Origin of the sequence: Leifsonia poae, assembly GCF_050632195.1 — a bacterium.
GTDB classification, from domain to species: domain Bacteria; phylum Actinomycetota; class Actinomycetes; order Actinomycetales; family Microbacteriaceae; genus Leifsonia; species Leifsonia poae_C.
Window position 1 is genome coordinate 3,788,635 of record NZ_CP192580.1, and the last position, 113,822, is coordinate 3,902,456.

Genomic DNA, 113,822 nt, shown 5'->3' on the forward strand with positions numbered 1-113,822 from the left:
GGTCTCGCCCGCGACGGTCACACGGCTGAGGCGGAGACGCTCGCCGAGGGTCTCCTCGCCGCCGCCGAAGGATTCGACTACCGGATGCCCGAGCTGCACTCTGGCGACTCGGCCGCGGACACGCCAACGCCCATCCCGTACCCCGCCGCCTGCCGCCCGCAGGCGTGGTCGGCAGCGGCAGCGGTCTCGGTGCTGAGCGCGCGTCTGGGCCTCGCGGCCGACGCGCAAGCGGGCACGCTCGACAGTGCTGCGACCCCGGGCGTCGGCACGATGGCGGTCACAGGCCTCCGCTTCGCGGGCGACGCCCTGTCGCTCACGGTTGACGCGGACGGCCGCGTCGCCCGCTCCTGAAGCGGGCAGCCCGCTCGTCGAATCGTGCCAAAGGTGCGGTTACGCCACGGTGAACGCCACTTTTGGCACGACTCGGCCTCAGGATGCGATCCCCAGCGCGCTGCGTGCAGCCGTCGCAGACGGACACCGCGTCAGAGCTGCGCCATGATCTGGCGGGCGATGACGCGGCCGGCACGGTTGGCTCCGATGGTGCTCGCCTGGGGTCCGTACCCGGCCAGGAATATGCGGGGGTCCTGCCAGGATGCTCCCGACTCGACGGTCAGACCGCCTGCCTTCTCCCGCAGCTTGAGCGGCGACAGGTGTCGCAACTCCGGCCGGAAGCCGGTGGCCCAGATGATGGCGTCGGCCTGCGTGAACGAGCCGTCGGGCCAGCGCACGCCGTTCTCCTCGATCGCCGTGAACATGGGGCGCTCGGTGAGAATTCCGCGGTCGACGGCCGCAGCGATGCGCCGTGTGCGCGGGATGCCCGTGCCACTCACGATGCTGGGCAGTGCCTTGCCCGCGCGCGCAGCCGCATCCTGAGCCGCCACCGCAGCCACGCCGCCCTCGATCGTGAGCTCCGACTCGTCTTTGAACTCGACGGGGCGTCGGGTCGCCCAGGTCACCTGTGCGGCGACATGCTCGAGCTCCAGGATGAACCCGATCGCCGACGTGCCGCCGCCGACGACCACCACGGACTGGCCCGCGAACTCCTCGGCGGACAGATAAGAGGAGGTGTGAACATGCCTTCCTGAGAATGTGTTCATACCCGGGTAGTACGGAACGAAGGGCGCACCCCATGTTCCTGTCGCGTTCACGACGACGCGGGTGGCGGTCTCGCCACGAGTGTGCTGAACCATCAGATCCGCCCCGCGGTCGAAGACGCTCGTGACCGTGACGGGGCGCTGCACGTCGAGACCGTAGTGTTCCTCGAAGCGTCGGTAGTATCCGGCGACGATGTCCTTGGCCGGGAGCGACCGGTCGGCCGTCTCGAAACTGATGCCGAGCTCGGCCATTCCGGGCAGATCGTTCACGTGATGGGCGGTGCCGAGCTTGAGCGCATCCCACCGATGCTGCCACGCGCCGCCCGTTGCCGGACCCCTGTCGTACAGGATGAAATCCACACCGGGAGTAAGCTCGAACCGCCGCAGATAGTAAGCGACGGCGAGGCCAGCTTGGCCCGCGCCGACGATCACCACCTGGGTGTCGGTCCTGGTCGTGGTCACGCGCTCATCCCATCATCCAACCCTGTGCGTGAACTCGGGGCTCCCGAGGCCCCACATGCTAAACTAGCGGTTAGTTTTCACTGTTCCTGTTCGGATTCCCGGGTGGCTCATTGCCCACCCGGCCTGGCACCGTAAGGGGGTCACGCATGGGGCGCGGCCGTCAAAAGGCAAAGCACACCAAGATCGCGCGGGAGTTGAAGTCATTCAGCCCCGACGTGAACTATGACGCGCTCGAGCGCGAACTGACAGGACACTCCCACCACGACGACCAGTACGCCGCGTGGGCAGACTACGAGCCTGACAGCGGCGGCGGATACACAGACGACTACGAGGGACAAGACCAGCCCAAGCGCGCCTAGCGTTCACGGCGGGTCGACGGGCTGCACGAGCCGGCGCCGATTGGCGCTAGCTACAGCCAGCCCTTCTCCGCAGCGATCACGGCCGCCTCGGAGCGGTTCCGTGCGCCCGTCTTCCCGATCGCGCTCGACAGGTGATTCCTGACCGTTCCCTCGCTGAGGTAGAGCGTGTGCGCGATGTCCGTGATGCTGCCACCGCCTGCGGCGACCGTGAGCACCTCGGTCTCGCGCGGAGTCAGCGGCGAGACACCTGACGCCAGGGACTCCGCGGCGAGCGCGGGGTCCACGACGCGAAGGCCCGCGGCGACCCGACGCACCGCATCCGCGAGTTGGCCCGACGGGGTGTCCTTGACGACGAATCCGGATGCGCCCGCCTCCATCGCGCGCCGCAGGTACCCCGGCCGTCCGAACGTCGTCACGATGAGCGACCGGCAACTCGGGAGGGTCGCCCGAAGAGCGGCGGCAGCCTGAATCCCGTCGAGGCCCGGCATCTCTACGTCGAGCAGCGCGACATCCGCCGCGTTCGCGCGCGCCGCATCCACGACCTCGTCGCCGCGTCCGACCTGCGCCACCACCTCGAGGTCGGGCTCGAGATCGAGCAGCGCAGCCAGGGCACCGCGCACCAACGCCTGGTCGTCCGCCAGCAGGAGACGGATGGGGTCGCTCACGTGTTCGCCTTCCGCACCGTCAGTCGCACTCCACCGTGCTCGCTCGCTCCGATCAGCACTCGGGCGCCGGCCGCGCGGGCGCGTGCCGTCAGACCGTCGAGGCCGTTGCCGCTGTCGACCGCGACCAGGGTCTGCTCATCTCCGCCGACTGCACCGGATCCACCGGGTGACCCGGATGACCCGATCAGGCCGCGTGAGCCCGGAGCACGGCCCGAGCCGGGGATCCCGACCGTGCCGACCCCGCTCATCCCCCGCCCGTCGTCTTCGACTTCGAGGCTGTCGTGTGTCACGGTGACCCAGCAGTTGCGAGAGCCCGAGTGCCGGATGACGTTCGTGACGCCCTCGCGCAGCACCCACCCGAAGAGCTCTCGAAGCTCGGGGTCGACGTCTTCGCCGTTTCGCGGGAGGTGCGCGTCGATGTCCGCGGCGGCCAGCCCGGCCTGGGCTGCCGCCAGTTCGGTCGAGAGGCTCATCTCGCGATAGCCGGCGACCGCCGCGCGGAGGTCCGCCAGTGCAGAGCGGCTCAGGCGCTCGATGTCCGCGATCTCGGCCTCGGCCTTGACCGGGTCGATCGCCACCAGGCGCCGGGCCAGCTCCGACTTCACCGTGACGACGGTGAGCGAGTGCCCGAGAACGTCGTGCATGTCGCGCGAGAACCGCCCGCGTTCCTCGATCACGGCGAGGCGCGCGATCTCACCCTGGGCTCGTTTCAGGCTGCGATACGACTCGAGCTGCCGGGCGAACGCGAACATCATGATCCCGATCGAGACGGTGACGAGTGCGATGAACCAGTTGTCGTCGAAGTCCCCGGTCAGCGCGACGATCACCAACTGGCCGGCGCCGAGGGCCGCGATCGACGCGATGGATGCGACGGGCGGGAGGCCGAGCATCCCGATCACACAGGCGACGTAGACCCAAGTCCAGCAGGCCGAGATGCCGATCAGGGGGAACAGGGCGAGATTGAGCACGAAGTACCCGACAACAGCCCAGGCCCGCACCCGCAGCGACGACCACCAGAACAACGGCGGGATCACCAGGAACCCGATGTAGACCAGGCACAGCACGAAGGTGGCGGCGACCTTCTCGCCGAGGCTTCCCGAACTGCTCCAGACACCGATCACGGTCGAGATCTGGTAGAGCAGGCCGATGATGGCGCCCGGATACCAGCGGCGCGCGCTCATATGGGTCAGTCGCGCGAACAGCCGATCGGGCTTCTCGTACTCCGTGCTGTCCACTGTCAACACCCTAGTCACCGTCGAGGGGTCGGGACACGCCGTCGCGGCCTCTGCCGTGGCGGCGTGTTGCGACCCCTCATCGGGCGACCCCTCATCGGGCTGGCGCGGCGTGCGGACCATCAGCTGCGGGCCGCATCCCGCCGGTAGCGCCACACGATGAACGCGGCGAGAACCACGGTCCAGCCGAGCAGCACGAGCGCCGGGCTCAGGATGTCGCCGTTCTGGTGCGCCCCCATCTGGCCGATGCGGTTCAGCCAGTACGACGGCACGATCTGCGCGACGTTCGCGACCCAGGCCGGGAAGATCTGCAGCGGGATCCAGAGTCCGCCGAGCACAGCCATCCCCATGAATACGGCCATGAACAGCGGCTGCGCATACTCGGGCTTGGCGAACTGCCCGATCAGGATGCCGATCAGCGCGAAGGGGATCACCCCGAGCCAGAGACCCAGACCGGCCGTCAGCCAGTTGCCGAGGGGCAGGCTCGAGTGGAACAGGATGCCCGAGACGCTGAAGATGACGACGATCGACACCAGAGCCATCAGCATCGAGGTGACGAGCTTCGAGACAAGGTAACCCGTGCCGCTCAGTGGAGTGAGGCGCAGCTGGCGGTTCCAGCCGATCGAGCGCTCGGTGACGATGTTGAAGGCGAGCGACAGCGCAGCCATCATGCCGCCGTAGCCGGCCACCTGGATCGTCGTGACGGCGATCCACGGCAGCTTCGTCACGGGGTCGACCTGACCGCTGCCGCCGAACGAGCCGCCGAACGCGACGAGCATGACGAGAGGCACGGCGAGGGTGAAAATCATCGAGCGCGCGTTGCGGATCTGGCGCAGGGACTCGAGTCCGAGGTAGGCAATGCTCATCGTGCTGCTCCGTTCGTGGTGAGGGCGGACTGGTTGGCGGGCTCGGATTCGCCGAGAGTGGCGGAAGCCGGCTCGCCCAGCGCGGCGGCTCCTTCGGTGAGTGCGAGGAACGCGTCGTCCATCGTGTGCGCGGTGACCTCGATGTCGTGGATGTCGTGGTGCGCCGCGAGCAGCGCGCGCAGGGTCAGATCCGAGTCCTCGCTGACGATCGTCAGCTGCTCGGCGCGGTGATCGAGCGAGCGGACGCCGGGGAGCGCACGCAGCGCATCCTCGACCGCGGGGGTCCAGGCGAAGTCGAAGCCGGCCCGGATGCGCCTGCCGGAGACGACCGCCTTGACCTCGGTCGGCGTGCCGTCGGCGACGACGCGGCCCGAGCTCAGCATGACGATCCGGTCGGCGTATGTGTCGGCCTCGTCGAGGTAGTGGGTGGCGAAGACCACGGTTCGGCCCTCATCCGTGAACTCCCGCATCGACTGCCAGAAGGTGCGTCGCGCCTCGACGTCCATCGCGGCCGTCGGTTCGTCGAGGAAGAGCAGGTCGGGGTTGGAGACCACCGCGACGGCAAACCTCGCCCGCTGCATCTGACCGCCCGACAGCTTGCTGACCTTCTGCTTGGCGATCTCGGTGCAGCGCGCCCGCTCAAGCGCCTCGGCGACGGTGAGCGGATGCTTGTGCGCGGCTGCGACGAGCGCCACCGACTGGGCGACCGTCAGCGTCGGCAGCAGCGCGCCGCCCTGCAGCATGGCTCCCACCCGCCCCTGCACGATTGCGGAGCGCGGGTCGCCGCCGAAGAGCTCGGCCCGACCGGCGGTGGGTTGCGCGAGTCCGAGGGCGAGGTCGATCGTCGTCGACTTGCCGGCTCCGTTGGGGCCGAGCAGCGCGACGACCTCGCCCGGATTGATGGTGAGGTTCACCCCGTTGACCGCCTGCAGGGAGCCGAAGGACTTCCGCAGATCGGTGAGGTGGATGGCTGGTGTCTGGTTCACACTCTCAGCGTGCCCGGATGCCCGGGACCCGGCGAAGAGCATCCGTCAGGGGTGCGAGGTGACATTTGTCACGCCTGGGCGTTGCGCGTGCTCCCGAACTTGAAGAGGCCGAACACACCGAGGATGCCGCCCACTGCGAGCAGGGCGCCGCCCAGCATCAGCACCAGATCGCTGGCCGTGTTGGCGACGCGGCCCGACGCCGTCGGGTCCCCCGCGGGGAGGGCCGAATCCGAGCCGCCCCCGCTCGCACCCGGATGACCGGACGTGTCCGAAGTGACGTTTCCCACGGTCGTCGAGCCGGACGCGGTGACCGCCGGGAGCTTGACCGTCGCGCCGGCCACATCCACCGGCGCGGTCGCGCGCTGCAGGAGTACGAAGAAGGTCGCCTCGCCCGAGCCCGCGGCACGGTCGGCGACCGGGATGCTGATCGTCGCCGAGAGCTGACCCGCGACGAGCGTGACCGTGCCCTGCGCCGCTGTGTAGTCGCTGCCAGCCTTCGCCGTGCCGTCCGCGGTCGTGTAGTCGACGGATGCGACTCCAGCACCGGATGCACGCGTCACCGTGACGAAAGCCTGGCGCTTGTCCGCGGAGAAACCGCTCGGCGTCACCGAGAGCGCGCCCGTTGACGCACTGACGGTGAAGTCGGCCTGAGCATGCGAGGTCAGAAGAAGGGAGCCGGTCGCGGGGATGAACGTAGCGACGACCGTGTGGGAGCCCGCCGCGGGAGCCGGGACGACCGCGCGCGCGACGCCGGTCGCGTCGACCGACGCAACCGTGGGGGTTCCGGAGTCGACCGCGAACGACACCTGGCCGCTGTCGGGTGCGCCCAGCTGCATCCGGGAGACCGCTGCTGTGAGCGTCACGGTGTCGCCCGACGCGACCGTCGACGGCGCCGAGAGCGCAACAGTCGTGACGGTGTCGCACGAGGGAATGGCGGTCCCTGCTCTCGGGGCGATGACGTAGTTGTCCCCCACGCTCCAGATCAGGCTCCCGCCGCCGACAGAATCGACGGTGGCCGCGAACGCTCCGTGATGCTCGCCAGGGAGGAAGGACGACGGCTGACCGCGATCGAGTGGGCCCGGGGTCAAGAAGTTGTCGACAGTGCCTGCAGCCAGGGGGATGGGCGTGGCGGAGACGTTGCGGTATCCGAAGACGATGGTGCGAGTCGTCTGGCCCGATCCGGCATCGCTGTCCGCCACGCAATCGACGAGCGGGGTGACGGCCGCGCTGTTCGGCACGACGGTGGGTGGTGCCACAGGAGCAGCGGATGCGGCTGCGGCGGGGGCCAGAACCGCCACACCCGCCAGCGCGAGACCGAGAGCTGCGACCCCGACGGCTGCATGGATACTGAGATGCAGACGGGTCACACGCGCGAGTCTAACCGCCCGGGGCCGACCATCGCGTCTACCCGTTGTGGTGACACGCTCGCCGCCGCGGTCTACACTGCCCGGACATGACCGTAACCGAGTGGTTGTTGGATGCGGATCCTGCGATCCGCTGGCAAGTCATGCGCGATCTGACCGACGAACCCGCCGAGGTCGTCGCCGCGGAGCGCGCCAAAGTCGCCTACGAAGGCTGGGGCGATCGCCTACTCGCGCTGCAGGGCGCCGATGGCCAATGGGACGGCGGCACCTACTTTCCGTCATGGGCGACGTGGAACGATCCGCAGCCGTGGACGGCGACCGCCCCGACGCTGGCGCTGCTTCGTGAGCTGGGTGCGCATCCTGAGACCGAGCATGTGCAATGGGCGATCGAACTCGTGCGCGCGAACAGCAAGTGGGAGCACGACGGGGAGGACTTCTTCGCCGGCGAGGTGGAGCCGTGCATCAACGGCCTGACCGTCGCTCTCGGCTCGTACTACGGCCAGGACGTCCGCGCGATCGTGGACCGGCTGCTCGGCGAGCAGATGGCCGACGGCGGCTGGAATTGCGAACAGGAGAACGGCTCGGTGCGCGGTTCGTTCGGCAGCACGATCAACGTTCTCGAGGGGCTGCTCGAGTGGGAACGCGCCACGGGAGGCACACCCGAAGCTCGGGCCGCCCGCGAACGCGGTGAGGAGTATCTGCTCGAACGGCGCCTGTTCCGGCGCGTCTCTACCGGGGAGGTGGCGGACAGCGACTGGCTGCAGTTCTCGTTCCCGCCCCGCTGGCACTACGACGTGCTCCGTGGTCTCGACTACTTTCGCTCTGTCGGCGGCACTCCGGATGCGCGACTGGCCGAGGCGGTCGGAGTGCTCGAGGGTCGACGCGACGACGAAGGCAGGTGGCCGCTCGAGAACACGCACGCGGGCGCGGTGCACTTCGAGCTGGAGGACGGCGACGGCCGGCCGAGCAGGTGGAATACGCTGCGCGCGCTCAGGGTGCTGCGCTGGTGGGAGGCGAACTACCCGGCGTAGGAGCCGACCAGGCGCACCGCGCCGCCGTCGACGCCCTTGGCGCCCTGCTCGAAACCGGCGAGGTCTCGGGATGCGGTCGACACGGTTCCCGCTGTCCAGGCGTGGATGCCCTCGCCTTCGATGGCGGCGATGACCGTGGCGGCCTTGTCTGCGGCGACGACGGCGAACATCCCGATGCCCAGGTTCCAGGTTCCCTCGCTCGATTCGAGGGTCGAACCGGCGAGATCGCTCAGGATGCGGAAGACCGGCGTGGGCGACCAGGTGCCGCGCTCGACCTCGACCCACGAACCGAGCGGGAGCACGCGCGCGAGGTTCGCAGCGATGCCGCCACCGGTGACATGGCTGAGCGAGTGGATCGCACCGGTGAGCTCGGGATCCTGCAGCACCTTCAGCAGGGGCGCGGTGTAGAGGCGAGTCGGCTCGAGGAGCGCCTCGCCGACCTGACCGCCGAAGGCGTCAGAGTGGTCGGTGAAGCCGACCTTGTTCTGGGCCAGGATGTGCCGCACGAGCGAGAAGCCGTTCGAGTGGAGGCCCGACGATGCGAGGGCCACCACGACGTCGCCGTCGCGCACGCGCTCGGCTCCGAGAACCGCATCCGCCTCGACCGCGCCGACGGCAGCGCCGGCCACGTCGTAGTCGTCGGGAGCCAGGAGTCCAGGATGCTCGGCCGTCTCGCCGCCGACGAGTGCCGTTCCCGTCGCCTCGCAGGCGCGCGCGATGCCGGTGACGATCTCCGCGATGCGGGCCGGGACGACCTTGCCGCACGCGATGTAGTCGGTCATGAACATCGGCTTCGCGCCGACCACGATGATGTCGTCGACGACCATGCCGACCAGATCCTGGCCGATGGTGTCGTGCTTGTCGATCGCCTGCGCGATCGCGACCTTCGTGCCGACACCGTCGGTGCTTGTCGCGAGCAGCGGGTGCTTGAAGTCCTTGAGGGCCGAGACGTCGAACAGCCCGGCGAAACCGCCGACTCCGCCGAACACCTCGGGGGTGTGGGTGCGCGACACGGCCGACTTCATCAGCTCGACGGCGAGATCACCGGCGGCGGTGTCGACACCGGCCGCGGCGTAGGAGGCGGAAGAGGACGGGTGCTGTTCGGTCACGAGTCAAGGGTACCGGGCCGTGGCCGCGCGGAAATCCGATGAGCCAGCCGGCCGCGAGCTACTCCGGGCGGCCCGGGTCTCCGAAGGCCGGGTTCAGGACGGACTCGAATTCAGCGTCCGGTCCCGGGTCGCAGCCGTCAGCAGCGGCGACACCGTCGGCCGGAGCCTCGGCACCGCCGGGACGCTCGAGCAGGTTCTTGCCCAGGTGGTGCGCATCCGGAAGCTCGATCGGGTAGATGCCGGTGAAACAGGCCGTGCACAGACGCTCGCGGGGCTGCTCGGTCGCAGCGATCATGCCGTCTTCCGATAGGTAGCCGAGGCTGTCGGCACCGATCGACTGGCGCACCTCGTCGACACCCAGGCCGGTCGCGATGAGCTCTGCGCGGGAGGCGAAGTCGATGCCGTAGAAGCACGGCCACGTGATGGGCGGGCTCGAGATGCGAACGTGCACCTCGGCGGCGCCGGCCTCCCGGAGCATGGAGACCAGGGCTCGCTGGGTGTTGCCGCGCACGATCGAGTCGTCGACCACGATCAGGCGCTTGCCCTTGATGACCTCTTTCAACGGGTTCAGCTTGAGCTTGATGCCACGCTGGCGGATCGTCTGCGACGGCTGGATGAACGTGCGACCCACGTACGAGTTCTTCACGAGGCCCTGACCGAACGGGATGCCCGAGGCCTGCGCGTAGCCGATCGCCGCGGGGGTTCCGGATTCGGGGGTCGGGATGACGAGGTCGGCCTCGACCATGTGCTCCTGGGCCAGCCGGCGGCCCATCTCGACGCGTGCCTCGTGGACTCCGCGGCCGGCGATGGTGGTGTCGGGACGCGCGAGGTAGACGTACTCGAAGACGCATCCGGCGCGGCGCTCCTCGGCGAAACGCTGGGTGCGGAGCCCGTTCTCGTCGATGGCGATCAACTCGCCCGGCTCGACCTCGCGGACGAAGCTGGCGCCGACGATGTCGAGGGCTGCGGTCTCGGACGCGACGACCCAGCCGCGCTCGAGGCGGCCGAGCACCAGCGGGCGCACGCCCTGGGGGTCGCGCGCCGCGTAGAGGGTGTGCTCGTCCATGAAGACGAGGCAGAAGGCGCCGCGGAGGTGCGGGAGCACTTCGAGGGCGGTCGCTTCGAGGGTGTGGTCGAGGTCGCCCGTGAAGAGCGCCGTGATGACGGCGGTGTCGGTGGTGTTGCCGCGCGAGAGCTCGCCATCGAGCTGCGGGTAGCGGTCGTGCACGAGCTGCATCAGCTCGGCGGTGTTGGTCAGGTTGCCGTTGTGACCGAGTGCGACGGTTCCGCCCGCGGTGCTGCCGAGCGTCGGCTGCGCGTTCTGCCAAGTGGAGGCGCCAGTCGTCGAGTACCGGCAGTGTCCGACGGCGATGTGGCCGGGGAGCGAGTTGAGCGCGTTCTCGTTGAACACCTGCGAGACGAGACCCATGTCTTTGTAGATGAGGATCTTGTTGCCGTCGCTGGTGGCGATACCCGCCGACTCCTGGCCGCGGTGCTGGAGCGCGTAGAGGCCGAAGTAGCTCAGCTTCGCCACCTCTTCGCCGGGTGCCCAGACGCCGAAGACGCCGCAGGCATCTTGCGGGCCCTTCTCGCCGGGGAGTAGATCGTGGTTGAGAAGACCGTCGCCTCTGGACAAACCGTGGAACCCTTCAGTCGGGATTTTCAGTTCTCGATGGATTTGTGGGTGTCGGGTGCGTCTTCGATTCCGGGAGTCTCCGCGCGGGTGACGCGCTCCTCCGGCTCAGCCGACACCGTAACTCTATCGGCCAGGACGGTGCGCGCCTTGCGGGTGCCCGACCGGTCGACCAGCAGGGCGACGACCGCCCCGATCGCGACTCCGACGACCCCGAAGAACAACAGCAGGAAGCCGAAGACGGCGCCGCGGTCGTAGGTGGGGTTCTCCGGAAAGGCGAACGTGAGAATGAGCGCGACGACCGCGAAGACGAGGAAGCCCGCGAGCATGAACCGCGCGTATCGCGGCGAGCGCTTCACGCGCACCGAACTCTCGGTGACCGTTCCGCGCTCATCGGGCTCAGTACTCATGTGTCCATTGTCCCTTAAGGAACCTGGGAGTGGGTGCGCCCTTCGTCGGTCCCTGCTCTCCGCGTCGGCTCCGGTCAGGAGATGCCGGCGACCCGCAACGGGAGGAGTCCCTCGAGGTCGGCGCGCTGGCCGGAAGCGTGCACCTTTCCGGCGGCGACGGCCTCGGCCCAGGTGGTGCCGCCGGTCGCCAGACCGAGCCAGGTGGGCGCATCCGTCTCGATCACATTCGGGGGCGTTCCGCGTGTGTGTCGCGGCCCGGGGATGCACTGCACCGCCCCGAAGGGTGGCACACGCACCTCCACGGTGTTGCCCGGGGCGCGCTCTGCGAGCAGCTGCAGCAGGTAGCGCACGGCCATCGCGGTGGTGTTGCGGTCGGCCCTGTCGCCGAGTGCCGCGCGCACGGCGGCCTCGCCGTCAGCATCCTGAATCTTCGCGCGAGCCATGCCCCCATCTTTCCAGGCCCGCCGGGATGCGGGGAGCGGGCAGTCCTCTAGCATTGTTGGCGTGAAGATTCTGGTGCTGGGTTCGGGCGCGCGCGAGCACGCCATCGTCACGTCGCTGCTGAGCGAAGAGGCGGCGCACGACATCGTCGTGGCCCCCGGCAACGCGGGAATCGCTCAGGATGTGCGGGTCGATCCCGGCCTGGATCCGCTCGACGGCATCGCGGTCACCGAGTACGCGATCGAGAACGGCATCGAGCTCGTGGTGATCGGGCCGGAGGCTCCGCTCGTCGCCGGTGTGGCGGATCCGCTCCGCACCCGCGGCATTCCCGTATTCGGGCCGGGCAAGGTCGCCGCGCAGCTCGAAGGGTCGAAGACGTTCGCGAAGCGGGTGATGGATGCTGCGGGCGTTCCCACGGGACGTGCTGTGCGCGCATCCACCCTCCTCGACGTCGAGGAAGCGCTGGACACGTTCGGGGCGCCGTACGTCGTCAAGGCCGACGGTCTCGCGGCAGGCAAGGGCGTTCTCGTCACGGAGGATCGCGAGGCGGCGGTCGACCACGCCACGCACTATCTGGAGTCGGGCAGCGTGCTGATCGAGGAGTTCCTCGACGGCCAGGAGGTCTCGCTCTTCCTCGTGAGCGATGGCCACAACGTGCTCCCGCTCGACCCTGCGCAGGATTTCAAGCGCCTCCTCGACGGCGATGCCGGGCCGAACACGGGCGGAATGGGTGCGTACTCCCCCTCCCGTGGCTTCCCGAGAACTTCGTCGACGAGGTCATCGACACCGTCGCCATCCCGACCGTGCGTCAGCTGGCCAAGGAGCAGACGCCGTTCATAGGGCTGCTGTACTGCGGGCTCATCCTGACCGCGCACGGGATTCGCGTCATCGAGTTCAACGCGCGCTTCGGGGATCCGGAGACCCAGGTCGTGCTGCCCCGGCTCGTGACGCCGCTCTCGGAGCTGCTGTTCTCGGCCGCGACCGGAGCGCTCGCTGGACAGCCGCGGCCCGCGTTCGCCTGGGATGCGACGGTCACGGTCGTGCTTGCGAGCGAGGGGTATCCGGAGGCGCCGATCACCGGGCGTCCGATCACCGGTCTCGAGGAGGCGGCGGCTGTGCCCGAGGTGACGATCGCGCATGCGGCAACGGCTCGGGATGCGCAGACCGGCGAGCTCATCGCCACCGGTGGCCGGGTGCTCAGCGTCGTCGCCCGCGGGACGACGTTCGCGGAGGCGCGGAGCCGCGCTTATGAGGCGATCGGGAAGATCCGGCTCGAGGGGTCGCAGTACCGGACGGACATCGCCGCGCGCGTCACGGTGTGACGCGCGGGTTGCGGCGACGGCGGCGTTCGCCCCGAATCGTGCCAAAAGTGCAGTTCGCGGGATGCCGAGCCCGCTTTTCGCACGACTCGACGCGCTGCGGAGCCGCTCCACATCCCGAATCGTGCCAAAAGTGCAGTTTGCGGGATGCCGGCGCCACTTTTCGCACGAACGGACGGGATGCGGGGCGTGAGGGCGCGGCACCGGTGGACTGGTCCGATTACGGTGAGGTCGAGGGGGTGCGGCGATGGATGGTGCGGATGAGGACGGCTGGTCGGCGGTAGCGGGCGAGTGGGCCGAGTTGTGGGGCGGGTTCTCCGACCCGGCACGGCGGGCGGTCGTCGCCGCGACGGGAATCGGCAGAGCATCCCGAGTGCTCGACATCGGCTGCGGGAGCGGAGAGTTCCTCGCCATGCTCGACGGGATCGGCGCGGACGCTGCGGGGATCGACCCTGCGCCGGGCATGGTCGCTCTCGCGCGCGCCGCAGCCCCGAAAGCGGATGTGCAGACAGCCTCGGCGGAGTCGTTGCCGTGGTCCGACGGCAGCTTCGACGTCGTGTGCGCGTTCAACGCTTTGCAGTTCGCCGAGGACACGCTGGATGCCGTGGCCGAGATGGTTCGCGTGACGAAACCCGGCGGGCTCATCGCTGTCGCGAACTGGGCGGAGCGGAGCCGCAACGACATCGACACGATCGAGGAAGCTTTGGCGGTGGCGGACGGGGAAGAGCCGATTCCCGACGGCGATCTGCGCCCGGAGGGCGGGCTCGAGTCCCTGTTCGCCGAAGCGGGGCTCAAGCTCGTGGTCGCCGACATCGTCGAAGTGCTCTGGACGGCATCCGACGACGAGACACTTGTGCGCGGAGTGCTCCTCGGCGAGGATGCGAAGGGCCAAGCTGCCGGGGCTGCGACGGTTTTGAGCGCGGCAGCGCCGTTCCGAACCGGGGACGGCGGCTACCGCCTGCGCAACGCGTTCCGCTTGGCGGTCGCTCGCACCCCTGCCTGACCGCTCAGTCGAGCAGGCGCCCCACGAACGCGTTGCGGAACTTGCCCGACGGATCGAACTCCTCGGCCAACTCCCGGAAGTCGGCCAGTTTCGGGTAGAGCCCCGGGACCACGCCGTCGCGGTCGACGTACACCTTGCCCCAGTGGGGGCGTCCGCCGAGCGGGAGCAGCGCATCCTCGAGCGCCGGAAGAATCGCCTCGACGCCCGCCTGGTCGCGGAACCACGTGAAGTGGAACGCGATCACATCGGTGCCGTACGCCGACGACAGCCAGAGGTCATCGGAGGCGACCGTGCGAATCTCGCTGATCTGCAGCAGCGGCGCGATCACTGGCGCCACCGCGCGCACGGCCTCGATCGCCTCGACGGCCCGCGCCCGCGGCACCAGGTACTCGGATTGGATCTCCTCGCCGTTCGACGGCGTGAACTCGAACCGGAAGTGCGCGAGCCGCTCGCTCCACGGGCCGAGCACGCCGAGCTGCTCGGTGGTGTTGCGCACATCCATGGTCGGGATCATGTGGCGCGGTTCCGTGAGGGCGCGTGCGCCGAAGAAGTCGTCCTGGGCCGCGGCAGGCTCGCCGTCGCGTTCCTTGAGCCAGGCCAGGCTCACCGCATCCTCGTCCCATGTGGTGAAGAGGAGACGCTGTATGCGGCCGACGTGATCTGGTCGAGGTGCCCGGTGACCGCATCCCAGGGCAGATTCTCGAAGAGTCGCTGACGCACCTCGAAGGTCGGCTGGATGTCGAGGGTCACCTCGGTGACGACGCCGAGGGCTCCGAGCGACACGACAGCCCCCGCGAACTCCGGGTCGGTGCGGCTGAGCGCGACCGTCTCGCCGTCGGCCTTCAGGATGCGCAACCCGCTGACAGCCTTGGCCAGATTCCCATTGCGGTCGCCGGAGCCGTGTGTCGCCGTGGCGATCGCGCCCGCGATCGAGATGTGCGGGAGCGAGGCGAGGTTGTGGAGCGCCCAGCCGGACTCCTGGAGCACCCGTGCGAGATCGCCGTACCGCACCCCGCCGCCGACGGTCGCCGTGCGAACATCCTGATCGACGCGGATCTCCGCCGGGAGCCCCGCGGTACTCACGAGCAGCCTCGCGTCGTCGGCGAGGTCGTTGAACGTGTGCCGCGATCCGAGCGCCCGCACCGAACTCGCGCCGACCACGATGTCGCGCAACTCTTCGATGCTCGACGGATGCGCGATGGGCGCCCCGTACTCGAAATTGCCGGCCCAGTTGCGCTCGCCCACGGTGGTCCTTCCTCGAAACTTGTTCGGACCAGTCTGGCAGTACCCGCGGCCACTGTGAACGTGCACATGACGCATCGCTACGCGGTGGCGGCTGGACGTCAGGACTGTGGGTCGTCCCGCGCGCTGCCGCGTGACCGCGCGCTGCCGCGTGGCCGCTCGCTGCGGCGTGGCCGCTCGCTGCGGCGTGGCTGCTCGCCGGCGGCCCGTTCGCCGACGTCTCGCTGCTCCCGGTACCCGGAATGCCCATCCGGCGACATCCCCGAGCTCGCGGCCAGCTTCGAGAGCAGGTGCGACAGCTGCGCCTGCTCGGCTTCGTCGAGCGGCTCGAGCAGATCAGCCTGGTGAGACTCCGCTACGCCCCGCAATTGCGAGAGCAGAGTTCGCCCAGCCTGGGTGAGTTCGAGCTCGTAGTTGCGACGATCCTTCGGGCTCCGGATGCGCTCGACCCAGCCCCAGCGCTCCAGGTCGTCGACGAGGGACACCAGCCGGCTCGGCACCGTGCCGAGCAGGGTCGCGAGCTCGCGCTGACTGATCCCCGGGTTGCGCCCGAGCACGCGAAGTGCGCCGGCCACCCGCGGGGTCACTCCCAGTTCGGCGACACGCACCGCGAAGAGGTCAGCCGCATGCGCTCCCAGCTGGGTGAGAAGGAAGGCCGTGCGCGGGCTCGGCCGGTCGGGGCGGGATGCAGGCGCGGCTTCGGTCACGCTCCCACAATAGCTCTTGCAAAGAATGATTACAAAGTGTAATCATTACGTTTATGAACGCTGTTACTACTTCGACCCGTCGGGCCGGTGGCCCTCACCTCGGGGCGCTGGCGATCGTCTCGGCGGCGTTGCTCGCCGCATCCCTCATCGTCGGCGCCATTCTCGCCGGCGGCCCCGGCTTCGTCTCCCCCTTCGCGGGCAAGGATGCGGTCACCGCGTTCGCGCAGTCCGACTGGGTCAGCATCCGGGTTTCCGCACTGCTGACGTTCGGTTCGGCGGTCCCCCTCGGCATCCTCGCGGCGAGCGCGTTCGCGCGCCTGGGTCAACTCGGGGTACGCGTGCCCGGCCCGGCCATCGGGTTCTTCGGCGGTGCCACGGCCTCGATCCTGCTGATGGTGTCCGCGCTGGCGAGCTACGCGCTGAGCCAGCCCGACCTGACAGCCGACGCTTCGATCGCGTACGTCCTCTCGTTTCTCGCCTTCGCGACCGGAGGGGTCGGCTACGCCACCGGGATGGGACTCCTGCTGGCTGGCATCGCCGTGCCGTCCCTCATCCTGAGGCTGCTGCCGCGCTGGCTCAGCTGGACCGGGCTGGTCATCGCGGCCCTCGCCGAGCTCAGCTTTCTCTCGCTCGCGCTCGAACCGCTCCAGTTTCTGCTGCCCATCGCGCGATTCGGCGGGATCCTCTGGCTCATCGCCGCCGGCTTCCTTCTGCCGACCGACCGTCGCGACGTGCGCGACCGCGAGCGGGTGACGGCATGAGCGCGGCACTCGTGCTCGGCGCCAACGGTCTCATCGGCAATGCGATCGCCCGGGCGCTCGGCGCGGACGGGCTCACGGTCGTTCCGGCGGGCCGCGACGCCGAAGCGCTCGCGCGTCTGCAGGACGAGCTGCGCGCATCCGGAGTCGACTGCCCCCGAATCATCGTCGTCGACGCGCTGGACGACGCGGCGCTGGAGGATGCCGTCGCCACCACCGCGGGTGACTTCGGGTTGGCCGTCGCGGTGAACAATGTCGGGCGCGGACACCAGCCGAAGCCGTTGACGCAGTTCGACCTCGCCGAGTTCGACGCCTTGGTGGCGCTCAACTTCCGTAGCGTCGCCGTGGCGATGCGCGCCGAGCTGCTCGCGATGGAGGGCGCCGACGGTCCGCGTGCGATCGTGACGGTCGCGTCGAGCGCGGGCACGGCCGGCGCACCCGGCATGTCGGCGTATGCCGCCGCGAAGCACGCGGTCGTCGGGCTGATCAAGACGGCGGCGATCGATTACGCGCGCAAGGGCATCCGGGTCAACGCGGTCGCGCCCGGCCCGATCGAGTCGGGCCCGATCATGTTTCAGGATGCGGCGGTGCGCAAGCAGGTCGGCGAGTACATGCCGATGGGCCGGATGGGCAGTGCGGAAGAGGTCGCGGACGCCGTTCGGTGGCTGGCCTCGCCGGGAGCTTCTTACGTGACCGGGGTGGTGCTCGCCGTCGACGGTGGAAAGCACGCGTAGTAGGGAGGGGAACTCCGCGCGGGCGCGCGTGCTCGCCGGTCTAGCATTGACGCGTGACCACCTCCCCACCCTCGCCGGCTTCTCGCACGTCTACTCCGGAAAGGTGCGCGACCTGTACGTTCCGTCGGGCGCTACCGGGCTGGACGATACGGATGCCGTGCTCGTTGTCGCGAGCGACCGGGTGAGCGCGTTCGATCATGTGCTGGCCCCGGGCATCCCGAGCAAGGGAGAGCTGCTGACGACGCTCAGCCTGTGGTGGTTCGACCGGCTGTCGGACGTTCCGAACCACCTGATCCCCGACCACCGACTCGTGGGCGACCGCGTGATCGAGGAGATTCCGGATGCTGTGATCGGCCGCTCGATGCTGGTGAAGCCGCTCGACATGTTCCCGATCGAATGCGTGGTTCGCGGCTATCTCACCGGCAGCGGCTGGCTCGAATACCAGGAGTCGCAGAGCGTGTGCGGCATCCCGCTGCCCGCCGGGTTGCAGAACGGCGACCGCCTGCCGGAGCCGATCTACACGCCCGCGTGGAAGGCGCCGCTCGGAGAGCACGACGAAAACATCAGCTTCGAGCGCACCGTCGAGCTGGTCGGGCTCGAGGTCGCGGAGGCGCTGCGCAGCTTGTCCCTGCACCTGTACGCCCGCGGGGCTGAGATCGCGGAGGCCCGCGGGGTCATCATCGCCGACACCAAGTTCGAGTTCGGCGCCGACCGGACGACCGGCGAGATCACCCTCGCCGACGAGGTGCTCACGAGCGATTCGAGCCGGTACTGGGATGCCGCTGCGTACGCATCCGGAACCACCCCCACTGAGCGCATGGCCAGCTTCGACAAGCAGATCGTGCGCGACTGGCTCGCCGCCAACTGGGACAAGACCGGCACGCCGCCCGAGCTCCCGTCGGACATCGTCGAACGCACGGCCGGGCGGTATCGGGAGCTGCTGGAGCGCCTGACCGGCGACTGACGCCGGCGCTTGCTGGCGGGCTGGCGCGCGCTCACTTGCTTTGAACGAGGGGTCGCAACACGCCGTCGGGGCGCGTGCGCTCACGGCGTGTTGCGACCCCTCGTTCGTAGTGGGTGGCGTCCGCGAGGTTGAGTGGTCCCGAATTGCCGTGCGATCAAGTGACTACACGGCAATTCGGGACCACTCAGTGCGCGCGACGGGGAGGACGGGCACGGGAGGCGACGCGGAGGCGGGCACGCGAAGGACGCGAAGCGGCGCGACGGACACGCGAGAGACGCGGAGCGGCGGCGCGTGGTACGCGCGTACTAGAGTGCGGGCGTGCGGACGAACGAGAGCGCTGAGGAGCGGCGGCGCCACATCGGTGAGGCCGTGTGGCGGGTGATCCGGCGCGACGGGATCAACGCGGTGAGCACGCGCACCATCGCGGCCGAGGCGGGGATGGCGCTCGGTTCGCTGCGACACTACTTTCCGCGGCAGGCAGACGTGATCGACTTCGCGATGCGGTTGGTGAGCGAGCGGGCGTCGGCGCGCATCCTGAGCATCGCCGAATCAGCGGGCGACACGGTTCCGGATGCGCAGGTGCTGCTCGAGCAGTACCTCCCGCTCGACGACGAGCGCCGCGAGGAGATGGAGGTCTGGCTCGTGTTCGCCGGGGCGACGCTCTCCGATCCGACGCTCGCATCGGTCAAACGCGACTCCGATGCGGCAATGCTCGAGGTCGTGCGGCGGGTCGTCGAGACGACGTCGCCAGTAGGAACCTCGGGCGCGCGGATCGATCGTGACGCCGAACGCATCCGGGCGCTGATCGACGGGCTGGCGGCGCACCTGGTCGGACCGTTCCCAGCGATGGGGGCTCAGGATGCGCGCGCGATCGTGGCCGCCGAGCTGGCGCGGATCGCCGGCTGACGCATCCTGAACCCCGTCACAGAAATACCCGACGGCGCTCGGGCGTTGAACAACATATGCCCGAGCTCCTTTCCGCTGAAACGTCCATGGGTGCGGTGACCCTTCGCGTCGCCGACCTCGATGGGATGACCGCCTACTACCGCGACGCCGTCACGCTGAGCGTGCTCGCCGCCGAGGGCGGTCGGGTGATCCTGGGGCGGGATGCGACGCCGATCGTGATCCTGGAGCACGCGCCCGAACTGCGGCACGCGGCACCCCACGAGGCCGGGCTCTTCCACACGGCGATCCTCTTCGACAGCGAGGAGACGTTGGCCGCGGCCGTCTACTCCGTTGCGACGAAATCGCCGGGGACCTTCACGGGCAGCGCCGATCACCTCGTGAGCAAGGCCTTCTACTTCACCGATCCGGAAGGCAACGGCGTCGAACTGTACTGGGACCGTGACCGCTCGCAGTGGAGCTGGGTGCACGGACAGGTCGAGATGGCGACGCTGTACCTCGACCCCAACGGTTTTCTCGGTGAGAATCTGACCGAGCGGGCAAGCGCATCCGTCGACGCCGGCGATGACGGCCGGCTCGGGACCGCGGTCGTCGGGCACGTGCACCTGTCGGTGGGCGATGTGGCCTCGGCGCGCTCGTTCTACGTGGACAAGCTCGGGTTCGAGTCGACCGCCGCGCTCGGTAGCCAGGCTCTCTTCGTGAGCGCCGGCGGGTACCACCACCACATGGCGATGAACACCTGGAACTCCCGCGGGGCCGGGCAACGCCGTCTGGCGCTCGGGCTCGGGCAGGTCGAGATCCGGGTGCCGAGTGCCGACGACCTCGGGGAGTTGAGCGAACGGATGCGGCACTACGGTGTCGAGGCCAGGGACGACGGGCGCTCGGTCGCGTTCGACGACCCGTGGGCGAACACGGTTCGGGCTGTGAGCGAGGCGGACGTCGGGTCGTAGGGCGGGAGCATCCGGAACACAGGAGAGTTCGGGTGACACGCCGCTGAATCGTCCGTAACTACGGAGGTTCGGGGTGTGTCGCGACGGATTCTCCGTCGCGAGCGGCGGGACACGCGGAGAAGCCCCGCACCTGCCGCTATTGCGGTGGGTGCGGGGCTTCTGAGACTGCAGGCCGCGAGTGCGGCGCGGGTCAGTCGACCGGAGCGGCGTGGAGGCCGTGCGGCGGCTGCTCGTCCGGGGCCAGGTCGGTGACGGGTGCTACGTCGGCCGCGTGGCTGCCGTGCTGCACCGCATCCACCGGGACGGCGGCGGCGTGCGATCCATGCGACGCGTCGGAACCGGCCCCGACACCGACGGGCACTCCCGCAGGAGCACCGGCAGTACCGGCAGTACCGACAGCACCAGCCCCGGCGGGCACCGCGTTCGGGCCCCAGGCCGGCGGCTTCGGCTTCGCCCAGAAGGCGACGACGATCGCGCCGAGGAAGGCGACGGCTGCGGGCAGCAGCAGTGCCTCCGACATGGCCTGCGTGAATCCGGCGTGGAGGAAGTCGGGCAGCACCGTACCGGTTGCCGCCTCACTCGGGCTGGCTCCGCCGGGCGCCTTGGGCAGGTCGACGGCGAGACGTCCCTCGATGAGGGCGGCGATGGATGCCGAGCCGAGCACGGCACCGATCTGGCGCGTGGTGTTGAACACGCCGGATCCTGCGCCCGCCTGGTTCATCGGCAGGTTGCGGGTGGCCGTCGTGGAGATCGGACCCCACACGCCCGACATCGCGATGCCGAGCAGGGCGCTCGGTGCGAGCAGCCACCAGATGGACACATCCGGAGTCAGGGCCTTCGAGTACCAGAACAGGGATGCCGCGAACAGCACGAGACCGGTGGTCGCGAAGTAGCGCGGGTTGATCCGGTCGATGAGCTTGCCGACGAACGGCGCGAGCACACCGGAGAAGATCGCCATCGGGGCGAGCATCAGGGCGGATTCGGTCGGCGTGAGACCACGGACGGTCTGGAAGTAGAACACCAGCGGCAGCGCCATACAGGTCACGGCGAACCCGACCGTCGTGATGGCCGCGTTCGAGAGCGAGAAGTTGCGGTCGCGGAACAGCTTCAGCGGGAGCAGCGGCTCCTTCTTGTTGTACCGCTGCCACACGACGAAGGCGATCAGCACCACGATGCCGGAGATGATGAGTCCCCAGACCGTGATCGGTCCGGCGATGACGCCCCAGTCGTACGTTCCGCCCTCCTGGATGCCGAAGACCAGGAGGAACATGCCGACCGCGCTCAGCACGACGCCGATGATATCGAAGCTGTGCGAGTGGGTCGGCAGCTTCGGGACGAGACGGAAGGCCAGCACGAATGCGACGACGCCCACGGGGACGTTGATGAAGAAGATCCACTCCCAGCCGAGGCTGTCGACGAGCACGCCACCAAGCAGCGGGCCGATCAGGGTGGCGACACCGGCGACGGCGCCCCAGAGACCCATGGCCGCGCCGCGGCGGTCGGGCGGGAAGATGCGGGTGATGACGGCCATCGTCTGCGGCGTCATGAGAGCGGCGCCGAGACCCTGTACGACACGGGCCGCGATGAGCATCCCGATGCCGCCGCCCGGCAGCACGCCGGAGAATCCGCACCAGGCGGAGGCGAGGGTGAAGATGACGAGACCGATGAGGTAGAGGTTCTTCGGGCCGAAGCGGTCACCGAGACGCCCGGTGATGAGCAGGGGTACCGCGTAGGCGAGGAGGTAGGCGCTCGTCACCCAGATGACGGCGTTGTAGTCGGTGCCGAGGTCGAGCCCCTTCATGATCGCCGGGTTGGCGACCGACACGATGGTCGTGTCGATGAGGATCATGAAGAACCCGATGACCAGCGCCCAGAGGGCCGGCCAAGGCTTCAGTTCTTTTTCCATTGGAGTCTTTTCTTGTTCAGTGGTGCTTCTCCTCGGACCAGGACAGTTCGCCCGATTCGAGGTCGTCGATGAGGGACTCGAGCCAGGTCACTTCGACCTCGCGGAGAGCCCGGGAGTACTGCACGTTGATCCAGTACTTGCGAGGCAGTTTCTTGGCCTCGAGGTCACGGACGCCCGCCTCGATGAGTGCGAGATCGGCGCTCAATAGGGAGATGCGGTTGCGCAGCAGCTGGATGACCGTCTCGACCGGCAGGTTGTGCGATTCGCCGAGGGCCACAGGGAATTCGGGATATTCGTTGATCGGGGTCGCGAGGATCTCCGTGACCCGCTCACTCAGGGCGAGGCTGCCGCGTTCGGTGATCTCGTAGGTGGTGCGCTCGGGCCGGTTGCCTTCGCGCTCGGTGCCCGTCGCCCGCACGAGTTCCTGTCCGGCGAGACGATCGACCGTGTGGTACAGGGAGCCCGGGCGCACCTTGACCATCCGATCCTCCGAACGCTGCACCAGGGTCTGGTACATCTCGTACGGATGCATCGGTCGCTCCATGAGCAGCGCGAGAGCTGCGACACTGAGCGGCGTCAGAGGGGTGACGGGAGGCATGGAACGACAGAATCCGATTCGTTTTGGTGGGTGAGTGGGGGCCAGGATGCCCCGGAATGATTATTCCACTTGGAATATACGGGGCGGACTAGCCCACTGTCAAGCAAACAATCGGAAACGGCCACGCGGCCATGCGGCCGCGTGGCCGTTGAATCAGCGCAACGTGCGGAAGACCGTCAGCTCTCCGGGTTGCGGTGCACCTCGAGAATTCCCGGACGGTCCTTGTCGACGAGGTCTTCGTACGACGGGTTGTAGTCGATGAAGGTGCGGACGATCGGGCACAGCACCGTGACCGTCTGGCCGCGCTCCTGCACGTCGTCGAGCACACGGCGGATCAGCTCGGTCGCGATCCCCTGGCCTCGGTACTCGGGCCAGACCGTGGTACTCAGGAGGAGCATCCGGTTGCCCTCCACTTCGTAGGCCACCGTTGCGACCTGGGTGTCGCCGACGATCGCGTCGAAGGTGTGGCCCTCCTCGTTGCGGACGAGGAAGAACCCGACGCCCGGCGCGAAAGGATCGCCGCTGACCTCGTCGATGAGCACCGTCTGGTCCTGGCTCAGCACACCGGTGCCATCCGGGTAGCCGGCCTCATCCGGGTATTCGACGCCGTACTTGCCTTGTTCAGGATTCTCGGACATGCTCCAGAATAACGCCGCAGACGGCAGATGGACCCGGCTAGATCGACCCGGCTTTCTCGGTCTGGAACCAGCCGCGCTCCGGATTCGTGACTCCCGGCAGGCGGGGCGCATCCTGAGCCGGCCGCGCCCAGCGCACGGCGTTCGCCAGCACCAGCCGCACCTGATCGTGGAAGTACACCGGGTAGTCCTGGTCGCCGGGGCTGAAGTAGAAGACCTTGCCGTTGCCGCGGCGGAACGTGACACCCGACCGGAACACCTCGCCGCCCTCGAACGAGCTCACGAAGACCAGCTCGTCCGGGGTCGGGATGTCGAAGAACTCGCCGTACATCTCCTGGTGGTCGATGACGATCGGCATCTGCACGCCCTCGGCGATGGGATGCGTCGGCGCGACGGTCCAGACCAGCTCACGCTCCGCCTCGTTGCGCCAGGCGAGCGAACACGTCGTCCCCATGAGCGAACGGAAGATCTTCGAGAAGTGACCGGAGTGGAGCACCAGCAGCCCCATCCCTTCGAGCACTCTGCGGTGCACTCGGGCCACGACGGCGTCATCGACGTCGTCGTGGGCCACGTGACCCCACCAGAGGAGCACATCCGTCTCGGCGAGCACGGCCTCGGTGAGACCGTGCTCGTCGTCGGCCAGGATGGCCGTGCGGATCACTGCGTCGCCGGGCAGCCGCTCGCGCAGCCCCTCGGCGATCGCACCGTGGATGCCCGTCGGGTACAGCTCGGCGACGTGCGCGTCGACGACCTCGTGCACACCCTCGTTCCAGACGGTGACCCGCAACGGCCTCAGCTCCCCTGCTCCCATCGCCTCAGACCTGCCGCTTCAGGATGCGCGCGACACCGGGAAGCACGTCGGCCGACGGGCCGCTCAGCCCGCACTCCATCGCGAGCCAGCCGTCGTAGCCGATCTCTTCGAGGGCGTCGAGCGTCTCGTCCCAGTCGTAGTGCCCAGCACCCGGCTCGAGGCGGTTGCTGTCGCCGAGCTGCACGTGCTTGATCAGGTCGCCGTGCTCGCGCAGGGATGCGCCGATGTCGGCCTCCTCGATCGACATGTGGAACGTGTCGGCGATCACCGCGAGTCCCGGGGAGTCGATCTGCTTCACGTACCAGGCGGAGTCGGCGACCTTGTTCACCACGAAGTCCTCGAAGCGGTTCAGCGGCTCGAGGTAGGCGACGGCGCCGACGGATGCCGCGTGGTCGGCCACCTCGCTAAGCGCGGCGAGGAAGTCGTCACGCGTCTTCTCATCCGACTGCGGCGGGGTGAACGGCGGCAGGGCACGAGAGAACAGCCCGAAGGCGTGCGGGGTGACGACGCCGTTTCCACCGGCCTCGACGATCGTCGAGAGCAGCACCTTGAGCTGGTCGACCGCGTCGCGGCGGCGGTCGTCGTCGAAGTCGCCGATGAAGTGGTCCATGTGGACCACGGCGCTCGGCATGACGACGCCGGCGTCGCGGGCTCGGCGCAGCTCCTCCACGCGACCGCCGAAGACGCCGTCACCCTGCCCGGACAGCTCGATGCCATCGAAGCCGACCGACTGCGCGAACGCGAACTTATCCTCCAGCGTGTCGCCGACGAGCGTCGACTCCTGGGCTGCGATCCGGAAGGCCATCAGTTCTCCTCGAAGGTCAGCACGACCTGAAGCGCCTCCTGGGGCTTCGTGTCGAGCATGGTGAAGGCGAACCCGGCCTCCTCGACCGGCAGTTCGTGCGAGATGAGGTCGGCCAGGTTGAGCTTGCCCTCCTCCGCGAGGCGCATGGCGGTGGACGCCAGGCGGTACTCGTTCCAGCGGTGCTGCAGCGCGGGCGCGACGCCCGAGATCTGCGAGGCGATGACCGCGACGCGGTTGTGGTGGAACTCCTCGCCGAGGCGCAGGCCCTTGCCCTCGCCCTGCATGAAGCCGGCGACGCAGACGCGCGAGCTGTACGCGACGGTGCGGATCGCCTCGTGCATGGCGTGGTAGTTGCCGGTGACCTCGAGGCAGACATCCGCGCCCCGTCCGCCGGTCTTCGCGCGGACGCGCTCGGCGACCTCGCCGTCGGCGGGGTCGAGTACCTCGTGGATGCCCAGCTTCAACGCCAGGTCGCGGCGGGCGGCGATCCCGTCGACACCGATGACGTGCGCTCCGTTAAGGCGGGCGAGCTGCGCGACGATCTGGCCAGGGACGCCGAGCCCGAAGACGACGACCGTCTCGCCGACGTGGATGTCGGCGTCGAGGATCACGTTGAGCGCGATGGCACCGATCTGCGAGAAGATGCCGATCCGCGGGTCGACCGTCGGCGACAGGATGCGGTCCGCGGCACGCGCCTCGGTCTGGATGGTCTCGGAGCGGTGGCCCCAGGTGCCCCAGATGCGGTCTCCGACCTTCACGCGGGTGACGTCGGAACCGATCTCCACGACCTCGCCGACCTCTTCGTACCCCCAGCCGTTGACCGGGTATTCGAAGCTCGTCGAGCCGTCGACGAAGAGGCGACGGTCCTCATCCCACCGCTTGTTGAGGTAGGGGTTGCTGCCGCGGTACGCGGTCAGCTCGGTTCCGGCCGAGATGCCCGAGAAGAGGGTGTGGATGCGTACCTGGTCCGCGCCGAGCGGCTGGCGGTCCTCCTGCACCACTTCGGCGACGCGGGAGGAGGTGAAACTCACCATGGAGCCCATAGTTCTACTTTCCTTCTGTGTTGGTGTTGCGGATCGGGGGTCGGATTCGGTGGCCGGGTGGGCCGTACCGGTCAGCCCTTGACGGCGCCGGAGATGAAGCCCTGCGCCACCTGCTTCTGCATGGCGACGAAGAGCACGAGCACCGGCAGGATCGTGATCAGGGTCGCGGCGGCGAGCGGTCCGATGTCGAGCTCGCGGCCGCTGGTGAACTGGTACAGACCGGTGGTGAGCGGACGGAAGTCGCCGCCAGGCAGGTAGAGCAGCGGCACCAGGAAGTTGTTCCAGGTCTGCAGGAACGTGAAGACGGCGAGCGCCGAGATCCCGGACCCGACCAGCGGCAGCATCACCCGGTAGAAGATCTGCCACTCGGATGCGCCGTCGATGCGGGCGGCCTGCTCCAGCTCGGTGGGCAGGTCGGTGAAGAACGCCCGCATGAAGAACGTGCCGAACGAGACGCCGGTCGAGGTGAGCACCAGGATCACGCCGACCAGGGTGTCGAGCAGCCCGAGGGACCGTAGCTGGAAGAACAGCGGGATCATGTACGTGAAGAACGGCACCAGCAGGCCGAGGACGACCGTGTAGAACGCGACCGTCCTGCCCCGGAACGGCAGCCGAGCGAACGCGTATCCCGCCATCGTCGACAGCACGATCACGAGCAGCGTGCTCGGCACCGAGAGCAGCACGCTGTTCAGCACGTAGTCGCTGAAGTGACCGTCGGTCCAGGCCTTCGCGATGTTCTCGAACGAGAACGACGTGAACAGCCCGAACGGGTTCACCTTGACGTCGGTGCCCGTCTTGAACGTGGTCGAGAGCAGCAGGACGATCGGCGCAAGCGTGAGCAGAGACAGCACGATGAGCAGGGTGTGCTTGCCGGTCAGTCCGAGTCGCTTGCGCGGTGACATCCTGTTCAGCTCGCGTCGCGCTGGTGCTTCCTCGAGACTCCGCGCCAAGCCCAGGCGGGTCTCCTCCGAGGCGGTGATGTCGCTCATGCGGTCGTCCCTTGGATCGAGAGTCGGCGCTGAAGCCGGTTGAGGAACACAGCGCACGGGATGGAGAGAACGGTGATCAGCATGGCGAGCGTCGTGCCGTAGCTGATCGCGTTCAGCTGGAACGCGTTCGTGTACGCGTACGTACCGAGCACGTTGGTCGCGTTCGCCGGGCCGCCGCCGGTCATGATGAAGATGATGTCGAACACGCTGAACCCGCCCACCAGCGTGATCGTCGTCACCATGATGAACACCGGCATGATCTGCGGCAGGATGATGTGCCACAGCCGCTGGAGCGCGTTCGCCCGGTCGAGGGTCGCCGCTTCGACGAGCTCGGTGTCGACGTTGCGGAGCGCGGACAGGAAGATGATCATCACGAAACCGGTGCTCCCCCAGATCGCCGTCGCCAGGACTGCGTAGAGCGCGGTGTCGGGATTGCCGAGCCACCCGGTGGTCAGGCTCTCGAGCCCGATCGCCCGGAGCCCGACGTTCAGCCACCCGTTGAGCGGATCGTAGATCCAGCTCCAGACGATGCCGATCGCGATGCCCGGCAGCACGTATGGGAAGAAGAACGCGAGCCGGTAGAACGCGCTTGCCCTCCGCACGTTCCAGAGCAGGAGCGCGTAGAAGAGCCCGATGACCAGCGGCGAGATGGTGCCGATGACGATCCAGATCAGGTTGTTCGAAAGGGCGTGCCACATCTCGGGGTCTGTGAACATCCGGACGTAGTTGTCGAAGCCCACGAACGGCGGCGAGGGGTTGATGCCGTCGAAGTCGACGAACGAGTAGTAGATCGCCGAGCCGAGCGGGAACAGGAAGAAGATGATGACGAGCACCATGAGAGGTGCGACCATCAGGATGCCCAGGCGGGACTGCGCCCGCCTGGTCACCCGCGGTACTGCTGAGGATCTGGTCGTCATCACTTGGTCTTCGCGGTGGCTGCCGTCTGGAGGTTCTTCGCTACCTGCTCGGGAGTGAGCTTGCCCGCGAGCACGCCCTGCATCCCGTCCCACATCGCCTTGTTGAAGACGTCGGTGGAGCTCACGTCGATGTTCTGGCCGACTCCGCCGGTGCCCTTCGCGTACTCGGCGGTATCGGCGATCACCTGCTGGAACAGCGGCGACGTCTTCACGTTCGACGTGTCCACCGGATACGCGGGGATGAGGTACTGGTTGACCGCCCACTGGCCGTGGTCGGGGCTCACCAGGTAGTCCATGAACTTCAGCGCTGCCGCCGGGTCCTTGGCCTTGGCCGACATGAACGTGCCGTTGCCGAGCCCGCCGATCGCGACGCCCTTGTCGTCCGGGCCGGGGAACGGGATGAAGCCGATGTCTGCCTTGGTGCTCGATGCGAGATCCTGCACCAGCCACGTACCCGTGGGGTTCATCGCCGCCTTGCCCGAGTAGAACAGCGCGTTCGCGTTGTTGTACGTGATCGCGCCGGCCGACGGCGGGATCCAGGCCTTGTCCTTGAATTCCTTCCAGGTGTTGATCGAGGCCACGACGCCGTCGCTGCTCCAGTCGCTGTCACCCGCGATGAGCTTCGTCTCCTCCTCGGCGCCGACGCGACTGGCGAGCGACATGCTCAGCATGTGGCCGCCCTCCCAGCCCTCCTTGTCACCGAGCGCGAACGGGATGATGCCCTTCGACTTTAGGGTGTCGGCGATCGTCTCGAGGTCGGCCAGGTTCTTCGGAACCTCGAGACCGTACTTGGCGAAGATGTCCTTGTTGTAGAACAGGCCCACTTCTTCGATCTGGTCCGGGATGCCCGACACCTTGCCATCGAACGTGACGGTGTCCTTCGCCCACGTGTAGATGGGATAGTTCTGCTTCTTGTACTGGTCGGTCATGTCGTAGAGCAGGCCGGCCTTAGCGAGCACGCCCGCGAATCCGGGGCCCGTGTCGTAGCCGAAGACGTCGGGACCGTTGCCGGAGCGCAGCTGCGTCTGCAGCAGGGTGCGGATGCTGTCGCCCGGCGAGACGTTGAGCTTCACCGTAACGCCGGACTCCTTCTCGAACTTCGCGATGTCCTTCTTGATCGCGGCGAGCTGCTCAGGGGTGTCGGGCTGTCCGATCAGGTAGGTGATGTGGTTCTTCTCACCGGCGCTGCCCGAGCCGGGTGCGCCGCCCGTGCATCCGGTCATCGCCAGCGCTGCGGCTGCGAACGCGGCCACCGCACCGACCAGGGAAACCTTCTTCATGTCGACTCCTTCGTCGCTGTGTGTGATTTCAGAACGCGCTTGACGGGCCCATCCCGTCCGTTAGAAATTTAACGTAAACCAATTTTGGGGGCGCTGTCAAAGCATTTGTCAGGCGATCTTCCCGCAATTTGCGGCTACATACCAAACTGAAGGTTTTGGTGCGTCAAGTTTTCGACGGATGCTGTTAGCCTGTCTGGCATGGCGGAACGAGGCCCGTACTCCAAGGGCAGAGAACGACGCGAGGCGATCCTCGAGAGCACGCTGAACGTGTTCTCGCAGCTCGGCTCGCGCAAAGCGTCCATGCGCGCGATCGCCGACGATGTCGGAATCAGCCCGGCGCTCCTGCAGTACTACTTCTCGAGTCGCGAGGAGCTGCTGCTCGAGGTGATCCACCAGTGGGACGTCACGAACGCCCAGCGCGGAACGGGGATGACCCATTTCGCCGACTGGCTCGCCGCAATCCGCCACAATGCCGTGGTGCCGGGGATCGTGCACCTCTACATGACCTGCGTGATCGAGGCGACCGACCCCGAGCATCCGGGACGCCCGTTCTACAAGGAGCGCTACGCGACCCTCACCCGCAAGATCGTCGGCGAGCTGCTGGTGCAGCAGCGCAACGGGACGCTGCCCGCGGACGCAGAGCCCGAACGCATCGCCCGCATGCTGCTGGCGGCGAGCGAAGGGATGCAGATCCGCTGGCTCCACGAGCCCGACTTCGACATGTTCGACGAGTTCCTGTTCCTGCTGCGGCAGTTCGGGATCGTCATCCCCGAACTCGAGGGCGCCGACGATCCTGCCGAGGTTCTGGCGGCGCGCGCCTAGCTGCTCGGTCTACTCCGTCGGAGACTTCGGGCGCTGGAACAGCACAGCCACCCCGGCGATGACGAGCAGCACGACCGAGAGCCAGAGCCCTCCGACGATGCCCCACGAGGTGTCCGAGATCGCGCCGGAGGCGATCGGGCCGACGGCCTGGCCGACCGAGAAGGCCGCCGTGAGCGCCGCGATCCCGGCGGCACCGGATGCTGGGGGCAATGTGCGCTTGGCGGTGACTGTCGCCGCGGTCGGACCGGCCATGAAACCCGCCCCGAAGATGACCGCCGAGATGAAGGCGCCCACGACGCCCGGCCAGACGAGCACCGGGATCACACCGATGATGACGACCAGGGTCACCAGCGCCGGCGCCGCGGCCGAGCTGAGGCGCGAGATGACACTGCCCCAGACGACGAGCGTCGCCACCGACGATGCGAGGCCCAGCACGATGAAGAACGAGGCGACCGTCCACATCGAGAGGCCTTCGCTACCGAGCAAGGCGATGACGAACGTGAGGTACGAGACGTATCCGGCGCCGTAGAACAGGTACCAGATGAACGTCGGCGTCAGGAACTTCAGGGATGCGCGAGGCCCGGTCGACGTGGGCGAATCCTCGACGTGCCGGGTGGCGAGCACGGTCGGCCAGATGGCGATGATCGCGAGAACACCCATGACGAGCCAGCCCGCGGGCCATCCCGTGTCGCCGAGCCAGCTCAGCACAGCGGGGACAGCGATCCCGGAGATGACGATCCCCGCGCCGACTCCGGCCATGTAGATGCTGACCATGATCGACGACTGCTTCGGACTGGTCACCCGGATGCGCGACGCGAGCGCCGAGCCGACCACGAACACAACCGCGGTGGCGAACCCGCCGACGAAACGGATGACGGTGAGATAGACGTACTGCCCGGTCACGGCCGTGAGCAGGAGCGCAGCGGCGCTGATCACCATGCCGATCACGAAAACGCCCCGCGCGCCGAACCTCTTGGCCCACCACGCGCCCGATGCGGCCCCGATGATGTAGCCCACCGCGTTCGCCGTGGTGATCCCACCCGCGGTCGCGAACGACCAGTCGAGGTCGGACCGCATCGCCGGCAGGAGCAGCGCATAAGCGAAGCGGGTGAACCCGAGCGCGACGACGGGTCCGGCGGCGAGGCCGAGCGCGACCAGGGCGGCGGATGGCATCCGTCGAGCGCCGCGATCGACCGCGCCTTCGGGGGCGGAGGTGGACTTGGACATGGACGACTGCCTGGCTTTCTTCGGGTGCGTACTCATCAAGATACGTGTATTTGACCTGGAGTTACAAAACTTGCTCGGCTAGTTGACCTGGCGGTCCAGAATGGGGGTACACTGCCGACCATGGGTAGACCGATGAAGTTCGAGGCCGATGCGGCCATCGATCGCGCCATGGAGGTGTTCTGGCGTCGCGGCTACGCCGGGACGACCCCGCAGGCGCTGGTCGACGAACTCGGCATCGGCAAGGGAAGCTTCTACAACACCTTCGAGAGCAAGCACGGCCTCTTCACGCTCGCCCTCGAGCGATACAAGGACAACCGCATCGCCTACCTCCGCGACACCCTCGAACCTGAGGGTCCCCTGCGCGACCGGCTCGATGCCGCGATGCGCGAACTGACGGGCGTCGGGCGGCATCAGCAGGGTTGCCTGATGGTGAACGCCACGGCCGAGCTCACACAGACGGACGAGGCCGTCGCCGCCATCGCCGACAGCCTGTTCACCGGGATCGAATCGGCGTTCCGCGACGCGATCGAGCGCGGTCAGAGCACCGGCGAATTCACCGGGGTTCAGGATGCGCAGCACGCCGCGGCCTCGCTCCTCACGACGCTCATCGGCTCCAGCATCCTGCTGAAGATGGGCACCGACCCCGAGCGCGCGATCGGCGCGATGAGGGACGCCGTTCTCGCACTGTGAGACGCGTTGCGGGAAGCGATCGCCCAGTCGAGTGCGGTTGAGCGTACCGTCGGAAGTCCCGAGAGAAGGGACGACGGATGGACACCAAGCGGGCGCTCCTGGAAGAGCACTGGCGGGCATCGGAGGCCGGGGACACCGCGACCGAGCACGCGGTCTACGCGGACGACGCGATCCTCGACTATCCCCAATCGGGCGAGCGCTTTCGGAGTCGCGCAACGATCGCGGCCCAGCGCGGCGGGCATCCTGCCGACCGGCACTTCACGGTGCTGCGGATCACCGGCAGCGGCGACCTCTGGGTCAGTGAGTGCATCATCACGTACGACGGCGTTCCGAGCTACTCGGTGTCGGTGATGCAGTTCGAGGGCGACGAGGTCGTGCACGAGACGCAGTACTTCGCCGACCCGTTCGGCGCACCTGAATCGCGGATCGCGATCGCGGAGCCGATGCCTGGCAGGGGGATCCGGCGGGCATGAGTGCCGGCGAGGAGACCGCGAGCGCGCCCGGCGCCGGCGTCGATCCGCGACACATCCTGATCATCGGCGCAGGACCGGGTCTCGGGGCGGCCGTAGCACGCCGCTTCGCCCGAGAGCGCTTTCGCGTCACGCTGGCCGGTCGACGCGAGGAGCCGCTCGCCGCTCTGGCGACCGAGCTTCGCGCATCCGGCGCCACCGTCGACACGGTTCTCGCCGACGCCGGCGACCAGCCAGCGTTTCGCGGTCGGCTGCAAGCCTGGGCTCAGACGGATGCGCCCGGGGTCGTCGTCTACAACGCGGCGCTAGTCACGCGGGACATCATCCTGAACGCGGATACCGAGTATCTTCAGGCAGCGTTCTCGGTCGACGTATTGGGCGCGGTCGCTGCTGCGCAGGTGTTCACGCCGGCGATGGTGGGCGCGGGCGCGGGAACTTTTCTGACGACGGGCGGTGGGCCGGGCCTGCACGCCGAGCCGGCTCACGCGACACTCTCGATCGGCAAGGCCGCCCTTCGAGCGGTGACCTCGATGCTTCACGACGAACTCGCGCCGAAGAACGTGCACGCGTCGATCGTCACCGTCGCCGGTGACATCGCGGCCGGCACGGCTTTCGCACCCGACCGCATCGCCGAGGTCTATTGGCGGCTTCACCGTCAGCCGGCCTCCGAGTGGCGATGGGAGACCGTCTTCGAGGGCTGAGGCGACGACCCGGCGTGTGTTCGCGCGCCGGGCGCGGTCTGATCGGCCGCCCGTCCCCGCTGGGGGCAACGGGGCTGGGCGACCTCGGAACCACGCGTTCGATGGGGGCGAAGGAGGAGACATCTGTGTAAGCCCTCCGCGCTCCGCGCATCCCGTACCAAGAGCGTATGCTTTTTGTACTCAGAGGTCAATATTGCGGGCCTTGGAGCACAAGGAGGGTCAATGTCACTCATCGCTGTTGTCGGCGATCGCACCGGAGCGCGTGACCGCCGAGCGCTTCTGCCCGGGATCCGTTCACCGCGCGACCTCGATGCGTTGACTGCGACCGACCTGCGTGAGCTTGCCGCGGAGATCCGCGAGTTCCTCATCGAGTGCGTTTCGCGCACCGGCGGCCATCTCGGGCCCAATCTCGGTGTGGTCGAGCTCACGATCGCTCTCCACCGCGTGTTCGACTCCCCGCGCGATCCGATCGTCTGGGATGTGGGCCACCAGACCTACGTGCACAAGATGCTGACCGGGCGGCGCGACTTCAGCCGGCTGCGGGCGAGCGGCGGACTCGGCGCCTACCCGCTGCGGCGGGAGTCCGAGCACGACATCTTGGAGAGTTCGCACGGCTCCGCGAGCCTGTCGTGGGCGGAGGGGATCGCCGCCGCCACGGGCGACTCCACCCGCACGGTGGTCGCCGTCGTCGGCGACGGCGCGTTGACGGGCGGGATGATCTGGGAGGCCCTGAACAACATCGGCCGCAACCGCCGGCGCAACCTCGTCATCGTGCTGAACGACAACGGCCGGTCGTACGCGCCCACGATCGGTGGCCTCGCGCGATTTCTCGGCCGGCTGAGAACAACGCCCGGCAGGCGCTTGCGGCGCCTCTTCGACATCGCCTACCTGGGCCCGGTCGACGGCCATGACCTCACCGCGGTCGAAGAAATGCTCCGCCAGGCACGCGCGGTCGACGGTCCGGTGCTCGTCCACGTGATCACCGAGAAGGGGCGCGGATACGCGCCCGCCCTGGCCGACGAAGCGGACCGCTTCCACGCGGTCGGGCAGATCGAGTCGGCGACCGGCAGGCCCGCATCCCGAGGCGGCCCGTCGTGGACCTCGGAGTTCGGACGCGCCATTCTCGCCGAGGCGACCCGCAACCCGCGGATCGTCGCGGTGACGGCCGCGATGCTGCTCCCGACCGGGCTCGGGGCTTTCGTCGAAGCGTTCCCCGACCGGGTGATCGACGTCGGCATGGCGGAACAACACGCCGTCGCGAGCGCCGCGGGACTCGCCTACGGCGGCATGCATCCTGTCGTCGCCCTGTATTCGACGTTCCTCAGCCGCGCGTACGATCAGCTGCTCCTCGATGTCGGTCTCCACCGAGCGGGCGTCACGTTCGTGCTCGACCGGGCGGGCGCGACCGGACCCGACGGCGCATCCCATCACGGCATGTGGGACCTGCCGCTCCTCCTGACGGTCCCCGGGATGCGCGTCGCGGCACCCCGAGACGCCGCCACCCTGCGGGAACTACTGACCGAGGCGCTCGCCATCGAGGACGGGCCGACCGCACTCCGGTTTCCGCGCGGACGGGTCGCCGAGCCGATGCCGGCTGTACACCGGCTTTCGAACGGAATCGACGTTCTCCGCGAGTCGCCGGCCAAGGACGTGCTGCTCATCGCGGTCGGAGCGATGGCCTCGCTCGCCGACGAGGTCGCCGACGACCTGGCTGCCACTGGAGTCGGCGTGACGGTGGTGGATCCGAGGTGGGTCGCCCCGATTCCCGCGGGCCTCGACGAGTTCGCCGAGGACTTCGCCCTGGTCGCGACCATCGAGGACGGCGTCAAGAATGGTGGCGTCGGCAGCCGCATCCAGCACGCTCTGCGTTCGCCAGGGCGCTTCGACACGATCGTCTTCGGCCTCGACGACGACTTCCTCCTGCAGGGGTCGCGTGGTGAGATTCTGGAGTCGTCCGGACTGGAGAGGTCGGCGATCGCGCGCACGATCACGCACGAGGTGGAGCGGAGACGATGAGATTCAGTCAGGCCGAACTGCAGGCGTTCACCGGCAAGACGCTGCCCGACCTCATCCCGAACCCGACACGGCTGCTGATCGTCGGGATCAACCCGGGCCTGTTGACGGTGGCCGTACAGGCGCACTTCGCGCGCCGCGGCAACCGCTTCTATCCCGCGCTGTTCCGCGCCGGGATCACGGATCACGTCATCGACGCCGCCGAGGGCTTCGACCCTGCCGACGTCGAGCAGCTTGAGCGTCGCGGCATCGGCATCACCTGCATCGTCCCGGGCGCCACGGCTCGTGCCGCCGAATTGACCCCGGCACAGCTGCGGGAAGGCGCGGCAGCGCTGCGCGAGCGGGTTCAGGATGTGCGACCGGCGGTCGTCGCGCTTCTCGGGGTCAGCGCATACCGCGTCGCGTTCGACGAGCCGAAGGCGCAGGTCGGGCGGCAGCCGCACGACTGGGGAGCCTCGCAGGTCTGGGTCGTGCCGAATCCGAGCGGGCTGAATGCTCACGCATCCGTCGCCGACCTCGCCGCCGCGTATCGCGAGGTCGCGATCGCCGCAGGCATCGAACCGTACGAGCTGCCTGCGTGAGCGAACCGTCCGACGCTCTTACCGCTCCACCAGGAGCTGCTGCCCACCGTCCACGTCGTAGGTGCCGCCGGTGAGTGCGGTGTTGGTCATGAGATGCACGGCGAGCGCGGCCACATCCTGAGGCTGCACGACCCGTCGGATGGGCAGCGTTCTGGCCAGCTCGGCACGTCGCGCATCGAGCCCGTCGCCGAGCAGGGATGCGGACAGCGGGGTGTCGACGAACCCCGCGCCGAGCAGATTCACACGAATCGGCGCCAACTCCAGCGCGAGGTCGGCTGTCAGCGCGGGGAGCCCCACCGAGAAGAACCCGGCGATGGAGAGCCCGACGACCGGATGCCGGGCGGCCGTCCCCGAGATGAAGATCAGGCTCCCTCCCGGGCGAACGGCGGTAATGGCGGCACGCGCGACGTTGATCGTCAGCACGAAGTGCTCATCGAACGACCGGCGCACCTTCTCGAGATCCATCTCGGCGAGCGGCGCGTAGTACGACCCGCCCGCGGTGACCATGACGTGGTCGACCTGTTTCGGAAGGCCTCGGAAGAAGTCGGCCAGGCGCTCGTCGTCGGTCGCGTCGAACGCTGCGGTGCTGATCGCGCCGAGCTCGCTCCCGGCCTTCTGTACACGGTCCGGATCGCGGCCGGTGACGATGACGTCGGCGCCCGCGGCCCGAGCGCTGCGCGCGGTCTCGTATCCGATACCCATCGTTCCGCCGATGACGACCACGATCTGGCCTGCGAGCGCGCCCGCTTGTCCGCTGCCGACTCCGGTGGGGCGAGTCTCGTTTGTGCTGTCCGTCATGATGCTGCCTCCGTCGATACCCGATCGTCCACCGTCGCCGGTGCGCACGAGTTCACGCGCGGGGCCGGCATCATGTGCGTCGTGCCCACCCGCGCGTTGGACACGAAGATCGCCGCGACAACCGCCGCCGCGACGCTGATCCCGGCCATGACGATCATCGCCGGCTGATAGCCGCGCTCGATCGCCGGGGCCAGGTCTCCTCCCCCGGCCGACCCGATGAGGACCGGCACAAGGGCGGTGACGAGCAGGGCTCCAACGCGGGATGCGCCGTCGTTGATGGCGGACGCCTCACCGAGATCCGAGTCCTTCACCGCAGCGAGAACGGATGAGGTGAGCGGCGTCACGAGCAGGCCGACTCCGAGCCCCCACACCAGCGCCCCGGGCAGGATCGCCTGAACGTAGCTCTGACCAGGGCTCGCCCCCGACAGAAGCAGGAAGGCGATCGCGACGGCGACGATCCCGGCGACCATCAGCCAGCGCGGGCCGATCCAGGCGATGAGCGTGCCCGCGAAGGGCGAGAGGATCAGGAAGACGACCGACTCCGGGATGAGCACGGCTCCCGCCTGCGCAGCGGTGTAGCCCAGCTGCAGTTCGCACTGCAGGACGAGCAGATAGTTCGCCGCCGCCAGGGCTCCGTAGAAGAGCACTGTCGTGACGTTGATGGCACTGAACTGGCGCGAGGAGAACAGCGACAGCCTCACCATCGGCGCCGGGCTACGGCGCTCCACCGGCACCAGCGCGACCAGTGCCGCGATCCCGACGATCCCCGCGATGAGCACGACCGGATCGAGCCAACCCGCGGCCGGGCCCGCAGTAAGCGCATACGTCACCCCGCCGAGGCCGATCACGGCGAGCGCGGCTCCCGGGATGTCTGCCGACGCGGCCCGAATGCGCTTGGTCACCTCGGGCACGAACCGCAGCACCACGAGGGCGATCAGGATGATCGGGATGTTCAGCACGAACACCCACCGCCACGAGAACGCATCCACCAACCACCCGCCCGCGTACGGTCCGACCGTGGTGCCGAGCGTCGCGAGACCAGCCCAGATGCCGATCCCGCGCGCCCGATCACCCACTCGCAGGGTTCCGTTGAGCATCGCCAGGCTGCTCGGCACGACGAGCGCGCCGCCAGCACCCTGCACGATCCGCGCCGCGATCAGCCAGCCGATCGACGGCGCGAACGAGCAGAGCACGGATGCGAGCAGCATCACCAGCAGGCCGGCCTCGAGCACACGCCGGCGGCCGAATCGGTCGGCCAGCGCCCCCGACAGCAGCAGGAGCGCCGCGACGGTCAGCAGATAGCCGGTGACGACGAACTGCATGGATGTCGTGCTCGCCTGGAGGTCCGCCTTGATCGCGGGCACCGCGACGATGACCACGTACGCATCGAGAAAACCGACCATCGACGCGAGCACCGTGGCCACGATGAGCCAAACCCCCTTGGCGCTTCGCAAGGCGATGAGGGGGCTCTCACTCTCGGTTGCACCTGGGGGTTCGGCAGACATCCGTTTCGCTCACAGACTCGGTAGGGAGGAGACTACGCCCCGATCTTCGACACGTGGTAGTGCCGAATCAGCCACGAATCCTCGAAGCGCCCGAGCACCACGGTGAGATGCACGGGGATCACTTCGCCGGCCGGAACCGCGAAGTCCACATCCACGTAGGCGAGGAGCGTGTCGGCCGACAGCTCCCTCGTCTCGAGAACGGTGAACTGCGGATCCAGCCCGACCGGCTGCTTGTCGTAGTACGCCGTGACTCCCGCGCGACCCACGACGTGCGTCCTGTCGAAACCCTGGAAGATCGCATCCTCGGTGAAGTACGAGGCGACGAGCTCGGGTTCGTGCTTCCGGATACCGTCGGCCCAGGCGTCGAGCGCCCGCGTGAGGACGGTGTCGTAATCGCTCGCGTCGGTCATGATCAGGCTCCCGCGCTCTGTCCGCCGTCGACGTGCAGGAACTCGCCCGTCACGAACGGCGCCTGCTCGAGGTAGAGCACCCCGCGCACGATGTCGTCGATCTCGCCCATGCGGCCGACCGGGTGCAGCGCGGCGTAGGTGTCGAAGGCCTCTTCGGGGTGCAGCGGGGTCTTGATGATGCCGGGCGACACGGCGTTGACCCGCACTCCGCGCGACGCGTACTCGATCGCGAGCGACTTGACGACCGAGGAGAGCCCGCCCTTGGTGAGGGATGCGAGCGCCGACGGAACGCTGGAGCTGGCGTTCTCGACGAGAGTCGTGGTCACGTTCACGACGTGGCCCGATCCGCGCTCGGCCATGTGGGCCACGGCCTTCTGCGTGACGTGGAAGAATCCGCCGAGGTTGACGCGAAGGGCGTTGTCGTAGTCCTCCTGCGTGTAGTCGACGAACGGCTTGGCGATGAAGACACCCGCGTTGTTCACGAGCGTGTCGACGCGGCCGAACTTCGCGATCGCCGTGGCGAAGACGCGCTCGGCGACCTCGGGGTCTGAGATGTCTCCGGCGACGGTGACGAGGTCGGCCTCGGTGCTGTCGGCGGGTGCGATCGAGCGGGAGTTCGCGACGACGGCGTATCCCAGCTCGCGATATCCCTCGACCAGCCCTGCTCCGATGCCCTGCGATCCGCCGGTGATGATGGCGACTTTACGTGTTCCCATTGTGCTTTCGATCCTTACTAGATGGTCGGTCAACTACTAACCGCTACCAGTTATAGACGACTGGTCGTATAATTGCAAGCATGGGACGGACATCTGACGCACGCGAGCGGATTCTCGCGGCCGGCGCGGAGCTCTTCGGGCAGCGCGCGTATTCGAGCATCGGCGTCGCCGAGATCTGCGCCGCGGCCGGTGTTCCGAAGGGGAGCTTCTACTACTTCTTCCCCTCCAAGCAGGCTCTCGCCCTGGAGGTCGTGAACGCGCACTGGGTGTGGCAGCGGGATCTGTGGCTGGGCATCCTGACCGCCCCGGTTCCGATCGTGGAGCGGCTGCGGCGACTCTTCGTGGCCACCGCGCAGATGCAGACGGATGCGCTCAAGGGCACCGGCGCCGTCGTCGGGTGCCTCTTCGGCAACCTCGCCCTCGAGGTCAGCGCCCAGGACGATCCCGTGCGTGCCCGCCTGCAGGAGATCTTCGAGGAGCAGATCGACATCGTCGAGACCGCCGTCCGCGAGGCTGTCGCGGCAGGCGAGCTGACGGCCGCCGACCCGCGCCAGGTCGCCAAGTCGGTCGTGGCGCAGATCGAGGGCATGGTGCTCTTCGCGAAGCTCTTCAACGACCCCGGCCAGCTCGACCAGCTCTGGCAGAACAGCGTGCGGCTTCTCGGGCTCGAGGATAGGGCGGCCGCCGCCGTCTGACGTCTCGACGCCATGCGGGTCTACGCTGACCCGCATGGCAAGGATCGAGGACTACGCCATGATCGGCGACCTCAAGACCGCCGCACTCGTCAGCGTCGAGGGGTCGATCGACTGGCTCTGCCTGCCGCACTTCGACTCGCCCGCGTGCTTCGCCGCCCTGCTCGGCACGGAGGAGGCCGGCTCGTGGCGGCTGCGTCCGCTCGACGAGTCGGCCGCATCCCGACACCGCTATCGTCCGGGCACGCTGATCGTCGACACGATCTGGGAGACCCCGGATGCGCAGGTCACGGTGACCGACTTCATGCCGGTGCAGGGTGTGGCCGGCGACGAGGTGACGCTGGTGCGCATCGTCGAGGGAGTGCGCGGCTCGCTCAGGATGCGCAGCGACATCGCGCTCCGCTTCGACTACGGCAGGGTGGTCCCGTGGGTCACCCGCGACGACCTGGGCATCCGGGCCGTCGCCGGGCCGGATGCCGCCTACCTGCGCTCAAGCACCGCGATGCACGGTGAGGATCTGCACACCGTGAGCGAATTCACCGTCGAAGCGGGAGAGCGGGTGAGTTTCGCATTGACCTGGAACGCGAGCCACCTCCCGCCGCCGGAGCCGGTCGCGCCCGTCGATTCGCTCGCCGAGACCGACCGCTACTGGACCGACTGGTCGTCGCGGAGCGCCGGGATCGGGGGCCGGTACGCCGAGCCGATCCAGCGCTCGCTGATCACTCTGAAGGCCCTCACCTTCCTGCCGACGGGCGGGATCGTCGCGGCGGCCACCACATCCCTGCCCGAACAGCTCGGAGGCCCACGCAACTGGGACTACCGCTACTGCTGGCTTCGGGATGCGACGATGTCGCTGCGCGCGCTGCTCAGCGCCGGCTACACGGAGGAACCCGAGGCCTGGCGGGACTGGCTGCTGCGGGCGATCGCCGGTGATCCCGCGGAACTGCAGATCATGTACGGACTCGACGGCAGCCGCCGCCTGCCCGAGGCAGAGCTGCCCTGGCTCCCGGGCTACGAGAACTCGGCGCCCGTCAGGATCGGCAACGAAGCGGCCGATCAACTGCAGCTCGACGCGTGGGGCGAGATCCTGCGCGGACTGTCCGTTCGCCAGAAGTCTCGGATGCGCGCGATGCGCGGAAAGGCGGACGTCGCCTGGGAGCTGCAACGCGCCCTCGTCGGCCACCTGCGTGACACGTGGACACAGCCCGACAACGGACTCTGGGAGGTGCGCGGGCCGCGTCGGCACTTCACATACTCGAAGGTGATGGCCTGGGTCGCCGCCGACGGGATGGTCAAGGAGGCCGAGGAGTTCGACCTGCCGGGACCGGTCGAGGAGTGGGCTGAACTCAGGGATGCGATCCACGCCGATGTGCTCGCCAACGGATACGACAGCGAGCGCAACGCCTTCGTGCAGCACTACGGAGGCACCGCTCTCGACGCCAGCCTGCTCCAGCTGGGGAGTCTCGGTTTCCTCCCGCCCGACGACGACCGGCTGGCCGGGACAGTTGATGCGATTCAGCGGGACCTGATGTGGGACGGTTTCGTACTCCGGTACCGGCCGGAGGAGGGTGACGACGGTATGCCGGGCGGCGAGGGGGTGTTCCTCGCCTGCTCGTTCTGGATGGTGGATGCGCTGGTCGGCATCGGACGCCACGACGAGGCGGAGGCACTCTTCGAGAAGCTCCTCGCGGTGCGCAGCAGCGCGGGCCTGCTCAGCGAGGAGTGGGATCCGTCGGCGAAGCGTCAGCTCGGAAACACTCCGCAGGCGTTCAGCCACTTCGCTTTGATCAACACCGCTCTGCTGCTCGCCCGGGATGAGTGAGGGTCGGAACCGAACGTTTCGTTGACCCCGGCAAAACGGCGGTCGTAAACTGGCGACCGCTCAGCAAGTGGCACTGACCTCTCCCGTTGCAGCCGCGCCTCCCGGCATGACTGAGACGAAACCGGACACAAGGGATTCAGTATGCAGCCCAAGGAATACGATGTCGTCGTCATCGGCGGAGGCGCAGTAGCCGAGAACGTCGCAGAACGAGCGGTCCAGGGCGGATTGACCGCCGTGCTCATCGAGCACGAGCTGGTCGGCGGCGAGTGCTCGTTCTGGGCGTGTATTCCGTCGAAGGCATTGCTTCGACCGGTGCAGAGCATCCGGGAGGCCCAAGCGGTTGACGGGGCCGCGGAGGCCGTGACAGGCAAGGTCGATGTCGAAGCCGTGCTGCGTCGACGCGACCGCCTGGTCTACGACTGGTCGGACCAGAGCCAGGTGGACTGGGTCGACAACACGGGCATCGACCTCATCCGTGGCCACGGACAGCTCACCGGACCCAAGCAGGTGAGCGTCACCGCTCCGGACGGGTCGACGACGCTGCTCACCGCTCGGTCGGCCGTGGTGATCTCCACGGGGTCCGATCCCGTCATCCCGAACACTCCCGGGCTCAGCGACAGCGCCCCGTGGACCAGCCGCGATGCTACGAGCGTCAAGACGGTGCCGTCGAGTCTGGCGATCCTGGGCGGTGGCGTCGTCGGTGCCGAAATGGCGACCGCGTATGCCGGATTCGGATGCGACGTGACGCTGATCTCGCGGCACGGACTTCTCGGCGCCATGGAACCCTTCGCCGGGGAGATGGTCGCCGAGGCGCTCCGCGAGCAGGGTGCGAAAGTGTTGCTGAACACCGATGTGGCGAAGGTCGCGCGGACCGAGGGCGGCGTGCGCATCGAGATCGTCGACGGCGAGCCGATCATCGCCGACGAGATCCTCGTCGCCACGGGTCGCAAGCCGCGAACCGACAGCATCGGAGTGGAGACGGTCGGCCTGACGCCCGGCGACTGGCTGCCGACCGATGACACGATGCGTCTGCCCGGATTCGACTGGCTCTATGCCGTCGGGGATGTCACCCACCGAGCGCTCCTGACCCACCAGGGCAAGTACCAGGCGCGGATCGTCGGCGACGTGATCGTCGCCCGTGCGAACGGCGACGAGGTCTTCGACGAGCCGTGGGGCGCCCACGTCGCGACGGCCGACCACGAGGCCGTGCCGCAGGTCACGTTCACCGAGCCGGAGGTCGCATCCGTCGGCCTCACCGAGAAGGCGGCGCGTGCAGCGGGATACACGGTCAGCGTCGCCGACTACGACATCGGCTGGGTGGCCGGTGCCGTCGTGCGCGCCGACGACTACAAGGGCAAGGCGCGGATGGTCGTCGACGACGACCGCCGCGTGATCCTGGGCGTGACCCTCGTCGGCCCGGACATAGCCGACCTGCTCCACGCGGCGACAACGGCCGTCGTCGGACAGGTTCCGATCGAACGACTGTGGCACGCCGTTCCGTCCTATCCGACCGTGAGCGAGATCTGGCTGCGGCTGCTGGAGACCTATCGACTCAACAAGAGGAAAGCCGCCGAGCAGAAGGAGAGCTGATCATGTACATGAAACTGGAAGTCGTGCTCATCCCCGTCACCGATGTGGATCGAGCCAAGGACTTCTACGCGAGCCTCGGCTGGCGGCTGGACGCCGATTTCCCTCTCGACGAGACGTATCGCGTGGTGCAGTTCACCCCGCCGGAGTCTGAGGCGTCCATCATCTTCGGCACCGGCCTCACGGACGCCCAGCCCGGGTCGATTCAGGGGCTGCAGCTGACCGTCCTCGACCTCGACGAGGCGCGCGATGCGCTCGTCAAGGCCGGGGTCGACGTGTCCGAGATCTTCCACGACTCGACCGGGGTCTTCCACCACGCGGGGACGAAGAATCGCGTGTCGGGACGTCCCCCTGAGAACGGCAGCTACTCGTCGTTCGCATCCTTCGAGGACCCGGACGGCAACGGCTGGCTCCTGCAGGAGATCAAGACAAGGCTGCCGGGCCGATGAACGCGCCGACGGACGGACCCGCCCCCGCGGATGACGACATGACGCCGGTCATCCTCGACCACCTCAAGCAGGCGGCCGACGCGCACGGCGTTCACGAGGCCACCGACCTCGCCGGCGTCTACGACGAGCAATGGCCGGAGTGGTACGCCGCGCACATGACCCAGACGCTGACCGCGGCCGGGTACCGGTTGGTTCGCACGGAGTAGGGCGTTGGTTCGCACGGAGTAGCGCGACGAGGCTCAGGCGTCGAGCACGGTCTCCGACGTGGGTCGGGAGCAGCACAACAGCACCTGCGTCGCATCCGGACGCTCCAAGGGTTCTGGCGAATATTCGACGTCGCCGTTGAGCAGTCCGGTGATGCAGGTGTGGCAGACTCCGGTGCGGCACGACCAGCGCGTCGACACATCGCAGGCCTCGGCGAGTTCGAGCAGCGACGTGTACTCGTCGGACCAGTTCACGGTGAGCGCGCTTCTGACGAACGTGACAGACGGACCGGTGCCCGGAACCCCCGGCGGCACGTGCGGCAAGACGGTCGCCGTCGGCACGACGCCGGGATTCAGCGAGGCGAGCGCGCTGAAGAGCTCGGAGTGGATGCGGTCCGGCGCGATCCCGATGTCCGCCAGGTCGGCGGTCATCGCCTCGATGAACCCGGTAGGCCCGCAGACATACGCGCTCGCCGCTTCGGAGAACCCGAGCGAACGGAGGCCGTCGGCGTCGAGGCGCCCGAACATCGTGCCCGGCGACTGCCCGCCCAGTCCCTGCGTAGCACGGGTCAGCCAGACGTACGAGCGCGCGTTGGACAGCCGCTTGAGGAGTTCGTCCACCTCTGCTGCCAGCCCGTAGTCGGCCTCGGTTCTGGCGACGTGCAGCCACCACACCTGGCGTTCCGGATGCGTGTCCGCCAGCGAGGCGAGCATCGACAGCACCGGCGTGATCCCGATCCCCGCCGAGAGCAGCAGCACCGGTTCATCCGTCTCGTCGAGCACGAACTCACCGCGCGGCGCCGCGACGTCGACGACGGAGCCGGCGACGACCTGGTCGTGGATGTACCTACTGGCGGTTCCGTGGTCCTCCCGCTTCACGCTGATCCGGAAAGTGGCGTCATCGGGCCGTCCCGAGATCGAGTAGCTGCGAACGGCGGACGAATCGCCCACCGGCAGTCGAAGCGTCAGATATTGACCTGCCCGTGCCGCCGGGAGCGCCGCACCGGACGCATCGCTGAGATACAGGGACAGAACTGTGGGGGACACCCGTACGGTCTTGGTCACCGTGAACGGCCGGAAGCCGTTCCACTCCGGTTCGCGCCCGATCGCGGGTTGCGCTCCGGTCTCCCCTTCGTCGGCCGCGGCCAGCAGCTCATGGAACGACTGCTGCCAGCCGGGGCTCAGAGCTGGGATGTCGACCGCCAGCTTCAGCAACTCGTGCGATCGGTCGGGCAGGTAGAGGAGGCCGTCGATCGCGGCGACGCTCACCCGATGGCGGCCGTCCGCGACCTTGACGATCGGATCGCCGGCCTTCACCTCGCCTTCCTTGATCACCCGAAAATAGAAGCCGGGCCGTCGATGGGCCACCAGCAGCGAGGCCATCTGCGGCACGTCCAGGCGGATCCCGACCCGGTAGCAGGTGACCCTCGGCTGCGACACCTCGAACTCGGCGTCACCAATTCGGTACCGGTCGCCGATGCACACCTCATCGTCGGGCATCCCGGAGATTGTGAAGTTCTCGCCGAAGTTGCCGGGCACCAGGTCGTCCCTGCCGAGGTGCTCGGCCCAGTGGTCGTACGACTCCTGCTGATAGACCATGACGGCGCGCATCTCGCCGCCGTGACCGGCGAGATCGCCTTGGCCGTCGCCGTCGACGTTGAGCCGTCGGACGAATCGCGGGCCGTCGACCGGGTACTTGTAGATGCCCGTGTGAACGGTCTTGCCGTTCCAGGTGATGTCTTTCGGCAGACCCACGTTGAGCGACAGCAGTGTCCCGGACATCTCAGCCTCCGCGATGGAGGTCGCCTTGACGCTCGTACTGCGGTCGGCGACCGGATGTGCTGACCAGTATGCCGCTGCGCCTTCAGGGCATCAAGCGCGCCGGTTGAGGGCGGCGACCTGCTCGGCGAACTGGCGTGCACCGCCCTGAGCCGGATGCCGCACCGCCGGCGCCTCGATCCCCTCGGCCGACAGAGCGCCCTGCGCCTTCCGGCCGACCGCGAGGATCGTCTCGATCCCGAAGGCCCGGGCGACTTGCAGTGCGACCGGTGTTCCCGCGCGCACCTCGCTGGGCCTCGGCGTGCGATTCGTGTGCGGGTCTCCCGCGACGAAGGGATGGTGCGGATAGATCGGCCACGACAGCGGAAGCGGTCCGCTCCAGTCGGCGAGAACCGACCAGACGACGGCCGAGGATGCTTCCCACTCGGCCGCGGGTTCGTCGGGGAGCTCGATTCCGTCGAGCACGCCGGCACGCACCTGACGGGCGGAGAGGAAGGGAACGCCCGTGACGCTCATCCCTCGCCAGCCCGGCGCCTCGGCCAGGAGCAGAACGCGCGGTTCGCCGATCTGGTCGAAGTAGCGGCGCAGGTTGCGTTCGCGCAGGCGGCCGAGAGGGTCGGCGCCGAAGAGGTGCTCCGCATCCTGAGGCACCGGAACGTCGGCGACCATACTCAGGATCTCGTCTGCCGCATCCGTCACGCGTCCATTCAACCCGCTCGGCCGGCCGGGTTGCCAGTTGTCATCACTCAAGCGCTGAAAACGACGGCAAGTGGCAAATGGGGTGCGTCAGAATCGGGGAAGGAGTGCGACTCGGGGATGCGCGCCGGTCGCGGCTGCCGCGAGCGCTGCATCGACCTGCGCGAGCGGGAAGCTCTCGCCGACCTGGGCACCGAAGGGGTACTTGGTCCAGGTCTCCGTGAGAAAGCGCACCGCCTGCTCCAGGTGCCGCGGCGCGTAGTTGTGAACGCCGCGAATGGTGAGCAGCCGACGCACCAGCTGCTCAGGGTCGACGGACAGCTCGGGGCCGGGGAGACCGACCCGACGAGCACGAGAACGCCCCCGACATCGACCGCTGCGAGCAGGGTACGAACGGCGGCGGTGGCACCGGAGAGTTCGAGCGCGATGGTCGGCGCGGCACCGCGACCGCCTCCGCGAACGAGTGCGGCAGCCAGCCCGAGCGGCGAGTCGTTTGCGGCGCGGGGGTCGGAGACCGCGACGGCCCCGAATGCGAGCGCAGTCTCGCGACGCGCCGGGTCGGGCTCGCTCACGACGACGCGAGCGCCCGCTTCGGTGGCCATCGCGGCTGCGGTGAGCCCGAGCATCCCCGCGCCGGCAACCAAGAGGAGTGCGCCCTCGAGCGACGTGATGGCCGACGCCGCTTCGAGCGCCGCGGCCACCGTGGCAGTCGCGCAGGATGCAGGGGCGAGCACGGTCGACGGGATGTCTTCGGGGACCGCCACGATCGGTGTGCCGTCCAAGATGTGCGCGTGCGTGGCGAATCCGCCCGACAACTCCCAGCCGCGCCGCATCCGCTCGTGCCCGTACTTCTGCAGGGTCAGGCACTTCTGCGGCAGCCCGCGACGGCACCGCGCGCAGCGGCCGCACGGAACGGCGACCGACCAGACGACGCGTTCGCCGAGCGAGACGCGGTGACCGTCGACCGACTTCGCACCGCCGCGACCGAGTGCCACGACGCGACCGACCTGCTCATGCCCCAGCACGAGCGGGGTCTGGGCGTTGCGGTGGCCGCTCACCGTGTGCACATCCGAGCCGCACACCGTTGCGAGCTCGATCTCGACGAGAGCGTCACCGGGCGATAGCCGCACTCCCGGCACCGCCACCGCCTCGTGCGGATGACCCTCCCCGGCCACACCATCGCCGTCGCCGACGGATACACGCTGACCCCCTTGCCCGCGCTCGCCGGTGGCTCGACGACGCGCGGGGTCACCGCCCTGACGGTCACCGGCCGGCTGCGGCGATCGAATCGTGTCCAGCAGCGTCGAGAGCTTCGAGAGTCTCCGGGTTCTCGTCGAACCCGAGCAGCGCCGGCAGTTCGGCGACGCTCGCGATGACGGCATCGGCGCCTGCCGCGAGCAGGGTCTCCTCGTCGTGCGATCCGCTCAGTACACCGACGACCAGCCCCGCGCCGGCCGCGATGCCCGAGATGATGTCGCTGGCGGTATCCCCGACCACGACCATCCCCTCGACGCTGGATGTGCCGGTGCGCAGCAGCGCCGTCAGCGGCAGGTCGGGGTACGGACGTCCGCGGCCCGCCTCGGCGGGGCTCAGCGCGACGTCGGCGATGTCGCGCCAACCGACTGCGTCGAGCACCGCATCCTTGGTTGGTGGGGAGAAGCCCGTGGTCAGCGCGACCTTGACTCCGGATGCGCGGAGCCGCCGGATGAGATGCTCGGCCCCTGGGATCTCCCGCAGCCCCGTCGTGGCGGCGAGATCCGCGTATGCCGCCTCGAACTCGGCGTTTGCGTGCTGGGCCTGGTCTTCGTCGCCGGTGAGAGCGCGGAAGACGGAGATCTTCGACTGCCCCATCGTCTCCCGCAAGTAAGCGAGCGACGAGGAGAGGTCTTCGGCCGTCTCGGCGAAGCCTGCTGCTCTCGCCGCGCGCTTGAAGGCAAGCTCGACGAGCCCGTCGTCGAAGACTGTGGTGCCGGAGAGAGCGAGCACGACGAGTTCGAGATCGACGTCGAGCAGGTCGTCGTCTTCTTCGTCCTCCTGCTCCCAGTCGTCCTCGTCGGAGCCGTCGTCGAGATCGGAGCCGTCGAGATCGGCGAGCCTGTCGAAGCGCACGGCGTCGTCGAACGTCGCAGCATCGTCGAACTCGGAGGTGATGAGACCGTCGGGGGTCATGTTGTTGCCCTTCCGTGGTGGTTCAACGGGCCGGTGAAACCCTTCCGCCACCGTAGAAGTCGGGGACGACGACGGGAGCAACATCGGGTAACCGGGAGGTGAACGCCGTGCGGCCTGCAGTCGCCGCGACCGGCCGGCCTGCCTACCTGCCGACGGACCGGCGGCACGCGCATTGCACTTTTGTGACGATCGGCGCAAACTTGCAGCATGGCCGTCGACGACAACACCCGCGAGTTCGATCCAGAGATCGTGACCGACTTCCGGGAGCGGATGTCCTACGGCTCCTACCTGGACCTCGACACTCTGCTCTCCGCCCAGAACCCCGTGAGCGTGCCGGAGCACCACGACGAGCTGCTGTTCATCATCCAGCACCAGACCACGGAGCTCTGGCTGAAGCTGGTGCTGCACGAACTGGAATCGGCGCGCGACCTGTTGCGGGCGGATGACCTTCCTCCCGCGCTCAAACGAATCGCTCGGGTGAAACACATCCAGCGAACCCTCACTGAGCAGTGGTCCGTGCTCGCGACGCTGACGCCAACCGAGTACGCCGAGTTCCGCGGATTCCTCGGCAACTCGTCCGGCTTTCAGTCCTACCAATACCGCGCCGTCGAGTTCGTGCTCGGCAACAAGAACCGGCGGATGCTCAGCGTGTTCGAGAGCGACCCTGCTGCCCACGCGCTGCTGGCCAAGCTATTGGACGAGCCGAGCACCTACGACGAGTTCTTGCGCTACCTGCACCGCGCCGGCTTCCCCATCCCGGCATCCGTGCTCGACCGTGACGTCACCGAGGCCTGGACGCTCGCCCCCGAGCTCGTACCCGTCTTCCGCGACATCTACGAGAACGCGAGCGACAACTGGGCCGAGTACGAGGCCTGCGAAGAGCTCGTCGACCTGGAGGACAACTTTCAGCTCTGGCGCTTCCGGCACCTGAAGACCGTGCAGCGCACGATCGGCATGAAGACCGGCACCGGCGGCTCGACCGGCGTCTCCTTTCTGCAGAAGGCTCTCGAGCTCACGTTCTTTCCCGAGCTGTTCGCCGTGCGCACCGAGATCGGTGCTCCACGGTGACGAATCCCACCGTCGGGTTCGACGCCGTTTGGGGCGGCGACCACTTTCTCGGGCACACGATCTTCGCCGTCGAGGACGACCTGCTCGTCCTGACCGCCGGCGACGCCCCCGAGCGTGCTGATCACGAGCTCGGCGGAGCCCTCATCGCGCACCTCACCGACCACCACACGCACCTGGGCCTCACCGACCCTGCACGGCTCTTCGCCAACGGAATCACCGACGCTGTCGATCTCGGCTGGATTCCCGAGGTCGCAGCCGGCTGGTTGATCGATCGCCCCGGTCTCCCCTCTGTGCAGATTGCGGGCGCTCTGATCACGGCGCCGGGTGGGTATCCCAAGAACGCGGGCTGGGGACCGCCCGGCTCGACGGCCGAGGTCGCGGACGCTGCGGAGGCGGTCGAAGCGGTTCGAATGCAACTCATAAGAGGAGCCTCCCGGATCAAGGTCACCCTGAACACGGATGCCGGGCCAACCCTGGACAACCCGACGCTCTCCGCGATTGTGGAGGAGGCTCACTCGGCCGGATTCCCGGTCACCGTCCACGCGCAAGGATCGGGCCAGGCCGCCCGGGCGCTCGCCGCCGGCGCCGATCAACTCGCGCACGCACCGTTCACCGAACGCCTCGACGACGCGACCATCGGGGAATCCGTCGCCGCCGGCGTCAGTTGGGTCTCCACCCTCGACATCCACGGCTGGGGTGACCCGACACCCGAGTTCGCCATCGCGATCGACAACGTGCGTCGATTCGCGGCGGCCGGTGGACGCATCCTGTACGGCACGGATCTCGGCAACGGTCCGCTTGCGGTGGGCGTCAACGAACGCGAACTCGGCGCTCTCGTTTCGGCGGGGCTCGACGCCGAGCAGCTGATGCAGAGCATCGCGGGGGACGGATGGAAAGCGCAGCCCGGGACGCTGAGCCACCAGATCGGCCCGCGCTTCGCGTGGCTCCGCACATCCCCGCCCCCGATCGTCGCCGAGCTGCCCGCCTGGCTGGCGACGGCGCGCGGATTCACGACCACGACCATCCTGGGAGCCCTCGCATGACGACACCGACCGACCACCTCGCCGCAGCCCGTGCCTTCGACGCGATGGACCCGCTCGCGCCCTTCCGAGCGCGATTCGCCGGCGTGGACGACGGTGCGAGCGACATCGTCGCCTACCTCGACGGCAACTCACTCGGTCGGCCCACCCGCGCGAGCATCGAACGGATCAACCGGTTCCTCGTCGACGGATGGGGCGGCCGGCTCATCCGCGGCTGGGACGAGGAATGGATGGAGCTCCCGTTCACCATCGGCGACACGCTCGGTGAGCATGTGATCGGGGCCGCGCCCGGCCAGACCTTCGTCGGAGACTCCACCACCGTCATCCTCTACAAGCTGGCGCGTGCGGCTGTGGATGCGCAGACCGGGCGCACCGAGATCGTGCTCGACACCGACAACTTCCCGACGGACCGCTACGTGCTCGACGGGATCGCGCGCGAGCGAGGGCTGACGCTGCGCTGGATTGAAACAGACACGTCTGCAGGGGTCGCACCCGAGCAGGTCGCGGCGGTCGTCGGCCCGCAGACCGCGCTCGTGGTCCTCAGCCACGTCGCGTACCGGTCGGGGTATCTCGCGGACGTTCCGGAGATCACGCGGATCGCCCACGCATCCGGAGCCCTCGTGCTCTGGGACCTCTGTCACTCGGCGGGCTCGGTGCCGGTCGAGCTCGACGACTGGGGTGTCGACCTGGCCGCCGGATGCACGTACAAATACCTCAACGGCGGTCCAGGTTCGCCCGCGTTCGGCTACGTGCGCGAAGGACTTCTGGGCACGCTGACGCAGCCGATCCAGGGTTGGATGGGCGCCGCCGACGTGTTCGCGATGGGTCCGGAGTACACGCCGGCCCCGAGCATCCGTCGCTTCATCAGCGGTACGCCGCCGATCGTCGGCATGCTGGCGATGCAGGACACGGTCGCCATGATCGCCGAGTGCGGGATGCCCGCGGTGCGCGCGAAATCCGTCGCCCTCACCGAGTTCGCCATCGCGCTCGCCGACGACCTGCTCGGCCCGTTCGGCGTCACCGTCGCGTCTCCCCGGCAGGCGGCGCGGCGCGGCGGGCATGTGACGCTCAACCATCCCGCTATGCGTCAGGTCACGGCTGCACTGTGGGAGCGCGACGTGATCCCCGACTACCGCGATCCGAACGGCCTGCGCATCGGCCTCTCCCCGCTCAGCACCAGCTTCGAAGAGACCTACCGGGGCGTCGCCGCGGTGCGCGACGCGCTCGCCGAGCTCACGTGACGCGCGCCGCCGGTGCCGCTGCCGGTGCCGCCGCCGCTGCCGCTGCCGCCGCCTCCGCCTCCGGCGCCTTCGCGCCGTCGAGTGGCGCCGAATCGACCTTCCCACCGTCCGCGAGGGTCGATTCACCGCAACTCGACGGCCCCGACGCGCCCACCGCGCCGGGCACCCTCGAAGACCTCGAAGCGCGGTCGGGGAGTTCGGCGGCCCTACTGCGGACGGTGGTCGGCAGCATCCTGCGCCCGATCGGAGGCTGGATGTCGTCGGCCGGAGCCGTCGAGCTTCTCGCCGCGCTCGACATCCCGAGTTCCACGGCACGCTCGGCCCTGGCCCGGCTCTGCGCTCGGGGCGTGCTCGAACGCTCGACTCGCGCGGGGGTCTCCGGATACGCGCTGACGCCTGGCGCGATCCCCATGCTCGAGCGCGGGGACCGCCGGATCTTCGCCAATCGCACCCCCACCGCCGACGACACCTGGTGTCTCCTCTCCTACTCGATCCCCGAGAACCACCGCACCCGCCGCCACAGGCTGCGCCGCCGCCTCGAGAGCCTCGGCTGCGGCACCGTGTCCGACGGCCTCTGGATCGCGCCCGCCCACCTCGCCGACGACATGCGCGATGCCGCAGGCGACCTCGCGGCGCCCGGCGAAGCATCCCTGTTCACCGACGTTCACCCCGACTCGGCCGACCTCCCCAGCCTGGTCGCGAGCTGGTATGACCTCGGCCGGATGCGCGCAGCCCACACATCCTTCCTCTCCCGTTTCGCAGATGCCCCCGAACCGGCCACCGACCGCAAAGCCTTCGCGCGCTGGATACGCGTGCTCGACGAGTGGCGCGTCATCCCGTACGTCGACCCGATCCTCCCGTTGTCGGCCCTGCCCGCCGACTGGCCGGGGATGCGCTCGACCGCCTTGTTCACCGTGCTGCGTGACGCGCTCGCTCCGCGCGCGCTCGCCTACGCGACCGTCGCAGCGGCCCCCGGCGGACACCCGGGCGGGACCCGGTAGAATCGTCAGCATCCCCGACCCCCTGCGAAGCGGAGTGTGCGTTGCCAACGATCGTTGTAGAAGTCATGCCGAAGGCCGAGCTGCTCGACCCGCAGGGGAAGGCCGTCGCCGGTGCCCTCGCGCGCACGGGCAAGGGGCAGTTCAGCTCCGTCCGCGTCGGCAAGCGGTTCGAACTGACCGTCGACGGGCCGATCGACGACGACACGCGCCTCGCCGTGGAAGAGATCGCGAACGAGATCCTGTCGAACTCGGTCATCGAAGACGTGGTCGGCATCCACTACCCCGCCGAGGTCCAGTCCTGATGCGGATCGGTGTCGTCACCTTCCCCGGTTCGCTCGACGACCGTGACGCGCTGCGCGCCATCCGTCTTGCCGGTGCAGAAGCCGTCGCTCTCTGGCACGGCGAGCACGACCTTCAGGGCGTCGACGCACTGGTGCTGCCGGGCGGTTTCAGCTACGGCGACTATCTGCGGTGCGGTGCCATCGCCAGCCTCTCGCCGATCATGACCGAGGTCGTCGACGCCGCCGGCAAGGGGATGCCCGTGCTCGGCATCTGCAACGGATTCCAGATGCTCGCCGAAGCCCACCTCGTGTCGGGCGGCCTGATCCGCAATGACCATGGCAACTTCATCCGTCGCGACCAGCACCTGCGGGTCGAGAACGTCGACACCCCTGGACGAGCGGTTTCGAGCTCGGGCAGGAGATCGTCATCCCGTTGAAGAACGGCGAGGGCGGCTTCATCGCGTCCGCAGAAGAGCTGAACCGTCTGGAGGGCGAGGGTCTTGTCGCGTTCCGCTACGAGGGCGTCAACCCGAACGGCTCGCTCAACGACATCGCCGGTGTGCGCAACGAGCGCGGCAACGTGGTCGGCCTGATGCCGCATCCTGAGCACGCGGTCGAGCCCGGCTTCGGCCCCGACACCCACGCCGCGATGCGCTCCGGCACCGACGGCCTCACCTTCTTCACCTCGGTGCTCCGCGCCACCCTGCTCCCCGCCTGACTCGCGCCCCGCGCTCCGCCGCCCGGCTCCGCCGCTTCGCGCCGATCGCGCTCCGCGCTCCGCGCGCTCGCCCAACGCAATCGAGTCCGGTCAAAATCCCCCTCTGAACGCGAAATAAGGGGACTTTGGCCGGACTCGATTGCGTTGCGAGCGGGCCGCCGCGAGCCCTCGTGGCGGCCGGTAGACTGGGATCCTCCCCCGGCTCGATCAATCTTGGAGAGTGCCAGCGTGACCCAAGCCCCCGCCACCGCGACTTCTCACGTCGTCGACACCGTCGCGAACGCGATCGAAACCCCCGAGAAGGAGCAGCCGTTCGCCGCGCTCGGCCTCAAGGAGGACGAGTACGCGAGCATCCGCGAGATCCTGGGCCGTCGCCCCACCAGCGGTGAGCTGGCGATGTACTCGGTGATGTGGTCGGAGCACTGCTCGTACAAGTCGTCCAAGATGTATCTGCGCCAGTTCGGCCAGAAGGTCACCCCGGCCATGAAGAAGAACCTCATGGTGGGCATCGGCGAGAACGCCGGTGTCGTGGATGTGGGCGAGGGCTGGGCGGTCACGTTCAAGGTCGAGTCGCACAACCACCCGAGCTACATCGAGCCGTTCCAGGGTGCTGCCACCGGCGTCGGCGGCATCGTCCGCGACATCATCTCGATGGGTGCCCGCCCGGTCGCGGTGATGGACCAGCTGCGCTTCGGCGCGATCGACAACCCAGACACGGCACGCGTCGTGCACGGCGTCGTCTCCGGCATCTCGTTCTACGGCAACTGCCTCGGCCTGCCGAACATCGGCGGCGAGACATACTTCGACCCGATCTATCAGGGCAATCCGCTCGTCAACGCGCTCTCGGTCGGCGTGCTCCGCCACGAAGACCTGCACCTCGCGAACGCATCCGGTCTCGGCAACAAGGTCGTGCTGTTCGGTGCGCGCACCGGTGGCGACGGCATCGGCGGCGCGAGCATCCTGGCCTCCGACACCTTCTCGGCCGGCGGCCCGACCAAGCGTCCCGCCGTTCAGGTCGGCGACCCGTTCGCCGAGAAGGTGCTCATCGAGTGCTGCCTCGAGCTGTTCCGCGACAAGCTCGTCGAGGGCATTCAGGATCTCGGTGCTGCCGGCATCTCGTGCGCCACCTCCGAGCTCGCCTCCAACGGCGACGGCGGCATGTTCATCGAGCTCGAGAAAGTTCTCCTGCGCGACCCCACGCTCACCGCCGAGGAGATCCTCATGTCGGAGAGCCAGGAGCGCATGATGGCCGTCGTCAAGCCCGAGCTGCTCGACGCCTTCCTCGCTGTGACGGCGAAATGGGATGTGGAGACCAGCGTTCTCGGCGAAGTCACCGACACCGGCCGGCTCATCATCAACTGGCACGGCGAAGAGATCGTCAACGTCGAGCCGCGCACGGTCGCCGTCGACGGCCCGGTCTACGAGCGCCCCGTCGCATACCCGGCCTGGATCGACGCTCTGCAGGCCGACAGCGCATCGCGCCTCGCCCGCCCGACCACCGGCGACGAGCTGCGCGAGCAGTTCCTCGCACTGCTCGGCAGCGCGAACCTTGCCGACAAGGGTTGGATCACCGACCAGTACGACTACTTCGTCGGCGGCAACACCGCTCTGGCGTTCCCGGATGACGCCGGCATGATCCGTGTCGACGAAGAGAGCGGCCTCGGCTTCGCTATCGCGACGGATGCGAACGGCCGCTACTGCCAGCTCGACCCGAAGCAGGGCGCCAAGCTCGCCCTCGCGGAGGCGTACCGCAATGTCGCCGCCTCCGGCGCGGTTCCGGCCGCGGTCACCGACTGCCTCAACTTCGGCAGCCCGGAGAACCCCGAGGTCATGTGGCAGTTCTCGCAGGCCGTCGAGGGTCTCTCGGATGCGTGCCTCGAGCTCGAGATCCCGGTCACCGGCGGCAACGTCTCCTTCTACAACCAGACGGGATCGACCCCGATCTTCCCGACGCCGGTCGTCGGAGTGCTCGGCGTCATCGACGACGTTGCCCGGCGCATCCCGAGCGGCTGGCAGGACGAGGGCGACAACATCTACCTGCTCGGCGTCACCCGTGAGGAGCTCGACGGATCCGCCTGGGCCGGCACGGTGCACGGCCACCTCGGCGGCCTGCCGCCCGCGGTCGACCTCGGACGCGAGCGCGACCTCGGCGAACTGCTGCGCGCCGCATCCCTCGAAAGCCTCGTCGGCTCGGCGCACGACCTTTCCGACGGCGGCCTCGCGCAGGCCCTCGCCGAGAGCGTCCTGCGTTTCGGCGTCGGCGCCCGCGTCTGGCTCACCGAGATCATGGAGCGCGACGGCGTCGACGCCGCGACCGCACTGTTCAGCGAGTCGACCGGCCGTGTGATCGTGTCGGTCCCCCGCGAGGACGACGTGAAGTTCCGCGGCCTCTGCGAGGGACGCAACTTCCCCGTGCTGCGCATCGGCGTCACCGATGCCGAGGTCGGCACCCAGCCCGTGCTCGAGATCCAGGACCAGTTCACCGTCGGCCTCGAGGAGCTGCAGCACACCCACCGCTCCACGCTCCCCGAGCACTTCGGACCGGTCGTCGCCTGACCCGTTTCGCATCCGTCAGCCGGAGATCTCGCGCCCTAGGAGCGTGAACTCCGTCTGAACGGATGAATCGACGGCGCGTCGGAAGAATTCTCCTGCGTTACCCGAATGCCGCCAGCCACAGGCTACTTCGCGGAGGCGACCACCGCATTGACAGCGTCGACCGGGTCCGGCGTTGCAGCAGGATCGTCGGCGTCCGTGGTCTGATCGGTTCGGCTGTTGATCACAGTGATCAATAAGTTTCCTTCGCGACCCTGGACGATCGTGTTCACGGCAGAGATGTTCTGCCCTCCGACCGTCAGAACCATGGTCTGTTCGAGGGCGACAGTGCTCTCGGCCTTCGTCACAAGGTCGGCCTTCTTGAGCGTGAGGTCGGCGGTAGTGGTGACGCCCGCGACGTCGAAGCTCATCGTCATGGTGCGGCAGTCGTTCAAGGCATCATCGATGGGCTGCGCCGAACTCGACTTCTGAGCGGTGGTGAGCGGCTTGCCGTCGTTGCTGGACACGGTGATCGAGGTGTGGCCGGCGGTCAGTTGGGCGGCGATCAGATCCTTCGGGACGCCTCCGGATAGGGCTTTCGTGATCAGGTCGCCGCACGTGGCTGGGAGGTAGGTGACCTTTGCGCCGCCGAGCATGGCGCTCAGTCCGGCTCCGCCGCCCAGCTTCGCCGTCGCGTCTTTGATCTGCTGGTCGTTCAGCTCCTGGCCTTCGACGCCGAGCTTCGTCGCCGCGCGCTCCACCACTCGCGAAAGCTCACGGGCCGTGTATGTCGCTGCCGCCGGCGCCGCGGATCCCGCCGTGGCGGCAGCACCGCTTGCGTCGGGAATCGTCGTGCATCCCGCGAGTGCGAGCACGAGCGAGAGCGAGATTCCGGCAACGGCGAATGGCGCGGCCCGGCGCGCCAGAAGTCGATTCGTCATGGCGCCACTCTCTCAGATGCGGCCACGATGCCGCTGCCGCGGCGCGTCAGCAGCCGAACCCTCTGCTGGGTGAGCAGGATGCCCGCGAGCACGATCAGCGCGCCGACCGGCTCGTTCCACGACAGCGTCTCGTGCAGGATCAGGATGCCCAGGGCCACACCGACCACCGGCGTCACGTAGGTCACCCCCGAGGTCGCCGTCGGCCCCCAAGCCCGCAGCACGTTCATGTTCCAGATGTAGACCACGCCCGTTCCCAGCGCGCCGAGGGCGAGCAGGCTCAGCAGAACCGGCCAGCTGAAGGTGATCGGCCCCACCGCGAGCACCGGTGTCAGCAAGATCATGATGACGGCCGCGACGCCGATGTTCATCACCGCGATGGTGGTCGCGGGCATCTGGCGGTGGCTGATGAACTTGCGGATGTAGCCGAAGCTGAAGCCGTAGCAGGTGACCGCTCCGAGGCAGGCGAGCTGGCCCCAGAGGCTCCCCGTCAGGGCTGCGACCTGCCACGGCCCGACCACGACGATCACGCCGACGACGCCGATCGCGACGCCAAGAACCTGGTCGCGATTGAGCTTCTCCACCCGAAACGCCAGCGTGACCAGGATGGCCGTCGTGATCGGGGTGACTGCGTTGTAGATGCTCGCGAGACTCGACGATACGTACTGCTCGGCCCAGGCGAACAAAAGGTACGGGAGCACGCAGTATGTGATCGCCACGACGACGAAGTGAAGCCACACGATCGGCTCGCGAGGCAACCGGCTGCGCGTGATCAGCGCGATGATGGCCAGCGTGATCGCACCGAAGACCAGGCGCGCCCAGACCACCTGCCCGAAGCTGACGCCCTCGAGGCCCACCTTCATGAACAGGAAGCTGGCGCCCCAGACGAGACCCATGGCGATGAACTGCAGAGCGACCTTCACAGCTCGACGCTATCGGTAGCGCAGGACATCCGCTCGCCGGAATCGGACACTTGCTATCGTGGCTGAAGGCGCAAGGGGGTTCGTGTGGATGTGTTGGCGGTTCTGAACTGGACCCTGGTGATCGTCTGCCTCGTCTTGGCACTCACCGGCCTCGTTCCCGTCGTCGCCAACTTCATCATGTTCGCGGTCATCCCGTTCCACGCGTTCGTGAACCACTACGGCAAGGCGAAGCCATACCTGCCTCGGGTGGCGATCGTGGTGCCGGCCTGGAACGAGGGCGCGGTGATCGGCGCATCCATCGACCGGCTCATGAAGCTCGACTACCCGCTCGAGGCGCTCAGGATCTACGTGGTCGACGATGCGAGCACGGATTCGACACCCGACGTGGTACGGGAGAAGGCCGCGCTCTACCCCGGCAATGTCGTGCTCCTCCGTCGCGAGAAGGGCGGCGAGGGCAAGGCGCACACGCTGAACCACGGCATCCGCGAGATCCTCAAGGACGACTGGATGGAGGCGCTGCTCATCATGGACGCCGACGTCATCTACCTCCCGGCCTCGCTGCGCCGGATGACCCGGCACTTCGCCGACCCCGAGGTCGGCGCCGTCTCCGCGTACATCAGGGAGGGCAGCCAGGATCGCAACTACCTCACGAAGTTCATCGGTGTCGAGTACGTGCTCTCGCAGCCTGCCTCCCGCCGGGCGCAGAACGTTCTTGGTGCGCAGGCCTGCCTGGCCGGGGGCGCCCAGCTGCACACGCGGGAGAACCTGATCGCGATCGGCGGTCAGATCGACACGTCGTCGCTCGCCGAGGACACGATCACCACCTTCGAGACCCAGTTGCGCGGGCGCCGGGTCGTCTTCGAACCGCACGCCGAGGTGCTCGCCGAGGAGCCTCGGCAGATCGAGGGCCTGTGGAAGCAGCGACTCCGCTGGGCGCGCGGCAACGCCACGGTCACCTCCCGCTACCGCAAGGTCTGGTTCCGGCCGTCGCGCAATCACCACCTGGGCGGCGTGATGTTCGGGCTCGAATGGTTCAGCCTGTGGCTGCTGCCCGTGATCATGGTCGCGTCGTCGATCGGGCTGATCGGCCTGCTCTTCCTGCAGAGCGAGTTCGCGACGACGGTGTTCCGGATCCTCTGGATCTCGGCTGCGCTCGCCTTCCTCTTCGTTCTCGTCCTTGGCTCGCTTACAGACACCCGCACGAGCAAGCGCGCGATCGGGCACATCGTGCTGTTCCCGGGAATCGTGAACATGCTGATCATGCTGACGGCCCTGTTCCCGCCGCTGATGCTCGTCTGGCTGCCCGGGCTGTTCGGCGCGACACTCAGCCACACCACGTTGTTCGTGATCACCCTGTGCGTCTACATCTGGGTACCGGTGTCGATGGCGGTCGCCTGGCTGGCGCGCAAGGCCGACCAGACGCGAGCGGGACGCTGGCTCGCGCCGGCCCTCATCTACCTGGCCGGCTACGGATCGCTGCTCTGTGCGATCACGTTCGACTCGTACATCAAGGAGTTCTCGCACGCCGAAGCGCGCTGGGACAAGACCGAGAAGATCGGTCGCGTCGCGGCCAACCAAACCTAGCCCACCTCTGCAAGGGCTGGGCTGACTTTCCGAACATCGCCCGGTCATGTCGCCATAACTGAGGTATTATCAGTTTGTGTTGGGCGGGCGGACGCCATCGAAACGGCCGCGGTTCTGAGATGTCAGAGCCGAGGGCTGCCTCGAAGAGACGCTGGTGGTGGATCGGCGGCGCAGCCGTCGTCGCGATCGTCCTGGCCTTCGTGCTCGTCACGACATTCGTCGCCACGGGGTCGACCAGCGCGTCGGTGACGCTCGTTCCGTCGTCGAGCCCGGGCGCGAATCCCTTCACCGCATCGGTGGCGAGTGGGTCAGCCCCTGCAGCGGCGGAAGGTGTCGTGAAGAAGAGCGCCGAGCTGCGCACGACCCTGCCGACCGAGAAGGACACCAAGACCCCGGTGGCCACGGGCACAACACCCGGACTGTACGGGGGCAGCGGCGACACCCGCCTGTGCGATCCGCAGCAGCTCGTCGACTATCTCAAGGCGAACCCCCGCAAAGCGGCCGCGTGGGCGCACGTTCTCGGGATCGCCGCCGCGGACATGCCGAAGTACGTCGCGACGCTGACACCCGTTCTGTTGAACAGCGACACTCTCGTCGAGAACCACGGCTACAGCAAGGGCAACGCGACCTCGCTGTCGTCCGTCCTTCAGGCGGGCACGGCCGTCATGGTCGACGCCACGGGCACACCGCGAGTGAAATGCAACTGCGGCAACCCGCTGACGCCACCGCACATCATCTCCCTGTCCTCCGCCCACCTGATCGGTCCGGCCTGGCAGGGATACGCGCCCTCCGGAGTCATCGCCGTGCAGCCTGGTAAGAAGGCTGAGAGCCTGTCTCTCGTCGATGTGAGCACGGGCGCGGTCTACACGCAACTGGTCGGCTCCAGCAGCGGATGGGTGGCGGCGAGCTGGGCATCCAGCGACGGGACCGGGATCGTCAGCGGGACGGTCATCCAGACCAGCGCTGACGGGACGGCCTGGAGCACTGTCGGCAGCATCCCGAATCAGATCGTGACCGCGCTCGTATGGGGTGACGGACTCTGGGTCGCTGTCGCCGACCCGCCGGCGATCACGACTCCGCAGTCGACCATCCTGACCAGCCGCGACCTCAAGACCTGGACGACCGTCGCCAGCGTGCCGGGGCGACTCACCGGCGTCGCGTTCGGAGACGGGCAGTGGGTGGCCGTCGGCACCCCGACACCGAACTACGCAGACCTCAACGGTCAGACCTCCGACGGTGCCGGGCTCGTCTACTCGAGCAAGGATGCAACCAGGTGGCAACCGGTGACGACGGTCACCGACTTGATCCAGCAGAAGGGCCTCGACGGATTCGAGTCCGTCGGCTTCGGTGACGGTAAGTGGATCGCGGTCGCCGGCGGTTCGCTCAAGGCAGGACTCATCCCCTACGAAAGCACCGACGGAACGACCTGGACGGCCCAGAGCCCCGACACGCTCGCCGGCATGATCGACCCGCACATCGCATACAGTCCGGCCTCCTGGCTGATCACGACGACGTCGACCGTCGCGGGAAACACCGGGGTCGAGGCCGACGGGGTCATCGCCGTCAGCAAGGACAGCAAGCAGTGGCAGGTTGCGGACTCGCAGGGCCTCACCGGGCTGTCTGTCAAGTCCGTCGGCTTCGGTTCGGGTCGCTGGCTGGCGACCGTAGAGGAGTCGGATCTGCCGAACCCTGCCCACGCGCTGGCCAACTCGCAGGTCATGGCGAGCACCGATGGAACCACCTGGACGCGAGCGGGCGGGATCGGCGGTCCGACGGGTGCGATCGCGTACGGCGGAACGCCGACCGCCGCGACGACTCCCGCGCCGTCACCGTCCCAGACGTCGACTCCCGCTCCCGACACCGCGCCGGACTGCAGCGCCGAAGCCCTGCAGGCAGTTCTGGTGGCTGCGGGCCGCCCTGGCAAGGTAGGCGAGCACGCTTGCAGCGGCATCTGGGCCGTGGCCGGGGTCGGCCTGACCGATGCCGAGGTCACCGTGCTCTACAAGTGGGTCGACGGCGCCTGGACCCTCGCCGACCGCACGGTCGTCTGCGCGCAGAACGTTCTTCCCGAAGGGCTTGTGAACCCCGTCTGCCACAGCAACTGACTACTCGACGATGGTCAGCTTCACCGGGATATTGCCGCGCGTGGCGTTCGAGTACGGGCACACGTGGTGGGCAGCCTCGATCAGATCGTCCGCCTGCTCACGACCGACGCGGGGAAGGTAGACGTCGAGCTCGACCGCCAGACCGTATCCGCCCTCGCCGTTGGAGCCGATGCCCACACTGGCCGAGACGCCCGCATCCGTCGTGTCGAGCTTCTCCTTGCGGCCGACCGCGTGCAGCGCGCTCAGGAAGCAGGCCGCGAATCCGGCGGCGAAGAGTTGCTCGGGGTTGGTGCCTTCACCGGAGCCGCCGAGCTCCTTGGGCGGGCGGGTGTCGAAGTCGAGAAAGTCGTCCTCGCTGCGGACGTGTCCGTCCCGTCCCCCACCTGAAGCGTGCGCGATTGCGGTGTAAGCGATATCCATAGGCTCAGCCCATACCAGCGGTCTGAGCGGCTGCTGAGAGGGTGACGAGGGTGCCGGGTGTATAGCAGGGCTTCCGGATGCTCAGCCGAGGTCGAACCGCTGGTCCGAGTACTCCTCGAGCAGCGGCCAGAGCCGCGCTCCCACGCGACGGCTGCGGGTCGTGCGGGTCGCCCGGGCGCGGGCGGGCGCACCCTTGGTCACTTCGCGAGGTCCGTAGTACTGGCCGCCCTGGGCATCCGGGTCGAGGGATGCGCGCACCGCCGACCACGCGCCGTGATCCTTGCCCTGCGTCCACGCCGCCTGCAGGTTGTCGGCGAAGCGCTTCAAGCGCGAGGGCTGATTGACGCCCCGGATGCCCGGGGTGCGGCCCGAGGTCGAGTACCCGGGATGCACGACCAGGCTCGAGACGCCGCTGCCCGCTGCGCGCATCCGGCGATCGAGCTCGAACCCGAACACCTGCAAGGCGATCTTCGACTGCGCGTACGCGTTCCACGAGTTGTACGACTTCTCAAGCTGGAGGTCGTCGAGGGGAAAGCGCGCCAGCAGGGTCGCCAGCGAACCGAGCGAGACCACACGGGCGCCCGCGGTGCGATCCAGCACCGGCATCGCGAGCGCGGCGAGTTTGAAGTGGCCCAGCACGTTAGTGGCGAGCACGAGTTCGTTGCCGTACGCATCCGTCGCCCGGCGCTTCGGTGGATGCACGATGCCAGCGTTGAGCATGAGCACGTCGAGCCGCTCACGCTCGACCAGCGCTTCGGCGGCAGCGGCGACCGACTCGCGGTCGGTGACGTCGAGCAGGATAGCCTCGACGCTCGCACCCGGCACGCGCCGGCGGATCGCCGAGATGGCGGCCTCAGCGCGTTCGGGATCGCGGCAGGCGAGGATCACGTGCGCGCCGGCGCGCGCGAACTGCTCGCTCGCGAAGTAGCCGATTCCGGCATTGGCCCCGGTGACCGCGATCGTCTTGCCGACGGCGTGCGGCAGCGCCTCGGGATCCCAGGTCACCGAGTGCTCTCGGTGGCGATCCGCTCGTGGTGGTGGATGACCTCGGCGATGATGAACGTGAGGAACTTCTCGGCGAACGCCGGGTCGAGGTGGCTCTCCTCGGCGAGCGCCCGCAGGCGCTGGATCTGCTCCTGCTCGCGCTGCGGATCGGCCGCTGGCAGGCCGTACTCGGCCTTCAACGTTCCGACCTGCTGCGTGAACTTGAAGCGCTCCGCGAGCAGGTGCACGAGGGCGGCGTCGATGTTGTCGATGCTCTGCCGGATGCTGCCGAGCCGCTCGATCGCCTTGGCCTCTTCGTTTGCGTCATCACCCATGTCTCGACCCTATCCGGCGCATCCGGTGAGTCGCGTCAAAACCACCTTCCGGGATGGGCGGAGGGTGGTTTCGACGCGACTCAGCGGGTCAGAGGGACGCTCAGAGGGACGGCGATTGGTCGGCGAGCACGCGCGACAGCACCGGGCGGGTGGCGAGCTGCCCGAGCCACACGATCAGGATGCCCGCGGCCAGGCACCCGACGATCATCGCGATGCTCGCGGGCGCCACCAGAAGCGCGAATCCTGTGAGCGGAAAGATGACGATGCCGGCGGTCAGCGCGGAGCCGATCGTCGTGATCCGCAGGGGCGACATGATCGCCCGGCTGCGAGCCGCGTTCATGGTCGCCTCGGGCATCCCGAGCCGGTCGAGACTGACGTAGAGCTCGCGCCGGTCGAGCACCGCAGACGCCTGGTTCACGCCGACCGAGCACGCCACCATGAGAAAGGATGCGACGACGGTGACGATCACGCCGGTGCGCACGTCAGTGAACAGTTGCAGGTCTTCCGGATTCGCGTGGCGCTGATCGTTCGCGGCTCCGAGCAGCGCCACACCCACTCCCGCGAACACCGCCATGAAGCTCGTCATCGCGACCCCGGCCACCTGACGCCACGCGGCCTTCGGCGACTCCAGGATGCTCCGCGCACTCAACAGCCTCGTCACCGTTCGCGCGCGCTTGGCCTGCCCGGAAGCGACCAGACGGATGACCCACGGTCCGACGAGGTTGAGAACCGCGACGGTGCCGCCGAACCCGAGGGCGAGCACGGCCAGCACGATCCCGAAGCCGGCGGCGAGTTGAAGCGCGCTCATAGCGAGGAAGGTGACCACGACGACGGCGACGCCGACGACCACGCGCACCCAATGCATCCGGGGCGCCGTCTGCTTCGTGCGCACACCGAGGGGCGACACGATGACGCTCCGGAGCCCGACCATCGCACTGATCGCTGCGAGCGCGCCGATCGCCAGTACTGCCAGCGCGATGAGCACAGGATGCAGCAGCACGGCCTGAGCACCGAGCGGCGCTCCGCGAAACGGCAGCAGCCCGACCAGCGGGAGCGTCACCAGGTAGATCACGACGCCGGCGAGCGCGCCCGCGAGAGCGAGAACGGTCGACTCGATCACCGTGAGGGCGCTCACCATCCCAGGAGTGGCGCCCATCAGACGCAGGCTCGCGAGGCGGTCGTCACGACGCCGGGCGGAGAGCCGGGCGGCAGAGCCTCCCAGCGCTACGAGCGGCACGATGAGCAGGGCCAGCGCGACCACGGCGAGCAGTTGGTAGAGGAAGGCCGTTTGACCGGTCCACGAGAAGAAGGCCTGGGCGCCCCCACTGACGATGAGGAGCAGCGCCGTGACCACCGCGAAGGCGATCACAGGCAGGGCGACGGTCGTGCGGTCGGAGGCGGTTCGGCGCGAGAGGAGCCAGGCGATCCGCAGCGTGGTCACGCGGTCACCGCCTCGTCGACGATGCGTCCGTCGGCGAGCTGCAGCACGCGCGAGCAGCGGGCGGCGACGTTCTCGTCGTGGGTGACGACCACGAGCGAACGCCCGCGGCCGGTCGTCGAGCCGATCAGCGCATCCATCACCTCGGCAGACGTCGTCGAGTCGAGCGCGCCGGTCGGCTCATCGGCGAAGACGACGGATGCGCCGGTCACCTGGGCGCGCGCGATCGCCACCCGCTGGGCCTGGCCGCCCGAGAGCTGGCCGATCCTGCGTGTCTCGAAGCCGGCGAGGCCGAGAGCGGCGAGCCAGCCGGCCGCGTCCTGTTCGGCGACCGTGCGGGTCACGCCGCCGAGCATCAGCGGCAGCGCGACGTTCTCGACCGCGGTGAGCTCGGGGAGCAGGAAGCCCTGCTGAAAGACGAAGCCGAACGACTCGCGTCGGAGCCGGGAGCGCTCCTTCTCGCCGAGCGCGACGACGTTCACGACCCCACCTACCGTGGTGAGAGCGACCGAGCCGGAGTCCGGCTTGATGATCCCTGCGAGGCAGTGCAGCAGGGTGGTCTTGCCGGAGCCGGACGCGCCCATGATGGCGACGGATTCGCCGGCCGCGATCCGGAAGTCGACTCCACCGAGGGCGACGGCGGAGCCATAGGTCTTGACGAGTGCGCCTGCCGACAGCACGGGATACGGCGAAGGAACGGAAGTCATGACCCCATGGTCTCGACGACCGGGGCTCCCGCACATCGGTCTGGCGCTTCATCCTGAGCCCTGCACGTCATCCCTCCGATGGAGGTGGGCGGGTACGAAGGTGCCTCTCGTCCCGGTCGGCTGAGGACGACCGGGGGCGACGCCCTCGACGGGGTGTGGTGGCCGCCGATACGGTGGTCAGGTGACCGAGACCTACCTCACCCAGCCCATCGACGAAGAGTCCGTTCGCGCCGTCTCCGATGCGGGACTCCGGATGACCCTCGTCGACACAGCAGACGTCGCTGCGTTCGACGAGTGGATCCGCGCCGACTTCCGCGGGTTCCTTGGCGAGCATCCGAAACCTGAGGCCCTCGCTGAGGCCCGCGGCTACCTGGGCGACCGACGCACCACCGCCGTCTACGACGACGCGATCCCGTCCGCGGCTTCGCCGATCGGAACCGTCAACTCCTGGGTCGCTCCGCTGACCGTTCCCGGCGGCGGCACCGTGCCCGGCTGGGCGATCAGCTCGGTCACGGTCGCGCCGACCCACCGCCGACACGGGGTCGCGACCGCTCTGCTCGGTGGCGAACTGCGGGCTGCGAAGGCGATCGGGGTACCCGTCGCAATCCTCACCGTCTCCGAATCGGTGATCTACGGGCGGTGGGGATTCGGTCCGGCCACCTTCGCAAGCGAGTGGCGTGTGGACACCAAGCGCGTGCGCTGGGCAGGGCCGCCGACGGGCGGGCACCTGTCGTTCACCGACCCCGCTTCATACCGCGAGTCGGGATACCGAGTGCTCGACCGGGTCATGGCCGGCCGCGCTGGCGAGATCGCGATGACCCCGTATCTCGCCGATCGTCTGCTCGGGCCGCTGAAAGGCAACCCCGACGAGGACAAGTACCGGCTGGTGAGGTACGACTCGCCCGCCGGCGAACCCGAGGGATTCGTGAGCTACGTCGTCAAGGGCGACGACGACTTCGTGAAGCACACGGTCGAGATCAACTATCTCGCCGCTGCGACGGATGAAGCACTCACCGCGCTCTGGCGTTTCCTGCTCGAACTGGACCTCGTCTCCGAGGTCCACATCATGACGCGCGGCGTGGACGAGCCGCTGCCCTTCCTTGTCTCCGACGTGCGCGGGGCACACCTGGCTTCGGTCGAGGACCACCTGTGGGTGCGCATCCTGGACCTGCCGGCAGCTCTGACCGCGCGCACATACGAACGCGACGGAGAGATCGTGCTCGACGTGACCGACACTCTCGGCCTGGCGGGCGGCCGCTACCGGCTCAGTGTCTCAGGCGGCACGGCCCGCGTTGAAGAGACGACGGATGCGCCCGATGTGACGCTGCCCGTCAGCTCGCTCGGCAGCGTCTACCTGGGGCACGACGCCGCACGCGGTCTCGCGATCGCAGGCAAGATCGAGGGCGACACGGATGCGCTCGACCGCCTCTTCCGCACGGCAGTCCCGCCCCGCCTCAGCACCTGGTTCTAACCGCGCGCGCCGCGCCCCCGCGCTCGAGTCGCGCCGACGGCTAGTCGACGAGGTCGTAGCGGGAGATGATCTCGTCGCGGGCCGGGCCGACGCCGATCGCCGAGATGCGGGCGCCCGAGAGACGTTCGAGGGCGAGCACGTAGTCCTGCGCGTTCTGCGGCAGGTCTTCGAACGTGCGGGCGCCGCTGATGTCCTCTGTCCAGCCCGGGAACTCCTCGTAGACGGGCGTCGCGTGATGGAAGTCGCTCTGCGAGGCGGGAACCTCGTTGTGGCGCACGCCGTCGACTTCGTAGGCCACGCACACCGGGATGCGCTCGATGCCGGTGAGCGTGTCGAGCTTGGTGAGCACGAAGTCCGTGACGCCGTTGATGCGGGCCGTGTATCGCGCGATCGGTGCGTCGTACCAGCCCGTGCGACGCGGACGGCCGGTCGTGGTCCCGTACTCGAAGCCGCGCTCGCGCAAGAACTCGCCCCACTCGTCGAACAGCTCGGTCGGGAACGGACCGGCGCCGACGCGGGTCGTGTATGCCTTGACGATGCCGATCACGCGGTCGATGCGGTTCGGCCCGATGCCCGAGCCGGTCGCGGCCCCGCCCGACGTGGAGTTCGAGGAGGTGACGAACGGGTACGTGCCGTGGTCCACATCCAGCATCGTCGCCTGTCCGCCCTCGAAGAGCACGTACTTGCCGTCGACGAGCGCCTCGTTCAGCAGCAGCGAGCTGTCCACGACCATCGGACGCAGGCGCTCGGCGTAACTGAGCAGGTCTTCGACAACCTCGTCCACCGAGATGGCACGACGGTTGTAGACCTTGACGAGCAGGTGGTTCTTCTGGTCGAGCGCGCCCTCCACCTTCTGGCGCAGGATGTTCTCGTCGAAGAGATCCTGCACCCGGATGCCCACCCGGTTGATCTTGTCGGCGTAAGTCGGGCCGATCCCGCGCCCCGTCGTGCCGATCTGGCGCTTGCCGAGAAAGCGCTCGGTCACCTTGTCGATGGTGCGGTGGTACTGCGTGATCACGTGCGCGTTGGAGCTGATCTTGAGGCGCGAGACGTCGACGCCGCGGGCGATGAGCGCATCGAGCTCTTCGAAGAGCACTTCGATGTCGACGACGACGCCGTTCGCGATGACCGGGGTCACACCGGGGGTCAGGATGCCCGACGGCAGCAGGTGCAGCGCGTACTTCTCGTCGCCGATGACGACCGTGTGCCCGGCGTTGTTGCCGCCGTTGAACTTGACGACGTAGTCGATGCGGCTGCCGAGGAGGTCGGTCGCCTTGCCTTTGCCTTCGTCGCCCCACTGGGCTCCGATGATCACGATCGCGGGCACTGTTCAGTCCTCTCGAAGGGGATGGAGCGCGCTGGCGCGACCGCAATGCGGCCTTCTCACCGTCGCACTCGATCCTATCGCGCCCGGTTTCACAGGCCTGCCAGCCGCCTGAATCCTGGTATCATCTACTATCTTGCACACAACTGTGCAAGATAGTAGGATAGAGTATGCCCACCGCAACTCCTCCTCAGACCCGCGCGCCCCGCCGCGACGCGGCCGAGAACCGCGAGGCCATCCTGGTCGCCGCAGCGGCCGCCCTGAACGAGGACATCGACGCTTCGCTCGAGACGATCGCCGCCCGTGCTGGGCTCAGCCGTCGCGCGATCTACGGTCACTTCGCGACCCGTGACGACCTGCTCGTCGACGTGTTCACGCGGGGTGCTGCCCGCGTCGCGTCCCTGCTCGAGCCCGTGGCGCATCCGGATGCCCGGGTCGAGATCGCGCTGTTCGGCGCCACCCTCTGGTCTGAAGTCGAGCACGTGCGCGTGAACGCCCAGCTCGCCGTTCGCGGCCCGCACCGCGCCCGTGTAGCGGAGGCGCTGGAGCCGGCCCGCCGCCGACTCCGCCAGACGGTCGAACGCGGCGTCGCCGAAGGAGCGCTTCGCTCGGACATCGACGTGGACACGGTCTCGCGCCTCATCGAGAACGCCGCCATCGCGGTGCTCGACGAAGCCACCCGCACCGGCCTCTCACGCGAGGCGGGTCACCGGCTCGTGATGCTGGCCGGGCTGAGCGCGGCCGGATTGGGCTGGCGAGAGGCCGACCAGCTTGTCGAAGAGACCCCCGTACTCGCCTTCGAGGAGGAGACAGCGTGAAGATCGTGCTCGACCGGGTGGCCAAGGGCTCCCGCAACGCGGCCCTGCCGCCGACGTCCGCGACGTTCCAGACAGGGGAGGTGACGTTGGCGCGCGCCGAGACGGAGCAGCGTCCGACCGTACTCGGCCTGATCGCATCCGGCCGTATGCGTCCAGACGCCGGCACGGTCAGCATCGACGGCGCCACCGACTACTCGGCGATGCGCAAACGCATCGCCCTCATCGATGCTCCGGATGTGGCGAGCCGGCCGCCGACGTCACGGTCGCCGGCATCGTGGCCGAGGAGCTCATGTTCGCCGGACGTGCATCCAACCCGATCGCGGTCAACCGGGCGATGGCGAAGCTGAACGTGTCGGAGTGGGCGCGCTACGCGATCGGCACGGTCGCACCGACCGTGCGGATCCGTCTGCTCGCCGAGCTCGCGCTGATGCGCGATGGCGTCGAGGGCCTCGTCATCACCTCGCCCGACCGCCACGGCGGCGACCCGAACGAGTGGTGGAACCTGGCCCGCGGGCTCGCCGCCCGCGACCTCGCGATTCTGATCGTGGCCGGGGATGCGTCTGCCGCGGCGATCGCAGCGACCTCCCTCGTCGCCCGCCTCGACGACGCCACCACGCCCCGCGCCGACGCCGAGCCGGCCGACCTCACCTTCGACGAGGACCCGGGACGCGACGACACGGATGAGCTGCCCGACGTGATCGTCGCGGGCGCGCATCCCGAAGACCCTAGAACCTCTACAGACACCGAATTGCACGCGAGCTCGCTCGCGGAGGACCCCGAATGAAGATCCCCCAGATGATCGCGGCGGAGTTCCGTCGCCTCACGGCCAGCCCCATGTCCATCGTGGCGCTCATCGCGCTGATGGCGGTGCCCGTGCTGTACGGCGGCCTCTACCTGTGGGCGAACCAGAACCCGTACGACCGGCTCGACCAGGTTCCGGCCGCGATCGTCGTCGACGATCTCGGAGCGACGGTCAACGGCGAGAAGATCAACTACGGCGAAGAGGTGGCGGACGAGCTCGTGAAGGACGGCTCGTTCGACTGGCACCTGGTGTCGACCAGCTCGGCCGCGACCGGCGTCGACAGCTCGAAGTACGACTTCAGCATCACCTTTCCCAAGGACTTCTCCGAGTCGCTCGCCTCTGCTTCGGGCAGCGCCCCTCAGAAGGCGACCGTCACGCTGACCACGAACGACACCAACAGCTACCTCGCCTCGACCATCGGCGAGCAGGCGGCGGAGAAGATCCGCACCTCGATCGTCAAGAAGGTCAACGAGCAGGCGGCGTCGCAGTTCCTCATGGGGCTGTCCGACATCCGGTCGCAGCTTGTGAGCGCGGCAGATGGCGCGAGTCAGCTCGTCGACGGCAGCACGACCGCGCAATCGGGTGCGGCGACTCTGGCCGACGGCACCGCGCAACTCGCGACGGGATCGCAACAGCTCTCGGACGGGAACGCCCAGCTCGCCGCGGGCGCTCAGCAGCTCGCAAGCGGTGCGGCACAGGTCGCATCCGGTAACCAACAGCTCGCGCAGGTCGCCGACAAGGCGGGCTCGGCAGCACAGCAGGCTGCTGCAGCGGCGCCGACTCTGCGGGCGGACATCCTGCAACAGCTGACGGATGCGGGGGCGACACCTCAGCAGATCGCCGACGCCACCGCCGCGCTGGACAAGCTCGGCAGCCAGCTCCAGACCGGCAACTCGCAGGTGCAGACGCTGGTCGGCAAGGTCGACCAGCTCTCGGCGGGCGCGAACCAGGTCGCATCCGGAAGCGCCACTCTGGCGGCGAAGTCGCAGGAGGCGGCAGCGGGCGCCGCCCAGGTCGCGTCGGGCGCCCAGCAAGCAGCGGGCGGCGCGAGCCAGCTGCGCGACGGGCTGACGACGCTGAAGGATGGCACCGCACAACTTCGCGACGGCCTGAACAACGGAGTCGCGCAGATCCCCGACAACTCGCCGGAGCTTCAGAAAAAGCAGGCCGCGACCATCGCGGATCCGGTGAACCTCAAGAACTCGTCGATCACGTCGGCCGGAACCTACGGCGCCGGGCTCGCCCCGTTCTTCGTGGCACTGGCGGCCTGGATCGGCATCTACGCGCTGTTCCTGATCGTGAAGCCCGTGTCGCGGCGCGCGATCACGGCGCTGCACTCGCCGATCAAGATCACCCTCGCGGGCTGGCTGACTCCGGGTCTGCTGGGCACGATCCAGATGGTCGGTCTGTTCGCGGTGGTCGCCGGAGCGCTGCAGTTCAGCATCCACAACCCACTCGGGATGTTCGGGATGATGGCGATGGCGTCGCTCACGTTCGCCGCGATCATCCTGGCCCTCAACGTCTGGCTCGGCAGCGTCGGGCAGTTCCTCGGACTCGTGCTGATGGTGCTGCAACTCGTGACGGCTGGTGGAACGTTCCCCTGGCAGACGCTCCCCGGCCCGCTCGCGGCCCTGCACCACGTCCTCCCGATGTCGTACGCGGTCGACGGGATGCGCCAGCTCATGTACGGCGGCAACCCTGCGACCGCCTGGGCCGACGCGGGCGTACTCGCACTCTGGATGCTCATCGCGCTGCTCGTCTCTGCGATCGGCGTCACCCGGATGACCCACTTCCGCACCCTGCGCGACCTGCGCCCCAGCCTGATCGGCTGACGCACCTCCCGCACGCCCCGGGACGGCGTCGGGAGCGCCGGGTATGGTGACGTGCGTGAGCGAGTCGTTGCGCATCCTGCACCTGAGTGACACCCACCTCTACGGGGACGGGCGCCTGCACTACGGGCTGGTGGACACGCTCGCCGCGCTCGACCGCGTGCTCGAGAGGGCGCAGGATCTCGTGAGCGTCGATGTGGTCGTCGCATCCGGAGACCTCTCGGACGACGGCAGCGCCGAGTCGTACGGGCTGCTCGCCGAGCGCCTCGAAGGCTGGGCCGAGCCGCGCGGCGCCGCGGTGGTCTACGCGATGGGCAACCACGACCTCGCCCCCGCCTTCGAGCAAGTGCTCGGCCCGCGCGAACGTAGCGTGTCCGTGGGCGGCTTTCGACTCGTGACCGTCGACACCACGGTTCCGGGCGCGGGCTACGGCTTGATCGACGCGGACCGGCTGCGACGGCTTCAGGATGCCCTGGCCGAGCCTGCACCGAACGGCACGGTGGTGGCGCTGCACCACCCGCCCGTCCCACCGACGACCGATCTGTTCGAGACGCTGCAGCTCGTCGACCCGCATCCTCTGCTCGAGGTGTGTGCGGCTGCGGACGTGAGACTCATCCTCGCCGGCCACTACCACCACTCGCTGGTCTCCTCGGCCGGGCCGACCGGGATCCCCGTGGTCGTGGCGCCGGCCGTCGCGAACACTACCGACGTGCTCAGCCCGCCCGGACGGGAACGTGCGGTGCGAGGCTCAGGATTCGCGCTCATCCGGGTGCCGACGGCTGGGCCGGTGCGTGCGCACTTCGTCAGCGCTGCCGCTCCAGACGACGGTGCAACGGTCTACAACTTAAGTCAGTCGGACATCGATCGCATCGCGGCCGACTCGGGATGGCACGGGCGCCCGTGAGCACGACCCCCGGCTACTCGGGCACGCCGCTCTGGAAGAAGCTCGGTCTCAAATCGGGCATGACGGCGCAAGTGCTGCACGCCGACGACGGCTGGAGCATCCCGCTCGAGGGAGCACCTGACGAGCTGGTCTGGCTGCCGCCCGCGTCCGACGAACCTGCGAACCTGATCCTGGCGTTCTACCGGGATCCCCCCGCGCTCTTGGGCGAGCTCCATGGCCTCGGCGAGCGCATCCGGCCCAACGGGATGCTCTGGATCGCGTGGCCGCGCAAGGCGGCGGGGCACGTGAGCGACCTCGACGAGAACCTCATTCGCGATGCCGCGCTCGACCGGGGTCTCGTCGACGTGAAGGTCGCGGCGGCGGACACGGACTGGTCGGCGCTCAAGCTCGTCTGGCGAGTGACCAACCGGTAGCGGGCGCGGTGCCGTTCGCGGGCGCTGAAGCCGCCGCCGCCGCGATCAGAACGCGACGTGCTGGGTGATCCAGGCGTGCATCGCGACAGCGGCAGCGGCCGACGCGTTGATCGAGCGGGTCGAGCCGAACTGCGAGATCTCGACCACCGCGTCCGACGCAGCGATGGCCTCCGGCGACAGTCCGGGACCCTCCTGACCGAAGAGCAGGACGCATTCGCGCGGAAAGTCGAAGGTCTCGATGATGACCGACGCGGGAACGTTGTCGATGGCGATGATCGGGAGCGCCGCATCCCTCGCCCAGGTCACGAACTCGGCCACGTCGGTGTGGTGCTCGACATGCTGGTAGCGGTCGGTGACCATTGCGCCGCGCTTGTTCCAGCGTCGGCGGCCGATGATGTGCACGGTATCGGCCGCAAACGCGTTCGCGCTCCGCACGATCGAGCCGATGTTCATGTCGTGCTGCCAGTTCTCGATCGCGACGTGGAACGGGTTCCGGTGCTCGTCGAGGTCGGCGACGATCGCCTCCATCCGCCAATAGCGGTAGCGGTCGATCACGTTGCGGGTGTCGCCGTGCTTCAGGAGGTCGTGGTCGAAGTGCGGATCCTCGGGCCAGTCTCCGAGCCACGGCCCGACGCCGTGGGTGGTCAGCTCGGGTGTGGCAGCCGACTCCCTCGGCTCCGCCGTCTCATCCGGGTCGGCCTGCTCGCCCGTATCGGCCTTGTCTTCGGGGGTCTGCACCCGTTTAGCGTAACCGCCACCAGGCCACAGGATGCCCGGCCGATGTGAGAGGTTGGGCTCGTGTCATCGAAACCACCCGCATCCCGCCGCCGCCGCTGGTGGATCGCGGGCGGGATCAGCGCAGGCGCGCTCCTGCTGCTCGGCCTCTGTGCGGTGCTGGTTGCGACAGGCACGATCTGGCCGAACCGGATCTTCGCGAGCGGGTATTCGGTGCGGGGCGTGGACGTCTCCACCTACCAGGGCAAGATCGACTGGCCGTCGCTCGCGAGCCAGGACATCGACTTCGCGTTCATCAAGGCGACCGAGGGATCCGGCGACACCGATTCGCGATTCGAGGCGAACTGGGCCGCCGCTCAGCGAACCGACCTCCTCGTCGGCGCCTACCATTTCTTCAGCTTCGACAGCCCGGGCGAGACGCAGGCGGAGAACATCATCCGGACCGTCCCGGCAACCGCGGGCGCCCTGCCCGTCACCGTCGATCTGGAGTTCTACGGTGACTACTTCGCGCATCCGCCGAGCAAAGAACGCGTGCGCAGCATCTTGAACCCCCTGCTCGCCGAACTGAAGAAGCACTATGGCGTGCCCGCGATCATCTACGCGACCGACGAGGCGTACGACCGGTACCTGCGTGACGGCTACTTGGAGAATCCGTTGTGGATCAGGTCGGTGGCGCTGCCGCCGCAGCTTCCCGATGGCCGCGACTGGGCGTTCTGGCAGTACTCGAACCGCGACCGGCTCGAGGGCTACGACGGCGACGAGGACTACATCGACATGAACGTGTTCTCCGGCTCTCTTCAGAAGCTCGAAACCCTGCGGCAACACCCCGCACAATAAGCTGTACCCGACGAAAGGGGATTGCATGGCGCGTCGCGACGAGATCGAATGCTGGCTCACCGACATGGACGGTGTGCTCGTCCATGAGAACGCCGCGCTCCCCGGTGCGGCCGATCTCATTCAGCAGTGGCGGGATGAGGGCACCCCCTTCCTCGTGCTCACCAACAACTCGATCTTCACGCCTCGCGACCTCGCGGCCCGTCTGCGAGCATCCGGACTCAATGTGCCTGAAGAGGCCATCTGGACCTCGGCGCTCGCCACGGCAGACTTTCTGAAATCACAGGCACCCGGCGGCAGCGCCTTCGTGATCGGCGAGGCCGGTATGACGACCGCCCTCCACGAGGCCGGCTTCATCATGACCGACACCGATCCCGACTACGTTGTCGTCGGCGAGACCCGCAGCTACTCGTTCGATGCGATCACCAAGGCGATCCGCCTGATCGGGGCCGGTGCACGCTTCATCGCGACCAACCCCGACGCGACGGGCCCGAGTGCCGAAGGCCCGCTGCCCGCGACCGGTGCGATCACCGCGATGATCACCAAGGCGACCGGCGGGATGGAGCCGTACGTCGTCGGCAAGCCCAACCCGATGATGTTCCGGTCGGCGATGAACCGCATCGGAGCGCACTCCGAGAACACGGCGATGATCGGCGACCGGATGGACACCGACATCGTCGCGGGCATCGAGGCCGGACTGCACACCATCCTTGTGCTCACCGGCATCAGCGACCAGAGCGAGATCGACCGCTACCCGTTTCGGCCCGACGAGATCCTCAAGGGCGTCTACGAGCTCGTCAACAGCACGCCGGTGGAAACCGACCTGTAGGCGGGTGCTCGCTGGTCGCCCGGCTGCTGGGTGTCAGGCTGCCGGGTGGCAGGCTGCTGGGTGTCAGGCTGCCGGGCCCGGCCCGGCGACGCTCGACGTGAGCTTCTCCCCACCTGATCGGTTGGTGAAGCAGTAGTAAGAGCGCTGGCCGTCCTTCCACTGCTGCTCCGTTGCGGGGTATGTCCCCTGCAGCTGGAGATCCGGATACGCGCCCGCGGCGGCCAGATCGATGATGCCCGGCTTCGTGCAGAGCACGTTGATCTGCTGCGCCAGAGCGTCAGCGCCCGGGTACGGAGCCGCGGGGTCGGCCGAGAACAGGTTCGTGTAGACGAGCTGCGCTGCGTGGGGTGCAGCGCAGTCGACGACCGTGAACGTCTCGGCCCACGGGGTCGTGAACGGGTCGATGCACTCACCGCCGCCAAGCGTGTTCCACGGATGCGTTCCCGCGGGCTGCGCAGCGGCAGGCTTCGGCTGCACGGTCGGCGTGGGCGTCGGGGTCGGCGTCGGGGTCGTCGATGCGCCGGCTGTCGAGGTGGAGGTCGCCACCGGGACGCCGCCGAACAAGGAGGGGAGTCGCGTCCCCAACGCGAACAGGCCGATCAGGACCAGGACGACGACGAGGCCGCCCGCGACCCAGAAGAGGAGGCGGTTGATGTCACCGGCGCCGCCGCGGCCGGCGGATCCGCCACCACCGCCACTGCCATCGCCACCGCCGGTGCCGCCGGGACCGCCGGGGGCGGGTACCGGGTATGCCGAAGCAGTCGCGGTCGTTCCGGTTGCTGCGATCGCTCCGGATGCCGGCGAGACCGTCGAGGACACAGGCGCGGGCGCGACGTCCACCGGCGCAGTCGCCAGTTCGGGGAACAGGATCGCGTCGGCCGCGGAAGGTTCGGTGAACGGGGAGGTCGCCGGGGCGGGTTGCGCGAAGAGAGCGGCGAGACCGTCCTCCTCTGTGTCCTCGGTGTCCTCGGAGTCGTCTGAGTCGTCTGCGTTCGACGTCTCGGTCGCGCCGGTACCGCTCAGTGCGGCTTCGAGTTCCGCCGCATCCATCGCAACCGTGTCCGCGCTGACCTCGGCGAGGCTCTCAGCGTCGAGCGGTTGCGTGGCTGGCGACGGGAGGGCCCCCATGAGCAGTGCAGCCTCTTCGAGCGGCGGGATCCCGGCGGGCGCCTCGGGCGCGGGCGAGAGGGACTCCTCGGGCTGCGAATCGTCGGTGCGCGCATTGAGCAGTGCGGCGATCTCCGCGGTGTTGAGCTGGGTGGTCGGGGTGTCTGCCGGGGAGAGCGGCGGTGCATCCTGAGCGATGGGCGCAGAGGGTGCCGCAGGCGTTGCGGACGCCGAGGGCTCTGCGGGCGCTGCTGGCTCGAAGAAGGCGGCTGCAGGCGTGCCATAGGCGGGCGTTGCGGGTGCGGGGGATGCGGGCTCGACGGGGGGTGTTTCGGGCAGCACAGCAGCCGACGCATCCGGAACGATGACGATGCCCGTGGTGTCACCGATCACCGAACGGCTCGACGGCTGCTCATCGGCGCTCTCGTCGAAGAAGCCGAGCAGGGATGCGAGCCCGTGCGATTCTTCGGCGCCGGCTTCGCCCGCGACGGGTTCTGCGGGCTCGTTCGGCCGCTCGGGGTCGGGCTCGGGCTCGGGCTCAGATGCCGGCGGAAGATCCATCGCCGGCGGGAAAACAGGCGGAACGAGGACCACCGGCGGCTCCGGCGTGAACCGGGCCGCGGGCGGTTCGGGGACGATCGGTGCCGCGGTGGGCGCAACGTCGACCGGTTCCGCGGGCGGTTCCGGTTCCTGCTTCTGCTCCTGCTCCTGCTCCTGCTCCTGGCTCGGGGTGGGGGTATCGGAGGATTCCCTGAGCTGTTCGGCCGCGGCGCCGGTGAGCAGCACATCCCACGACGGCGGCTCCGGCATCCTGAGCGACTCCGTGAACCCCGGGACCACGGGTGCCGCGGGCGCATCGGCTAGAGGCTCGGTGTGCTCGACGAGCGGGTCGCTTCCGACACCGGGCGTGAGGTTCCAGGCGAAGGGCGCGCCGGGCTCGAAACCCGGGGACGTTTCCGGCGCACTCGCCGGCTCCGCATCTCGAGGACTTTCGACGGGCGCGACAGCGTTCTCTGCTACGTCTGCGGGGGGCTGCTCGACCTCGGCTGGTGGCTGAAGGAACAGGTCGAACGTGTCCTCCGGGCGCGCGAACTGCGGGTCGAAAGAGGGAGTAGTGGGCTCCGCGATCTCGGAATCAGGCTTCCAGATCTGGGGTTCCCGCGCCTCGTGCTGGGGCAGGGGCTGGGTCAGCGGAGCCGTCAGCGGCGTCGTTGCCGCGGGCGGTTCCACCCAGTTCGAGCGGCGCGGACCCGACGGCGCCTCGTGCTCGTCGGACGCATCCTGAGCCTCATCGACCCCATCGGGTGCCGGGCTTGCCTCGACCTTGTTCTCACCGCTCAGACGGCCACCGCTCAGCTGCTGCAGCAGCCACTCGGAGCTGCCGAACTCGGGCTCGGACGCGCCTGGGCCGTTGCCGGCTTCGGGGGCGTCTTCGTCCCGATCGCGGTGGTCGGCCACTAGTCGAGCCCCAGATCCTTGAGACCGATGGCGGCGAAGTACGGGTAGCCGGCCGCCTCGATGACCTCGCGCGCACCGGTGTTGCGGTCGACGACCACGGCGACACCGACGATCACGGCACCAACCTTCTCGAGCGCTTCGATCGCCTTGAGCGGCGAGCCGCCCGTCGTGGACGTGTCTTCGAGCACGATCACTCGCTTGCCCTCGAGATCGGGGCCCTCCACCTGCTTGCCGCGGCCGTGGTCCTTCGGCTCCTTGCGCACGACGAACGCGTCGTAGGCGAGCCCGCGAGCGGCGCCCTGGTGCAGGATGGCCGCGGCCACGGGGTCGGCGCCCATCGTCATACCGCCGACGGCGACGACATCCGGAACCTGCTGGATCAGGTCGATCATGACCTGCCCGATGAGGGTGCGACGCGGTGGTCGAGGCTCACTTTGCGCAGGTCGACGTAGTAGGTCGCCTTCTTGCCGCTGGTCAGCGTGAAGTCGCCGTGGAACACGGCGTCGGCGGAGATGTAGTCGATGAGCTGCTGTCTGGCGTCTGTCACACCCCCGATTCTAGGGGAACCCCCGATGAGCGGCTCGATCAAGGCCACCCCCAGGGGGAGTTGTCCACAGGTTGCGGCGCACGTGCGAAGCCCGTCAGTACCGGCCGATACGATCGGGATATGCGTGTTGCGACCTGGAATGTGAACTCGATCCGCTCCCGAGTCGAGCGGGTCGTCGACTGGATGGTGCGCGAGAACGTCGACGTGCTCGCCATGCAGGAGATCAAGTGCAAGCCCGAGCAGTTTCCGCACCAGGCGTTCGAAGACGCCGGCTACGACGTCGCGCTGCACGGCCTCAACCAATGGAACGGTGTCGCGATCGCGAGCCGCCTTCCGATCGAGGACGTCGAGGTCGGCTTCCCCGACATGCCCGGATTCCTCAAGGGGGAAGAGGGGCCCGACCTGCCCAAGGAGGCCCGCGCGATCGGCGCGACCGTCGACGGGATCCGCGTCTGGAGCCTCTACGTGCCGAACGGTCGCGCCCTCGACGATCCGCACTATCACTACAAGCTCGACTGGCTGGCGACTCTCGCGGCCGACACCCGAGCCTGGCTCGCCGAGAAGCCCGAGTTGCCGCTCGCGCTGATGGGCGACTGGAATGTCGCCCCGCTCGACTCCGACGTCGGCGACCCGACGCTCATCCCGGGCGTCTCGACTCACATCTCCCCGCCCGAGCGCAGCGCGTTCGCCGCTTTCGAGGCCGCCGGGCTCACCGATGTGGTCCGTCCGCTCGTGCCCGAGGGATACACGTACTGGGACTACAAGCAGCTGCGGTTTCCGCGCAACGAGGGGCTGCGCATCGACTTCATCCTGGGGTCGAAGCCGTTCGCCGATCTCGTCACCGGGGCGAGCATCCACCGCAACGAGCGGAAGGGCGTGGCGCCGAGCGACCACGTGCCGGTGCTCGTCGACCTCGACATGCTTCCCGAAGAGAGCGAAGACGACGATCGGCCGATGATCTTCGGCTGAGCTTCCGCGACGGCGCAAGCGCGCCACACGTGATTGACGTCCGGTTTCATTACGTTACGTTTCGCGACGAACTGCGTTGCGGGTAAGGGCCGGGTAGCTTCAGAATCACTCCTTCCGTCGCAGATCCGAGCGAGAGCCATGTCCACACCGTCAGCGTTCCCCGTCGAGTTCGTCGACGTCGCGCGCTCGTTCGCGGTCGACACGAAGAAGGCCAAGCAGCCGGGCGGCTCCCGAAAGAGCGGCCCGGTCGACCGACTCGTGCTGCGCGACGTCTCACTGCGCGTCGAACCGGGTGAGGTCGTCGCCATCCTCGGAGCGAGCGGATGCGGCAAGTCCACCCTCCTGCGCATCGCCGGCGGTCTCGACTCCCCGACCACCGGGGCGGCACTGATCGACGGCTCGGCTGTCGCCGGCGTCGACCCCCGCTGCGCCGTCGGCTTCCAGGAGCCACGACTGCTGCCCTGGCGCACTCTCGCTGCCAATGTGTCCCTCGGCCTGCCGCGGGGTATCGACCGGCGCGATGGCGCTGAACGCGTCGCGCGCCTGCTCGACCTCGTCGGGCTGTCCTCTTCCGCGACCCTGCGGCCGCGCGAGGTCTCGGGCGGGATGGCGCAGCGCGCATCCCTCGCCCGTGCTCTCGCTCGCAACCCCGGCGTTCTGCTGCTCGACGAGCCTTTCGGTGCTCTGGATGCGCTGACCCGGCTGAAGATGCAGGATCTGCTCCTCGAGGTGCACGGCGCCAACCCCACGACCATCCTCCTCGTCACACACGACGTCGACGAGGCCCTTCAACTCGCCGACCGCATCATCCTGCTGGGCGTCGAAGAAGACCGACCGGGCGCGACCATCCGACGCGCCCTCACCGTGCCGGGCACCCGCCCGCGCGACCGTGGTTCAGCCGAACTGGCCGAGCTGCGCGCGGAACTGCTCGACCTGCTCGGGATCGACCGCCACGGTCACGCCCACGAGGTCGCAAGCTCCTCCACAGCACCGGCATTTCGCTACTGATCCACAGATTCACTCCTGCCAGACCCTCGCCCGCAGCAAACGGCGAGGCTGGATTCCTGATAGAGCACCGCACCTTCGAGAGGCATCATGCGTAAACCCACCATCATCACCGCCGCCGCAGCCGTCGCCGCCGCAGCCGCCCTGTTGCTTTCCGGCTGTGTCGCAGGCGAGGGCTCAGCCGCCGAGCCGGCCTCGACCAGCACCACCGGCGTCACGCAGGGCGGAACGCTCAACATCGACTTCGCCACCTACAACCCGCTCAGCCTCGTGATCAAGAAGGAGGGCTGGCTCGAGAAGGCGCTGGCCAAGCAGAAGATCACCGTGAACTGGGTGCAGTCCGCCGGCTCCAACAAGGCCAATGAGGCGCTGCGCTCGGGCGCGATCGATGTGGGCTCCACCGCCGGTTCGGCCGCGCTGCTCGCCCGCTCGAACGGCTCGCCCATCAAGACCATCGACATCTACTCGCAGCCCGAATGGTCGGCTATCGTCGTCGGCCCGAACTCCACGGTGACGTCGGTCAAGCAGCTCAAGGGCAAGCAGATCGCGGCGACCAAGGGCACCGACCCCTACTTCTTCCTGCTGCAGTCGCTCGAGGCGAACGGTCTCAGCGCCAACGACGTGACCATCCAGAACCTGCAGCACGCCGACGGATGGGCGGCTCTGCAGAACGGTTCGGTGGACGCATGGAGCGGCCTCGACCCGATCATGGCGAACGCGGAGAAGTCGGGCGCCAAGCTGATCTACCGCAATGTCGCCTTCAACACCTACGGCTTCCTCAACGCGACCGAGTCGTTCCTCTCCTCCAAGCCCGATGTGGCCCAGACCGTGGTCAACACCTACGAGCACGCACGCGAGTGGGCGCAGAAGCACCCGGAGGAGACGGCGAAGGTCCTTTCCGACGTCGCCGGCATCGACCCCTCCGTCGCCAAGACCGTCATCACCGAGCGCACCAACCTCGATGTCTCGCCGATCCCCGGAGCGGCGCAGCTCAAGGTGCTCAAGAAGGTCGGGCCGATCTTCGTGCAGTCGGGCGACGTCAAGTCGCAGTCCGACATCGACACCGCGTTGAAGACCCTCCTCGAGCCGCGCTTCGTCAAGAAGGCCGACCCGAGCGCCATCGGAGGCTGACACACCCATGAGCTATCAGAGCGCACCGGAGGGCGACGGGCCGATCATCGTGGTCGGCGGCCCGGGCGGCGACATCGGGGCGGCCGCATCGGTCGCCCGCGAGAAGCCGCGTCCGGTCGCGGGCGACCGAGGGGGACGTGTTCCGTTCCTCTCGCGTCGGTCGGTGCGGATCGTCGGCGGCTTCGTGCTGCCGGTCCTTATCCTGGTGGCGTGGCAGCTCGCCTCGACCTCCGGTGCGTTCACCTCGGCTCAGCTCCCCACTCCGACGATGGTCGTCGAGGCCGGCGTCGACCTCGCCCAGCGCGGCCTGCTCGGCCTCTACATAGCGATCTCCACGCAGCGCGTCCTCATTGGCTTCGCCTGCGGCGCTCTCCTCGGGCTCGTCTTCGGTGCGCTCGTCGGCCTGTCCCGTCTGTGGGACATCTTCTTCAGCTCGACCCTGAGCGCGATCCGGGCGGTGCCGTCGCTCGCCTGGGTGCCTCTCCTCATCCTGTGGTTCAAGATCGGCGAGGACTCGAAGGTCATCCTCATCGCGATCGGCGCGTTCTTCCCCGTCTATACGACGGTCGCCGCATCCCTCAAGCACGTCGACCGTCACCTCGTCGAGGCCGGCCGCGCCTTCGGCCTGAAGGGCGTGCGACTCTTCACCACGGTTCAACTGCCTTACGTGCTCCCGTCGGTGATCTCCGGGCTCCGGCTCGCGCTGGCGCAGTCCTGGCTCTTCCTCGTCGCCGCGGAGCTGATCGCGTCCTCGATGGGGCTCGGCTTCCTCTTGAGCGACTCGGCCAACAACGGCCGAACCGATCGGCTCTTCCTGGCGATCATCCTGCTCGCCATCATCGGCAAGCTCACCGACTCGCTCGTCGGCATCTTCGAACGCTGGGCCGGCCGCCGCTGGGGCTGAGCCCGCGCAGGGCTGAACCCGCGGAGGGCTACGCCCGCGGAGGACTGAAGCACCGAGTTGCGGCAAATCGACCCTCCGGAGCGTCGGGAAGGTCGATTCGGCGCCACTCGACCCTCACCCGCCGCGGTGCGGCGGGTGAGGGTCGAGTGTCCGGGTACCGGTCAGCGCGTGGATGCACGGCGGTTGGACACGCGTCGGAAGATCCGCTCGACAGCCCACAGGATGATTCCGATGGCGAGGAGCGCGAGGGCGATTGCGTACTGGCCCGGCGGGCGTCCTGACGTCCACGGGAACACCAGATAGAGGCACGTGATCGCGCCGATGATCGGCAGGAACGATGCCGTGCGGAAGTGTTTGTGCTCGACAGGCTGACGCCTCAGGACGAGCACGGTCACGTTCACCACGGCGAACACCGCCAGAAGCAGCAACGAGGTCGTTCCACCGAGCAGCGCGACGATCGATCCCTCGGGGTCGAGGGAGACGTAGAGGATCAGACCGACAGCGAGGGCGCTGGTGAACAGGATGGCCGCCCACGGCGTCTGACGCTTCGGCTGCACCTTCGACAGGAAACCGGGAAGCACCTTCTGCTTACTCATGCCGTAGAGCAGACGGCTCGCCATCATCATGTTGATGAGCGCTGTGTTCGCCACCGCGAACATCGAGATGAACGGCAGCAGGTCGGCGATGGGGAAGCCCGGCGCCGCCGCTTCGACCGCGCTGACCAGCGGCGTCTCGCTGCCGGCGAGCTCGCCGATCGGCACGAGCGCGACGACGCAGATCGAGATGAGCACGTACACGACGGCCGTGATCCCGAGACCCGTGAGCATGATCTTCGGGAAGATCCTGCTGGGATCCTTGGTCTCCTCGGCCATGTTGACCGAGTCCTCGAAGCCGACCATCGCGAAGAACGCCAGCGATGTCGCGGTGCTGACGGCGAGCAGCACACCCTTGTCCTCCGGCGTATCGAAGGCCACGACTCTGGACAGGTCGGCGTCGCCTCCCGCGATCGCCCACAGCCCGATCATGATCACGAGCAACAGGCCGGAGAGCTCGACGAGCGTGAGCACGACGTTCAGCCAGACACTCTGCGTCACGCCCCGCAAGTTGACGAGCATGATCAGCACGATGAACGCGACCGCGATCAGCATCGTGACGGTGTTGTCAGACGGTAACGCGAATCCCAACGTCAGATTGACGGCGAAGGCTCGGGATGCGGTGGCCGCCGAGGTGATGCCCGACGTCATCACGATGAAGCACACGATGAAGGTGAAGAAGTGGACGCCGAACGCCTTGTGCGTGTAGAGCGCAGCCCCCGCGGCCTGTGGGTACTTGGTCACCAGCTCCAGATACGAGAGCGCCGTGACCGTCGCGACGGCGAAGGCGAGCAGGAACGGCAGCCAAGCCGCACCGCCGACCTCGGCTGCGACCTGCCCGGTGAGGGCGTAGACACCCGTGCCGAGGATGTCCCCGACGATGAACAGAAGCAGCAGGCCGCGGCCGAGCGCCCGCTTGAGTTCCGGCTGCGGCGACTCGGTCTTGACCACCTGGGTCCAGGATGGATCGCTCATGCCCCCACTCTCCGTTGCGTTTGGGGAGCTACTTTATGTGAGAGTTCTCAGAAATGCGACCCATCCAGGGTGCGTGGCGGCAGGCGAGGGTCTGGAGGCGGCGCGTCCGGGCGTGGCGACTCATCAGCGCGCCGCAGCAGGTCAGGGCTGCCGGCCGGTGAAGTCGTCCATCGAGTTGTAGACGCCGAAGACCCGGCCGGCCATTGCATCCCAAGCCCGGGTGGGCAGGATGCCCTTGAGCGTCTTCGCGAGGCCGACGGACCAGGGCAGCATCAGCATCGGCCGGCCGGCGAGCATGGCGCGCCAGACCTTGTCGACCACGTGCTCGGGAGTGAGCACCGGGGTAAGGAGCGGCCCGCGAGCTCCCTCGAACATCCCTGTCGAAATGTAGCTCGGGGCGACCGTCGTGACGCGCACGTGCCCGAACCCCTGCTGGGTCAGCTCGAGGCGAAGGCTGTCGCTCCACCCGATCACCGCCCACTTCGAGGCGGCGTAGACGCTCATCCGGGGATTGGCCACGGTTCCCGCCGCCGAGGCGATGTTGACCACGCGCGCCTCGCGGGGCTCTCGATCATGCCCGGGAGGAACTCGCGCGTCACGTACATCGGCGCCAGCGCGTTGACCTGCATCGTCGGCCGGGTGTCCTCGCCGTTGTCGTGCTCCCAGAAGTATTTGCCGCGCACGATGCCGGCGTTGTTGATCAGGATGTCGATCCCGCCGATGTCTTTTCGCACCGACTGAGCGGTCTGCGCGATTGCACCGAGCTCACTGAGGTCGAGAACGTAGGGGAGAACAGAGGTCGTCGGGGTTCCGGATGCGGAACTCGGCGATCGCTCCGGCGCACCCCAGGCCGTGGCCGAGCGCTCGTCCATCACGATCCCGCGCAGCTCGGCGACGACCGTTTGAAGGGCTTCGTCATCGCGATCCCAGAGCACGACCGCCCGCGCACCCTCGCGAACGGCGCGCTCCGCGTAGAGCCGTCCCATGCCGGAGGCGGCACCCGTGATCAGGACCCGTGCGCCTCGAACCGTTCTCGTCATGTGACCATCATGACAACCTCCCCTGATCGTCGCCCACTCGCCCGTTCGAACTTTCTCCCCTCATCGGCGGCTCCGGTAGTCGACCCGCTGCTCGGGGGTCAAGTGCTCGGTCGCGTAGCTGAGCATCGTGCGGGGCATCCGGGGCGCATTCGCGTCGAGGAATTGCAGGAGCTCTGCCCGGTCGACCCGCTTGCCCACCTCGCGCAGCATCCAGCCGATCGCCTTGTGCATCAGGTCTTCCGAATCGTCGAGGAGCAGTTCGGCCAGCTCCAGCGTGGTCGACGCATCGCCGTGCTTGATGAAGGCGAACGTCGACAGCACAGCCACCCGGCGCTCCCACAGGCTGTCGCTGCGCGCGAGCTCGAAGAGCACGTCGCGCGGTCGGCCCAGCCACAGGTACTCGCCGAGCACAAATTCCGCGGACGAATCCACGAGATCCCAGTTGTTCACGCGACCACGCCGCACGGCGTCGAGATAGAACCCGGCGATGTGCTCGGTCCGCGCGGGATCCCCGGTGGCCGATCTGCTCGCCAGTTCGAACATCCTGTTCAAGATGATCAGCCCGGCCAGTCGATGCTCGTGGACCTCGCTGTCGAGCAGTGCCCGGATGCCCTCGAGGTCGAGGCTCGCGAAACGCTTGGCCACAGCGCGGGTCTGAGGAACGCGCACGCCGATGAACACGTCGCCCTCGCCGTACTGCCCGGGACCGGTTTTGAAGAAGCGCTGCAGGAACTCTGCGTCTTCGGTGTCGGCGATCTCCGCGAGCGCATTCTTGACCGCTTCGGCGGTCGCTGGAGTGGTCATGCGGCGAGCCTACTGACGTTTGCCTCCTCCACAGGAGGACGAATTTTGGCGTTTATCCACAGATTTGCGACGCTTTACCGCGTGCCACAACCTTTGACGCAAGAATTCATGCAGGCGGGCAAGAAAAGTTTCCAGACTTCTCGTTAGGCTCGAAATGGGTGCGCTTCGTGCACCCGCCACTAGTCGCCGCACAACCGCGGCCGTTCAGCGACGGGAGGTTCGTCATGTCTCAATTCGTTTCCCAGTTCCGTAACGATGCAATTGTCGGAGAGCCCGAGGTCGTCGAAGACGTCCGTTCCGTTCGCTCGCTGGCGGCGCATCCCGCGTGGCTCGGGTTGAAGGCTGCAGCCGTCGAGCTTCAGGCCGTGCAGATCAAGGACGGGTCCGTTCCCGAGGAGTCGGACAAGGCGGGCGCCGCGCAGAACGTCGCCACGATCGTCGACGCCGTCGCCGAGCTCGCACCGTTCTTCCCGCACGACGCGGCGTACCTCGACGCTCTGGCCTCAGACTTCCGCCGCTGGGCTGAGGGCGGTTTCGGTGTTCCCGACTTCCTCGAGTCGCTGATAGCGTTCCAGCCGCAGCAGCACCGCATCGACGGAATCGGCCACCTCGTGGTGTTCCCGATGTACACGCAGAACGGCAGCACCAATCGGCTGGTGGAGGCCGTGCTCGTCGAGGTGATCTGGCCGGAGTTCATCTCCGAGCTGGAGCAGGGCGACTACGGGAACAAGCTGTTCGTTCCGCTGCGATTCGTCGACTTCACTCCCGGATACGACACCAACTCCGCGGTGCTGTTCCCCGAGACCGTCGCCATGCGCGAGATCCCGACGTTCACCTGGGGCGCGATCTTCCAAGACCGAGAAGCGGCGCGCTATCGCCGGGTCGTGCGTGCGGCCGCCGAGATCACGAAGCTCGAACTGCCGGCCGACGCCGCACGGATGCTCGACGATCAGAAGCTCACGGAGGAGACCTTCGTGATGTGGGACCTCATCCACGACCGCAGCCACATGCGCGGCGATCTACCGTTCGACCCGTTCATGATCAAGCAGCGCATGCCGTTCTTCCTCTACTCCCTCGAGGAACTCCGGTGCGACCTGACCGCGTTCCGCGAGTCGGTCCGGCAGGAGCGTGAGCTGTCGGCACTGGCCGACTCCGAGCTCACGGATGCGCAGCGCGACATCCGCGAGCACGCCCGGCTCGTGCAGTACGCGGTGATCTTCGACCGCATCTTCCGGTTCGCGATCACCGGAAGCCGGGTGCGCAACTACGACGGACTGGGCGGTCAGCTCCTGTTCGCGTGGATGCACCAGCACGACGTTCTGCACTGGACGGACACGAAGCTCACCATCGACTGGGAGAACGTTCCGGATGTCGTGGTTGCGCTGAGCGACCAGATCAACGACCTGTACTGGCGGTCGATCGACCGCCCGAAGGTCGCCCACTGGCTGGCGGCATACGAAATGCTGACCCAGACGCTCACGCCGAACCCGGCGTCGAACTGGGCACGCGGGCTCCCCGACGAGATCCTCGCCGGTGTGCCGAAGGGCTACACCGACGCCGTGCTCGACGACGAGTTCCCGCTCTCGATGTTCTACGAGGCGCTGAACAAGAAGATGGCAAGCGTCATCGAGTCGACGGCCGGCATCACGGCGGAGTCGGACGCGAAGTGACCACCGAGAACGACGCACCGGTCCGGGCGGCGACGCCCGGACCGGCGCACTCGGCGGACGCGCACTCGGACCAGGAGCACTCAGAACAGGAGCACTCGGGGCAGACGACCCGCTCCCTCGCGGGCAAGACCGTGCTGATCGCCGGTGCGACCAGCGCGAGCGGCGAGGCCGTCGCGCGCGAGCTCGTCGGGGCGGGCGCGACCGTGCTCGCGGTCGGCACTCGGCCGGAGGCGCTCTCCGCCCTCGCCGAGGCGGTTCCGGGCGTGGACACTCGCGTGTGCGACCTCGCCGACCGGTCGGCGGTCGCCGAGCTCGCCATGCGCATCCACCTCAAGTTCGGGAACATCGACGGCCTGGTGCACCTCGTCGGCGGCTGGCGTGGCGGGGGCGGAATCGCCGGGCAGACCGACGAGGACTGGGACTTTCTCGACCGGTCGTTCGCGACCCTGCGCAACACATCCCGCATCTTCTACGACGATCTCGTCGCCTCCCCCGCCGGGCGTCTCGCCGTGGTCTCTTCCACAGCTGTCGAACGTCCATACGCGGGCGGCGCGAACTACGCGGCGGCCAAGGCAGCGGCGGATGCGTGGACCAGGGCCATCGCCCAAGGCTTCGGCAAAGAAGCGCCCAACGCCGCTGCCGCGATCTTCGTCGTCAAGTCCTTGTCCGGGTTGGAGTCCGCGCTTGCTGCTCGCGTGGTCGCACTCTGGAGCGAGGCTCCCTCCACAATCAACGGCGTCCGCGAGTTGCTCACAGCTCCGGCGGGCGGAGAGAACGCCCCGTCCGATCCTGCGAGGATAGAACGGTGACGCTACAACTCCATGACCTGAATCTCCGCGGTTTCGCCTCTGACAACTACGCCGGTGTGCATCCCGAAATCCTCGACGCCATCGCGGCCGCCAACGAGGGCCACCAGATCTCCTACGGCGAAGACGTGTACACCGAACGACTGCACGAGGTGTTCGCCGAGCACTTCGGCGAAGGCGTCCAGGTGTTCCCGGTCTTCAACGGCACCGGAGCGAACGTCGTCGGCCTGCAGTCGATGATTCCGCGGTGGGGCGCGGTGGTCTGCGCCAAGACCGCGCACATCAACACCGATGAGGCGGGCGCCCCTGAGCGCGTGGCCGGCATCAAGCTGCTCCACGTCGAGACACCCGACGGCAAGCTGACCCCCGAGTTGATCGACCGTGAGGCCTGGGGCTGGGGAGACGAGCACCGCGCCCAGCCGCTGGTCGTGTCGATCACCCAGACCACTGAGCTCGGCACCGCGTACAGCGTCGACGAGGTGAAGGCCATCGCCGACCACGTGCACTCCCTCGGCATGAAGCTGCACATGGACGGCGCCCGCATCGCCAACGCTGCCGCCTCGCTGGGCGTGCCGCTGCGCGCATTCACCACCGACGCCGGGGTCGACGTGCTCAGCTTCGGCGGCACGAAGAACGGAATGCTCTACGGCGAGGCCATCGTCGTGCTCAACCCCGAGGCCTCAGAAGGACTGCTCTATCTACGCAAGCTGAACATGCAGCTCGCCTCCAAGATGCGGTTCATCTCCGCTCAGCTGATCGCGCTGCTGACCGATGACCTGTGGCTCCGCTCCGCCACCCACGCGAACGCGATGGCCGACCGGCTGCGCTCGGCGCTCGAGGCGGGGATCGCCGACGGCAGCATCCGCGGTGTCGGGTTCAGCCAGGAGACCCAGTCCAACGGCGTGTTCGCCACGCTGCCGGCCGGGGTCGCCGATCGGCTGCGCGAGCACTTCCGGTTCTACGACTGGGATGCGGCCAACAACGAGGTGCGCTGGATGTGCTCGTTCGACACGACCGAGCACGATATCGACGCCTTCGTGGCCGCTCTCATCCAGGAATTGGACGCCTGAAACGCTCTGAATCCTGGCACTCAGACTGGGGTACAAATCGTGTCCTCATTTTGACCCACAAAAGGCATTTCTCGGGTAGAGTTCAGGAGTCGGCAAAGGAACCCGAATAATCCTTTACCGATAACCCCGAAACGCATGCCGGGCACGTGAACCTCCCTAGGGTTCATGAGCCCGGCATCGTGGTTTAACGGGCCAGCGTCTCGCGCGCAGCCTTGACTCGACGGCCGTCGAGCGTACCGTCGTTCTGCGCCGGGCACACCGGCGACGAGAGGACCCGAGAATGACCGAGACGCTGAACGAATCCCAGATCAAGGGCCTGAGCGCGAAAACGGTCGCGCACGTGGTCCACTACCGTCGCAAGACGTACGTGACGCGGCCGACCGAAGGGTATGCGCTACTCAAGCGGGTGCGCACACTCCTGAAGGACGGGACGACCGACCTGGTTCCGCTCGTGCACCGCGACGGATTCGTCTGGCTCGCGGTCGGCCCCGGCATCCCGATCGCGGTCGACGAGATCGAGACGGATGACGGCCACTCCGAAAAGCACACGCTGAAGCGACTCGGACTCGAGGAGTAAGCACCCCGAGCCCGAGCCGCATCCAGGGATCAGCCAGACCGGCCAGACCGGCCAGCCCGGCCGAACGCCTCAGTCCGTCGGACCCGCCGGAACCAGCTCCTTGTCCACCTTCGACTTACGCGAGTTCGCAGTGCTCACCGTCGCGACGGTCGGCACCGGCTCGACGATCGAACCCGACTCGGCAGCATCCAGCGCCGACTCGGGCGCCGACGATCCGACGAACTCGCGCAGCCACGGCACGAGGTCCGGACCCAGGTCGGGACGGTCGGACGCCAGCTGCACGATCGCCTTGATGTAGTCGAGCCGGTCACCTGTGTCGTAGCGGCGGCCGGTGAAGATCACGCCGTGCACCCCACCGGTCCAGTCGGGCGCCGCCGCAAGCCCCTGAAGCGCATCCGTCAGCTGGATCTCGCCACCCTTGCCCGGCTCGGTCTTCTCCAGGATGTCGAAGATCTCGGGGCGCAGCACGTAGCGGCCGATCACGGCGTAGTTCGAGGGCGCGCTGTCGCGGTCCGGCTTCTCGACCAGACCCGTGATGCGCACGACATCGTCCTCGTCCGTCTCGATCACTGCCGCTGCGCCGTAGAGGTGGATCTGGCTCGGGTCCACCTCGAGGAGTGCCACGACCGTGGTGTTGCGCTCACGCTGCACGTCGAGCATGCGGGTGAGCAGCTCATCCCGAGCATCGATGATGTCGTCGCCGAGCAGCACCGCGAACGGCTCGTGCCCGATGTGCATCTTGGCGCGGAGCACGGCATGGCCGAGCCCCTTCGGGTCACCCTGACGCACGTAGTGCATGTCGGCCAGCCCGGTCGAGTGGTTGACCTTCTCGAGCCGGTCGGTGTCACCCTTGCGGGCGAGGGTGTCCTCGAGTTCGGTCGCGCGGTCGAAGTGGTTCTCGAGCGCGTTCTTGTTGCGGCCGGTCACGAGCAGCACATCGTGCAGACCCGCATTCACCGCCTCTTCGACGACGTACTGGATGGCCGGCTTGTCGACCACCGGCAGCATCTCTTTGGGCATGGCTTTGGTGGCCGGGAGGAAGCGGGTTCCGAGCCCGGCTGCCGGGATGACGGCCTTGGTCACGTAATGGGTCACGATGTTCTCCTGTCGGTGGACGGTGCGAAGAAGTGCGAAAAGCGAGGGGCGAACGGCGAACGATTCGGTTCGAGGCCGCGGGATGCGCGGCTCAGCGAAGCGGCGCGAGCTCGGCGAGGTCGTCGGCGAGCGCTGCCACCTCCGGGACGCGCCCCATCGAGTGGACGGTCCAGCCTGCCTTGCTCCACTCGGTCGAGGGGAGGCAGTTGCGGGCGTCGATCACCGTCTTGTGGCCGACGACGTCCCCGAGGGCGATCGGGTCGATGTCGATGAACTCCTGCCACTCCGTGAGCACGATCGTGACGTCCGCGCCGGCGACCGCCTCGTCGATCGAGTCGGCGTACCCGAGGGTCGGGAACATCCGCTGAGCCGTCGCGTTCGCCTGGGGGTCGTAGACGACCACCTGAGCGCCGCGGAGGTGCAGAGCGGCGGCGACGTTGAGCGCAGGAGAGTCGCGAACGTCGTCGGTGTGCGGCTTGAACGCAGCACCGAGAACGCCGATGCGACGGTTGAGCACCGATCCGCCGACCGCCTTGAGCGCGAGGTCGATGACCCGCTGCCGGCGACCCATGTTGATCTCATCGACCTGCTGCAGCAGTCCGACCGCGGAGTGCGCGCCCAGCTCTCCCGAGCGGTGCATGAGGGCACGGATGTCCTTGGGCAGGCATCCGCCGCCGAAGCCGAGCCCCGCGTTCAGGAACTGGCGGCCGATGCGCTTGTCGTGACCGAGCGCATCCGCCAGCAGGGAGACATCGGCGCCGACGACGTCGCAGATCTCGGCGATGGCGTTGATGAACGAGATCTTCGTGGCGAGGAACGCGTTGGCGCTCACCTTGACCAGCTCGGCCGTCGGCAGGTCGGCGACGAGCACGGGGGTTCCGGATGCGATCGGCTGCGCGTACACCTGGCGCAGGATCGCCTCGGAACGCGCGGTCGTGCCACCGAAGACGAGGCGGTCGGGCGTGAGCGTGTCCTCCACGGCCTTGCCCTCGCGGAGGAACTCCGGGTTCCAGACGACCTCGGCGTGCACTCCGGCCGGAGCGGCGTCGGCCACGATGGCGCGGAGACGCGAGCCGGTTCCGACGGGCACGGTCGACTTGCCGACGATCAGCCCGTCGTGGGTGAGGTTGGCCGCGATCGAGCGGGCGGCCGTCTCGACGTAGCTGAGGTTGGCGGCGAAGCTCCCCGACTGCTGGGGCGTGCCGACGCAGATGAAGTGCACATCCGAGACCGCGGTCGCCTCGGCGATGTCGCTGGTGAAGCGGAGGCGACCGGATGCGACGTGCTTCTTGATGAGTTCGGGGAGCCCGGGCTCGAAGAACGGCACGCGTCCTTCGCTGAGCTCCTCGACCTTGCGGGGGTCGGTGTCGACGCCGATGACGTCGAAACCGAGCTCGGCCATGGCGGCCGCGTGGGTGGCTCCGAGGTAGCCGGTGCCGATGACGCTGATGCGGGGCGCCGGAGCGTCCGTGACGGTCTTCTTCATGATGATCAGTCCTTACTTCGCTGGGGTGAGCGTGAATTTGTCTTCGGGTTTGGTGAGCCCGGTGATGAATGCCGAGAGCGAGTCGGCCCGGGAATCGATGCGCCAGTCGTTCGTGGCGCGGACGCCCTCGACGTAGCTGGTGACCGCGAGGTTGAACCACGAGAAGCCGATGATGTCGTCGTTCTCGGGTTTTCCTAGGGCCGTGAAGAACGAGTTGATCCAGGCCGGTTTGTGACCGTCCGTCTCCGAGGCGCCGATCTCGGACAGCATGATCGGTTTCGAGGTGATCGACCGCAGCTTGTCCAGGCTCGGCTTGAAGGTGTAGTTGAACGAGAAGTCGTTGTCCGACTTGTAAGGCGGTCGCAGGTATCCGGAGAGCCCGACCCAGTCCACGTATGCGTCGCCGGGGTAGAGGGCGTTCAGGTATCCGTCGGCCTGGTGGGATGCGGGCAGGTTGTTGACGATGTTCGGCGACCAGACCCACATCACCAGGTTGTTGGCGCCTTCCGCCTGGAAGATGTCGTGGACGTGACGCCACATCTGCACGTACTCGCCCGAGCTGTTGCCGTTGATCGACTTGCCCTGACCGTCGTTCTCGGCCCACGGGTACCAGACGCCGTTCATCTCGTGGTCGAGACGGATCGCGAGCGGAAGACCCGTCGAGACGATGTCCTTCGCGTACTGGTGCAGGTAGGCGTCGAACGATCCGCTGATGATCTTCGACAGGGAGTAGTCCGGCGCGACGTTCGTGTCGTTGCCGGCGTCGATCGGGCGGGACTCCCAGGTCATCATGGGCATCCGACCCGCCTGCCAGGCGCGGGTCACCGCGTTGGCCCGGAAGGTCTCATCCCAGCCGCTGAAGTAGCCGACGACGTTGGGCTGCACGCCGATCTTCGCGCTGGTCGCGTCGAAGGTCGCCCAGTTGAACGGCGCCTGGTCGGTGTACATCCCGAAGTAGCGGGTCGCCGGTTGCACGAGCTGAGCCTTCGACGGCGCGGTGATCGGGGCCGCGGCAGTCCCTCCGCCGGAGCCCGACTTGGTTCCGGATGCGGCGTGCGCCTTCGTGCCCGATGCCCCGGCGAGCTGCGCCTTGGCCTGGGCCAGCGCGTTCTCGGCGGTCATGGCACGTTGCTGGGCTTCGGCGAGCTGCTTGGCCGTCGACGCCTGGGAGGCGACTACTTTCTGCTGCAATGCGGTGATCTTGCCCTGCTGGGTGCTGATGGTCTTGTGCGCGGTCGTGAGGTTCTTCTTGAGCACGGTGTTCTCACCCGAGAGCGGGTTGACCGCCTCGACGGCCGCGTTCACCACGCCACGCACCGGACTGCTCGGCGAGGACCAGATGAAGTACGAGATGCCGCCGAGCACGAGAGCGAGAACCAAGAACGCTGCGGTGGTGGCCTGCGAGCGCGATTTGCTCTGGGCCCACCAGTTGGACGTGAATTCAGACAAGGAAGAAGACCTCCACGGTCAGGATCGCGATACCGATCAGGTAAGGGATGGCTGCATAGGGGTTGAGCCGGCGGCGCTCCGCGCGCTTCGACTCGGTCTTCGCGGCGGGAGCGGCCAGGGGTGCCGCCGCCTGCGCTCTGCGGACTTCTGCACGCGTTGCGAGGGCGGTGGCGGTGGAGACTCCGCCGACGGCGTCGGGGAGTACGGGACCCGACATCGACGAGGGCGCCAGTGCGGCATCCGCCGCCTCGATCTGGTCGATCTCGCTGTCGGAGGTGATCTCGCTCGGTCCGCCGGAGTATGCACCCGAGCGGGTTCCCCATCCGCTGGCGTGGGCCATGCGGAAGAATCCGAGGAGGCGGATCGGCATCAGGAAGAACGTGGACACGATGATGAACACGGGGAGCCGGAAGAAGTCGCTCGGCTTCTCGGAGAGGTGGCGGATCTGCCGGATGGCCATGCTGATGACCGAGGAGATGACCATCAGCCCGATGACAGTCAGGATGCCCGCCTGCAGGCCGTAGGTCTTGAGAAAGCCCTCGTACAGGTTGTAGCCCTGGCCCGTTATGCCGCGGTAGATCCAGCCGCCGATGACACCGGCGAGGATGAACGGCAGCAGGATGTCGCTGATGAAGAAGAACGCCAGCAGGGGGCGTGGCCAAGCATCCAGGGCAGCATGCGCAGCGTGTTGTACTGCGACCCGCGCGCCCACCGCAGCTGCTGCTTGAACAGCTTCTTCACCTTGAGCGGCGCATCCGTGTAGACCAGCGAGGTGTGCTGGTAGACCGTGCGGTAACCCTCTTTGAGTGTGAGGTTCGTGAGCGTGCGGTCGTCGGAGACCTCGAGGAAGACGCCCAAGAACCGCTCTGTCATGAACTTGTCCATGACGCGCATCAGGATCGACCGACGGAAGGCGATCGTGCGCCCGGGGAGGCAGCCGATCTGTCCGACGACAGACTGCGCAGGCATCGAGTACAGGGCACGCGAGTTCTCGAGCCAGTCGGCCCAGCGTGTGATCCAGCTGCGCTCCGGCTCCAGGATGCGCTGCTTGGTCGTGACTCCGCCGACGCGCTCATCCTTGAACGGCTTCACCAGCTCGCTCAACGCGTTCGGCATCCACACGGTGTCGGAGTCCACCAGCACGGTGATGTCGCCCGTCGACATCCGCGTGCCGATCATGACCGCGTTCCGCTTGCCGGGGATCGGGGTGTGAACCCAGCGCACGAGCGGCGCGAACTCCTCGCACACCTCGACCAGGTCGGGGTTCGGTGCGCCGTTGATCACGACGATGATCTCGCCCGGTCGCTGCTCGACCATGCGGCCGAGCACATCCCGGAACAGGTCGAGTGGTTCGTCGACCACCGGGACGACGACGCTCGTCGAGATGTCGAAGTCTTCGGTGTATGCGCGATAACGCCTCGAGACGACGACCTTGATGATCCAGATGATCCAGATGAAAGCGGAGTAGACGGCGAAGAGATAGAGCTCGGGATGGCCTTCGAGCATGTGCCTGATTTGCAGGATGAAGATGAACACGAGGAGACCTTTCGTGATCGACGGGGCGGCATCCGCGGCGCTGAGGACGATGATCAGATTCGGGTAGGTCTTGTTTCTATCCGCCCCTCCAACGGGGGCGCAAGTAGGCGAGAACGCCCGAAAAGAGCCCGAAACACCGCCGTGGAGAGAACGCCGGCACATTCGCATCGCGAACACTGTCCGCCGACATGCGGACACGGTGACGCTGTCGGCACATTGGCGGACACACCCTCTTTCGGGGGGATCGTAAATGGCCGATCAGCATCGCAAACGGATACCGACTCCGGATACGAAGCACACTCTCGCGCTCCTCGCTCGTCCCCCGGCCCTTGTACCCCGATCCGGGGAGTAGAACCAGGGGTCTCCCTGCCCGATTCGGCCCGCGAAAGGGGGCGAAGAATTTACATGACGGAAACAAAAGGTTCACCAGACGGTTCGACGCGGACCTCTTGACGTGCACGGGAAGCGGTGTCAGAGCGAACGGTCAGGGTCGCCGGAATACCCTGGTTTGTGCATGCGTTTACATGCATTGGCGATGATGCCGCATCCTGTTTCCCCCACTATCTGGAGTACCGATGACCATCGCCGAACTGTCCGATCGCGCCGCCGACACCACCGCGCGCCTTTTGCCCGCGCTTGCCGAGCGCTGGAGCCCGCGTGCCTTCGACGCCACCGCATCCGTCGACGAGGAGAAGCTCACCGCCGCGCTCGAGGCCGCCCGCTGGTCGCCGTCGGCGAGCAACACGCAGCCCTGGCGCTTCATCGTCGCCCGCCGCGGAAGCGCGGCGTTCCGGGCCATCGAAGAGAACCTGATGGGCTTCAACAAGGCGTGGGCAGGATCTGCGAGCGTGCTCATCGTGGCCCTCGCCGAGATGGTCGACCCCGACGGCAACGAGCGCCGCTGGGCAAAGTACGACCTGGGACAGGCCGTCGCGCACCTCAGCGTGCAGGCGCACCACGACGGGCTGCACGTGCACCAGATGGGCGGTTTCGACGTCAACGGCCTGCGGGATGCGTTCGACATCGAAGAGCGCCTGCTCCCCGTGTCGGTCACGGCGCTCGGAACTCTGGGCGACCCGGATGCGCTGCCCGAGGCCCTGCGCGAGCGCGAGCTCGCCCCGCGCACCCGCAACTCGCTCGACGACCTGCTCGTCGTCAACGCCTAGCGGCACCCGCCTTAACTGCCGAGTCGCGGCATATCGACGCTCCCGAGGTTGGGGAAGGTCGATATGCCGCGACTCGGCGGTTAACGGGGAGGGCTAGGGGCGGAGAAGCACCTTGATGGCGCGGCGCTCGTCCATGGCGGCGTACGCCTCGGCCGCCTCGCTGAGCGGAAGCTCGAGGTCGAAGACGCGACCCGGGTCGATGGCGCCGGACCAAACATCCGGCAGCAGCTCCTCGATGTAGTTGCGCACGGGCGCTACACCGCCGTTGACGCCGATGTTGTCGTTGAAGAGGGGCGCACCGGCAGTTCCGGACCGCCGTTCGGCACGCCGACGTAGCCGACCATGCCGCCGGGGCGTGCCGAGCGGATCGCCTGATCCATCGACTCCTTGGTGCCGACGGCCTCGAGCACGCAGTCGGCGCCGATGCCGCCGAGCAGGCCCTTGACCACCGCGACGCCCTCGTCGCCGCGTTCGGCGACGATGTCGGTGGCGCCGAAAGCGCGGGCGAGCTCCTGGCGGGTCTCGTGGCGGGACATCGCGATGATCCGGGATGCTCCGAGCCGCGAGGCGGCGAGCACAGCGCAGAGGCCGACCGCCCCGTCGCCGACGACCACGACCGTGCTGCCCTCGGTGACGCCGGCGGAGGCCGCTGCGTGGTGGCCGGTTCCCATCACATCCGCCAGAGTCAGTAGACCCGGGATGAGCTCCTCACGCGGATACTCTGGGGTCGCGACGAGCGATCCATCCGCGTGCGGCACGCGCACCTTCTGGCCCTGGCCTCCGTCGGCGAACCCGCCGAGCCGATCCTTGGACCCCCACCATCCGCCGTTCAGGCACGAGGTGCTGACACCGTTGAGGCAGTTCACGCAGGTCATGTCGCAGTCGTAGAACGGGGCGATCACGAAGTCGCCCGGCACGATCTTCTGCACGTCGGGCCCGACCTCCTCGACGACCCCGACGAACTCGTGGCCGATGCGGTGCGGGTGGTTCGTGGGCGTGACGCCCCGGTAAGGCCAGAGGTCGGACCCGCAGACGCAGGATGCGACGACGCGCACGATGGCGTCGCCTCCGGTGGAGAGAACTGGTTCGGGGACCTCGTCGACGCGGATGTCCCGTTCGCCGTAGATGACTGTTGCAAGCATGCTCCGAGCCTACGCTCGACCCGCATCCCGCCGCTCTGTCGATCGGCGCCCGACCGGTCGACACGTCCGTGACGCGTCGCCTCTTCTGAGAACCCGTACAGACATCACCCCCGTTCGGGGCACCACCGGTATCGCCGGAGTGAACAGACGGTGAAGGCCCCCTCTGAGCGGGCTGTGCGCTCGTAGCATCGCTCATGCCGGTGACCCCGGCGTCTATCCCATCCCCCTTCCCTGCTCGCCGAGGAGGCACCGCGACATGTCGAAGCGCTCCCGGTTCGCCGCGTTCTTCGCGGTGCTGGGTGCGATCATCGCGATCGGAGTGGTGCTGACGGTCGCGACGCGACCGGGCGTTGTGAGCGCGGCCGCGCATCCGGGAACCTACGCCATCTCGGCCGGACAGGATGCGTGCGGCGCAGGCTGGGGAAGCCCGAGCCACGCGCACGTCCCGGGCGGCGAACAGAGCTTCACCGTGACCAACGGGACGATCGCCGGCATCGAGGTGTACCTGCAGGCCGTGACCAGCGGCAAGGTCTACCTCGACCTGGAGGGGCTCGGCACGGGCGCGCATGCGAAGGCGCGTGTGACGCTCGGATCGGGACGGTACCGGTTCGTGTGCCTGCCCGCCGATGCGGATGCGGTGCGCGGTCCGACCGTGACGGTGGGGGCCGCTCCGCCGACGGCGCAGCTCACGCCTGGCATCGTTCCGGTGACGCGGAACGACCTGATCCCGGCTGCGAAGGCCTACGGGGACTGGGTCGGGTCGCGCATCCCTGTGCTCCGTCAGCAGGTTGCGACGCTCGGCGACGACGCTGCGGAGGGCGACTTAGCGGCGGCACGCTGCGATTGGTTGACCGCCCACGAGACGTACGAGACCCTCGGTGCCGCGTACGGCGCCTTCGGCGACCTCGACACGGCGATCAACGGGACGCCCGCTCCGGGCCTCACGGCGACGACCGACCCCGACCTCACCGGCTTCCACCGGGTGGAGGCGGAGCTCTGGTCGGGAGCGTCGGCCGCCGACATCTCGGCGTCGATTGTTCCTCTCAGCACCGCGGTCGACCAGCTCGGTGCCGCGTTCTCCGATGCCGAGATCGACCCGCAGGACATCGGGCTGCGAGCCCACGAGATCGTGGAGAACGCGATCCAGTTCGAACTGACCGGGGCGACGGATGCGGGATCGGGGACCGAACTCGCGACGATCGACGCGAACCTCACGGGAGCCGGGCAGGCGTTGCTGCCGCTGGCGGGCATCCTGACGTCGCGCTACGACGACCTCGGGGCGACGACCGCGAGCCTGGCCGCCGCGAAGACGCTGGTCGAGTCGTTCAGGACGGCCGACGGCGGCTGGCTACCGCTCGCGCAACTGAGTCGCAGCGATCGGGAACGGCTCGATGCCGCGCTGGACGCGACGGTCGAACTGCTCGCGCCAGTGGCGGCGATCTGCGATATCCGGAGGGAAGCATGAGCGAGGGTACTGGCTCGGTCGCTACCGGAATCGGGCGACGCGGATTCGTCGGCACGGCACTCGGGGCAGGGGTCGCGGCCGGCGTTGCGGCGGGGGCTGCCGCGGCGGGGCTCGGGATGGGCGGCTCGACGGCTGCCCACGCGTCAGCGTCGGCTGGCGCTGGCGCCGCGTATCCGTTCCACGGCGCGCACCAGCAGGGCATCCTCACCCCGGCCCAGCGCGCCGCCGCGTTCGTCGCGCTCGACGTCACCACGGCCACGCGGACCGAGCTTGCGGATCTGCTCCGCACGATCACCGATCGCGCCCGCTTCGCGACCACCGGCGGCACGCCACCCGACCCCGGCCTCACCGCACCACCGCGGGACTCGGGGATCCTCGGTACGACCATCGTGCCGGACGGGCTCACCGTGACACTCTCGGTGGGCGCATCCCTGTTCGACGACCGCTTCGGGCTCGCGTCGGCCAAACCCGGACTGCTGCGCACGATGGAGGACTTCCCCAACGACGCGCTGCGGCGGGAGGTCTGCGACGGCGACCTGCTGCTGCAAGTGTGCGCGAACGACCAGGACTCGGTGACCCACGCCGTTCGCGAGATCGCACGCGCGACCCGCGGCGGGATGCAGGTGCGCTGGCGTCAGGACGGCTTCGTGTCGCCGCCCCGCCCATCCGGAACCCCGCGCAATCTGATGGGCTTCAAGGACGGGAGCGCCAATCCCCCCGTGACGGATGCGAAGGCGATGAGCGAGCTCGTCTGGGCGAAGGCCGGCGGAGCTGAGCCCGGCTGGGTCGGCGGCGGGAGCTATCACGTGGTGCGGCTCATCCGGATGCTCGTCGAGTTCTGGGACCGGGTGAACCTGCACGAGCAGGAGAACATGATCGGCCGCCGCCGGGACAGCGGAGCGCCGCTGACCGCCTCGCACGAGCTGGACGATCCGCACTACGAGCTCGACCCGACCGGCGACGTCATTCAGATGGATGCGCACATCCGGCTCGCCAATCCGCGCACGCCGGACACTGCGAAGCAACGCATGCTGCGCCGGGCATACAACTACGACGCGGGGTTGGATGCGAACGGCAACCTCGACATGGGCCTCATCTTCACCGCATTCAACCAGGACCTCGAACGCCAGTTCGTGACCGTGCAGAAGCGGCTTGCCGACGAGCCGCTGGTCGACTACATCTCGCCGTTCGGCGGCGGGTACTTCTTCGCGCTGCCGGGTGCGCGCGACAGTTCTGACTGGCTCGGGCGCACGATGCTCGCCTGACCGGTCGACCGGCTCGACGCATCCGCGCCGAAACCAAGAGCAACACCCAGAAGGAAGAGGAACCAGTGTTCACCAAGTTCCGCCTGCGCACCGCCGGTCTCGCCGTGGTGGGCGCGACCGCACTGGTCGGCGCAGGGATACTCGCCGGCTCACCGGCGATCGCCAGTCCCGACCACTCGTCGGCCACCTTGACACCGATCAAGCACCTCGTCGTCATCTTCGACGAGAACATCTCGTTCGACCACTACTTCGGCACGTACCCGTCGGCGGCCAACATCGACGGCACTCCCTTCAAGGCCGCGGCGAACACCCCGAAGGCGAACAACCTCGTCACCTCGGGAACGCTCACCAAGAACCCCAACCTCTACCTGCCGAAGCGACTCACCCCCGCTCAGGCCGTCACCTGCGATCAGAACCACGGCTACGCGGCCGAGCAGCAGGCGGTCGACAACGGCAAGATGGACCTCTTCGTTCAGAAGACCTCCACCGACACCTGCACCGGCCAGTTCGGTGCGCCCGGACTGGCGATGGACTACTACGACGGCAACACCGTCACCGGCATGTGGAACTATGCGCAGAACTATGCGATGAGCGACAACAGCTGGGACACGACGTTCGGTCCCTCGACGCCCGGCGCGCTCAACCTCATCTCGGGTCAGACCCACGGCGGCACAGCGTTCGACCCGAAGACCGGTGCCGTGCTCCCCGCATCCACCGCTGTCTCCTCCCCGAACGCCAAGGGCATCGGCACCGTGATCGGCGACCCCGACCCGGCATACGACGACTGCTCCGACAACGATCACGTCTCCACCTCGGCCGTCGTGGGGATGTCGGGCCAGAACGTCGGCGACCTGCTCAACAAGCGCAAGGTCACCTGGGGCTGGTTCCAGGGCGGCTTCACGCCGACCACCGCATGGGACGGCAAGGCGGGCGACTACGCCAAGTGCGACGCGACGACCCCCAACGTCTCGGGCGCTGCATCCAAGGACTACTCGCCCCATCACTCGCCGTTCCAGTACTACAAGTCGACGTCGAACCCGCACCACCTGGCACCGAGCTCGGAATCGGCCATCGGTCACACGGATCAGGCGAACCACCAGTACGACCTGACATCGTTCGACGCGGCGCTGCAGCACAACAACCTGCCCGCGGTGTCGTTCCTGAAGGCGCCCGAAGCGCAGGACGGTCACGCGTCGTACTCCGACCCGCTGGACGAGCAGAAGTTCCTCGTCAACGAGATCAACGCCATCCAGAAGTCGAGTTCGTGGTCGAGCACCGCGATCGTCGTCTCGTACGACGACTCCGACGGCTGGTACGACCACGTCGCCCCCAAGGTGACGAACGGGTCGAACGACGCCGCGGTCGACTCCACGGTCTGCACGACAGTGAGCAAGGCGGCCGGCGGCTACGCCGACCGCTGCGGGCCGAGCCAGCGCCTGCCGCTGCTCGTGATCTCGCCGTACGCCGCGCAGAACCACATCGATCACACGCAGACCGACCAGGCGTCGATCCTGCGCTTCATCGAGACCAACTGGCTGACCGGCCGGATCGGCGACGCCTCGTTCGACCAGCGCTCTGGGTCGCTCGGCGGGATGTTCAACTGGTTCCGGCCGCAGCAGCGGGAGGTGCTCCTCTCGCCGACGACCGGCGCGGTGACGGCGGTCGTGCCGACACACCCGCACTGGCCCGTCCCGCCGCGCGGCGGCTGGTCGACCAACCCGTAGTCACCACGCCATAACTAGATGAGGGGTCGCAACACGCCGTGCCGGGCTCCGGCGAGACGGCGTGTTGCGACCCCTCGTTGGTGTGGGCGGCGCCTACGGCTCGGGGTCTTCGCGCACGGGGGCGACCGTGAGGGCGTTTCCGTCGGGCGCGATGTCGACCCGCACCAGGTCGCCGTCCCGGATCTCGCCCGCGAGCAGCTCCGTCGCGAGCCGGTCGTCGATCTCGTGCTGCATCAGCCGCCGCAGTGGGCGCGCCCCGTAGATCGGGTCGTAGCCGCGCTCGGCGAGCCAGCGCCGCGCATCCGGAGTCACCGCGAGCTCGAGACGACGCGACTGCAGCCGCCGCATGAGACGATCGATGTTGAGTTCGACGATCTCGCCGAGCTCCTCCTGGTCGAGCGTCTCGAACACGACGATGTCGTCGAGCCGGTTCACGAACTCGGGCTTGAAGGCCTCGCGCACCATCTGCTGCACGGCCTGCTCCTTCTCTTCCCGGCTCAGGGTCGGGTCGACGAGGAACTGACTGCCCAGGTTGGAGGTCAGGATGAGGATCGCGTTGCGGAAGTCGACCGTGCGACCCTGTCCGTCGGTGAGCCGACCGTCGTCGAGCACCTGCAACAGCACGTCGAAGACCTCGGGATGCGCCTTCTCGACCTCGTCGAGCAGGATCACGGAGTACGGGCGTCGCCGCACGGCCTCGGTCAGCTGACCGCCCTGCTCGTAGCCGACGTATCCGGGAGGCGCACCCACGAGCCGCGAGACGGAGAATTTCTCCCCGTACTCGCTCATGTCGATGCGGACCATCGCCTTCTCGTCGTCGAACAGGAACGCGGCGAGCGCCTTCGCGAGTTCGGTCTTTCCGACACCGGTCGGCCCGAGGAACAGGAACGAACCGGTGGGGCGATCGGGGTCGGAGATTCCGGCACGGGTGCGGCGGACCGCATCCGCCACCGCCCTCACCGCGGGCTTCTGCCCGATGAGGCGACGCCCGAGCTCCGACTCGAGGTGCAGCAGCTTCTCGGTCTCGCCCTGGGTCAGCCGGTCGACAGGGATGCCCGTCCACGCTGCCACGACCGACGCGATGTCGTCACTGGTCACCTGCTCGTTGACCATGCGCGGCTTATCGGGGTGCTGCTCGGCCTGCTCGGCCTCCGCCAGCTCCCGCTCGATCGCCGGAATGGTCTCGTACTCGATCTTCGAGGCCTCCTGGTAGCGTCCGTCACGCAGGGACATATCGCGCTTGGTCTTCGCCTCTTCGAGCTGCGAGCGCAGTTCGCCCACCCGGTTGAGGGATGCCTTCTCGAGCCGCCAGCGCTCCTGCAGCTCCTCGAGCTTGCCCTCGCTCTCACGCAGGCGCGTCTGGAGTTCGGCCAGCCTGTCCTTGCTGGCGTCGTCCTTCTCCTTCTTCAGCGCGAACTCCTCGAGCTTCATCCGCTCGACCACGCGCTGCAGCGTGTCGATCTCCACCGGCGCGGAGTCGATCTCCATCTTGAGCCGGCTGGCGGCCTCGTCGATGAGGTCGATCGCCTTGTCGGGAAGCTGCCGTGCGGTGATGTAGCGGTTGGAGAGGGATGCGGCTGCGACCAGAGCCGAGTCCTCGATCGTGACCCCGTGGTGCGCCTCGTACCGGCCCTTCAGTCCGCGGAGGATCGCCACCGTGTCTTCGACACTGGGCTCGCCCACGTACACCTGCTGGAAGCGTCGCTCGAGGGCCGCATCCTTCTCGATGAACTCGCGGTACTCGTTGAGGGTGGTGGCGCCGATCAGGCGCAGTTCGCCGCGAGCCAGCATCGGCTTCAGCATGTTCGACGCCGCAACCGAGCCTTCGCCGCCGCCCGCCCCCATCAGGATGTGCAACTCATCAACGAAGGTGATGATCTGCCCGTCGGCGTCATTGATCTCCTTCAGCACGGCCTTCAGCCGCTCCTCGAACTGGCCGCGGTACATGGCCCCGGCCACGAGGGCGGAGAGGTCGAGCGCCACGAGCTGCTTGCCCTTGAGCGAGTCGGCCACGTCGCCCGCGACGATGCGCTGGGCGAGTCCCTCGACCACGGCGGTCTTACCGACGCCGGGCTCGCCGATGAGCACGGGGTTGTTCTTGGTGCGTCGCGTCAGCACCTGGCTGACGCGGCGGATCTCGGCGTCACGACCGATCACGGGGTCGAGCTTGCCGCTCTTCGCGATCTCGGTGAGGTTCACGCCGTACTGTTCGAGCGCGCTCTTCTGCTCTTCCTGAGTTGAGGGCGCTCCCTGCATGTTCGCCATCGGGCTCCTTTCGTCGCATCGGCAAAGTTGAGTCTACTAGGCTCAACTTTCGAGCGCATCCCCTATTCCGGTCTTTATCAACTTGCTGAAATCTCCTCTTGCGCGAGCACTATTCAGTGTTACTATCTACTGGTAGTCAGCATCACTGAGTAGTTGAAGGGAGGGTTCCATGGCCAAGCAGATGACCGAGATGCTCAAGGGCACTCTCGAAGGCATCGTCCTCGCCACACTGGCCGGACAGCCGGCGTACGGATACGAGATCACGGCGCGACTGCGGGAGCAGGGCTTCTCCGACATCGTCGAAGGAACCGTCTACGCGCTCCTGATCAGGGTCGAGCAGCGCGGCCTCGTCGACGTGACGAAAGTCCCGTCCGAGAAGGGGCCGCCGCGCAAGGTCTACTCGATCAACGCGCAGGGCGCCGAGTACCTCGAAGAGTTCTGGGTCTCCTGGAGCTTTCTCGCAGAGCGGATCGAACAGCTCCACCACCACACCGACAACCCGCAGGAAGAAGGGCAGTAATCATGGCAGCAAAGTGGATCGAGAGCCTGACCGGCTCCCTCGAGCAGAAGAAGCAGTACAAGCAGGACAAAGCCCGCATCGATGCCCTTCCCGAGCCTTACGGAACCGCGGCGAAGGCGATGCACCGCTACTTCATGTACTACGGCGGCATCACCGACGGCGACACTCTGATCACGATGTTCGGCGACCTGGCCGACCTGTGGGAGCGCGCCGCCGCCGACGGGACACCGGTGCGCGACATCGTCGGCGAAGACCCGGTGGAGTTCGCCGAGACGTTCGCCGAGGCATACAACGGCCAGAAATGGATCGACAAGGAACGCGCTCGCCTGACGAAGGCGATCGACGACGCAGAACGTGGGGGAAAGAAATGAGCACCGAACCAGCGATCCGGGTGCAGGGCATCCGGAAGTCCTTCAAGGATGTGGACGTGTTGAAAGGCGTCGACTTCGACGTCAAGGCGGGGAGCATCTTCGCCCTGCTCGGCTCGAACGGCGCCGGCAAGACGACGCTCGTGCGCATCCTGTCGACCCTGCTCAAGGCCGACGACGGCACCGCGACAGTGCACGGCTTCGACGTGGCCACCAAGCCCGGCGACGTGCGCGAGTCGATCAGCCTGACCGGCCAGTTCGCGGCGGTGGATGAGGTGCTCACGGGTCGTGAGAACCTCATCCTGGTCGCCAAGCTGCGTCACCTGAAGAACCCCGGCGGAATCGCGGACGAGCTGCTCACCCGCTTCTCGCTGACCGAGGCGGGCGGCCGCAAGGCGGCCACGTACTCGGGCGGCATGCGCCGCCGGCTCGACATCGCGATGAGCCTGATCGGCAACCCGCCGGTCATCTTCCTCGACGAGCCGACGACCGGTCTCGACCCGCAGGCCCGCATCGACGTCTGGCAGACCGTCAAGCAGCTCGCCGGCCAGGGCACGACGGTGCTTCTGACGACGCAGTACCTCGACGAGGCCGAACAGCTCGCCGACCGCATCGCGATCCTGCACAAGGGCACGATCATCCAGAACGGCACCCTCAGCGAACTCAAGCAGCTCCTCCCGGCCGCCACGGTCGAGTACGTGGAGAAGCAGCCTTCGCTCGAGGACGTCTTCCTCGCTCTCGTCGGCGACACCGGCGAGAACGAATCCGAGACCGCCGAGTCCGACACATCCACGACCGCGCCGACGGCGCGCAACTAGCCAGAAGGGAAAGTCCGATGACCACCAACGTTCTCGGCGACACCGGCGTCCTCACCGGCCGCTCGCTGCGCCACATCGTCCGCAGTCCAGACACCATCATCACCACCGCGGTCACTCCGATCGCGCTGATGCTGCTCTTCGTTTACGTGCTCGGCGGCGCGATCAACACCGGATCGAGCGAGTCGTACGTCAACTACATGCTCCCCGGGATCCTGCTGATCACGATCGCGTCGGGCATCGCGTACACCGCGTACCGCCTGTTCCTCGACCTCCAGGGAGGCATCTTCGAACGCTTCCAGTCCATGCCGATCTCACGGTCGAGCGTGCTCTGGGCGCACGTTCTCACCTCGCTGGCCGCGAACCTGGTCTCGATCGCTATCGTGATCGGCGTCGCGTTCATCCTCGGGTTCCGCACCGGAGCATCCGTCGGCGCCTGGCTCGCGGTCATCGGCATCCTGATCCTCTTCACCCTCGCTCTGACCTGGATAGCCGTGATCGCGGGGCTCTCGGCGAAGACGGTCGACGGCGCGAGCGCGTTCAGCTACCCGCTGATCTTCCTCCCGTTCATCAGCTCGGCGTTCGTGCCGACCGACTCGATGCCCGCCCCGGTCGCGTGGTTCGCGGAGAACCAGCCGGTGACCTCGATCGTCAACACCATCCGGGCCCTGTTCGCGCAGGAGCCGGTCGGCGGGGACATCTGGATCGCCCTCGCCTGGCTCGTCGGCATCCTGATCGTGGCCTACGGGTTCGCGATCGCGATCTACCGACGCAAGATCAGCTGAGTCGACCGCGCCCCGGCCGACAGCACGCAGATGACGCCGCCCGCCTTCCCCCACCGGGGAGGCGGGCGGTGTCGTCGTTGCGAGTGCGGGCTCAGGCGTCGATCGGCTTGGACGCGAAGAGGTCGAGCCCGATCGCGTGGGCGACGTAGCGGGCGGCGCGTTGCCCGCGAACGCTGTTACCCGCAGGATCGAGCGGGGGCGAGAACGTCGCGAGCCCGCCTTTGCCGGGTGCGACGGTGATGATGCCGCCCGAGACCCCGCTCTTGCCGGGCATCCCGACCTCGAACAGCCAGTCGCCCGAGAACTCGTAGAGTCCGGATGCGGCCATCACCGCGAGCGTGTCGCGACAGACCGACGGGTCGACCACCTTCTGATGGGTCACCGGATTCACGCCGCCGTCTGCCAGCGTCGCCGCCATGACCGCAAGGTCCTCTGTCGACAACAGCAACGAGCATTGCTTCGTGTAGACATCGGTGGTCTCGATCGGATCGGTGTCCAGCCTCCCGTAGCTCTGGAGCAGGCGCGCGATCGCCATGTTGCGCTGATTCGTCGCGGCCTCCGACGCGTACACCTCCTCGTCGATGTCGAGAGGGCGGCCGGCGAAGCGCGACAGGCCGTCCTTGATGAACGCCCACTTCGCATCCGGAGTCGAACCGGGAACCAAGCTGGTCGTCGTGATCGCGCCAGCGTTCACCAGGGGATTCCTGGGTTGACCGTCGGCCAACTCGATGGCCATGACCGAGTTGAACGGCAGACCGGTGTTGTTGACGCCGACACGACGGGACACCGCGAGATGTCCGAGCTCCTGGCAGACCAGCGCGAACACGAAGACCTTCGAGATCGACTGGATCGAGAACTCGTGCGTCACGTCGCCGACGCTCGCCGTCAAGCCCTCAACGCTGCACACGCTCAGCCCGAAGAGCGAGGGGTCGACCCGAGCCAGTGACGGGATGTAGTCGGCCACCTTGCCCTCGTCGAGGTCGCGGTACCGGCGGTACGCATCCCCGAGCGCCTGCTTGACGCGCTCGGGCCCGGGAAGGGAGCCCGTCGAGATCGCTTCCCGGGATGCGGGTGCCGGGCCGTCACCGGCCAGCGACCCCGTGGCGAAGTCGGGGATGTTCGTTCGCAGATCCGTCTGTGCCATCTGGTCCTCCAGACCGCTCGGCCTGAGCCAAGCATGGGCCTCCCCGACTCCCACGTAAAGAGCCGCCCCTCAAGAGCGGGGCGGGCGGGCGCCGGATGGAAACCGTTAGGGTTTCGCCGCCCACCCGCATGGATTGCGTTAGGACCCGCTGTCGACGCGCCCACCGGGCATTGGATGAGTCCCGGGGTTCTGGCAGGGTGCCGCCCCGGCCGGAGCATCGGGAACGGTGCTCCGCATACCCGGATGGAGATATTCCGTTGTTGGACATTGTTTGTGTGCTGGGCATCCTCGCGCTCGGCGCGATCGTCGCCCTGGTCGGCCGAGGGGTGGAGAAGCTGTGATCTTCTTCGATCTCCTGGCGGCGGTTCTCGCCGTCGCCTCCCTCGCGTACCTCGTGTACGCCCTGCTGAAGCCGGAGAAGTTCTAGATGCCTGAAAGCTTGGGGACGACAGCCTGGCTCTTCGTGGCGATGCTCGCCACGCTCGTGCTGATGCTCGGGCTCTCCTACCGTCCGCTCGGCGACTACATGGCCGCGACCTTCCTCTCGAAGAAAGACCTCAAGATCGAGCGCGGCTTCTACCGGCTGATCGGCGTCGACTCGAGCGCCGGGCAGAGCTGGCCCGTGTACCTGCGGAGCGTGCTCGCCTTCTCGGTCATCGGGGTGCTCCTCGTCTATGGGCTCCAGCGTGCGCAAGCTGTGCTTCCGTACTCGCTCGGGCTACCGGCCGTTCCCGAGGGCCTCTCGTTCAACACGGCCATCTCGTTCGTGACCAACACCAACTGGCAGTCGTACTCGCCCGAGGTCACCCTGGGCTACACCGTGCAGATCGCGGGGCTCGCCGTGCAGAACTTCCTGTCGGCGGCCGTCGGCATCGCGGTCGCGATCGCCCTGGTCCGCGGATTCGCGGCGCACCGGTCGGGCACGATCGGCAACATGTGGGTGGATGTGACCCGCGCGACCCTGCGCATCCTGTTGCCGCTCGCCGCGGTCTTCGCGCTCATCCTGATCATCGGCGGGGCTGTGCAGAACTTCAACGGATTCACGCACGTCACGTCGCTCACCGGCGGCACGGTCACCATCCCGGGCGGACCGGTCGCATCGCAGGAGGCCATCAAGCTCCTCGGCAACAACGGCGGCGGCTTCTACAACGTCAACTCGGCGCATCCGTTCGAGAACCCGGCGGCGTGGACCAACCTGATCGAGATCTTCCTCATGCTGTTGATCCCGTTCTCGCTCCCGCGCACCTTCGGCAAGATGGTGGGCGACAAGCGGCAGGGATACGCGATTCTCGGCGCCATGGCCACGATCTTCATCGTGTCACTCGTCGCGCTCACGCTGTTCGAGTTCCAGGGCGGCGGGACAGCCACCCAAGCAGCCGGCGGAGCCTTGGAGGGCAAAGAAGACCGGTTCGGGATCATCGGATCCACGTTCTTCGGAACGACGAGCACGCTCACCTCGACGGGGGCGGTCGACTCGATGCACGACAGCTTCACGCCCCTCGGCGGGATGATGACGATGCTCAACATGATGACCGGCGAGGTCGCCCCCGGCGGTATCGGGGCGGGCCTGTACGGCATCCTGACGATCGCGATCATCGCCGTCTTCCTGGCCGGCCTCATGGTCGGACGCACTCCGGAGTACATCGGCAAGAAGCTCGGGGCGCGAGAGATCAAACTCGCGAGCCTGTACATCCTGATCACCCCATCGCTGGTGCTTCTCGGCACCGGGCTCAGCTTCGCGATCCCGGCCATTCGGGACAACATCGAGAAGGTCTCGATCTGGAACCCGGGGCAGCACGGCTTCTCCGAAGTGCTCTACGCGTTCACCTCGGCCGCGAACAACAACGGCTCGGCCTTCGCGGGGCTCACGGCGAACACACCCTGGCTGAACGCCGCACTGGGCACAGCGATGTTCCTCGGCAGGTTCCTGCCGATCGTGTTCGTGCTCGCTCTCGCCGGATCGCTCGCCGCGCAGGAGAAGGTTCCCGCGACAGCCGGAACGCTGCCGACGCACAAGCCGCTGTTCGTGACGCTGGTCGTCGGAACCGTCGTCATCGTCGCCGCACTCACCTATTTCCCCGTTCTCGCGCTGGGTCCCCTGGCGGAAGGGCTGAACTGACCATGTCCACCATCTCCGAATCCGCGCCTCACCAGGCGCGCAAATCTGCTCCGAAAGCGCCGCAGGGTGCGTTCAGCGCGCGGCAACTCATCGGCGGGCTGCCGGGCGCATTCCGCAAGCTCAACCCGAAGGACATGTGGCGCAACCCCGTCATGTTCATCGTCGAGATCGGTGCCGCGCTGACGACGATCCTGGCGATCGCCGAGCCGTTCCTCGGTTCGCAGACGTCGGGCGGCTCCGCCACGACGCTCGCCTTCACCTGGTCGATCGCGATCTGGCTCTGGCTGACTGTCCTCTTCGCGACCCTGGCGGAGTCCGTCGCCGAAGGCCGAGGCAAGGCGCAGGCCGCGAGCTTGCGCAAGACGCGCACGACCACGGTCGCCAACCGTGTGGCGGACTACGACGAGGGTACGGATGCCGCAGCTGCTGACGCATCCGTCACCGCGGTCGCCTCGGCCGACCTGCGGCTCGGCGACGTGGTGGTCGTGACCGCGGGAGAGCTCATCCCCGGCGACGGCGACATCATCTGGGGCATCGCCTCGGTCGACGAGTCGGCCATCACCGGCGAGTCCGCCCCGGTCGTGCGCGAGTCGGGCGGTGACCGCAGCGCCGTCACCGGCGGCACCCGCGTGCTGTCCGACCGGATCGTCGTGCGCATCACCAGCAAGCCAGGAGAGACATTCGTCGATCGGATGATCAAGCTCGTCGAAGGTGCGTCGAGACAGAAGACGCCCAACGAGATCGCGCTGAACATCCTGCTCGCCAGCCTCACCATCATTTTCGTGATCGTGGTGCTCGCGCTCGGTCCGATCGCCGGGTTCGCGGATGCGTCACCGACGCTGCCCGTGCTGGTCGCCCTCCTGGTGTGCCTGATCCCCACGACGATCGGTGCGCTGCTCTCGGCGATCGGCATTGCGGGAATGGACCGCCTTGTTCAGCACAACGTTCTCGCGATGTCGGGCCGTGCGGTGGAAGCCGCCGGCGACGTCACGACACTCCTGCTCGACAAGACGGGAACGATTACCTACGGCAACCGTCAGGCGAGCGAGTTCTCGGCGATCGGCGGTGCGGCGCCGATGGACCTCATCCGCGCGGCGGCGCTCGCCTCGCTGAGCGACCCGACTCCGGAGGGCTCGTCCGTCGTGACGCTGGCTTCGCAGCTGGGCTTCACCCACGAGGGCGCGCTGGACGGCGACGTCGTCCCCTTCACCGCGCAGACCCGGATGAGCGGCGTCGACTTCGCCGACGGTCGCCAGGTCCGCAAGGGAGCGGCGAACTCCGTCGTTGCCTGGGCCCGCGAATCCGGACCCGTCGCCTCGACGGTGCTGAGCGAACTCGACGAGCAGGTCGAACGCATCTCGCAGGTCGGCGGCACCCCTCTCGCGGTCGCCACCAAGACGGCCACGGGTGAGGCCACCATCCTCGGTGTCATCTACCTCAAGGACGTCGTGAAGGAGGGCCTCGCCGCCCGGTTCGCCGACATGCGCAGGATGGGGATCCGCACGGTGATGATCACCGGCGACAACCCGCTCACGGCCAAGGCGATCGCCGCTGAGGCGGGGGTCGACGACTACCTGGCCGAAGCGACGCCGGAGGACAAGCTCGCGCTCATCCGTCGCGAGCAGGAGGGCGGCAACCTCGTCGCAATGACCGGCGACGGCACCAACGACGCCCCAGCCCTCGCGCAAGCGGATGTCGGGGTCGCCATGAACACGGGAACCTCTGCCGCGAAGGAGGCCGGCAACATGGTCGACCTCGACTCCGATCCGACCAAGCTGATCGACATCGTGAGCATCGGCAAACAGCTGCTGATCACACGCGGAGCGCTCACCACGTTCTCGATTGCCAACGACGTGGCCAAGTACTTCGCAATCATCCCGGCGATGTTCGTCGGGGTGTTCCCGGGGCTGCAGGCGATCAACATCATGCAGCTGCATTCGTCGTCGTCCGCCATCCTGTCGGCCGTGATCTTCAACGCGGTCATCATCGTGATCCTGATCCCGCTTGCGCTCCGCGGCGTGCGCTACCGGCCGGCCTCGGCCTCGGTGCTGCTCCGCAGCAACCTGCTGATCTACGGCCTCGGCGGCATCATCGCTCCATTCATCGGAATCAAGCTCATCGACCTCGTCGTCGGCCTGATCCCCGGGTTCTAGAAAGAAGACCGGACAACACTCATGAACGCATCGATACGTGGAACAGGGCGCCAGTACTGGGTCGCCCTCCGGGCGCTGATCGTCTTGACGGTCGCCCTCGGAATCGTCTACCCGCTCGTCGTCACAGGAATCGGGCAGGTGGTCGCGCCCGCGCAGGCCAACGGCTCGACCGTCAGCTACCAGGGCAAGATCGTCGGCTCGAGCCTGCTCGGGCAGGGGCTCGTCGACAAGAAGGGCAACCCTCTGCCGCAGTGGTTCCAAGCGCGTCCGTCCGCGGCCGGCGATGGCTGGGATGCGGGCGCATCCAGTGGAAGCAACCTCGGCCCGAACAACCCCGACCTGCTGAAGGCGATCGACGAGCGCAAGGCCGTGATCGAGAAGACGGACGGGGTCGTCGCCGGGGTCATCCCACCGGACGCGCTCACCGCATCCGGATCGGGGCTCGACCCGCACATCTCACCCGCCTACGCCCGGCTGCAGGTCAGCGCCGTCGCAGAGGCTCGCGGCCTCGACACGGCTGCCGTGAAGAAGCTCGTCGAGTCGCACATCCAGGCCCGGGATCTCGGCTACCTGGGTGAGCCGACCGTGAACGTGCTCCAGCTGAACATCGCGCTCGCGCAGCTGGACCCGAACGGTAACGGGTAGGACGCGAGCGTGACGGCCCGGGGCGACCTGCGTGTGCTGCTCGGCGCAGCACCCGGCGTCGGCAAGACGTACACGATGCTCGAGGAGGGCAGCAGGCTTCAGGATCTGGGCAAGGATGTCGTCGTCGCGGTCGTGGAAACCCACGACCGCGATGCCACGGCGTCGATGCTCAAGGGCCTGGAGGTGGTGCCGCGGCGGACCGTC

107 protein-coding genes and 6 pseudogenes (2 of these 113 only partly in view) are annotated in these 113,822 nt (G+C 67.9%); 61 read left to right on the top strand and 52 right to left on the bottom strand.

What is annotated here, in order from left to right; all coding sequences use genetic code 11:
• Window positions 1-351, top strand: the end of a protein-coding gene (locus ACQ86A_RS19030) for a glycogen debranching N-terminal domain-containing protein (protein WP_431280492.1). It extends 1,671 nt beyond the left edge of the window; 351 of the gene's 2,022 nt are visible here — the last part of the coding sequence; its start codon lies off the left edge, out of view; it ends in the stop codon at window positions 349-351.
• A gap of 131 nt (window positions 352-482) precedes the next feature.
• Here the strand turns inward: ACQ86A_RS19030 and ACQ86A_RS19035 are convergent, their stop codons facing one another.
• A complete protein-coding gene (locus ACQ86A_RS19035; RefSeq protein ID WP_431278472.1) occupies window positions 483-1,556 on the bottom strand; it encodes an NAD(P)-binding domain-containing protein in 1,074 nt (357 codons plus the stop codon).
• A 146-nt stretch (window positions 1,557-1,702) separates the two neighbouring features.
• On the opposite strand from ACQ86A_RS19035, the gene ACQ86A_RS19040 reads away from it, so the two are divergent.
• Window positions 1,703-1,915, top strand: coding sequence for a DUF3073 domain-containing protein (locus tag ACQ86A_RS19040; RefSeq protein WP_431278473.1), 213 nt, complete (start codon window positions 1,703-1,705; stop codon window positions 1,913-1,915).
• A gap of 50 nt (window positions 1,916-1,965) precedes the next feature.
• Here the strand turns inward: ACQ86A_RS19040 and ACQ86A_RS19045 are convergent, their stop codons facing one another.
• From ACQ86A_RS19045 to ACQ86A_RS19065, 5 genes are all read right to left on the bottom strand, one after another.
• Window positions 1,966-2,580, bottom strand: a complete 615-nt coding sequence (locus tag ACQ86A_RS19045) for a response regulator (RefSeq protein WP_431278474.1) — start codon at window positions 2,578-2,580, stop codon at window positions 1,966-1,968.
• Complete coding sequence (locus tag ACQ86A_RS19050; RefSeq protein ID WP_431278475.1) at window positions 2,577-3,815, bottom strand: histidine kinase; 1,239 nt, start codon at window positions 3,813-3,815, stop codon at window positions 2,577-2,579. The genes ACQ86A_RS19045 and ACQ86A_RS19050 overlap by 4 nt, the downstream gene beginning before the upstream one ends.
• A 119-nt stretch (window positions 3,816-3,934) precedes the next feature.
• Window positions 3,935-4,678: an ABC transporter permease gene (locus ACQ86A_RS19055; RefSeq protein WP_431278476.1), complete on the bottom strand. Its 744-nt coding sequence runs from the start codon at window positions 4,676-4,678 to the stop codon at window positions 3,935-3,937.
• Window positions 4,675-5,664 carry an ABC transporter ATP-binding protein gene (locus ACQ86A_RS19060; RefSeq protein ID WP_431278477.1) on the bottom strand — a complete coding sequence of 330 codons (990 nt, stop codon included), beginning with the start codon at window positions 5,662-5,664 and terminating at the stop codon, window positions 4,675-4,677. Before ACQ86A_RS19060 ends, ACQ86A_RS19055 begins: the two co-directional genes overlap by 4 nt.
• 68 nt (window positions 5,665-5,732) lie before the next feature.
• Window positions 5,733-7,031 (bottom strand): Calx-beta domain-containing protein, encoded by a 1,299-nt coding sequence (locus tag ACQ86A_RS19065; RefSeq protein WP_431278478.1) that lies wholly within the window; start codon window positions 7,029-7,031, stop codon window positions 5,733-5,735.
• An 86-nt stretch (window positions 7,032-7,117) separates the two neighbouring features.
• Between ACQ86A_RS19065 and ACQ86A_RS19070 the strand changes: the two genes are divergently transcribed.
• Window positions 7,118-8,059, top strand: coding sequence for a hypothetical protein (locus tag ACQ86A_RS19070; RefSeq protein WP_431278479.1), 942 nt, complete (start codon window positions 7,118-7,120; stop codon window positions 8,057-8,059).
• Here the strand turns inward: ACQ86A_RS19070 and purM are convergent.
• From purM to ACQ86A_RS19090, 4 genes are all read right to left on the bottom strand, one after another.
• Entirely contained in the window at window positions 8,047-9,168 is a 1,122-nt protein-coding gene (gene purM / locus ACQ86A_RS19075; RefSeq protein ID WP_431278480.1) for a phosphoribosylformylglycinamidine cyclo-ligase, read from the bottom strand. The two genes, ACQ86A_RS19070 and purM, sit on opposite strands and share 13 nt — an antisense overlap.
• 58 nt (window positions 9,169-9,226) lie before the next feature.
• Window positions 9,227-10,804: an amidophosphoribosyltransferase gene (gene purF / locus ACQ86A_RS19080; RefSeq protein ID WP_431278481.1), complete on the bottom strand. Its 1,578-nt coding sequence runs from the start codon at window positions 10,802-10,804 to the stop codon at window positions 9,227-9,229.
• 26 nt (window positions 10,805-10,830) lie between these two features.
• A complete protein-coding gene (locus ACQ86A_RS19085; protein ID WP_431278482.1) occupies window positions 10,831-11,211 on the bottom strand; it encodes a hypothetical protein in 381 nt (126 codons plus the stop codon).
• A gap of 74 nt (window positions 11,212-11,285) precedes the next feature.
• Entirely contained in the window at window positions 11,286-11,654 is a 369-nt protein-coding gene (locus ACQ86A_RS19090) for a sterol carrier family protein (RefSeq protein ID WP_431278483.1), read from the bottom strand.
• Here ACQ86A_RS19090 and ACQ86A_RS19095 point away from each other — a divergent pair.
• The 3 genes and pseudogenes from ACQ86A_RS19095 to ACQ86A_RS19105 form a co-directional block, all read left to right on the top strand.
• Window positions 11,653-12,515, top strand: a pseudogene (locus ACQ86A_RS19095) (phosphoribosylamine--glycine ligase); the annotation flags it as partial. The gene ACQ86A_RS19090 and the pseudogene ACQ86A_RS19095 overlap by 2 nt on opposite strands.
• Before the next feature lie 177 nt (window positions 12,516-12,692).
• Entirely contained in the window at window positions 12,693-12,974 is a 282-nt protein-coding gene (locus ACQ86A_RS19100; protein WP_431280493.1) for a phosphoribosylglycinamide synthetase C domain-containing protein, read from the top strand.
• Between the two features lie 244 nt (window positions 12,975-13,218).
• Window positions 13,219-13,974, top strand: a complete 756-nt coding sequence (locus ACQ86A_RS19105) for a class I SAM-dependent methyltransferase (protein WP_431278484.1) — start codon at window positions 13,219-13,221, stop codon at window positions 13,972-13,974.
• 4 nt (window positions 13,975-13,978) lie between these two features.
• On the opposite strand, the pseudogene ACQ86A_RS19110 reads toward ACQ86A_RS19105, so the two are convergent.
• Together ACQ86A_RS19110 and ACQ86A_RS19115 are read right to left on the bottom strand one after the other, a co-directional pair.
• Window positions 13,979-15,219 (bottom strand): annotated as a pseudogene (locus tag ACQ86A_RS19110) (FAD-binding protein).
• Window positions 15,220-15,317: 98 nt separating this feature from the next.
• Window positions 15,318-15,923, bottom strand: coding sequence for a MarR family winged helix-turn-helix transcriptional regulator (locus ACQ86A_RS19115; protein ID WP_431278485.1), 606 nt, complete (start codon window positions 15,921-15,923; stop codon window positions 15,318-15,320).
• A 53-nt stretch (window positions 15,924-15,976) separates the two neighbouring features.
• Between ACQ86A_RS19115 and ACQ86A_RS19120 the strand changes: the two genes are divergently transcribed.
• From ACQ86A_RS19120 to ACQ86A_RS19140, 5 genes are all read left to right on the top strand, one after another.
• Window positions 15,977-16,684, top strand: a complete 708-nt coding sequence (locus tag ACQ86A_RS19120) for a hypothetical protein (protein WP_431278486.1) — start codon at window positions 15,977-15,979, stop codon at window positions 16,682-16,684.
• The gene (locus ACQ86A_RS19125; RefSeq protein ID WP_431278487.1) at window positions 16,681-17,415 is read left to right on the top strand and encodes an SDR family NAD(P)-dependent oxidoreductase; all 735 of its coding nucleotides are present in this window, start codon (window positions 16,681-16,683) and stop codon (window positions 17,413-17,415) included. The genes ACQ86A_RS19120 and ACQ86A_RS19125 overlap by 4 nt, the downstream gene beginning before the upstream one ends.
• Before the next feature lie 46 nt (window positions 17,416-17,461).
• Window positions 17,462-18,379, top strand: coding sequence for a phosphoribosylaminoimidazolesuccinocarboxamide synthase (locus ACQ86A_RS19130; protein WP_431278488.1), 918 nt, complete (start codon window positions 17,462-17,464; stop codon window positions 18,377-18,379).
• A 318-nt stretch (window positions 18,380-18,697) separates the two neighbouring features.
• Complete coding sequence (locus ACQ86A_RS19135; RefSeq protein WP_431278489.1) at window positions 18,698-19,285, top strand: TetR/AcrR family transcriptional regulator; 588 nt, start codon at window positions 18,698-18,700, stop codon at window positions 19,283-19,285.
• Between the two features lie 86 nt (window positions 19,286-19,371).
• On the top strand, window positions 19,372-20,232 hold the full coding sequence (locus ACQ86A_RS19140) for a VOC family protein (RefSeq protein WP_431278490.1): 861 nt from the start codon (window positions 19,372-19,374) through the stop codon (window positions 20,230-20,232).
• Window positions 20,233-20,422: 190 nt separating this feature from the next.
• Here ACQ86A_RS19140 and ACQ86A_RS19145 read toward each other — a convergent pair whose 3' ends face one another.
• The 9 genes from ACQ86A_RS19145 to ACQ86A_RS19185 all read right to left on the bottom strand — a co-directional run bounded on the left by ACQ86A_RS19145 (window position 20,423) and on the right by ACQ86A_RS19185 (window position 29,216).
• Window positions 20,423-22,138 carry a DHA2 family efflux MFS transporter permease subunit gene (locus ACQ86A_RS19145; protein ID WP_431278491.1) on the bottom strand — a complete coding sequence of 572 codons (1,716 nt, stop codon included), beginning with the start codon at window positions 22,136-22,138 and terminating at the stop codon, window positions 20,423-20,425.
• Between the two features lie 16 nt (window positions 22,139-22,154).
• Entirely contained in the window at window positions 22,155-22,736 is a 582-nt protein-coding gene (locus ACQ86A_RS19150) for a PadR family transcriptional regulator (protein ID WP_431278492.1), read from the bottom strand.
• A gap of 176 nt (window positions 22,737-22,912) precedes the next feature.
• Window positions 22,913-23,374, bottom strand: coding sequence for a GNAT family N-acetyltransferase (locus tag ACQ86A_RS19155; RefSeq protein WP_431278493.1), 462 nt, complete (start codon window positions 23,372-23,374; stop codon window positions 22,913-22,915).
• 37 nt (window positions 23,375-23,411) lie between these two features.
• On the bottom strand, window positions 23,412-24,182 hold the full coding sequence (locus ACQ86A_RS19160; protein ID WP_431278494.1) for a ThuA domain-containing protein: 771 nt from the start codon (window positions 24,180-24,182) through the stop codon (window positions 23,412-23,414).
• Between the two features lie 4 nt (window positions 24,183-24,186).
• Complete coding sequence (locus tag ACQ86A_RS19165; protein WP_431278495.1) at window positions 24,187-24,987, bottom strand: sugar phosphate isomerase/epimerase family protein; 801 nt, start codon at window positions 24,985-24,987, stop codon at window positions 24,187-24,189.
• Complete coding sequence (locus tag ACQ86A_RS19170) at window positions 24,987-26,021, bottom strand: zinc-dependent alcohol dehydrogenase (RefSeq protein WP_431278496.1); 1,035 nt, start codon at window positions 26,019-26,021, stop codon at window positions 24,987-24,989. Before ACQ86A_RS19170 ends, ACQ86A_RS19165 begins: the two co-directional genes overlap by 1 nt.
• Before the next feature lie 80 nt (window positions 26,022-26,101).
• Window positions 26,102-27,019 carry a carbohydrate ABC transporter permease gene (locus ACQ86A_RS19175; RefSeq protein ID WP_431278497.1) on the bottom strand — a complete coding sequence of 306 codons (918 nt, stop codon included), beginning with the start codon at window positions 27,017-27,019 and terminating at the stop codon, window positions 26,102-26,104.
• Window positions 27,016-27,936 carry a carbohydrate ABC transporter permease gene (locus ACQ86A_RS19180; RefSeq protein WP_431278498.1) on the bottom strand — a complete coding sequence of 307 codons (921 nt, stop codon included), beginning with the start codon at window positions 27,934-27,936 and terminating at the stop codon, window positions 27,016-27,018. The genes ACQ86A_RS19175 and ACQ86A_RS19180 overlap by 4 nt, the downstream gene beginning before the upstream one ends.
• Complete coding sequence (locus ACQ86A_RS19185) at window positions 27,936-29,216, bottom strand: extracellular solute-binding protein (protein ID WP_431278499.1); 1,281 nt, start codon at window positions 29,214-29,216, stop codon at window positions 27,936-27,938. Before ACQ86A_RS19185 ends, ACQ86A_RS19180 begins: the two co-directional genes overlap by 1 nt.
• A 198-nt stretch (window positions 29,217-29,414) precedes the next feature.
• Here ACQ86A_RS19185 and ACQ86A_RS19190 point away from each other — a divergent pair, with 198 nt between their 5' ends.
• Complete coding sequence (locus ACQ86A_RS19190; RefSeq protein ID WP_431278500.1) at window positions 29,415-30,038, top strand: TetR/AcrR family transcriptional regulator; 624 nt, start codon at window positions 29,415-29,417, stop codon at window positions 30,036-30,038.
• Window positions 30,039-30,047: 9 nt separating this feature from the next.
• On the opposite strand, the gene ACQ86A_RS19195 is transcribed toward ACQ86A_RS19190, so the two are convergent.
• The gene (locus ACQ86A_RS19195) at window positions 30,048-31,265 is read right to left on the bottom strand and encodes a YbfB/YjiJ family MFS transporter (protein WP_431278501.1); all 1,218 of its coding nucleotides are present in this window, start codon (window positions 31,263-31,265) and stop codon (window positions 30,048-30,050) included.
• 120 nt (window positions 31,266-31,385) lie between these two features.
• Between ACQ86A_RS19195 and ACQ86A_RS19200 the strand changes: the two genes are divergently transcribed.
• The 5 genes from ACQ86A_RS19200 (at window position 31,386) to ACQ86A_RS19220 (ending at window position 35,720) form a co-directional block, all read left to right on the top strand.
• The gene (locus ACQ86A_RS19200) at window positions 31,386-31,955 is read left to right on the top strand and encodes a TetR/AcrR family transcriptional regulator (RefSeq protein ID WP_431278502.1); all 570 of its coding nucleotides are present in this window, start codon (window positions 31,386-31,388) and stop codon (window positions 31,953-31,955) included.
• A 77-nt stretch (window positions 31,956-32,032) separates the two neighbouring features.
• A complete protein-coding gene (locus tag ACQ86A_RS19205) occupies window positions 32,033-32,428 on the top strand; it encodes a nuclear transport factor 2 family protein (RefSeq protein ID WP_431278503.1) in 396 nt (131 codons plus the stop codon).
• Window positions 32,425-33,126: an SDR family NAD(P)-dependent oxidoreductase gene (locus ACQ86A_RS19210; protein ID WP_431278504.1), complete on the top strand. Its 702-nt coding sequence runs from the start codon at window positions 32,425-32,427 to the stop codon at window positions 33,124-33,126. The genes ACQ86A_RS19205 and ACQ86A_RS19210 overlap by 4 nt, the downstream gene beginning before the upstream one ends.
• Before the next feature lie 222 nt (window positions 33,127-33,348).
• Window positions 33,349-35,142, top strand: a complete 1,794-nt coding sequence (locus ACQ86A_RS19215; RefSeq protein WP_431278505.1) for a 1-deoxy-D-xylulose-5-phosphate synthase — start codon at window positions 33,349-33,351, stop codon at window positions 35,140-35,142.
• Window positions 35,139-35,720 (top strand): mismatch-specific DNA-glycosylase, encoded by a 582-nt coding sequence (locus tag ACQ86A_RS19220; protein ID WP_431278506.1) that lies wholly within the window; start codon window positions 35,139-35,141, stop codon window positions 35,718-35,720. The genes ACQ86A_RS19215 and ACQ86A_RS19220 overlap by 4 nt, the downstream gene beginning before the upstream one ends.
• Before the next feature lie 18 nt (window positions 35,721-35,738).
• Here the strand turns inward: ACQ86A_RS19220 and ACQ86A_RS19225 are convergent, their stop codons facing one another.
• From ACQ86A_RS19225 to ACQ86A_RS19240, 4 genes are all read right to left on the bottom strand, one after another.
• Complete coding sequence (locus ACQ86A_RS19225; protein WP_431278507.1) at window positions 35,739-36,518, bottom strand: SDR family oxidoreductase; 780 nt, start codon at window positions 36,516-36,518, stop codon at window positions 35,739-35,741.
• Window positions 36,515-37,942, bottom strand: coding sequence for a DHA2 family efflux MFS transporter permease subunit (locus tag ACQ86A_RS19230; RefSeq protein ID WP_431278508.1), 1,428 nt, complete (start codon window positions 37,940-37,942; stop codon window positions 36,515-36,517). Before ACQ86A_RS19230 ends, ACQ86A_RS19225 begins: the two co-directional genes overlap by 4 nt.
• A 113-nt stretch (window positions 37,943-38,055) precedes the next feature.
• On the bottom strand, window positions 38,056-38,433 hold the full coding sequence (locus tag ACQ86A_RS19235) for a YybH family protein (RefSeq protein ID WP_431278509.1): 378 nt from the start codon (window positions 38,431-38,433) through the stop codon (window positions 38,056-38,058).
• Between the two features lie 2 nt (window positions 38,434-38,435).
• Window positions 38,436-39,149 carry an SDR family NAD(P)-dependent oxidoreductase gene (locus ACQ86A_RS19240; protein ID WP_431278510.1) on the bottom strand — a complete coding sequence of 238 codons (714 nt, stop codon included), beginning with the start codon at window positions 39,147-39,149 and terminating at the stop codon, window positions 38,436-38,438.
• Window positions 39,150-39,229: 80 nt separating this feature from the next.
• On the opposite strand from ACQ86A_RS19240, the gene ACQ86A_RS19245 reads away from it, so the two are divergent.
• The 5 genes from ACQ86A_RS19245 (at window position 39,230) to ACQ86A_RS19265 (ending at window position 43,905) form a co-directional block, all read left to right on the top strand.
• Window positions 39,230-39,844, top strand: coding sequence for a TetR/AcrR family transcriptional regulator (locus ACQ86A_RS19245; RefSeq protein ID WP_431278511.1), 615 nt, complete (start codon window positions 39,230-39,232; stop codon window positions 39,842-39,844).
• Between the two features lie 34 nt (window positions 39,845-39,878).
• A complete protein-coding gene (locus tag ACQ86A_RS19250) occupies window positions 39,879-41,663 on the top strand; it encodes a glycoside hydrolase family 15 protein (RefSeq protein WP_431278512.1) in 1,785 nt (594 codons plus the stop codon).
• Window positions 41,664-41,804: 141 nt separating this feature from the next.
• Window positions 41,805-43,253 carry a dihydrolipoyl dehydrogenase family protein gene (locus ACQ86A_RS19255; protein ID WP_431278513.1) on the top strand — a complete coding sequence of 483 codons (1,449 nt, stop codon included), beginning with the start codon at window positions 41,805-41,807 and terminating at the stop codon, window positions 43,251-43,253.
• A 2-nt stretch (window positions 43,254-43,255) separates the two neighbouring features.
• Window positions 43,256-43,699 (top strand): VOC family protein, encoded by a 444-nt coding sequence (locus ACQ86A_RS19260; protein ID WP_431278514.1) that lies wholly within the window; start codon window positions 43,256-43,258, stop codon window positions 43,697-43,699.
• Window positions 43,696-43,905 carry a hypothetical protein gene (locus ACQ86A_RS19265; protein WP_431278515.1) on the top strand — a complete coding sequence of 70 codons (210 nt, stop codon included), beginning with the start codon at window positions 43,696-43,698 and terminating at the stop codon, window positions 43,903-43,905. Before ACQ86A_RS19260 ends, ACQ86A_RS19265 begins: the two co-directional genes overlap by 4 nt.
• 33 nt (window positions 43,906-43,938) lie before the next feature.
• On the opposite strand, the gene ACQ86A_RS19270 is transcribed toward ACQ86A_RS19265, so the two are convergent.
• From ACQ86A_RS19270 to ACQ86A_RS19285, 4 genes are all read right to left on the bottom strand, one after another.
• A complete protein-coding gene (locus ACQ86A_RS19270; RefSeq protein ID WP_431278516.1) occupies window positions 43,939-45,684 on the bottom strand; it encodes an MOSC domain-containing protein in 1,746 nt (581 codons plus the stop codon).
• 90 nt (window positions 45,685-45,774) lie between these two features.
• Window positions 45,775-46,380, bottom strand: a complete 606-nt coding sequence (locus tag ACQ86A_RS19275; protein ID WP_431278517.1) for a uracil-DNA glycosylase — start codon at window positions 46,378-46,380, stop codon at window positions 45,775-45,777.
• 47 nt (window positions 46,381-46,427) lie between these two features.
• Complete coding sequence (locus tag ACQ86A_RS19280; protein ID WP_431278518.1) at window positions 46,428-47,552, bottom strand: alcohol dehydrogenase catalytic domain-containing protein; 1,125 nt, start codon at window positions 47,550-47,552, stop codon at window positions 46,428-46,430.
• A gap of 88 nt (window positions 47,553-47,640) precedes the next feature.
• Window positions 47,641-48,546 carry a phosphonatase-like hydrolase gene (locus tag ACQ86A_RS19285; protein WP_431278519.1) on the bottom strand — a complete coding sequence of 302 codons (906 nt, stop codon included), beginning with the start codon at window positions 48,544-48,546 and terminating at the stop codon, window positions 47,641-47,643.
• A gap of 207 nt (window positions 48,547-48,753) precedes the next feature.
• Here ACQ86A_RS19285 and kynA point away from each other — a divergent pair, with 207 nt between their 5' ends.
• The 7 genes and pseudogenes from kynA (at window position 48,754) to purL (ending at window position 56,451) form a co-directional block, all read left to right on the top strand.
• Window positions 48,754-49,614 carry a tryptophan 2,3-dioxygenase gene (gene kynA / locus ACQ86A_RS19290; protein ID WP_431278520.1) on the top strand — a complete coding sequence of 287 codons (861 nt, stop codon included), beginning with the start codon at window positions 48,754-48,756 and terminating at the stop codon, window positions 49,612-49,614.
• Window positions 49,611-50,657, top strand: a complete 1,047-nt coding sequence (locus ACQ86A_RS19295; RefSeq protein WP_431278521.1) for an amidohydrolase family protein — start codon at window positions 49,611-49,613, stop codon at window positions 50,655-50,657. The genes kynA and ACQ86A_RS19295 overlap by 4 nt, the downstream gene beginning before the upstream one ends.
• Complete coding sequence (locus ACQ86A_RS19300; RefSeq protein WP_431278522.1) at window positions 50,654-51,895, top strand: kynureninase; 1,242 nt, start codon at window positions 50,654-50,656, stop codon at window positions 51,893-51,895. Before ACQ86A_RS19295 ends, ACQ86A_RS19300 begins: the two co-directional genes overlap by 4 nt.
• On the top strand, window positions 51,892-52,896 hold the full coding sequence (locus ACQ86A_RS19305; RefSeq protein WP_431278523.1) for a PaaX family transcriptional regulator: 1,005 nt from the start codon (window positions 51,892-51,894) through the stop codon (window positions 52,894-52,896). Before ACQ86A_RS19300 ends, ACQ86A_RS19305 begins: the two co-directional genes overlap by 4 nt.
• Window positions 52,897-52,937: 41 nt before the next feature.
• Window positions 52,938-53,198 (top strand): phosphoribosylformylglycinamidine synthase subunit PurS, encoded by a 261-nt coding sequence (gene purS / locus ACQ86A_RS19310; protein WP_431278524.1) that lies wholly within the window; start codon window positions 52,938-52,940, stop codon window positions 53,196-53,198.
• A pseudogene (gene purQ, locus ACQ86A_RS19315) lies at window positions 53,198-53,895 on the top strand (phosphoribosylformylglycinamidine synthase subunit PurQ). The gene purS and the pseudogene purQ overlap by 1 nt, the downstream one beginning before the upstream one ends.
• Window positions 53,896-54,123: 228 nt before the next feature.
• Complete coding sequence (gene purL, locus ACQ86A_RS19320; protein ID WP_431278525.1) at window positions 54,124-56,451, top strand: phosphoribosylformylglycinamidine synthase subunit PurL; 2,328 nt, start codon at window positions 54,124-54,126, stop codon at window positions 56,449-56,451.
• Between the two features lie 122 nt (window positions 56,452-56,573).
• Here the strand turns inward: purL and ACQ86A_RS19325 are convergent, their stop codons facing one another.
• Together ACQ86A_RS19325 and ACQ86A_RS19330 are read right to left on the bottom strand one after the other, a co-directional pair.
• Entirely contained in the window at window positions 56,574-57,368 is a 795-nt protein-coding gene (locus ACQ86A_RS19325; RefSeq protein WP_431278526.1) for a hypothetical protein, read from the bottom strand.
• Window positions 57,365-58,288 (bottom strand): DMT family transporter, encoded by a 924-nt coding sequence (locus tag ACQ86A_RS19330; protein WP_431278527.1) that lies wholly within the window; start codon window positions 58,286-58,288, stop codon window positions 57,365-57,367. The genes ACQ86A_RS19325 and ACQ86A_RS19330 overlap by 4 nt, the downstream gene beginning before the upstream one ends.
• Window positions 58,289-58,372: 84 nt before the next feature.
• On the opposite strand from ACQ86A_RS19330, the gene ACQ86A_RS19335 reads away from it, so the two are divergent.
• Window positions 58,373-59,872, top strand: a complete 1,500-nt coding sequence (locus ACQ86A_RS19335; RefSeq protein WP_431278528.1) for a glycosyltransferase family 2 protein — start codon at window positions 58,373-58,375, stop codon at window positions 59,870-59,872.
• Between the two features lie 119 nt (window positions 59,873-59,991).
• Window positions 59,992-61,977 carry a DUF6777 domain-containing protein gene (locus ACQ86A_RS19340; protein ID WP_431278529.1) on the top strand — a complete coding sequence of 662 codons (1,986 nt, stop codon included), beginning with the start codon at window positions 59,992-59,994 and terminating at the stop codon, window positions 61,975-61,977.
• On the opposite strand, the gene ACQ86A_RS19345 is transcribed toward ACQ86A_RS19340, so the two are convergent.
• The 5 genes from ACQ86A_RS19345 to ACQ86A_RS19365 form a co-directional block, all read right to left on the bottom strand.
• Window positions 61,978-62,397, bottom strand: coding sequence for an organic hydroperoxide resistance protein (locus ACQ86A_RS19345; RefSeq protein WP_431278530.1), 420 nt, complete (start codon window positions 62,395-62,397; stop codon window positions 61,978-61,980).
• Between the two features lie 81 nt (window positions 62,398-62,478).
• Window positions 62,479-63,402, bottom strand: coding sequence for an SDR family NAD(P)-dependent oxidoreductase (locus tag ACQ86A_RS19350; protein ID WP_431278531.1), 924 nt, complete (start codon window positions 63,400-63,402; stop codon window positions 62,479-62,481).
• Window positions 63,399-63,716 carry a chorismate mutase gene (locus ACQ86A_RS19355; RefSeq protein WP_431278532.1) on the bottom strand — a complete coding sequence of 106 codons (318 nt, stop codon included), beginning with the start codon at window positions 63,714-63,716 and terminating at the stop codon, window positions 63,399-63,401. Before ACQ86A_RS19355 ends, ACQ86A_RS19350 begins: the two co-directional genes overlap by 4 nt.
• 100 nt (window positions 63,717-63,816) lie before the next feature.
• Window positions 63,817-65,157 carry a permease gene (locus ACQ86A_RS19360; protein ID WP_431278533.1) on the bottom strand — a complete coding sequence of 447 codons (1,341 nt, stop codon included), beginning with the start codon at window positions 65,155-65,157 and terminating at the stop codon, window positions 63,817-63,819.
• Complete coding sequence (locus tag ACQ86A_RS19365; protein ID WP_431278534.1) at window positions 65,154-65,861, bottom strand: ABC transporter ATP-binding protein; 708 nt, start codon at window positions 65,859-65,861, stop codon at window positions 65,154-65,156. The genes ACQ86A_RS19360 and ACQ86A_RS19365 overlap by 4 nt, the downstream gene beginning before the upstream one ends.
• A 181-nt stretch (window positions 65,862-66,042) precedes the next feature.
• On the opposite strand from ACQ86A_RS19365, the gene ACQ86A_RS19370 reads away from it, so the two are divergent.
• On the top strand, window positions 66,043-67,332 hold the full coding sequence (locus tag ACQ86A_RS19370) for a GNAT family N-acetyltransferase (protein ID WP_431278535.1): 1,290 nt from the start codon (window positions 66,043-66,045) through the stop codon (window positions 67,330-67,332).
• A 40-nt stretch (window positions 67,333-67,372) separates the two neighbouring features.
• Here the strand turns inward: ACQ86A_RS19370 and ACQ86A_RS19375 are convergent, their stop codons facing one another.
• Window positions 67,373-68,659, bottom strand: coding sequence for an adenylosuccinate synthase (locus ACQ86A_RS19375; protein WP_431278536.1), 1,287 nt, complete (start codon window positions 68,657-68,659; stop codon window positions 67,373-67,375).
• 167 nt (window positions 68,660-68,826) lie between these two features.
• Here ACQ86A_RS19375 and ACQ86A_RS19380 point away from each other — a divergent pair, with 167 nt between their 5' ends.
• The 6 genes from ACQ86A_RS19380 to ACQ86A_RS19405 are packed head-to-tail and all read left to right on the top strand — an operon-like array spanning window position 68,827 to window position 73,422.
• The gene (locus ACQ86A_RS19380; RefSeq protein ID WP_431278537.1) at window positions 68,827-69,474 is read left to right on the top strand and encodes a TetR/AcrR family transcriptional regulator; all 648 of its coding nucleotides are present in this window, start codon (window positions 68,827-68,829) and stop codon (window positions 69,472-69,474) included.
• Complete coding sequence (locus ACQ86A_RS19385; protein WP_431278538.1) at window positions 69,471-69,821, top strand: hypothetical protein; 351 nt, start codon at window positions 69,471-69,473, stop codon at window positions 69,819-69,821. Before ACQ86A_RS19380 ends, ACQ86A_RS19385 begins: the two co-directional genes overlap by 4 nt.
• Entirely contained in the window at window positions 69,764-70,258 is a 495-nt protein-coding gene (locus tag ACQ86A_RS19390; RefSeq protein WP_431278539.1) for a hypothetical protein, read from the top strand. Before ACQ86A_RS19385 ends, ACQ86A_RS19390 begins: the two co-directional genes overlap by 58 nt.
• On the top strand, window positions 70,255-72,108 hold the full coding sequence (locus ACQ86A_RS19395) for a YhgE/Pip family protein (protein ID WP_431278540.1): 1,854 nt from the start codon (window positions 70,255-70,257) through the stop codon (window positions 72,106-72,108). Before ACQ86A_RS19390 ends, ACQ86A_RS19395 begins: the two co-directional genes overlap by 4 nt.
• 55 nt (window positions 72,109-72,163) lie before the next feature.
• Window positions 72,164-73,009: a metallophosphoesterase gene (locus tag ACQ86A_RS19400; RefSeq protein WP_431278541.1), complete on the top strand. Its 846-nt coding sequence runs from the start codon at window positions 72,164-72,166 to the stop codon at window positions 73,007-73,009.
• On the top strand, window positions 73,006-73,422 hold the full coding sequence (locus ACQ86A_RS19405) for a DUF3052 family protein (protein ID WP_431278542.1): 417 nt from the start codon (window positions 73,006-73,008) through the stop codon (window positions 73,420-73,422). The genes ACQ86A_RS19400 and ACQ86A_RS19405 overlap by 4 nt, the downstream gene beginning before the upstream one ends.
• Before the next feature lie 45 nt (window positions 73,423-73,467).
• Here the strand turns inward: ACQ86A_RS19405 and ACQ86A_RS19410 are convergent, their stop codons facing one another.
• A complete protein-coding gene (locus ACQ86A_RS19410; protein WP_431278543.1) occupies window positions 73,468-74,160 on the bottom strand; it encodes a TrmH family RNA methyltransferase in 693 nt (230 codons plus the stop codon).
• A 60-nt stretch (window positions 74,161-74,220) separates the two neighbouring features.
• Here ACQ86A_RS19410 and ACQ86A_RS19415 point away from each other — a divergent pair, with 60 nt between their 5' ends.
• Entirely contained in the window at window positions 74,221-74,994 is a 774-nt protein-coding gene (locus ACQ86A_RS19415; protein WP_431278544.1) for a GH25 family lysozyme, read from the top strand.
• A gap of 25 nt (window positions 74,995-75,019) precedes the next feature.
• Window positions 75,020-75,820, top strand: coding sequence for an HAD-IIA family hydrolase (locus ACQ86A_RS19420; protein WP_431278545.1), 801 nt, complete (start codon window positions 75,020-75,022; stop codon window positions 75,818-75,820).
• 63 nt (window positions 75,821-75,883) lie between these two features.
• On the opposite strand, the gene ACQ86A_RS19425 is transcribed toward ACQ86A_RS19420, so the two are convergent.
• Both ACQ86A_RS19425 and pyrE read right to left on the bottom strand, forming a co-directional pair.
• The gene (locus ACQ86A_RS19425) at window positions 75,884-78,385 is read right to left on the bottom strand and encodes a hypothetical protein (protein ID WP_431278546.1); all 2,502 of its coding nucleotides are present in this window, start codon (window positions 78,383-78,385) and stop codon (window positions 75,884-75,886) included.
• Window positions 78,385-78,932: pseudogene (pyrE, locus tag ACQ86A_RS19430) on the bottom strand (orotate phosphoribosyltransferase). The gene ACQ86A_RS19425 and the pseudogene pyrE overlap by 1 nt, the downstream one beginning before the upstream one ends.
• Before the next feature lie 120 nt (window positions 78,933-79,052).
• Here pyrE and ACQ86A_RS19435 point away from each other — a divergent pair.
• From ACQ86A_RS19435 to ACQ86A_RS19450, 4 genes are all read left to right on the top strand, one after another.
• A complete protein-coding gene (locus tag ACQ86A_RS19435) occupies window positions 79,053-79,901 on the top strand; it encodes an exodeoxyribonuclease III (protein WP_431278547.1) in 849 nt (282 codons plus the stop codon).
• Between the two features lie 138 nt (window positions 79,902-80,039).
• Window positions 80,040-80,909, top strand: coding sequence for an ABC transporter ATP-binding protein (locus tag ACQ86A_RS19440; protein WP_431278548.1), 870 nt, complete (start codon window positions 80,040-80,042; stop codon window positions 80,907-80,909).
• An 87-nt stretch (window positions 80,910-80,996) separates the two neighbouring features.
• A complete protein-coding gene (locus ACQ86A_RS19445) occupies window positions 80,997-82,037 on the top strand; it encodes an aliphatic sulfonate ABC transporter substrate-binding protein (protein WP_431278549.1) in 1,041 nt (346 codons plus the stop codon).
• A 7-nt stretch (window positions 82,038-82,044) separates the two neighbouring features.
• Window positions 82,045-82,941: an ABC transporter permease gene (locus tag ACQ86A_RS19450; protein WP_431278550.1), complete on the top strand. Its 897-nt coding sequence runs from the start codon at window positions 82,045-82,047 to the stop codon at window positions 82,939-82,941.
• Window positions 82,942-83,102: 161 nt separating this feature from the next.
• Here ACQ86A_RS19450 and ACQ86A_RS19455 read toward each other — a convergent pair whose 3' ends face one another.
• The 4 genes from ACQ86A_RS19455 to ACQ86A_RS19470 all read right to left on the bottom strand — a co-directional run bounded on the left by ACQ86A_RS19455 (window position 83,103) and on the right by ACQ86A_RS19470 (window position 86,353).
• Window positions 83,103-84,509: an APC family permease gene (locus tag ACQ86A_RS19455; RefSeq protein WP_431278551.1), complete on the bottom strand. Its 1,407-nt coding sequence runs from the start codon at window positions 84,507-84,509 to the stop codon at window positions 83,103-83,105.
• Between the two features lie 141 nt (window positions 84,510-84,650).
• Complete coding sequence (locus ACQ86A_RS19460; protein WP_431278552.1) at window positions 84,651-85,013, bottom strand: SDR family NAD(P)-dependent oxidoreductase; 363 nt, start codon at window positions 85,011-85,013, stop codon at window positions 84,651-84,653.
• Window positions 85,010-85,549 carry an SDR family NAD(P)-dependent oxidoreductase gene (locus tag ACQ86A_RS19465; protein WP_431278553.1) on the bottom strand — a complete coding sequence of 180 codons (540 nt, stop codon included), beginning with the start codon at window positions 85,547-85,549 and terminating at the stop codon, window positions 85,010-85,012. The genes ACQ86A_RS19460 and ACQ86A_RS19465 overlap by 4 nt, the downstream gene beginning before the upstream one ends.
• A 60-nt stretch (window positions 85,550-85,609) precedes the next feature.
• Complete coding sequence (locus ACQ86A_RS19470; protein ID WP_431278554.1) at window positions 85,610-86,353, bottom strand: DNA alkylation repair protein; 744 nt, start codon at window positions 86,351-86,353, stop codon at window positions 85,610-85,612.
• A 224-nt stretch (window positions 86,354-86,577) separates the two neighbouring features.
• Here ACQ86A_RS19470 and ACQ86A_RS19475 point away from each other — a divergent pair, with 224 nt between their 5' ends.
• The 4 genes from ACQ86A_RS19475 (at window position 86,578) to ACQ86A_RS19490 (ending at window position 90,476) form a co-directional block, all read left to right on the top strand.
• Complete coding sequence (locus ACQ86A_RS19475) at window positions 86,578-88,023, top strand: DUF6421 family protein (RefSeq protein ID WP_431278555.1); 1,446 nt, start codon at window positions 86,578-86,580, stop codon at window positions 88,021-88,023.
• A gap of 131 nt (window positions 88,024-88,154) precedes the next feature.
• Window positions 88,155-88,832, top strand: coding sequence for an SDR family NAD(P)-dependent oxidoreductase (locus ACQ86A_RS19480; RefSeq protein WP_431280494.1), 678 nt, complete (start codon window positions 88,155-88,157; stop codon window positions 88,830-88,832).
• Entirely contained in the window at window positions 88,829-89,899 is a 1,071-nt protein-coding gene (locus tag ACQ86A_RS19485; protein WP_431278556.1) for a threonine aldolase family protein, read from the top strand. The genes ACQ86A_RS19480 and ACQ86A_RS19485 overlap by 4 nt, the downstream gene beginning before the upstream one ends.
• Window positions 89,900-90,179: 280 nt before the next feature.
• Window positions 90,180-90,476, top strand: a complete 297-nt coding sequence (locus ACQ86A_RS19490) for a hypothetical protein (protein ID WP_431278557.1) — start codon at window positions 90,180-90,182, stop codon at window positions 90,474-90,476.
• Between the two features lie 69 nt (window positions 90,477-90,545).
• Here the strand turns inward: ACQ86A_RS19490 and galU are convergent, their stop codons facing one another.
• The 4 genes from galU to ACQ86A_RS19510 all read right to left on the bottom strand — a co-directional run bounded on the left by galU (window position 90,546) and on the right by ACQ86A_RS19510 (window position 96,042).
• Entirely contained in the window at window positions 90,546-91,574 is a 1,029-nt protein-coding gene (galU, locus tag ACQ86A_RS19495) for a UTP--glucose-1-phosphate uridylyltransferase GalU (protein ID WP_431280495.1), read from the bottom strand.
• An 88-nt stretch (window positions 91,575-91,662) separates the two neighbouring features.
• The gene (locus ACQ86A_RS19500) at window positions 91,663-93,057 is read right to left on the bottom strand and encodes a UDP-glucose dehydrogenase family protein (RefSeq protein ID WP_431278558.1); all 1,395 of its coding nucleotides are present in this window, start codon (window positions 93,055-93,057) and stop codon (window positions 91,663-91,665) included.
• 12 nt (window positions 93,058-93,069) lie between these two features.
• Window positions 93,070-94,506 carry a glycoside hydrolase family 26 protein gene (locus ACQ86A_RS19505; protein WP_431278559.1) on the bottom strand — a complete coding sequence of 479 codons (1,437 nt, stop codon included), beginning with the start codon at window positions 94,504-94,506 and terminating at the stop codon, window positions 93,070-93,072.
• Between the two features lie 564 nt (window positions 94,507-95,070).
• Complete coding sequence (locus tag ACQ86A_RS19510; protein WP_431278560.1) at window positions 95,071-96,042, bottom strand: glycosyltransferase family 2 protein; 972 nt, start codon at window positions 96,040-96,042, stop codon at window positions 95,071-95,073.
• A gap of 575 nt (window positions 96,043-96,617) precedes the next feature.
• Between ACQ86A_RS19510 and ACQ86A_RS19515 the strand changes: the two genes are divergently transcribed.
• Window positions 96,618-97,208: a nitroreductase family protein gene (locus tag ACQ86A_RS19515; RefSeq protein WP_431278561.1), complete on the top strand. Its 591-nt coding sequence runs from the start codon at window positions 96,618-96,620 to the stop codon at window positions 97,206-97,208.
• A 93-nt stretch (window positions 97,209-97,301) separates the two neighbouring features.
• On the opposite strand, the pseudogene ACQ86A_RS19520 reads toward ACQ86A_RS19515, so the two are convergent.
• A pseudogene (locus ACQ86A_RS19520) lies at window positions 97,302-98,350 on the bottom strand (zinc-dependent alcohol dehydrogenase family protein).
• A gap of 256 nt (window positions 98,351-98,606) precedes the next feature.
• Between ACQ86A_RS19520 and ACQ86A_RS19525 the strand changes: the two are divergent.
• From ACQ86A_RS19525 to ACQ86A_RS19535, 3 genes are all read left to right on the top strand, one after another.
• A complete protein-coding gene (locus ACQ86A_RS19525; RefSeq protein WP_431278562.1) occupies window positions 98,607-99,815 on the top strand; it encodes an imelysin family protein in 1,209 nt (402 codons plus the stop codon).
• Window positions 99,812-101,080 (top strand): iron uptake transporter deferrochelatase/peroxidase subunit, encoded by a 1,269-nt coding sequence (gene efeB, locus ACQ86A_RS19530; RefSeq protein ID WP_431278563.1) that lies wholly within the window; start codon window positions 99,812-99,814, stop codon window positions 101,078-101,080. Before ACQ86A_RS19525 ends, efeB begins: the two co-directional genes overlap by 4 nt.
• A gap of 65 nt (window positions 101,081-101,145) precedes the next feature.
• Window positions 101,146-102,804: a phospholipase C gene (locus tag ACQ86A_RS19535; RefSeq protein ID WP_431278564.1), complete on the top strand. Its 1,659-nt coding sequence runs from the start codon at window positions 101,146-101,148 to the stop codon at window positions 102,802-102,804.
• A gap of 93 nt (window positions 102,805-102,897) precedes the next feature.
• Here ACQ86A_RS19535 and ACQ86A_RS19540 read toward each other — a convergent pair whose 3' ends face one another.
• Window positions 102,898-105,069, bottom strand: a complete 2,172-nt coding sequence (locus ACQ86A_RS19540; protein ID WP_431278565.1) for an ATP-dependent Clp protease ATP-binding subunit — start codon at window positions 105,067-105,069, stop codon at window positions 102,898-102,900.
• Between the two features lie 169 nt (window positions 105,070-105,238).
• Here ACQ86A_RS19540 and ACQ86A_RS19545 point away from each other — a divergent pair, with 169 nt between their 5' ends.
• The 4 genes from ACQ86A_RS19545 to ACQ86A_RS19560 are packed head-to-tail and all read left to right on the top strand — an operon-like array spanning window position 105,239 to window position 107,557.
• Window positions 105,239-105,589, top strand: coding sequence for a PadR family transcriptional regulator (locus ACQ86A_RS19545; protein ID WP_431278566.1), 351 nt, complete (start codon window positions 105,239-105,241; stop codon window positions 105,587-105,589).
• Between the two features lie 2 nt (window positions 105,590-105,591).
• Window positions 105,592-105,960 (top strand): DUF1048 domain-containing protein, encoded by a 369-nt coding sequence (locus ACQ86A_RS19550; protein WP_431278567.1) that lies wholly within the window; start codon window positions 105,592-105,594, stop codon window positions 105,958-105,960.
• Entirely contained in the window at window positions 105,957-106,775 is an 819-nt protein-coding gene (locus ACQ86A_RS19555; RefSeq protein ID WP_431278568.1) for an ABC transporter ATP-binding protein, read from the top strand. Before ACQ86A_RS19550 ends, ACQ86A_RS19555 begins: the two co-directional genes overlap by 4 nt.
• Window positions 106,776-106,792: 17 nt before the next feature.
• Complete coding sequence (locus tag ACQ86A_RS19560; RefSeq protein ID WP_431278569.1) at window positions 106,793-107,557, top strand: ABC transporter permease; 765 nt, start codon at window positions 106,793-106,795, stop codon at window positions 107,555-107,557.
• A 91-nt stretch (window positions 107,558-107,648) separates the two neighbouring features.
• Here the strand turns inward: ACQ86A_RS19560 and glsA are convergent, their stop codons facing one another.
• On the bottom strand, window positions 107,649-108,701 hold the full coding sequence (gene glsA / locus ACQ86A_RS19565) for a glutaminase A (protein WP_431278570.1): 1,053 nt from the start codon (window positions 108,699-108,701) through the stop codon (window positions 107,649-107,651).
• A 337-nt stretch (window positions 108,702-109,038) separates the two neighbouring features.
• Between glsA and kdpF the strand changes: the two genes are divergently transcribed.
• The 5 genes and pseudogenes from kdpF to ACQ86A_RS19590 form a co-directional block, all read left to right on the top strand.
• Entirely contained in the window at window positions 109,039-109,128 is a 90-nt protein-coding gene (gene kdpF / locus ACQ86A_RS19570) for a K(+)-transporting ATPase subunit F (protein ID WP_431278571.1), read from the top strand.
• Between the two features lie 42 nt (window positions 109,129-109,170).
• Entirely contained in the window at window positions 109,171-110,820 is a 1,650-nt protein-coding gene (kdpA, locus tag ACQ86A_RS19575) for a potassium-transporting ATPase subunit KdpA (RefSeq protein ID WP_431280496.1), read from the top strand.
• 2 nt (window positions 110,821-110,822) lie between these two features.
• Window positions 110,823-112,973 (top strand): potassium-transporting ATPase subunit KdpB, encoded by a 2,151-nt coding sequence (gene kdpB / locus ACQ86A_RS19580; protein WP_431278572.1) that lies wholly within the window; start codon window positions 110,823-110,825, stop codon window positions 112,971-112,973.
• A gap of 21 nt (window positions 112,974-112,994) precedes the next feature.
• A complete protein-coding gene (gene kdpC / locus ACQ86A_RS19585; protein ID WP_431278573.1) occupies window positions 112,995-113,618 on the top strand; it encodes a K(+)-transporting ATPase subunit C in 624 nt (207 codons plus the stop codon).
• Window positions 113,619-113,693: 75 nt separating this feature from the next.
• A pseudogene (locus tag ACQ86A_RS19590) lies at window positions 113,694-113,822 on the top strand (ATP-binding protein) (it continues 2,320 nt past the right edge of the window).

Bases quoted from the DNA above. Each gene is read 5' to 3' on its own strand.
- ACQ86A_RS19255 (WP_431278513.1), top strand. From the start codon at position 41,805: ATGCAGCCCAAGGAATACGATGTCGTCGTCATCGGCGGAGGCGCAGTA.
- ACQ86A_RS19195 (WP_431278501.1), bottom strand. From the start codon at position 31,265: ATGTCCAAGTCCACCTCCGCCCCCGAAGGCGCGGTCGATCGCGGCGCT.
- kdpC (WP_431278573.1), top strand. From the start codon at position 112,995: ATGAACGCATCGATACGTGGAACAGGGCGCCAGTACTGGGTCGCCCTC.
- ACQ86A_RS19085 (WP_431278482.1), bottom strand. From the start codon at position 11,211: ATGAGTACTGAGCCCGATGAGCGCGGAACGGTCACCGAGAGTTCGGTG.
- ACQ86A_RS19090 (WP_431278483.1), bottom strand. From the start codon at position 11,654: ATGGCTCGCGCGAAGATTCAGGATGCTGACGGCGAGGCCGCCGTGCGC.
- ACQ86A_RS19155 (WP_431278493.1), bottom strand. From the start codon at position 23,374: ATGTCCGAGAATCCTGAACAAGGCAAGTACGGCGTCGAATACCCGGAT.
- ACQ86A_RS19200 (WP_431278502.1), top strand. From the start codon at position 31,386: ATGGGTAGACCGATGAAGTTCGAGGCCGATGCGGCCATCGATCGCGCC.
- ACQ86A_RS19040 (WP_431278473.1), top strand. From the start codon at position 1,703: ATGGGGCGCGGCCGTCAAAAGGCAAAGCACACCAAGATCGCGCGGGAG.
- ACQ86A_RS19165 (WP_431278495.1), bottom strand. From the start codon at position 24,987: ATGGCCTTCCGGATCGCAGCCCAGGAGTCGACGCTCGTCGGCGACACG.
- ACQ86A_RS19395 (WP_431278540.1), top strand. From the start codon at position 70,255: ATGAAGATCCCCCAGATGATCGCGGCGGAGTTCCGTCGCCTCACGGCC.
- ACQ86A_RS19500 (WP_431278558.1), bottom strand. From the start codon at position 93,057: ATGAAGAAGACCGTCACGGACGCTCCGGCGCCCCGCATCAGCGTCATC.
- ACQ86A_RS19420 (WP_431278545.1), top strand. From the start codon at position 75,020: ATGGCGCGTCGCGACGAGATCGAATGCTGGCTCACCGACATGGACGGT.
- ACQ86A_RS19105 (WP_431278484.1), top strand. From the start codon at position 13,219: ATGGATGGTGCGGATGAGGACGGCTGGTCGGCGGTAGCGGGCGAGTGG.
- ACQ86A_RS19190 (WP_431278500.1), top strand. From the start codon at position 29,415: ATGGCGGAACGAGGCCCGTACTCCAAGGGCAGAGAACGACGCGAGGCG.
- ACQ86A_RS19170 (WP_431278496.1), bottom strand. From the start codon at position 26,021: ATGGTGAGTTTCACCTCCTCCCGCGTCGCCGAAGTGGTGCAGGAGGAC.
- ACQ86A_RS19300 (WP_431278522.1), top strand. From the start codon at position 50,654: ATGACGACACCGACCGACCACCTCGCCGCAGCCCGTGCCTTCGACGCG.
- ACQ86A_RS19560 (WP_431278569.1), top strand. From the start codon at position 106,793: ATGACCACCAACGTTCTCGGCGACACCGGCGTCCTCACCGGCCGCTCG.
- ACQ86A_RS19140 (WP_431278490.1), top strand. From the start codon at position 19,372: ATGGGTGCGGTGACCCTTCGCGTCGCCGACCTCGATGGGATGACCGCC.
- ACQ86A_RS19340 (WP_431278529.1), top strand. From the start codon at position 59,992: ATGTCAGAGCCGAGGGCTGCCTCGAAGAGACGCTGGTGGTGGATCGGC.
- ACQ86A_RS19475 (WP_431278555.1), top strand. From the start codon at position 86,578: ATGTCTCAATTCGTTTCCCAGTTCCGTAACGATGCAATTGTCGGAGAG.
- ACQ86A_RS19460 (WP_431278552.1), bottom strand. From the start codon at position 85,013: ATGAGCGTCTACGCCGCCTCGAAGTGGGCGGTGATCGGGTGGAGCGAC.
- ACQ86A_RS19365 (WP_431278534.1), bottom strand. From the start codon at position 65,861: ATGACTTCCGTTCCTTCGCCGTATCCCGTGCTGTCGGCAGGCGCACTC.
- ACQ86A_RS19250 (WP_431278512.1), top strand. From the start codon at position 39,879: ATGGCAAGGATCGAGGACTACGCCATGATCGGCGACCTCAAGACCGCC.
- ACQ86A_RS19540 (WP_431278565.1), bottom strand. From the start codon at position 105,069: ATGGCGAACATGCAGGGAGCGCCCTCAACTCAGGAAGAGCAGAAGAGC.
- ACQ86A_RS19185 (WP_431278499.1), bottom strand. From the start codon at position 29,216: ATGAAGAAGGTTTCCCTGGTCGGTGCGGTGGCCGCGTTCGCAGCCGCA.
- kdpB (WP_431278572.1), top strand. From the start codon at position 110,823: ATGTCCACCATCTCCGAATCCGCGCCTCACCAGGCGCGCAAATCTGCT.
- ACQ86A_RS19070 (WP_431278479.1), top strand. From the start codon at position 7,118: ATGACCGTAACCGAGTGGTTGTTGGATGCGGATCCTGCGATCCGCTGG.
- ACQ86A_RS19180 (WP_431278498.1), bottom strand. From the start codon at position 27,936: ATGACGACCAGATCCTCAGCAGTACCGCGGGTGACCAGGCGGGCGCAG.
- ACQ86A_RS19150 (WP_431278492.1), bottom strand. From the start codon at position 22,736: ATGCCTCCCGTCACCCCTCTGACGCCGCTCAGTGTCGCAGCTCTCGCG.
- ACQ86A_RS19515 (WP_431278561.1), top strand. From the start codon at position 96,618: ATGACCATCGCCGAACTGTCCGATCGCGCCGCCGACACCACCGCGCGC.
- ACQ86A_RS19355 (WP_431278532.1), bottom strand. From the start codon at position 63,716: ATGGGTGATGACGCAAACGAAGAGGCCAAGGCGATCGAGCGGCTCGGC.
- ACQ86A_RS19205 (WP_431278503.1), top strand. From the start codon at position 32,033: ATGGACACCAAGCGGGCGCTCCTGGAAGAGCACTGGCGGGCATCGGAG.
- ACQ86A_RS19265 (WP_431278515.1), top strand. From the start codon at position 43,696: ATGAACGCGCCGACGGACGGACCCGCCCCCGCGGATGACGACATGACG.
- ACQ86A_RS19285 (WP_431278519.1), bottom strand. From the start codon at position 48,546: ATGACCCCCGACGGTCTCATCACCTCCGAGTTCGACGATGCTGCGACG.
- ACQ86A_RS19160 (WP_431278494.1), bottom strand. From the start codon at position 24,182: ATGGGAGCAGGGGAGCTGAGGCCGTTGCGGGTCACCGTCTGGAACGAG.
- ACQ86A_RS19125 (WP_431278487.1), top strand. From the start codon at position 16,681: ATGAGCGCGGCACTCGTGCTCGGCGCCAACGGTCTCATCGGCAATGCG.
- ACQ86A_RS19120 (WP_431278486.1), top strand. From the start codon at position 15,977: ATGAACGCTGTTACTACTTCGACCCGTCGGGCCGGTGGCCCTCACCTC.
- kynA (WP_431278520.1), top strand. From the start codon at position 48,754: ATGGCCGTCGACGACAACACCCGCGAGTTCGATCCAGAGATCGTGACC.
- ACQ86A_RS19490 (WP_431278557.1), top strand. From the start codon at position 90,180: ATGACCGAGACGCTGAACGAATCCCAGATCAAGGGCCTGAGCGCGAAA.
- ACQ86A_RS19455 (WP_431278551.1), bottom strand. From the start codon at position 84,509: ATGAGCGATCCATCCTGGACCCAGGTGGTCAAGACCGAGTCGCCGCAG.
- kdpA (WP_431280496.1), top strand. From the start codon at position 109,171: ATGCTCGCCACGCTCGTGCTGATGCTCGGGCTCTCCTACCGTCCGCTC.
- ACQ86A_RS19380 (WP_431278537.1), top strand. From the start codon at position 68,827: ATGCCCACCGCAACTCCTCCTCAGACCCGCGCGCCCCGCCGCGACGCG.
- ACQ86A_RS19235 (WP_431278509.1), bottom strand. From the start codon at position 38,433: ATGACCGACGCGAGCGATTACGACACCGTCCTCACGCGGGCGCTCGAC.
- ACQ86A_RS19220 (WP_431278506.1), top strand. From the start codon at position 35,139: ATGAGATTCAGTCAGGCCGAACTGCAGGCGTTCACCGGCAAGACGCTG.
- ACQ86A_RS19270 (WP_431278516.1), bottom strand. From the start codon at position 45,684: ATGTCCGGGACACTGCTGTCGCTCAACGTGGGTCTGCCGAAAGACATC.
- ACQ86A_RS19390 (WP_431278539.1), top strand. From the start codon at position 69,764: ATGTTCGCCGGACGTGCATCCAACCCGATCGCGGTCAACCGGGCGATG.
- ACQ86A_RS19145 (WP_431278491.1), bottom strand. From the start codon at position 22,138: ATGGAAAAAGAACTGAAGCCTTGGCCGGCCCTCTGGGCGCTGGTCATC.
- ACQ86A_RS19450 (WP_431278550.1), top strand. From the start codon at position 82,045: ATGAGCTATCAGAGCGCACCGGAGGGCGACGGGCCGATCATCGTGGTC.
- ACQ86A_RS19225 (WP_431278507.1), bottom strand. From the start codon at position 36,518: ATGACGGACAGCACAAACGAGACTCGCCCCACCGGAGTCGGCAGCGGA.
- ACQ86A_RS19545 (WP_431278566.1), top strand. From the start codon at position 105,239: ATGGCCAAGCAGATGACCGAGATGCTCAAGGGCACTCTCGAAGGCATC.
- ACQ86A_RS19555 (WP_431278568.1), top strand. From the start codon at position 105,957: ATGAGCACCGAACCAGCGATCCGGGTGCAGGGCATCCGGAAGTCCTTC.
- ACQ86A_RS19435 (WP_431278547.1), top strand. From the start codon at position 79,053: ATGCGTGTTGCGACCTGGAATGTGAACTCGATCCGCTCCCGAGTCGAG.
- ACQ86A_RS19240 (WP_431278510.1), bottom strand. From the start codon at position 39,149: ATGGGAACACGTAAAGTCGCCATCATCACCGGCGGATCGCAGGGCATC.
- ACQ86A_RS19345 (WP_431278530.1), bottom strand. From the start codon at position 62,397: ATGGATATCGCTTACACCGCAATCGCGCACGCTTCAGGTGGGGGACGG.
- glsA (WP_431278570.1), bottom strand. From the start codon at position 108,701: ATGGCACAGACGGATCTGCGAACGAACATCCCCGACTTCGCCACGGGG.
- ACQ86A_RS19465 (WP_431278553.1), bottom strand. From the start codon at position 85,549: ATGACGAGAACGGTTCGAGGCGCACGGGTCCTGATCACGGGTGCCGCC.
- ACQ86A_RS19260 (WP_431278514.1), top strand. From the start codon at position 43,256: ATGTACATGAAACTGGAAGTCGTGCTCATCCCCGTCACCGATGTGGAT.
- ACQ86A_RS19055 (WP_431278476.1), bottom strand. From the start codon at position 4,678: ATGAGCATTGCCTACCTCGGACTCGAGTCCCTGCGCCAGATCCGCAAC.
- ACQ86A_RS19525 (WP_431278562.1), top strand. From the start codon at position 98,607: ATGTCGAAGCGCTCCCGGTTCGCCGCGTTCTTCGCGGTGCTGGGTGCG.
- ACQ86A_RS19210 (WP_431278504.1), top strand. From the start codon at position 32,425: ATGAGTGCCGGCGAGGAGACCGCGAGCGCGCCCGGCGCCGGCGTCGAT.
- ACQ86A_RS19440 (WP_431278548.1), top strand. From the start codon at position 80,040: ATGTCCACACCGTCAGCGTTCCCCGTCGAGTTCGTCGACGTCGCGCGC.
- ACQ86A_RS19325 (WP_431278526.1), bottom strand. From the start codon at position 57,368: ATGACGAATCGACTTCTGGCGCGCCGGGCCGCGCCATTCGCCGTTGCC.
- ACQ86A_RS19175 (WP_431278497.1), bottom strand. From the start codon at position 27,019: ATGAGCGACATCACCGCCTCGGAGGAGACCCGCCTGGGCTTGGCGCGG.
- ACQ86A_RS19550 (WP_431278567.1), top strand. From the start codon at position 105,592: ATGGCAGCAAAGTGGATCGAGAGCCTGACCGGCTCCCTCGAGCAGAAG.
- ACQ86A_RS19215 (WP_431278505.1), top strand. From the start codon at position 33,349: ATGTCACTCATCGCTGTTGTCGGCGATCGCACCGGAGCGCGTGACCGC.
- ACQ86A_RS19445 (WP_431278549.1), top strand. From the start codon at position 80,997: ATGCGTAAACCCACCATCATCACCGCCGCCGCAGCCGTCGCCGCCGCA.
- ACQ86A_RS19470 (WP_431278554.1), bottom strand. From the start codon at position 86,353: ATGACCACTCCAGCGACCGCCGAAGCGGTCAAGAATGCGCTCGCGGAG.
- ACQ86A_RS19245 (WP_431278511.1), top strand. From the start codon at position 39,230: ATGGGACGGACATCTGACGCACGCGAGCGGATTCTCGCGGCCGGCGCG.
- efeB (WP_431278563.1), top strand. From the start codon at position 99,812: ATGAGCGAGGGTACTGGCTCGGTCGCTACCGGAATCGGGCGACGCGGA.